Source organism: Rhizobium sp. GW821-FHT14E12 (assembly GCF_058803745.1).
In genome coordinates, this window is the sequence record NZ_JBXAPH010000009.1 from 114,821 (window position 1) to 230,163 (window position 115,343).

Consider the following 115,343-nt stretch of genomic DNA (forward strand, 5'->3'; position numbering starts at 1 on the left):
GACGATCTTGCCGGCATACATGACAATCACTCGGTCACAGAAGGAGGAGACCAGCCGCAGATCGTGCGACACGAAAATCAGCCCCATGCCGCGCTCCGACACCAGTTTGTCCATGATTCGGAGCACATCGAGCTGCACGGTAACGTCCAGCGCCGAGGTCGGCTCGTCGGCGATCAGCAGTTCCGGCCCGGCGATCAGCATCATCGCAATCATCACGCGCTGGCCCATGCCACCGGAAACTTCATGCGGATGTAGGTCGTAGACACGCCTGGGATCGCGGATTTGCACGGCCTCCAGCATGGCCAAGGCGCGGTCGCGCGCTTCTCCCCTGCCGACCTTTTCGTGCGTGCGCAACGTCTCGGTGATCTGCTTGCCGATGGGCATCACCGGGTCCAGCGAATATTTCGGATCCTGCAGCACCATGGCGATGCGCTTGCCGCGCAGCGACCGGCGCTCCTTGGCTGAGATCGACAACAAATCGATGCCGCTGAAATTCAGCCTGTCGGCGCTGACGAGCGCGTGCGGCGGTGTCAGCCCCATGATGGCGCGACCGGTCTGCGATTTGCCGGAGCCGCTCTCACCAACGATGCCGAGCCGCTCGCGACCGAGCGTGAAGGAGACGCCGCGCACCGCCTCGATGACGCCAGTGCGAGTGGGATAACGAACTCTGAGGTTCTCGACCGTCAGCATCGTCGTCATTGGCCGCTCTCCTTCGGATCAAGCGCATCGCGCAACCCGTCGCCGAGCAGGTTGAAGCCGAGGCTGACGATCAGGATGGCGATACCGGGCATAGCCGCCACCCACCATTGGTCGAGATAATATTTGAAGCCGCTGGCGATCATCACGCCCCATTCTGGTAGTGGCGGCTGCGCGCCAAGGCCGAGAAATCCGAGGCCGGCGGCCGTCAGGATGACGCCGGCCATGTCGAGCGTGACGCGCACGATCAACGAGGAAATGCAGAGCGGCATGACATGGCGGAAGATGATGCGCAGCGGCGAGGCGCCCATCAGCTGCACGGCGGCAATATAGTCCGAGCGCCGCACGGTCATCGTCTCGGCCCGCGCCAGACGCGCATAGGGCGGCCAGGAGGTGATGGCGATGGCGATGATGGCGTTTTCGATGCCCGCCCCGAGCGCTCCGGCGAAGGCGAGCGCCAACACCAGTTTCGGGAAGGCGAGGAAGATGTCGGTGATCCGCATCAGCACGGTATCGACCCAGCCGCCCAGATAACCGGCGACCATGCCGATGATCAGCCCGATCGGCGCAGAGATGATCGCGACCAGCACGACGATATAGAGCGTCCATCGCGACCCGTAGATCAACCGCGAGAGAATATCGCGGCCGAGATCGTCAGTGCCGAGCAGATAGCTCCCGGTTCCCGGCGGCTGCAGATAGGCGTTGGTGAGATCGCCGATAACGGGCGAATGCGGGGCGAGGACATCGGCAAGGGCGGCGATCAGCACCAGCGCGAAGATGATCAGCAGCCCGACGACAGCCAGGTGATTGGCGGAGAACTGCCGCCAGGTGACGTAGGCTCGCCCGAGCCTTGCCTGCCGGCGCGACTGCGGCCGGTCCGACAGCAGCCAGTCACGCCAGCTAATTTGCGTGGTCCCAGCCGTCATTTACGTCGCGTCCTTGGATCGAGGGTCCGATACAGCAGATCGGACAGCAGGTTGATGCCGATGAAAACCGTGCCGATAACGATGGTGCCGCCGAGCACGGCGTTCATGTCGGCATTGCGCAGCGAGCTGGTGATATAAAAGCCGATGCCCGGCCAGGAGAAGACAATCTCCGTCAGCACCGATCCCTCCAGCAAGGAGGCATAGGAGAGCGCGATCACCGTGATCAGCGGCACGGCGGCGCTGCGCAGCGCATGTCCCCAGATCACCCCCGTCTCGGATAGGCCTTTGGCGCGGGCAGCAACGATATATTCCTGGCCCAGTTCGTTCAGCATGAAGCTGCGCGTCATGCGGCTGATATAGGCAAGCGACAGATAGCCGAGCAGCGAAGCGGGCAGGATGATGTGGCGGAACACATCCCAGAACACGTCCCATTGCCCCTGCATGGCGCTGTCCAGCAGATAGAAGCCGGTAACTGGCGTGAAGGTATATTCGTAGGCAATGTCGATGCGGCCGGGATAGGCCACCCAGCGCAGCTGCGCATAAAAGATGACGAGCGTCACCATCGCCAGCCAGAAGACCGGCACCGAATAGCCGACGAGACCGATGACGCGGACGATCTGGTCGATGAAACTGTTGCGGCGCACGGCAGCGAGCACGCCGAAGGGAACCCCGATAACCGCGCCAATGATCGTGCCGACGGTCGCAAGCTCCATGGTCGCGGGAAAGACGCGGCGGATATCGTCCATCACCGGATTGGTCGTCAGCACCGAGGTGCCGAAATCGCCGGTGAGCGCGCTCACCAGATAAAAGTAGAACTGCTGATAGAGCGGTTGGTCGAGATGCATTTCGCGGCGCAGGCGTTCGATCACCTGCGCGGGCGCATGGTCGCCGGCAATCGCCAGCGCCGGATCGATCGGGATCACCCGTCCGATGAAGAAGGTGACGGCCAGAAGGCCGAGATAGGTCGTGACGGCGACGACCAGGAAGCGCAAGACGCCCATTAGAATGGGCGCGGTACGGCCCTTCTTGGGCCGCACCTCCATTTTCCGTTCGACGGTGCTCAAAGAACTAATCCTTCCGGATTACTACTTCGAGATCTGCCATACGAAATTCGTGTCGAAGCTTGGACCGAGCTTGAAATCCTTCACGTCCTTGCGATAGCCGGCCACTTCCGTCTGCTGATAGAGGAAGATGAAGGGGCTGGCTTCCAGGTACTTCTTCTGGATATCCTGATACATGGCGGCGCGCTTGGCGGTATCGATCTCGAACAGGGCGGCCTTTGTTTCCTTGTCGAGTTCCGGCGTCGTCCAGGTATTGCGCCAGGCAAGCGTCTTGTTGGTGCCGGCGTCGGAGTTGTCAGGATTGTTCGTGAAGGTATCGGCGTTGGAATGGGGATCCCAATAGTCGTTGCCCCACTGGCCGTAATAGATGTCGTGATTGCGGGCGCGATATTTGGTCAGCTTCTGCTTGCCGTCGCCGGGGATGATTTCCACCTTGATGCCAGCCTGACCGAGCGTCTGCTGGATCGTGGTGGCGATGCCGGTATCCGGCTCGATGCTGCGAGCGTCCATGGTCACGGAGAAGCCGTCCGGCAGGCCGGCCTTGGCCAGCAATTCCTTCGCCTTGGCGACATCCAGCTTGAACGGATTTTCGTCCAGCGCGCCGAGCAGGCCCTGCGGCTCGAAGGTCTGGTGGATTTCGCCGATACCCTTGATCAACGTCTTGCCGATGGCATCATAGTCGATCAGGTATTTGAACGCCTGCTGCACTTCCGGCTTGGCAAGGTTCGGGTTCTTCTGGTTGAGGCTGATGTAATAGATCGTGCCCTTCGGCGCGCTGGTCGAGGCAAGCTGCGCGTTCTTCTCGACGGCAGCGAGATCGTTCGGCGACAGGTTGCGGGCGATGTCGATATCGCCGTTCTCCAGCGCCAGGCGCTGGGCCGAGCTTTCCTTCATGAAGCGGTAGATGACGCGGGCAAGCTTCGGCTTGTCGCCGTAGTAATTTTCATTGCGCTCGAGAACCACGGCCTCATTGGCGCGCCATTCGCGCAGCTTGAACGGGCCGGAGCCGGCGAAGCCGGTCTTCAGCCAGCTATTGCCGAAGTCGTTGTCATACTTGAAGTCGGCCGTCGGCGTCGCCGGCTTGACGTGTTGCAGAACCAGCTTCTTGTCGACCACATTCGCGACGGTGGCCGTCAGGCAGTTCAGCACGAAGCTCGGTGCGTAAGGCTTATCGACGGTGAAGACGAAAGTGTTCGGATCGGTTGCCTTGGCCTTTTCCGTCACGTTGTCGCCGGTGAGGCCGAACTGGCTGAGAATGAAGGCCGGGCTCTTGTCGAGCTTGATGACACGCTCGAAGGACCATGCAACATCCTCGGCGGTGATCGGATTGCCGGAGGCGAATTTCAGGCCGGGCTTCAGCTTGAACGTATAGGTCAGATGATCGTCGGAAACCGACCAGCTCTCGGCAAGATCGCCCTGGATCTTGGAGGTATCCTTGATATCGAGGCGGACGAGCAGGCTGTAGGTGTTGCCGGTGATTTCGGCGGTGGAGAGCTCGTAGGCCTCAGCCGGGTCCATGCTGAGGATGTCGTCGAAGGCAAAGCCCTCGACCAGCGTGTCCTTCGGCGTTTCGGCAAAGGCGCTCGGCGCAGCCATCAGCAAAATCGAGAGAGCCGCGCCGGCCGAAAGGGCGCGGAAGCTGCGGTTCATCCTGGTGATCATCATGTTTTCGTTCCCTTATTTGGACTTTTATCAGTCTGATTGTGCACGCGGCGCGCTGCCCTCTCCCCAGGCGGACGCCAGAATACGAAGCCAATTCTCCCTGCACAGCTTCGCAAGATCGGCCTCACCATAGCCAACGTTCCGGAGAGCAGCAATCAGCTTTTGATTGCCGGCGGCATCGCCGATATCCGCTGGAATCGTCGCCCCGTCGAAGTCCGATCCGAGGCCGACGCAATCGATGCCGACGCGCTTGATGAGATGGTCGAGATGGCGGATCATCACCTCGATCGGCGTGTCGGCATCCGAGCGGCCGTCCTCGCGTAGCATGGCGGTCGCATAGTTGAGGCCGACGATCCCACGGCTCTCCTTGATGGCATCGAGCTGCTTGTCGGTGAGGTTGCGCGCGACCGGGGTCAGCGCATGGGCATTGGAGTGGCTGGCGACCAGCGGCTGGTCCGATGTCTTCGCCACATCCCAGAAGCCTTTTTCGGTGATATGGGCGAGGTCGATGACGATGCCGAGCCGGTTGCATTCGCGCACCAGCGCAAACCCCGCATCCGTCAGGCCGGGGCCGGTATCCGGCGAGCTTGGATAGGCGAAGGGCACGCCGTGGGCAAAGACGTTGTTGCGGCTCCAGACCGGGCCGAGCGAGCGCAAACCGGCGGCATAGAAGGTCTCGAGCGCAACGAGATCGGCATCGATCGCCTCGCAGCCTTCCATATGCATGACGGCGGCAAAAATGCCCTTTTCCATGCTGTCGCGGATGTCTGCGGTCGACCGGCAAAGCTTCCAGGCGCCGGCACGGTCGAGCTTGAGTGCAATCGCCGCCATTTCCAGCGCGATATCGAGCGATGGCGCCCGCTCCAGCGGTGCGGCGAGCGGCGTTGCATAGTGGCCGTTGCGGTCTGGTTCGGCAAAGACGAGATGGCCGGAAGGGATATAGATGGCGCAGAGACCGCCGGCGAGGCCGCCCGCCTTGGCGCGGGGCGCATCGATATGGCCGATCGATATCCCATTCTTAAATTCGGCGACCGGATCGGCGCCTTCGTTTGTATGATGCCAGAGCCTCAGCAGAACGTCGTTATGGCCATCGAATACGGATTGCATCGTCTATCCTGGATAAAACGCTCGAACGAGCGGAGGGAAAGCGGCCAGAATAGAAAAGATGACAGAATTCGCCATCCCTAAATGAAAAAAATCTTCATGGGCATAAAGGGTGCGGGCAGACGGTAAGCGGGAGCAAAGGTCGGAAGCGAGCGTGCCGGTTCAATCAGAAATTTTGCGACAACGCTTGCCAAGCACTTGGTCTTGTGGATTGCTCGCTTGAAAGAGTTGGGAGCATCACATGTCTATCGAACACTGGCTTGCCTTTGTCGCCGCATCCGCCGTGCTGCTGGCGATCCCCGGACCGACCATCCTTCTCGTCATATCCTATGCGCTCGGGCATGGCCGCAAGGCGACCACAGCCACCGTTGCAGGGGTCGCGCTCGGCGACTTCACGGCGATGACCGCCTCGATGCTGGGCTTTGGCGCATTGCTGGCCGCATCGGCTGCGATCTTCACCGGGCTCAAGTGGATTGGCGCGGCATATCTCATCTATCTCGGCATCAAGCTCTGGCGCGTGCCGGTCTCCGACAGATCCGCCGAGGCGGAGGATGCCGAGACAGCTAAAGAGCGGCCGTTTCGAATTTTCCTGCACACCTATGCGGTGACCGCGCTCAATCCGAAGAGCATCATTTTCTTCGTCGCCTTTCTTCCGCAATTCCTCGACACGTCGAAGCCCATCGCTTTTCAGATGATCGTCTTTGAGGTGACATTCCTGGCGCTGGCGACGTTGAATGCCACCACTTATGGCCTGATGGCCTCGATGGCCCGGAAGACGATCCGCAAGCCAAGTGTGCAACGCCTGGTCAATCGGACTGGCGGAACGCTGATGATCGGTGCCGGTCTGCTGGCGGCGGGATGGAAAAAGGCCGCGGCTTGATGGTCGCAACTATTCCGGTGTCCGCAACGTCGCACCGGACACTCGAAACCTTCAGCACAATAGCAAAAGGCGGGGACATGGCCCCCGCCTTGAGAAACCCAAAAAACCTTGGCCGTTCTAACGTTTCGCCCGCTTCTTCTGACGATAGACGTCGATGGCCACGGCGGCGATGATGATCACGCCCTTGGCGATTTCCTGATAATAGGCGTCGACGTTCAGGAAGGTGAAGCCCGAGATCATCACGCCGAGGATGACCGTGCCGATCACCGTGCCGGCGATGCGTCCGACGCCGCCGGTGAGCGAGGTGCCGCCGATAACGGCCGCTGCGATCGCATCCAATTCATAGGTCACGCCCATGCCGGCCTGCGCCGTCTGGACGCGAGCCGCCGTGATGATGCCCGCGAGACCCGCCAGCAGACCGGCGATCGCATAGACCTTGACCAGATGCCCCTCGACATTGATGCCGGAGACGCGCGCCGCCTGAATGTTGGCGCCGATCGCATAGGTGAACTTGCCGTAGCGCGTGTAGCGCAGCACGATATGGAAAGCGAAGGCGACCACCAGGAAGACGATGACAGGCCAGATGCCAGTGCCGATGAAATTGAACTGGTCTGTGAGACCCGAGATCGGCTGCCCCTTGGTATAGAGCTTCGACAGACCGCGCGCCGACACCATCATGCCGAGCGTGGCGATGAAGGGCGGGATCTTCGTTCTCGTGATCAGCAGGCCGTTGACGTAGCCGGCGGCAAGGCCGATCAGCAGGCCGATGCCGATCGGAACGAAGAACGGCAGGTCGGTGAGCGCCGGATAAAGCGCCCGCGCCCAGGTGGAGGACTGAGCGAAGCTTGCCGCGATCATCGCCGTCAAACCGACGACGGAACCGGATGAGAGATCGATGCCCCCGGTGATGATGACCTGCGTCACCCCGACCGAGATAATCCCGATAACCGAGACTTGCAGGATCATGATCTTCAGGCGCTGGATGTTGAGCAGGAAGCTCTGGCCGACAAAGATCCAGCCGAGAACCTCGCAGACGAGTGCAATTCCGATCAGCACCAGAAAGATGCCGAGTTCCGGCGGCACGCGGCGCCGCTTCGAGCGCGTCAGCGGCGGTGCGACCGTCTCTGCGACTTTGCTAACCATGGTTCAATCCTCCCTTGCGATGGCCGGCCCGGATCATTGCGCCGCCAGCTCCATCACCTTCACTTGAGTTGCATCCGCACGATCGAGGAAGCCGGTCACCCGGCCCTCATGCATCACCATGATACGGTCGCTCATGCCGAGCACTTCCGGCATCTCCGAAGAGATCATGATGACAGCGACGCCGTTGCGCGCCATTTCCGTGACCAGACGATGGATCTCCGCCTTGGCGCCGACATCGATGCCACGGGTCGGCTCGTCCAGGATCAGGATGCGCGGATTGGTGAGCATCCAGCGGCCGATCAACACCTTCTGCTGATTGCCGCCGGAGAGATTCTCGATACGCTCGTCGAGGTTCGGCGTCTTGACGCGCAGCTTGCGCGCCATCTCCTCGCAGACCTCCCCGACCGCACCTTCCTGCACGAAGCCGCCACGGACGAATTTGTCCTGCAGCACGGCGATCTGCATGTTTTCGAGCACGCTGAGGATCAGCAGGCAGCCGGTATCCTTCCGGTCTTCCGTTAGGAACGCCATGCGATGGCTGATCGCCACCGCCGGCGAAGAGACATCCACCTGCTTGCCGAACAGCTCGATCGTGCCGGAGGAGGCCGGCGTCACGCCGAACAGCGTCTCGGCGACATTCGAGCGGCCGGAGCCGACCAGCCCGGCGACACCGAGAATTTCGCCGGCCCTGACCTCGAAGGAAATGTTGGAAAAGACGCCATCCAGGCTGAGATCCTTGACGGAGAGAAGAGTCTCGCCGATCGGCACCTCTTCCTTCGGGAACATCTGGGTGATCTCGCGGCCGACCATCATGCGGATGATGTCGTCGCGCGTAACATCAGTGGAGGCGTGCGTGCCGATATATTTACCGTCACGGAACACCGAGAATTCATCGGCGATCTCGAATAGCTCGTTCATCTTGTGAGTAATGTAGACGATGCCGATGCCCTGCTCGCGCAGGCCGCGGATAATCTCGAAGAGATGTGCCACCTCGCGCTCGGTCAGCGCCGAGGTCGGCTCGTCCATGATCAGGACGTCGGAATCATAGGAGACCGCCTTGGCGATCTCGACCATCTGGCGACTGGCGACCGAGAGCTCACCCACCTGGATTTCCGGATCGATGCTGATATTCAAACGACGGAACAGCTCTTCCGTCTTCCGGCTCATCTCGGCATGATCGACGAAACCGAGACGGTTCTTCGGCTCGCGGCGGATCCAGATATTCTCCGCGACGGTCATGTATGGCATCAGGTTGAGTTCCTGATGGATCATGGCAATGCCGTTTTCCAACGCATCGAGCGGCGATTTCAGGCGGATCGAGACGCCTTTCAACAGCACTTCGCCCTGATCGGGCACGTAGATGCCAGCCAGGATCTTCATCAGCGTCGACTTGCCGGCGCCGTTTTCGCCCATCAGCGCATGCACCGTGCCGCGCTTCAGACGGAAGGAAACGTCATCGAGAGCCACTACGCCCGGAAACTCCTTGCGGATGCCTTCGGCACTCAGCAGATAGGGGGCGTTGGGAACAGCGCCGCTGGCGCGCACCGCAGCCATGGTGGATGGGCTGACAACCATCTTTTCTCTCCCGGAATGTGGCGGAATTTGTGAGGATGCGGGCTCACGCGCCCGCATCCGTCGATAGCGGCAGCGTCAGTTCTTCTTGACGAAGTCCTTGACGTTTGCCGGCGTCACGAGCTGGAAGGGAATGTAGACCTTCTTCTCGACCTTTTCGCCCTTGGCAAGCTTCAGCGCGGCGTCCACCGCACCCTTGCCCTGGCCGGCGGCGTCCTGGAACACCGTGACCTTCAGATCGCCAGCCTGCATCGAAGCCAATGCATCCTGGGTGGCATCGACACCGGCGACGACGATCTTGTCGAGCGACTTGCCGGAAGCCTTCAGCGCCTGGATGGCGCCGATCGCCATTTCGTCGTTGTTGGCGATGACGGCATCGAATTCGAGACCGCTGGACAGCCAGTTGGTCACAAGGTCGGCGCCCTGGGTGCGCTGCCAGTTGGCGGTCTGCTCCTGGACGATGGTGATGCCCTTGCATTCGTCGGTGGCGAGAACGTCATGAACGTCCTTGGTACGCATGCGGGCCGCCTGGTTGGAGAGCTCGCCCATCATGACGACGGCCTTGCCCTTGCCACCGAGAAGACGGCACACTTCCTTGGTTTCCAGCGTGCCGGATTCCTGCTCGTTGGAGGCGACGAATGCCTGACCTTCCGGCAGGCTGTCGACGTTCGCCGGCTCGCGGTTGACGTAGATCAGCGGGATCTTCGCTTCTGCCGCCAGCTTCGAAATCGCGGCGGTCGCATCCGTATCGACCGGATTGACGATGATGGCATCAACCTTACTGGCGATGAAGTTCTGGATCTGGCTCTGCTGCTTGGCGATATCGTTCTGCGCGTCTTCGACCTGCAGCTTCACGCCATCCACCGTCTTGGCATAGTCCTGCATGCCGTTGCGCAGAACGGTCAGGAAGTTGTCGTCGAACAGCGCCATCGACACGCCGATGGTTTCGGCGTGTGCCGCCGTCGAGAGCATAAGCGCCATAGCGGAGCCAAGAATTAGTTTTCTCATGATTTTCCTCCCAATTGCGGTGTCCGGCCACACCCCTCATTAATACCGGAACCCTCGGTTTCGACCGCAGGGCCAACAATCCAAGCTGCCATCACTCCCATAACGGCGGCTTAAAAACGGAACAAACAAACCGTAAAATTCACTATGCGGAATATTTATTCCATTTCCCAGGGGAAACGTCAACACTATTTTGTATCCGTCACGGCGGAGACGGAGTTCTCAGGGCGATAGCGGAATTTTCAATGGGGAAAGGCTGTAAAAGTCGGGGTTCGAACCCACATTTCAGCCACTCGATCCGATGGAACGGACATTCCATCGACATGCGAGTGGCGTAAAACGCCGTTAATATCGGGCCGAATATCCCCACCGGCCGACAATGGAGAACCATCATGCCCTCGATGTACCGCTTTTCAGTTCCCGTCTTTCAACGCGGCCTTACAATCCTTGCGACCTATCTCGATGCAATCGAGACCTATGCCGCGGAGAAAGGCATCGACCCCAAAGAGCTTATCGGCGCACGGCTCATCGATGACATGCTGCCGCTCTCCGGCCAGTTTCAGCGCGCTTCCGATGGCGCCAAGCTCACGATCGCCCGGCTGACCGGCATCGAGGCGCCGCGCTTCGAGGACAATGAGACGACCGTTGCCGAACTGCGCGAGCGCCTGAAGAAGACACAGGATTTCCTGGCGACGATTACGCCGGAGACGATGGCAGGCAGCGAAAGCCGTGAAGTGACGATTTCCCCCGGCGGCAAGACGATGGTCTTCACCGGCGAAGGTCTGCTGACAACCTTCGCCCTGCCGAATTTCTTTTTCCACGTCACGACAGTGCACGCCATTCTGCGCAGTCGCGGCCTGCCGGTTGGCAAGATGACCTATCTCGGCGCATTCATTTGATAGTCTGCTATTGAAACTCGATCAGGGCCGGTACGAAACCGGCCCTTTTTCCGTCAGCTCGGTATAGGCAAGCGTCTGGTCGAGGTGTTGTGCCCTGAGCGACAACAGCTTTTCGGCATAGTCCAGCCGAACCGCCGCATAGTCGGCGTCACCGGCGACATTGGTCAGCTCCATCGGATCCTTCGCCAGATCGTAGAGCAGCGGCGGCAGGCCGGCAAAATGTACGTATTTGAAGCGCTCGTCCCTGATGACAGCGAGATTGCAGGCATTCGACTTCAACCCGAAATGCCGCTCCGATTCGCCGCCGGCGATATCGCGGAAATCAAATTCCCAGAACGCCGCATCGCGCCAACCCTCCGGCTCTCCGCCTTCAAGGAAGGGCACAAGCGTCTCGCCGTCAAGGTGATTGTCGGGAGCAAGGCCGAGCCGGTCGCACAGCGTCGGAAAGATATCGGCGGCGCTGGTGAAGCGCTCCACCTGCCGGCCCGCGCCTGCCGGATGGCCGGGATCGCGGATGACCAGCGGCACATGGTAGCTGCCATCGAAAAAGCCGCCTTTGCCGAGCATCCAGTGATCGCCCATCATTTCCGCATGGTCGGAGGTGAAGATGATCAGCGTATCATCCCACGCACCCGCATCCTTGAGCGCCTGCCAGATCCGCCCGAGCTGCGCATCCACCTCGGCGATCATGCCGTAATAGATGGCGCGAATGGCCGATAGATCTTCCGCCGTCCAGTCGCTCGCGGACCCCTCGCCGCCATGGATGAAGCTGCCTTTGCCGATCAGCGGCAAGGCGAAGGCGAGAAGGGGATGCACCGCCTGCTCTGCTTCGCGATCGGCAGCACGCGCAAAGGCCGGTCCATCGCCTGGCGTAAACATGCGATTGTAGGGTTCCGGCACCGAAAACGGCGGATGCGGCCGCAGGAACGAGACATGCGCGAACCACGGCGCGTCCTGCTCGCCAAGCCAGCGGATGAATTCGCCGGCCAGAAAGGCGGTCTGCGTCTCATCCTTGGAATAGGACGGCGTGGCATTGGAAATCTCACCGGGCTTGGCACCGACGGGGATATGGATATCGCGGCTTGTCGCCTCCGCATGGCCGCGTGAGCGCAGCCAAGAAAGCCATTGCTTCTCATGCTCGGGCAGGAGTTGGCGGGCACTGAAGCCGGGGAGCACGCCTTCATAGGTGGTCAGATGCGAATCGTTCGGATCCATGCCGCGCGGATCGGGAGCCGTATCGGTATAGCCAAACAGCGTCGGATCGTAACCGCCGCGCCGGGCGGCAAGCGCCAGATTGTCGAACCGGGCATCCAGCGGCGACCCGTTGCGGCAGACGCGATGGTTCATCTGATAGAGGCCGGTATAAAGCGTCGCGCGCGCCGGCGAACAGGGCGCCGTCCCGGCGAAATGCCGGGCAAACAGCACGCCGTCCTGCGCCAGCGCATCGACATTCGGCGTCTTGACGCTGGCATGGCCGACAGCGGAGAGGCAATCGCCCCGCCACTGATCGGCCGATATCAGTAGTACGTTTGGGCGTTTGCCCGAGGCATGCCGCTCAGTGCTGGTTGGATTTGGCATGCCAGTTCCAGGCGGATTCGATGATGCGTGACAGATCGTATTGCGGCGACCAGCCGAGAACATCGCGGGCCTTGTCGTTGTTGGCGACCAGCGTCGTCGAATCGCCTTCGCGGCGGCCGACATATTCAACGGGGAACGGTCGTTCCGACACGGTTTCGATCGCTCCCAGCAGTTCCTTGACCGTCGTGCCGGTGCCGGTGCCAAGGTTCAGCGCGACGGACTCGCCGCCCCGCAGCAGATATTCCACCGCCCGCACATGCGCGTCCGCCAGATCGAGGACGTGGATATAGTCGCGCACGCAGGTGCCGTCGCGCGTGTCGTAGTCGCTGCCGAAGACCTTGAAGCCCTGGCGGCGGCCAAGCGCCGCGTCGATCGCCAGCGGGATGGCATGGGTTTCCGGCGTATGCCACTCGCCGATGCGACCTTCAAAATCGGCGCCGGCAGCGTTGAAATAACGCAGCACCACCGAGCGCAGGCCCTTGTACTGACCGTAATCGGCAAGCGCCTGCTCGACGATATATTTGGTACGGCCATAGGGATTGATCGGCACCTGACGATGGCTCTCGTCCAGCGGCACGCTCTGCGGCAATCCATAGGTGGCGCAGGTGGAGGAGAAGACAAAGGCTCCGATGCCCGCCGCCTGTGCCGCCGCCAGCAGTGTCAGCGTGCCGATGACATTGTTTTCGTAGAAGGAAACGGGGTCCTTGACGGATTCGCCCACCTCGATCAGCGCCGCAAAATGCAGGATGGCGGCCGGCTTGTATTTCGCCAGGACCTCATCGAGGCGCGCCCGGTCGCGGATATCGCCTTCTTCGACCGGACCCCATTTGACGAATTCGCGATGACCGTTGGAAAAATTGTCATAGACGACGGGCTGGAACCCCTTGTTCGCCAGATCCAGACATGTGTGCGAGCCGATATAGCCAGCGCCCCCGACCACAAGAACCGTTTCCCCTGCCATAGCCATCCCTTCTCAACGATGTACTGCCCAAGCACGTAAGATCGCGCTTGATCCGAGGCGTAGAGTTAGAGACCTCTGGGAGAGTTGCAAGACCAAAAAGGCGATGACTTCGCAAGCGCAGCAAAGACGAGGATTTCGGGCGCTATCTTTAAGCAGGTCGGGCCGCCGCCCTGCCCGCATGCAACAGAATTCCAGCGAGCGCCAGAACCGGCGGCACGAGGAAACATGCGACACCGATCAGCATGAAAAGCAGGGCCGCCGCGGCACAGCCGAAGACAAAACCCCCAAGCGTCGCCCCCATTCGACCAAGCCTCGCCTTGGCGGCGGCCTCCGCTTCGGGCTGTACCCCGCGCAGGAGATCGGCGATATCGATCATGATCTGCGTCGTCGTCCCAGTCATCATTGTCGTTGGCGGCGCCGTACCGAGATGGACGCGGTGCAAGGCGTTCTGCACGGCCATCGCCGACACCAGCGTCATCCCCGTCAGTATCGGCTGCCAGCCATCGCCACTGACGAACGGCCCGAAACCAAGGGCAAAGACGGCGGCAAGCGCCAATAGCACGAAATTCAGCATCAGGATCACCGGCAGCACCGGCGAATTGCGCCGCGACAATTCACCACCAAGGAGGCGGGCGAGGATCACGACGACGCAGAAGACCGGCAACGCCAGCAGCTTGCCCGCTGCACCCGACGTTCCCAGCACCATTGCGGCGGCGAAGGTGACGAAGTTGCCTGTGACGTGGGCGGTAAACAGGCCATGCAGGGCCAGGAAACCGGCGGTATCGACATAGCCGCCATTGATGCTCAGGAGAGTGGGCAGGCTCGGCTTCATCGACAACCTCGTCTCCGCTGCGATCCATCGAAGAGTATGAATCCTTATCACGCGAAAACGAAAGCGATGTCTAGCTATTATGCCCCCTGTTCCAGCGCCACGATCTCGTCCGATACCTCACGGATCCTCTCTTTCAGATCCGCTTCGGTGCCATCCTCGACCTCTCCGTCGCCAAAACAATAGCGCGCTATATGCAGCTCGAGCTTAGATTCAAGCTCCGTGCGTCGGGCATATAATTGCTTGAGATATTTGTTACGCATAGGGAACCACGCATTCCGAGAAAACCTGTCTCAGGATACTAAATGGGCATGCGAGCAAAAAGTTTCGATAGGTATCGCCTCAGCATCTATCCGCGCGCTGGCATCATCCGGGCAAGCAGGCGGTCACGCAACACATAATGATGCACGAGGGCGGCCACGGCATGAATGCCGGCAATGGCGATGATTGCCCAGGCGGTGGCACTGTGCAGCTCGCTGAACAGGCGGCGCATTGTCGGATCGACGATGACAAAGGGCGGGATGGAGAAGAGACCGAAGAATTCCGGATCTTTTGCGGAAGCCCAGCGCATCAGGAAGCCATAGGATGCCTGCGAGATCATCAGCGCGTATAACAAGAGATGCACGAGGGTCGACGCCACATGCTGAAGTCCGGAAACGGCGGGCGCCGTGCGCCGATGCGTCATCAGGCGCCAGACGATGCGCAGGACGAGGACGGCGGCAAACAGAATACCGAGCGAGACATGCAACGAAATCAACCCCAGCCGCAGCGGCGTGCCACGATCGGCAAAGTCCCAGACCTGCGCGATCGCGAACAGAACCAGGACCAGAACTGCGGTCAGCCAGTGAAGCATGATGGTGAAATGGTCGTAGCGGGCCGCCCGCTTATCTGCGGCGGCGGCATTGAAATTACTCATGATTTACGATCTCCTTGGGAGGAACGAGCAGTAAACACGTCGGACTTCCTTTTTATTCGGCCACCTCGAGACGATGGGCGGCATAGAACGTCACACCGTCGATGCGACTATTGCAAAGCCCCAGCCTGATATTCACATTGATCTGACATGCACCTGAATTGGCACGGTACTGCAAAGATTTGCGCTGACACGCGGCTCGGATATGCGCTAATTCAGGTCGATTGTTCGAGGTAGAGTGTATTGAGCGAAAAAATTGCCGTGATCGGCCTGGGTTATGTCGGGCTGCCCGTCGCGATCGCCCTGGCCGGAAAATTTCCCGATGTCGTCGGTTTCGATATCAAGGCGTCCCGCGTCGCGGCCCTGAAAGCGGGCGAGGACGACACGCGCGAGGTCTCGCCGGAGCGTCTGAGGGAAAGCGGGCTGCGCATCAGCAGCGACCTGGAGGATTTGCGCGACCGCGACATCTTCATCGTCGCCGTTCCCACACCGATCGACCGCAACCGCCAGCCGGATCTGCGCCCGATGATTTCCGCCTCGCGCACCGTCGGCAAGGCCCTGAAGAAGGGCGGCATCGTCGTCTATGAATCGACCGTCTATCCCGGCGTCACCGAGGATGTCTGCGGCCCCGTGCTCGCCGAAGTCTCCGGCCTGCGCCAGGGCGAGGATTTTCACCTCGGCTATTCGCCGGAGCGGATCAACCCCGGCGACAAGGAGCACACGTTCGAGCGCATTGTGAAGGTGGTCGCCGGCGACAGCGAGGAGACGCTGGAAAGGATCGCCGCCGTCTATGGCGCGGTGGTCGAGGCCGGCATCCACAAGGCGCCCAGCATCAAGGTGGCGGAAGCCGCCAAGGTGATCGAAAACACCCAGCGCGACCTCAACATCGCCCTGATGAACGAGCTGTCGATCATCTTCGAAAAGATGGATATCCGTACCGCCGATGTCTTGAAGGCGGCGCGGACGAAATGGAATTTCCTGCCGTTTACGCCCGGCCTGGTCGGCGGCCACTGCATCGGCGTCGACCCCTATTATCTCACCGCCAAGGCCGAGGAACTCGGCTACCATCCCGAAGTCATCCTCTCCGGCCGCCGTATCAATGACGGCATGGGCGCCTTCATCGCCCAGAAGCTGATCAAGATGCTGGTCACGGCGCAAAAGCCAATCAATGGCGCCCGGATCGGCATTTTCGGCCTGACCTTCAAGGAAAACGTGCCGGATCTGCGCAACAGCCGCGTGCCCGACATCATCCGCGAACTGCACCAGTTCGGCATCAAGCCGCTGGTGCACGACCCCATGGCCAGCCATGAGGAGGCAGAAGAGGAATATGGCGTACGACTGGCGGCACTCAACGATTTCGGCGAACTCGACGCCATCGTGCTCGCCGTGCCGCACAAATCCTACCTGACCGATAATGCGGCGGAAATTCTCAACCTTCTGGGCGAAAACGGCGTGGTGGTCGACGTGAAAGCGGCCCTGGAACGCGACAATCCCCGGCTCGACGGGCACGCTGTCTGGAGCCTATAAGCGCCGCTTAGCGGTCTCCTGACGAGGGAGCGACCGTCAGCCGCAAGCCCTCATCGGCCGAATAGGGTGGCGACCAGCCGGTGGTCGCCACCGTCTCTCCGATATCGACCTGCAACGACCCGAGAAGGCGCTGCGCCGCCGCACGACGGCCAAGCAGCGCCGCCAGCCCTTCCAGCAAACGCGGCGGGATCGGCAGCAGCAGGGCTTTCCGCCCCATTGCCGCAGAAAGCTTGCCGATCAATTCGCCGATGGAGAGATCCTCACCGTCACTGATGAGGAACACCCGGTTTCCGGCAGCGGGGTGATGCGTCGAGAGCAGGATGAAATCGATGAGATTGCCAACGAAGACCAGCGATCTGCGATTGGTGACGAGCCCGAAAGGCCAGGGAAACGGCCGTCCGGCCCATTTCATCAGGCTGGCGAAATTCGCCTTCACGCCCGGCCCGTAGACCAGCGGCGGGCGAATGACGACGATCTCCATGCCCGTCTCAGCACCTATGGCCAGGAGCGCCTCCTCCGCTTCACGCTTCGACTGGCCATAGGGATCCTCCGGATGCGGCGTATCGGATGCCCTGAACGGCTTGCCCGGGACAGTCGCCTCGCCATTGACCTTGATCGAGCTCAGGAAGATGAAACGCTTGACGCCAGCCCGGGCGGCCTGACGGGCCAGATTGACCGTGACATCGACATTGGCGGCGCGAAAGGCGGCGAGCGGATCGGCCGAGGTGTCATTCATGACGTGGACCCGCGCCGCCAGATGCACGACAGTTTCGACGCCGGCAAGCGCTCTCGCCCAATCGGTTACGCCATCGAACGTGCCCATGGCCACGAAACCCGACTTTGGTGCACGGCTGACCGGACGATAATCCATCTGTCGCTGGGAAAGCTCAGCACAAAGCGCCTGCCCGACAAAACCCGTTGCACCCGTAACCAGGATCATGCGCCCATCGCCCCTCAATAACGCCCATGCGTCCGCTCAGACCATGCTTCGCACATTATCTCCGGGAGAAACAAGGCGCCCCTGCGGGACAGGCCCGGCAAAATTTGTGCCTCGAACGATTGTGCAGAAATGCCTGATATGAGATGGACTGCGCAGAAGCCATCACCGGCGCCGCGAAACCGGCGCCGGTAAAACCATCAGAGACGATGCCCTATACGATCGCCAAGCGCCTTTTCGACTTCCTCGCCGCCTTTGCGGCTGTCGTCGTCTTTTCCATCCCGATCCTGATCGTCGCGGTCGCCGTGCGGCTGACCTCCCCCGGCCCCATTCTTTACTGGTCGGACCGGGTCGGCCGCCGAAACCAGATCTTCCGCATGCCGAAATTTCGCAGCATGCGGACCGACACGCCTGCGGTCGCGACGCATCTGCTGAAGGATGCCGGCGCCTATCTGACGCCGATCGGCTCCTTCCTGCGTAAATCCAGCCTGGACGAACTGCCGCAGCTCTGGTGCATCCTGAAGGGCGAAATGAGCGTCGTCGGCCCGCGCCCGGCGCTGTTCAACCAGCATGACCTGATTGCCCTGCGCACCGAGCGCGGCGTCGATGTCCTGCTGCCAGGCCTCACCGGCTGGGCACAGGTCAACGGCCGCGATGAGCTGCCGATCCCGCAGAAAGTGGCACTGGATGAGGATTATCTGCGCCAACGATCCTTCTTCTTCGATCTGAAGATCATCATCCTGACGGCACTGAAGGTCGTTCGCAGCGATGGTGTGACCCATTAACAGCAGCATCGGGCAGAAATAAGCTCGGTGGATGCACAACCGCCGAAATGCCGTATTCATGCCCCTTTACAGCCCTACTGGCTGTCGTGAATGCTCCGGCATACCAGACGAATCGAACGTGGACGAAGGCGGAGATACCATTGGACGACTTGCGCGCGAAGAAACCGCATGCTGATCCCGCGGCCGGGGCTATGACCGGCAGGATGACCACAGGCATCATGACACGGCCCGTGGCGATCTTCGGAAGCCTGCTCTGGATTCTCGTCGCATCCGCTACCCTTGTGGAAAGCGATGCCTACCGCTATGCGGTCGCCCTGCTCTCGTTGATCGCGCTCTATTACTATCTGAAGGCGCCGGTGCGGCCTCACACTGATTGGATCGGCTGGCTATGCATGGGCTGGGGTGCCTACGTCATGACCCGCTTCGGCATCACCTATTGGCTGACGCCGGAACACGATATCGGCGCCTCTGACTGGCTCTACGCCTTTCCCTTCTTCTTCCCGATCCTCGGCGTCGCGGTCCTGCTGTACGAACCGCTATTCGAAAAGATCATCGCCGCCTATTTCGCCGCGGCCCTGATCATGCTGGTCGCCACGCAGCATTTCCGTGAGGTTTTCGCCGGCGAGACCATCCGCCCGCTGATCATGAACAACCAGATCCACGGCGCCGTCGCCTGCGGCATGATCGTGATCTTCACGCTGTTCTGGCTGCTGCACTATCTGACGGACAAGTCGAGCGACCGCAGGATCGCGCGTTTTGCCTATATCGTCTCGCCCTTCATCGTCGGTCTCTGTTTCATCGCCATCTATGGCGCCAAGTCGAAAGGCGTCTGGCTAGCGCTCAGCATCACCTTGCCGGTGCTGGCGCTGGTGGCTCTGAGCTATCTGCGCCTGAAGCTCGGCGCCATCGTCATCGCCGTCGCCGCGGTCCTGCTCGTCGCCGGCGTCTATACCGTGCGTCATAATCTCGACAAGACGGCCGGTCCGACCGTGTCGGCGACCGTCGCCATGCTGGAAAGCGTCACCGGCGGCCATGACCTGGGTGGCGCGGTGACAAGCACCATCGGCTCCACCAACACGCCGGTGTCGATGGACGAGCGGCTGCAGCTCTGGTCGAACAGCTGGGAAGTCTTCTCCTCCGCTCCGGTCTTCGGCTGGGGCAACCGCTGGCTGGAACGCTGGTATCAGACGCGCTATTCGCATATCCAGTACACGCTGCTGCACAACGGCTATCTGGAAATCCTGGTGCGCTACGGCCTGTTCGGCGCTGCCATCATGGCCTTCATGCTCGCGGTCTTCATCCGGGCGGTACGGCGCGCCTACAAGGCCGCCATCATCCCCCGCGCCGCCTGGCACGCTTATGCCGTCTGCCTGTTCTTCTTCGCGCTGACGCTGCTCAGCAACTCCAACAACCGCCTGGCCATCGGAGAAAGCCTGGCCTTCGCCAGCTCCGCCTTCGCCTGCTGGTGTCACATGCGGCTGAAGGGGGAGTATTTGGCGGCGGCGAAGGTAGACGCGAAAGCTGCCACAGCGGGCTGATCTCGCTGAGGCCGCATCATGCGAGACGAAGCATATCTGTGCGGTACCAGTAACCGCAAAGCTCCTCCAGCGTACCTGGAAAGCGGTTCGATCAGCGACATGCAAGGCATGTAACTATAGCCTGGCTAGATGCCGCCGCGACGCTTGGCTATCGCCTTCTCGAAGATGCGCTCCAGCTGGCGCGCACTTTCCGTCCAATCGAATCGCGCAGCATTCGGCCTTGCATTGTCTGCAAGACGCGCGTGAAGCATGTCATCGGTAGCAAGGCTTTCCAGGCCGTTGCGAATGGATTGCACATCGTTGGGATCGACAAGAATACCGGCTTTGCCGGCAACCTCGGGCATGGAGGACGTATTGGACGTCAGCACCGGGATTCCCATCGCATTCGCCTCTATGATCGGAAAACCGAAGCCTTCATAAAGCGATGGCATCGCGAGAAAGCGAGCATGGCTGTACAGTTGCGCGAGATCGGCGTCAGACACGTAGCCAGTCAGCCGAACGGATGGCTCAATCTGCAATTCCGCGATATGCCCTTTCAGATCGCCCAACCGCCAGCCTTGACCGCCCGCGAGCACCAGAAGAAATCGCTGCCGCGTGGTTTCAGGCAAAGCTGCATAGGCTTGCAACAGTCTGAGCAGATTTTTGCGGGGCTCAAGCGTTCCGACGAAGAGAATGTAGGGGCGATCGATGCCAAACTGCGACAGTTTCTTTGAGATCGCTACTCCGCCGATGGTCGTTAACCCAGGATAGATAATGCTAAGCTTGTCGCCGCATCTCGGAAACTGAGCCTTTAGCGCATCAGCTGTTGCAGCGGAATCAGCAACAATCTCGTCGGCAACGGCGACCCCCGGTTTCATTAACCAGCGATCGGCCATCCAAGTCTGCCACCGCATAGTTGCAGCCATATCTCGCCAGACGAGATCATGAATCGTGATGACGCGCGCAATGCGACGATCGAGAAAAAACGGTAGACGGTGAGCAGGCCCCCAAAACACTTCGATCTTATCCCGCGCCGCACGGCCTGGTAGTTCCGTCTGCGCCCAGATCATCCGTCTTATTCCACCAGGAAAGCGCGCAACATGCAGTTTTGCCGGAGGCAGCTCCTTCAGATCACCATATGGAGCTTCGGGCAAATAGAAATGCAGTTCATGGCCGCGAAACGCGAGATGCCGGCTCATTTCCAGCACGTACCGTCCGATACCGGTCATGCTCGTTACCAAATTACGCGCATCGATACCGATTTTCATTCGCTGGCTACCCCATGTACCACTGCGTCTCGCGGTCGCTCCATCACAACGGGACCCGTAGCGGATTACTCCACCAACCGACCGATTCTTGGAGCAAGCCTATATCTGCGAAAGCACCGCCCTTCCTTTTGAATGCCGAGGGGATCTCGATTGACATATATAGGCTGTCGCCAGACGGCAACACGAATGGAATACGAGACCTACGGTTCTCCAGGGAGATCGCCTCTCCATTGTTCGACAGAATGCGATAGCTCGCCATCACCGCCAGCGAACCATCCGGAGCACCCACGCTTCCCCACAGCTTTTGGGACAAATTGACAACACGAACTATGTACTTCAGCGTGTCACTATCACTGGCAATCGGCCCTTCCACCAACTCGATCTTGTGCCGGGTTTCATCGGAAGCCAGCGCCTCTCCCATTTTCGTGATGCCGATATTGCTTATTGGTACGTAAGTCGTGTTCGACTGCGGCCTGTATAGCTGATACCAATCGTCAGTAAGCACGACCCTCTGTAATTTTTCGGCACTTTCCTTCCAACTTATCCCTCCATTGACTCTTCGCGCCAAAGGCGGGGTTTCGATAGTATTCGTTCCTGTACGAAGGAACGAACGGATCGTCTTTGCGAGCGACTCGGGGGAACCAACGGCAAAGAAATAGCAATTCTGGCCGTTTGCGGTGACTTCGCGGAAAACTGGAATATCGCTTGCAATCACAGCTTTCCCAAAGTGCGCGGCCTCAACAATGGGAAGGCCGAAACCTTCAGCATATGAGGCAGCAATCAAGGCATCGCTGTCGCTATAGGCATTCTGTAATTTTTCATCCGAAATGCCGTTCATCCAGATCAGACGCTTCCCATACTCACGATGTTGTTCTATTCGCCGAACGAAATGCTCGCCCCCCCAGCCGGGCTTTCCGACGATCGTCAGTCCAACGTCCATACCCTCGTCCCACAATCTGTCGAAAGCCTCCAGGGCAACACCGTGCCCTTTGCGCGGCTCGAGTGTGCCAACCATCAGGAACTCCGAGCGCTCATTGCGGCGAACAGGCATAACATCAGCGGCAATGGTCGCCTTGGCAAAATCGGCGCCGAGGTGCCAATAGCCTATCTTCAGCTCCCGTGGAAACTGGATCGCCTCAAGTATCGTGATCAGTTCATCGGCAACGGCTTTCGAAATGCAGATAAACGCATTCGAATAGGACAGGGCAGCTTGAAACCAGTTCGAGAATGTGGGGGGCATGCCAGGGTCGCAGAAACCCGGGAATCTTAGCGGAATCGTATCATAGAGACATGAAATGACGATAGCGCCCCTCAAGCGGGCAGAGCGCAACGTTGCGTAGTGATGCCTATAAAATTCCCAGGAGCTATCGAGCATCAAGATGCGGTCATTCGGGGAAAATTCCAGCCGAGTATCTTCCGTGAAGCCAATTGCGGTGTTGGTTTTCTCCAGCGTCTTCGGAATCGCAAACCAACCGTCGAGAGAATCGCTATATGCGACTATCCGTTCGACGCCATCATCCTGCAGCATCTCGAGATTGGAACAAATATTTTTGACAACACGCTGAATACCGGTCTTGTGGTCCACGCGATATGTTGATGTCGCATCAACGATCAGTCGTGGCCTGTCAGATTTGACTAACTCCGATCGTGCAAATGTCTGCGCGATGAAATTCGTCGGAAGATCCGTATTTCCAAGTCGCTGCAAAGCGGCATATCTAGCCGCTGAGATCGATTCAACCTTGCCGTTCTCCGCCGAGTGGGTCACGGCATCTTTCAGCGCAGCAACGGCAATAGCAGCGGATTTCGCCCAACTGAATTCCGCGGCACGATTGCGCTGTTTGTCAGTCACAGCCTTCATCGCTTGACGGTTGCCAAGTGCCTTCTTCATTACTCGCGCTATGTCCTTGGCATCCGCTGGATTGAAAAGGAATTCCCTGTCTCCAATGACTTCAGGCAGGGCGCCCGTGTTCGACGCAATGACAGGCGCGCCGCACGTCATGGCTTCCAGTGCGGTCAAGCCGAACCCCTCCAGTAGCGAAGGTTGAATGACGAGGTCAGTCTCCCTGTAAAGCGCCACGAGCTGGCTGTCCGTCACATGGCCAATAGCTACGAAATTCTGCTCGGGAAGCCCCAGCTTCTTCCACCTCTCTTGTTCGTCTCGTAACAGCGATTGTGGGTGATCGCCAGCCAACACAAAACTGTATTGCTCTCGCAAATCTGCCGGCAATTGTGCGAATGCCTCAATGGCAGACCTCACATTCTTGCGCCAATCCAGCCCTCCGACATAGAGGATGAAGGGTTTCTCGGTCAGCTTTGGCGCGTTCGTTTCGACATGCTCCATCGCATCCCTGAAATCTCTCGATACGCCCGCAAGCATGTTGAATACACGAGGATTTCTTGAGATCTCGAAACACTCGTGTTGGGAATATTCGGAAATACAAAGATTCAAATTGAATTCTGAGTAGGAGGCGAGGCGACGCTCATAATAGGCACGCAACGCCGAGGATGAGAGATATTGCTGGGGATAGCGATAAGGTATCGCATCGTAAAAGATCGATGCGAAAGGAATTTTCGAGATACTATTGGGAACGAGCGGAACAGTCTTGTCAAAGCTGCCTTCGAACGGGCTCGCAGATAGCGCGACGTCGGGATTCAGCGACGCGACATGATAAGCCAGAGCGATCTCGCTGAGCCGCCTCTTCTCCGTATAGCCCTCTATCGCTTCTCCCCCTTCGGCAACACCATGCCACATGAAAATATTGGCAGGTTTTATCCATTGCTGGAGATGGTCGCGAGCTGCAAGTGCTTCCAGCGGCATACTAGCATTGAGGGAAATAAGAAGTTCGACGTCGGGATGATTGTCGACAATACCAAGGATAAGTTCTTGCACGTAACGCCCGATTCCACGCCACTTGCTTGCGGTCTGGAAGCATTGCCCGTCAATCCATAAACGCATCAAAGATCGTCTTTCATTGCAATCTTGAAGTATCTCGAAGCAATATATCCCATTGAGCGACCGTGCCCTTGGGCGCATCGATATACCACTGTCCTTCCTGACCGTCATCCAACCAGTCAAACGGTTGAACTCCATACCCGCGGGCTCCTGCGAATGCCATAAGCCTTCCCCTTATCCTCGGAAAGCGATAAGCTAACCGCAAGCACTTATCCTTCACTTGTGGTCTCCTAGAAAGCCAACGAATGAGCTTTTCAAGCAGCTTCGTGACGACAAGCTGCGGGAACCTTTTCGCATTAAACAGCAATGAAGAGCCCATACGAAGCGGTCGGGTAAAGCGCCAGGAAAGACTATTATAGGTGCGATGCAACTCTTCGCGAATAGCGTTTTCCTGGAGGCCGGCATTCCAGACGGCATTCTCCAGGGTGTCTATTTGCTGTTCTTTTCTCTCGACAATCCGTTGGAGATGGTCCGCTCTCAACGTTTGTTCGACAATGCTTTTTTCTGCCTGATTACATTGTTCTGTAAGCTGATGCCGTAGACGAACAGCATAAGGCGTGTGCTCACTAAGGACAAAATCATCAAAGACATTCGGGCCATATCCGAAAGACCGGAGCAGCTCTGGATGTTGATCGCTGACATAAAAGCGGCTTAGCCCATCGCAATATACAAATCGGTACCCCAAGCTCAATAGCTTGGGGTCCCATATCCCATAGTTCGTTTCCTGCAAATTGGGCAGAGTGCTTTCCATCACAACAACCCAAGGTCGAATCGACGATAATGCCCAGCTATCGACGGCGGACGCTTCCATATCCTCAATGTCGACCTTAAGCCAATGAACTTCCCGGCCTCCCATCAATGTCAAGACGGCTGACAGGGGAATAAATTGGACTTCGGCTTCCATTACCCGCTGTCCCGCCGCTTGATGCTTCATAGCTATGTCGTAGCTGCTGGTACTTAATCCGGTTTCCGGCATCTCGAAAAGCCGCAGCGGGCCGTCCCCGGTACCAATTGTGGCATGTATAACCAATTCGTCCGGTCGATCTCGACGCAGCTTATCCGCATAATACATCGTGGCTTCTGTATGAATACCACGCCAACCATTCTCATAGAATGCACGGCTAATCGAATAAACAACAGGATCCCGAGCACTTATATCGATGTAGAAACCGTTCTCGATGTGCTTCAAGGCTCGCCAAAGAATGACATCCTGAAAGTTCCGTGCATAGGAGGTGAACACGATTAGCTTAGCCTACTCTTGCGCGATGCGAAACGTCGCATCCAGCCAACTGCTTCCAATACTGAGAAATACGCCAATCCCGAATGCAGCCATTGAAATCACGAGCGTACCGGGTATCCGATAGAATCGGGCAAGGCTTGGACAATGGTCGAACAAAAGAAAAATAACGGCGCTGGTGCACAGTAGGAGAAGGTGATTGATCATCGCACTGTCCCAAACAATGATGGGCAGGCGAAGCCACGGAAACGAGATCCTCTTCAATGCTTGCGCCTGCTCGATGCATACGGTCATGCTTCCGCATCAAGATCTCGCTGGACAGACCCCATCCGGCTACGCCCAACAAAAGATAGATCGGATAGGCGCTCGGACGGGTCACATTCGCCATCTTTGCCCGCACGGGCTCGACCCGGATGATCGCCAACATCAATGCCTGCACCAGCAGATGGAGGATAGACCACAACGCACCCAGACGCGAACGCGGAAACCGTGCATGCAACTCGCCCCTGACGAAGGCGAGAATAAAATGCCCATATTTCCAAACACTGGGTAGCAAATGCTTTCTCTCCGATATTATGAGCATATGATCGATCATGAGGCGCCGATATGATCAGCGTGCTACCCGCATCTTCCAATCGTCAAGCACATCGCCAAGCGTGCGGCTCAACTCGATCCCAGGCTTCCAGCCAAAGGCCGCCAAAGCCGCGCCGTTATCTCCCGCGGCCACCGCGATTTCTGGCCCACGCAGTCGCAGCGGGTCGATCTCGACATCCACCTTCAATCCGGAAAGCTGGATAAGCATGTCGAGGATCGACTGGATCTGCACCGACCGACCCGAGGACAGGTTGAAGACGCCGCCGAGACTTTCCGACGCGTCCTCGATCAGAGCGGCATCGGCATAGGCACGTACAACGTCTCGCACGTCAAGAAAATCACGGAAGGCAGAGAGGTTTCCGACACTGATGCGAGGCGGTTTGGCACCCACCGAAATCTCGGCAAGTTGCTTGGCGAAAGCGGAGACGACATAGGCATCCGTCTGGCCGGGTCCGGTATGGTTGAACGGACGGAAGCGGATGGATTTCAGCCCATCATGGGCAAGCTGCCCGACGAGCACGTCCGCCGCGGCTTTCGTTGCGCCATATACGTTCATCGGCTTGAGCGCCGCACTCTCCTTTACCGGAGCACTTGCCGCGTCGATAAACGATGCACCATAGGCTTCGGAACTGCCCACGAAGATGAAACGCGCTTCCGGCGCAAGCTCCATCGTGGCGTAGGCAAGGTTCATGGTGCCTTGAAAATTTACGTCCCAAGCCCGTTGCGGCATCTTTCGGGCATCCGCAGGCGCTGCAATTGCCGCGAGATGAATGATTGCCGTCGGGCGGCAATCGCGGATCAGGGTCGTTACCTGACCCCGATCCGCAATATCTGTCTTCCAGTCCGACGCATCTCCCTGACCGGCGGTCAAAACCACCAGGTCAGGATGCTGTTTCAGCCGCCGCTCACGCAATTCACGCTGCAGCCAAGCCCCGACAAAGCCGCTGGCGCCAGTAATGAGAATACGGTGTTCTCTCGGCATGGAAGTGTCTCGTCGTTCGGCCGGAAGATTTACTTGGTCAATCGCTTAAGATCGGCTTCGACCATTTCGACGATCATCTCCTCGAGGCCGATTTTGGGCTCCCATCCGAATTTCTTCCGAGCCTTCTCCGGGTTGCCGAGCAGCACATCCACTTCCGCCGGACGGAAGAGCTCAGGATCGATCACCAGATGATCCTCCATGTTCAAACCGGCATGCTTGAAAGCAATGGCGCACATGTCGCGGACGGTTGTCGTACGGCCGGTTGCGATCACGTAGTCGTCGGCAACGTCCTGCTGGAGCATCATCCACATGGCGCGGACATAGTCTTTCGAATGGCCCCAATCACGCTTGGCATCGATGTTTCCGAGCCGCAGTTCCTTTGCCATACCAAGCTTGATACGCGCAACCGCGTCCGTCACCTTGCGGGTGACGAATTCAATGCCGCGAAGCGGAGATTCATGGTTGAAGAGAATGCCGCTCGACGCGTGCAAGCCGAAGCTTTCACGATAGTTGATGGTGATCCAATGGCCGTAGAGCTTGGCAACCGCGTAGGGCGAACGTGGATAGAAAGGCGTTTCTTCCGACTGCATCGGCTCCTGAATGAGCCCGTACATTTCGGAGGAGGAAGCCTGATAAAAACGAGCCTCAGGCCTTTCTATGCGAACCGCCTCCAGGACATTCGTCACGCCGAGGGCCGTCACCTGACCGGTCAGCAGAGGTTGCTGCCACGAGGATTTGACGAAGGATTGAGCCCCGAGGTTATAGACTTCGTCCGGCTTCACGTCCTTTACCGTTCTGATAAGACCGGAAAGATCCAGGAGATCGCCGTCGACGATGCGGACGTCGCCCTCGATACCCAACCATTGCAGGCGGGTGAGATTGACATCTGCGGTGCTGGAGCGACGTGCGAGCCCATGCACTTCGTAGCCGTTCTTCAGCAGCAGTTCTGCAAGATAGGCGCCATCCTGACCCGTGATGCCCGTTACCAACGCTTTCTTCGCCAAGTTCAATCTCCAATTATTGCCGCATTCACTTCATGCGGGTAGGCCAAGTTCGCAGAACGCCGCCGAGCGCGCACCATACTTGGCTATCAATTTTCTAGCGCCATTTAGCCCGTATGGGGCCTAATGACAACGACCATGAGCAATTCGCCCTGGATGCGCCCCCTCAACGGCGCAAAACCAATTGCAGAAAATCGGCACGCTAATCTCTTGCTATGTGCACAAACACTTTACAAGAGATTGGAGAAATCGAAGCTCGTTGAGCTATAATGCCCAACCATTGCTTGCCTATTCTCCGAAAGATGAACCGATGAAGCTCGCGGTACTCATTCAAATACCGAGATGGCTATATCGTGGCGATGTCTAAGCATACGTCAACCGTCGAACAGGAAAGAGCCATGACACGGACAGCGTTTTCCAGGCTCAGCCCGCACGAGAGCCCGTCAATTCGCCATAGAGGCGATTATAGGCCGAACACATCTTCTCTGCCGTGAAACATTTGAGATAGCGATCACGCGCCGCGGCACCCAATGCGGCAGCCTTCTGCTCGTTGTCCCAAAGGGATTTCATTGCATTCGACAGAGCATCGACATCGTTCGGCGGCACCACGAACCCGGTCTGTTTATCCAGATTGACGAAACTTGTCCCCGTGCCGATTTCGCATGAAATCATCGGCTTGCCGAACATTGCCGCTTCGACGAGAGAAAGCCCGAAGGCCTCGGAGCGAAGATGCGAGGGAAACACGAACCCCGCACACAGTTCGAGCAGAGCAATCTTGTCGTGGTCCGACAAGGATCCGAGAAAATGGATATTGTGCGGATTTTGCCCGGCGGCCTGCTTCAGTTCCGCCTCCATCGGCCCACTGCCGACGATCACGATATCGAGGCCATTGCGTTTCGCGGCCTCCAGCAGGATATGGACCCCCTTGTAATATCGCAGAACGCCGACGAATAAGAGAAAGCGATTGGGAAGCCTGCCGCGCCAACGGGCTAGCGTCGCTTCATCCGGCTTTGGATAGTCCGCTTCATCCAGGCCCAACGGGATCACCGTCGTCTTGGATTGGAACCTTTCCAGCACATCGCTCGACATGAGGTAATTGGGAGACGTCGCGACAATGCGGTCGACGCTTTTCAGAAAGCGAAACATCAACGGCTTGTAGAACTGCAGCAGAACCTTCTGCTTCACGATGTCGGAATGATAGGTGACGACAGTCGGCTTGCCGGGAGGAACAGTGAGATGGACGATGTCCATCACCGGCCACGGAAAGTGATAATGGACGATGTCGGCCTTCCGGCTAAATTCCCGAAAACGGCCGAACACCTCGCGTGAAAAGCCGGTAGACGCGAATTCGAAATCGAGCTTGGCCTTGTGAGCCATGTGACCGTCAAATTCGACGCTGTTTTCGACCGGCATTTCGCTCAGCGAGAGGACATCGGATTCCACGCCATACTTGGCGGTACCCTTGGCGATCGCATGGATCGTCCGCTCAACGCCGCCGAATGTGTCAGGCCAATATGTTTTAAAGAAATGTAGAACGCGCATGTCACCCCTGTAGCGAAAAGCACTCGCCGCGTCACCTGGGACATTGTGGAGCCGAAACAGCTTGGACAGGAACGCGCAAAGCAGGCTCCTTGTCAGCATCGGCCAAAAAACCTTGCTTTGCCGGCGCCGCTGAACTAATCCCGCGCATAATTTTCGGCCGCACGACGGTCGATCGGCTTTTCGCAAGGGAGATTTCGTTGAAATCCGGAAGCTTTTATAAGATTGGTGACAACGATCAGCGCCCTTGGGGCACATGGCATGTGCTCGATATCGGTGATCGGCATGTCGTCAAACGCATCGTCGTAAACCCCGGCGAACGGTTGTCGTTGCAATATCACAACCATCGCTCAGAACGTTGGACCGCCGTTTCCGGGCACGGCATTGCCGAGATCGACGGAACGGAACATCCCCTGCAACTCGGGCATACGGTCGATATTCCGCTGAAGGCGACGCACAGGGCTTCATGCACCAGCGATACACCACTGGTTTTCATCGAGATTCAATATGGTGAACTCCTCGACGAGAACGATATCATCCGGATCAGCGACGACTACAACCGGGTGTGAACGCGAACCGATATCAATCGAATAGCTCGGCATCCGCGAGCAGCGGCTGCCGCTGATCCTTGGCGGAAAGCGTGAGCGCATCCAGGGTTTTCCAGTCGATGCCGATCTTCGGATCGTCCCAGCGGATGCCGCGGTCGCTCGTCGGGGCATAATAATTGGTGGTCTTGTAGAGGAATTCGACGCGGTCGCTCAGCGTCAGGAAGCCATGGGCAAAGCCTTCCGGGATCCAAAGCTGGCGCTTGTTTTCCTCGGACAGGAGAACGCCGACCCATTTGCCGAATGTCGGGGACGAACGCCTGATGTCAACGGCGACATCATAGACTTCGCCGACCACGACCCGAACGAGCTTGGCCTGCGCATGCGGCGGCAGCTGATAGTGCAGGCCGCGAAGGACACCCTTGCCCGACCGGCTATGATTGTCCTGTACGAAGGCAGCGCTTCGCCCTATCGCCGCTTCGAACTTGGCCTGGTTGAAGCTCTCGAGGAAAAATCCGCGATCATCGGCAAACACTGCAGGTTCAATGATCTTGACGTCCGGTATGGCGGTATCGATGGCTTTCATATGTCTTTCCTGCTTCACTCTGCCGGCATTCGGCAGGCCGGCCACACGTAATTCGACGGAGTGCGCCGTTAAAATATCTGTTCGTGCAGAATGCCCAGAAGATACTGCCCGTAGGCGTTCTTCTTCAGTGGTTCGGCCAGCGCCTCCACTTGCGAAGCGTCGATCCAATGGCTCCGGTAGGCAATTTCCTCGGGGCAGGCGACCTTCAGGCCTTGCCGGCTTTCGATGGTGGCGATGTAATGGCTCGCCTCCAGCATCGATTCATGCGTACCGGTATCGAGCCAGGCATAGCCGCGGCCCATCGTCTGCACGTCCAACCGTCCGGCTTCTAGATAGCGTGCGTTGACATCGGTAATTTCCAGCTCGCCGCGTGGCGAAGGACGGATCGATTTCGCGACGTCGACCACACCGGCGTCGTAGAAGTAGAGCCCGGTAACGGCGTAATTGCTCTTCGGGACCTTCGGCTTTTCCTCAAGGCTGACCGCGCGGCCCTCCGCGTCGAATTCGACCACGCCATAACGGTGCGGGTCATGGACGTGATAGGCAAAGACCGTAGCGCCGCTCTCCTTGTCGCTCGCCTGATGGAGGAGCTTGGCGAAATCGTGCCCGTAGAAGATATTGTCACCCAGCACCAAGGCCGACGGGGCGCCGTCCAGGAACTCCTCACCGATCAAAAATGCCTGGGCAAGCCCGTCCGGGCTCGGCTGTACCGCATAGTCGATCTTCATGCCCCACTGGCTTCCGTCCTGCAGTAGCTGCTCGAAGCGAGGCGTATCCTGTGGTGTCGAAATAACAAGGACTTCGCGGATGCCGGCCAACATCAAAGTCGTCAGCGGGTAATAGATCATTGGCTTGTCGTAGATTGGCAGAAGCTGCTTGCTGACGGCAAGGGTCGCGGGATAGAGGCGCGTACCAGATCCACCAGCGAGTATGATGCCTTTACGTGCTTTGTTCATTATCCACCGTCTCGTCTTGATTTCGCTTTACAGTCGTTCAGCCCGTCAATTGTAGCCCATGGGTTCGCAAGACCTCACGCATCTCAGCGCGCGGCAGGTGCAAGCCTCTCCATGACGTCATTCACCCCCTCCTGCCATGCAGGAAGATGCAAGTCAAAGCAATCCATCAGCTTTTTGCAATTCAACCTGGAATTTTGCGGCCGCTTCGCCGGGGTCGGATATTCAGCGGTCGTGATCGGCTTGAGAGCATCGAGCTGGAGAGCAAGCGGGAAGTTCCTCGCCGACGCCTCGCGGACGATATGCGCCGCATAACCGTGCCAGGACGTATTGCCTTGTGCGCTTAGATGATAGGTCCCGGAAACGTCCGGCGCCTCCGGACCGCTGACAAATTCGACGACCCTGCGCGTAACGTCCGCAATCAGCACCGCCGATGTCGGTGCACCGACCTGGTCGGCGACGATATTCAGCGAGCTGCGCTCCTTCGCAAGGCGCAGGATGGTCTTGAGGAAATTGTTGCCGTGGTGGCCATAGACCCAGCTTGTTCGCAGGATCGCGTGACGAGCGCCGGAAGAACGAACCGCCTCCTCGCCCAGCCACTTGCTTTCGCCATAGACCGACTGCGGGTTGACCGGATCGGTCTCGACATAGGCATCGGCCTTGGTACCGTCGAAGACATAGTCGGTCGAGTAATGTACGAGATAGGCACCATTATCGGCAGACCAGCGCGCCAGCACGCCTGATGCCGCCGCATTCACCGCCATTGCCTGCTCTCTTTCGCTCTCGGCGCGATCGACGGCAGTGTAGGCTGCGGGGTTCACAATGATGGTTGGCTTATGCCGCTCCAGGACGGAGAGAATGCTCGCCTCATTCGCCAGATCCATCTCGGCACGCGTGACTGCCGTCACTGTACCCAATGGCGCGAGAGAGCGCTGCAATTCGAAGCCGACTTGCCCATTGGCGCCGGTGACCAGGATCAAACTCACGGCTGAACCTCATATTGCTTGCCGACCCATTCGCGATAGGCACCGCTGGTGACATTCTTCACCCAATCCTCATTGGCGAGATACCACTCGATCGTCTTTCGAATGCCAGTCTCGAACGTTTCCTCCGGCTTCCAGCCCAATTCGCGCTCGAGCTTGCGCGCATCGATCGCATAGCGGCGATCGTGACCGGGCCTGTCCTTCACGAAGGTGATCTGGTCCTTGTAACGGCTGCCGCCGGCCTTCGGCCGCAGCTCGTCGAGGATGGTGCAGATCGTATGCACCACATCCAGATTGGGCTTCTCGTTCCAGCCGCCGACATTATAGGTCTCGCCGACCTTGCCGGCTTGAAGCACGCGGCGAATGGCGCTGCAGTGATCCTTGACGTAGAGCCAGTCGCGGATCTGCTGGCCGTCGCCATAGATCGGCAAGTTCTTGCCCGACAGCGCATTCAGGATCACCAGGGGGATCAGCTTTTCGGGGAAATGATAAGGGCCATAATTGTTGCTGCAATTCGTGGTCAGAACCGGCAGGCCGTAGGTGTGATGCCAGGCGCGCACCAGATGGTCGGACGCCGCCTTGCTGGCGGAATAGGGGCTGTTCGGCTCATATCGATGGAGCTCGTCGAACGGCGCGTCTTCCTTAGACAGCGTACCATAGACCTCATCGGTCGAGACATGCAGGAAGCGAAACGCCTGCTTCTCGTCGCCCGGCAAGCCGTCCCAGTAACTACGGACCGATTCCAGCAGGTTGAACGTGCCGACGACATTCGTCTGAATGAAGTCACCAGGCCCATGAATGGATCGGTCGACATGGCTTTCGGCGGCGAAATTGATGACGGAGCGAGGCTTGTGCGTAGCCAGCAGATTGCCGATCAGTTCACGATCGCCGATATCGCCATGAACGAAGACATGACGGTTATTGCCGTTCAGGCCCTTCAGCGTATCCAGATTGCCGGCATAGGTCAGTTTGTCGAGATTGATGACCGCCTCATCGAAGTGTTTCAACCAGTCGAGAACAAAATTCCCGCCGATGAAGCCGGCGCCCCCAGAAACCAATATCGTCATTCCGCTGCTATTCCTATCTAGACCCGTCTCAATACGATTGTAACCACCAAAGCTGTATTGCCCGGGAACACTCTGGAACGAACGTCAGACTTCTACAACGACCTCGAAAGCTTTGAAAAGCTCTATTCCAAACTTCTTCCCTGATACACTGATACACGCTGGAGCAGATGCCATATCAAAGCTGACGTTGTGGCGGCTCCTTCGGCACGCGCGCGCCCGAACGAGAAGCCTCGATTTCGGCTAAGCGGCCTACTATTCTGCGCCCCGCTTCAACGACCGATAGCCGTTGCTCAGCATCCGCCTTAGCCTTCTTGCCAAGTTCGCGCGCGAAATCTGGGTCGTCGTATAGTCGACGCAAGCACTGGGCGGCGTCCTCTTCCGATGGCTCTGCCCATTCATAATCCGCATCGTATGGTGGAATTGGCTCGCCAAGTTTCACAAGCTTATATCCGACAAGCAAGCTATTCTCTTCGTTCATGAATTCCGTGTTGCCAGAATATCCCGTCGCAACTACGGGCTTGCCCATTAGCATGGCTTCGGCCATCGTAAGACCCAGCCCCTCACTGCGATGGAGCGAGACATAAACGTCACAAACCTCCATCAGAGCCAGAACATCGTTGGGCGAATAGACTTCATCGATGATAGTAATCCGAAAGCCTTCGGCCGCCTTGCGCAGCTTTTCGATCTCCGTGGGGTGGTGGTCGCCGAACGACGTTTTGAGCACAAGACGTGCAGGCTCATCCGGGCGGAAGACCTGTTTGAAGGCACGAATGAGCCCAAGAGGATTTTTGCGCTCCATGATGCTCATCATGTGAAATGTAAATAAGTAGAGTGTCTCGTCTTCCGGCAAACCGAAATAAGCACGTCCACGCGTTTCAAAGGGTGTTAAGCGTACACCTGGGAACAGCTTGTGAACCGGGAGCGAAAGCTTTTCGCGCAGACCCTTGGCAACGAATTCGGTCGCAGCCCATACCTCATCCACGCTTGAGGCCTGAACGCGCCAAGAGTCCGGAATCGTGTCGAACTCCCAGTACCAGTAGGCGATCCGGTAGGAGCGAGGCTCTCGTTCGGAAAGATCGACACTTTCAAAGACCTTGTCAAAAAAGGGCTCCGGCTGAGCGTGGATGATGGTGACATCATGCGTTTCAAAGCCGACGAAACGCTCGTGGCCGGGATCGTCTTTCTTACCGGTGCGTACATCACGCAACGAGACCTCCGCACCGATTTCGCGCAAGCCCTCGACCATCGCCTCGGCAGAGATACGCAAACCTGAGGGATAGCAGAAATGGGCAAACATGTTAAGGCCAGGCCCTGCCAACTCAGCCGAAACCGCATCTAGATCTAGGCCGCTCAACCAAGCAGAGACCCAAGGCTCCATAACGACTACACCGGAGGTGAGCCAAGCAAGGAACCTGCGTGCAGCGGTAGGCTCCTTAAGCGCCAAAGGATGAGCGTATTGCCAATCTTCCCGCGACTGCCAGGCGAGACGGATTTGGTCTGCTGGAGAGCCCGGAAACGACCACTTCATGGGATCAAGCCAGAGGCCATCGATGCGATACATTGCACCAAACCAGCGCGCAAAACGGTTCGCACCAAAGGGCGACGCCCCATCGGGAAACATCGTCTGCCATGCAGGCGTCAGGCAAAGAGCCGTTACAATTTCCTGCGCGGGGCGCTCGCTCACCTCATGGAACAGCCACCAAATCTCCTCAAGTCTCACCCCCTCTTCACGGCGTCCGTGCTGGATAAACCAGCGAAAGAGTTCACGACAACTGACTGGCGTTAATCCATGGGGCCACCTTTGCCGGATATCGCCTCGCCCTAGAAAAACGCGGCGAGAGCGCGCACCCAAGTCAGCCGTGAACATAGCGCGCAGTGCCTCTGCTGCCTCCTGTGGTAAACCGAACTGCGTGCTTCCTTCGGTAATCAACCAACGCGCAAAACTACCATTCCATCCATCCGAAAGCGCTCGAGGAAAGCGAGCACGTATGTCCGGACGCCTGCGCAGCAGATCGAGCGTCCAGCGCGCCGCACTCCAAGTATCGGAGACTTTATAGGCGGGCTGCGGAAACCATAGCACATGTGCCCTTGGCTCCTCGACCAATGCCAGCACGCGTCCATCACACGAGAGATCGAGATCCATGGGCATAGGTTCGTAGGAACCGATCTGCGCTATCAGACGCCGCAACGTCTCCGCAGGCCCTTCCGCGCCAGGACTCCTCAGGCGCGGGATTGCCTCACCGCCATCCAGATCCGGATGGAGATAAGGATCCTCGTCAATACCCAAAGCTCGGATGTCGTCTGCTAGACGCTGCACATCCTCCGCAGGATTAGAGTGACCGCGGGTGGCTCCCTCGTGATGCACCAGAGCTCCAGCGGGCGCATATGCCGTGCGATAGCCCGCCCGCCAAAGCTGTAAGCATAGCGCTACATCGCTCATCGCAATCTGATAAGCTTCATCGAAGCCACCAACTGCGTCGAAAGCTTCGCGCGTCACCATCTGGCATGCCCCCATCACTGCCATCCAGTTACGGGGATGATGAGGGGATCCGAACAGATCAAAACCTAACGCTTCCCCGCTACGGAAGGCGAGAGCAGCTAGATGCGGACCAATCGCAACGCCGCCGTGCTGAAGCTCAAGCGAAGGAAAGATCAATTTGACGCCGACGCATCCTACACCTGGACGCTGAGCGAAGCGTACCATCTCGGAGAGCCAATCGGATGAGATCACTTCAACGTCGTTATTCAGGAACAGCAGAATTCGGCCCGTCGCAGCGGCCGCGCCGAAGTTGCAAGCGGCCGAGTAATTGAATCGGGGACGGAAATTCAAGATACGCACGCGCGGGTCGGTGCGCAACGCATCATACAGCTCCAGCGTCTCGGGCTCCACTGAGCCGGTATCGACTATTATCAGTTCCAAATTGCGATAGTTGGTCAGCTGTAAAAGCCCCGTCGTCGACATGCGTAGCAGATGCGCCTTATCCTTGGTTGGGATAATGACTGACACACGCGGCTCGGAAACCAGCGGCCAGATCGTCGACTGAGTTCCATCTAGCTCAGTTGTTGCGGTCGGCTGAAAGTCGCGACGAGACCAATAGGACTCAATTGTTCGGCGCGCGTCAGCGGCAGCGGGCGTCTCGGGCGCTGGTCTACCGCAGTCGCTTTCGGGGCGCCGATGACACAGCACCTTGGGGATACGCACGACCGTCTGCGCAACATCGGCAGCTCGCAGGTTCAAATCCCATTCGAACGCGGTGCCGGCTCTCTCGTCGAAACCGCCAGCCTTGATGGCAAGTTCACGCCGTAACAAAGTCAGGCGGCCGAAATAATTGAACGCGTAAAGCAGATCTGGCGAAAAGCCAGGCTTGAGATATGGCCGCTCGCGCACGTTCCCTTCGGAACGGCTATCCTCGTCACTATAGAGAATGTCGACCTGCGGGGTTTCTGCCAGCGCGGCGGCAATCTCATCGAGTGCAGCAGGAGCGAGGAGGTCACCAGCTTCAAGAACTGCGACGAATTCGCCTTGCGCCTCTCGCAGGGCATGGGCAGGTTCAGCCGCGCCCTCATTCACGCCTTTAGCGACAATGATCCGCGCGTCCCCGACGAGAAGGCTGGCAAACGACGATTGATTCTGCCGAGTGGCGGAGGCGCCATAGATCACCACCTCCCAAACAACGCGTTTCTGACCACGTAACGAAGCAAGCGTACGCCCTAACGCCACATCGTTGTTCTGCAAACCAGCATCAAGCAAAAAGGAGATCGGTGGCTTTTCGCTGCGCGGGAAAACAATCGCATTCGCGGCCGGCGCGCGTCCGCGAATCCAGGCAAGATATTTGGACTGTGGGGTCTCGGCGGAAGTGACGGCGCCAGCCGCGACAGTTGCTATCGCGTTGCGTTCGCGGATGAAACGCAGGCGAGCAGGAATACGCCAGGGGGTAACTGACCACCAAGCCGCCTTGAGGACGCGTCGAACCTGATTGCGCCGACCAGGTGTCGTCTGGCCGCTAAGCTGGCGTAGAGGTTCCGTGATCCGCCAACTCTTAGATGACAGAAAAACGTGGCGCTCACGATCGAGATTCGTTGCATGCGCAGCCAGATTGGCGTTCTCCTCGGCGCACCGACGCAGTTCGCTGGTTCGGTGCTCGAGCTCAGTGCGAAGCCTTGCTGCGTTTTCGGTTAATTGCATGACTTCGCTACGCAACCGTTCAACTACAAGCTTCTCGGACGTAGCGTGGCTCGACTGGGCATCGTGCTCTGCCAAGCGTATCTGTGCAGCGGCGAGCTGCGTACCTCTAATCTCGGCCTCTCCTCTGAGAGAACTAATTACGGCATCGCGCTCGATAACGGCTACGGGGATGTAGTCATCAAAAACATTGGGCGGTGCAAAAAAGGCTGCTTCTAGTTCGGCGTGCTCGCGCGCCACATAGAAGCGGTTCAAGCCATCGAAATAGACGAACTTATAATCCGAATCGACAAGGATACTCTCCCAAGTCGCGTGCCGCGGCTCAGTACTGAGCGGAGCTGTCGCCTCCACCACCACGACCCATGGGCGATTTACAGCCCAATCACAACCGAGGAGAACCTCTCGTTCGAAACCTTCGACATCGACCTTAAGAAAATGAACCGGCTGATCTCGTGGTACGTGCTCGCGCCATACATCTGCCAGCCGACGTAGCTCGACCACTTGTGTTGTTTCTTGCCAGTCCTCGCGATGAGCCTGCGCGACGGATTCGTCGAGAGTCGATAGACCGGTGTCACCAAAGAGATGAATCTCCGTCCGGCCTTCATATGAGCCGAGCGCAATCGGCAGATTAATGTCATGAAACCGCCGGGACTTTAACGCCGCATAGTGAATCGGATTGGGCTCGACATTGATACCATGCCAGCCTCGCTCGCTGAATAATTTAGTGACCGACATATCGTCAGGCGAACATGCCCCAACGTCAATATAAAAGCCGTGCTCGATATGGCCAAGAGCTCGCCACAATACGACATCTTCGAAGTTCTGCGCATAGGAAATAATGGTACTGGACGACACCCGGCTGGCCCACTCAATAGACAATTCAACGAGCTACTATACTATCTTCGTTTCCAACACCAGCAACTTGGCTCAAAATCGACCTTAGCCTCTGAGGCCTTAAAGGGCATCGACTCCATCGCTGATACTGAACAAGAAATAAGGCATCGTGAAGTCTGGATGGCGCCCGCCTGGCAATATGATTTTGGAAGATGTTTAAGCTGACCTGCCTGACGTCAAGGCGCCTACATTATCACTCCAAAAAGGTGTCTCGTCTCAGTGGAATCAACTGCCTATCGTCAAGGAGTGTCAACTCCAAAATAAGCGTTCAGCACGTCGGAGGGCTCCCCATCCATACGGATCTTGCCGTGCTCAAGCCAAATGATTCGATTGCAGTTTTTTTCCAAAAGCTCCTTGGCGTGGCTTGCGATCACCAGGATCTGCGTTTTTTCGACAAGCTCATTCAAGCGCTGATTAGCTTTAACCTTGAAACCCTCGTCGCCCGTCGCCAACCATTCGTCCATGATCAGGATTTCGGGCTGCAGGATGGTGGAAATTGAGAATGCCAATCGTAGCTGCATGCCGCTTGAGTAAGTGCGAACGGGCATCTCTAGGAAACCACCCAATTCGCTGAACTCCTCAATTTCCTCAAGCCGAGCTCTCATCTCGTCCTTTCGGAAACCCAACAATGCTCCCCGAAGGAAGATATTCTGGCGACCAGTCGCCTCAGGATCGATTCCCAGCGAGATATTGATTAGCGATGTGCATTTACCCTGGATCTCAATCTTGCCGGATGTCGGCTTGTAAACACCCGTTAGCACGCGCAGAAGAGTAGTCTTCCCTGAGCCGTTGTGGCCAATGAGGCCAATGCGGTCATGCTGCTTCAATTCGAGATTAATTGTATCCAATCCACGGACAACCACTGCGCCATGGCCTTCCGAATTGATCGAACCGCCGGTGGCTATGTTCATAACGCGATTTTTGAGCGAACGGCCACGCGCGTTATAGATGGGAAAGTCGACGGTGACATTCTGCAAGGAAATCGATGTCATACTTGCCTGTACTCTCTGAAATCTCTGTTGCTTTGACTCACAGCCAGTAGGCAATGCGAGCTCGGTATTTTTTCAAAAGCAGAAGCGCAATAGACCAACCGAGAATGGCAAAGCCTATTGCCACAAGCCAATTTGTGACGGTCACGGCCTGCCCAAGAAGCGGATTCCTGACAACTGAGATCAGGTGGAAAAAGGGATTAAAGTCGAGCATTCCGCGCGACGCGCTCTGTGGCAAATGATTTGGCATCCACATGATCGGAGTGACATAAAGCATAACCTGCATGATATTTTGTACAATCTGGATGAGGTCGCGATAGCGCGTGCACAGTATTGCCAATATCAACGCGATCCAAGTCATGTTTAACGTGACCAAGGCGAACCCTGGAATCACCAACAATGCCGAAATCCCAATTGATTTCCAGAATATCAGGAGAACGATTGGGAATATAACCAGATTGTGTGCAAGTATAACAGAATTTCGATACCATACTCTTAGTATATATGTAAAAAATGGTATATCAAGCTGTAGTATTATGTCACTATTAGATATAAACCCAGTGCATCCCTCGCTAACGATCTGGGTATAGTACCCCCAAAATATCAGACCTACACATATGAAAGGGAGAAATTCATTCATGGGGGAATTGAAGATCGTGCCAAAAACGAGGCCAAGAGCTCCAATTAATACGCCCATATTAATGGTGAGCCAAAACGCGCCGACCCGCGATCTCCTGTAGCGCTGCGCGACATCTTGCCATCCGAGCAATGCCGCCAGGCGAAAGTTCGACAATGCCTCTGCAATGTCCCACACAGCACCATGATAATGCGCTTCATTTTTGGCGATTTTGAAATTCTTCACCGGCAATCCATTTTCAGGTTCGTCTTTTGGCCCAACAATAGAGACATGCAGCCCTTTTTAAGGCGAACCCGTAGCAAAGCACGGAAACTGAGGATAGCCCCCCGCGAGCAAATATTCCCCCACACGGTCATCGCTCGTTCAAGCATCCATTAGAATGGCGCGGATCGTATCACACAGCCACCGAATGGCCGAGATTGTCTGCAGTTGGTCAACGTGTGACTAGCTGTGGAGCCTCAAGAGGTCGTGACTGGCAGCAAAATACGATGCTGATCCCTAGTGCGGAGTTCCACGTCATTTTCATTTCGCGGTGATCCATCAATACGGTCGAGTCGAGAATCCTCACGGCACTTTGCTTTATTCACATCGACCGTGGTTCGATGTGAACGGAAAAATCGATTAAAGAGACATGAAATCTAACATGCTTGATTCTTCGTCGATCACCAGTCAAAGATCAGTTAGGCATAAGAGCAATCTCGCCTTTACCGCGTCACATCGGAATTTCTCATATGAACTTTGCAAAAACGCGTCTCAGATAATTCAACCACGGCAGAGTCCTCAGAAGTCTGCATGAAGCACCAGATCCACGCCATGCTGCCCGGTTGGAATAAGAAGTAAAGCCAATGCCGCTCCTGCATGTAATGGACGATGTCTTTCGCGGAACGCGCGTTGGAATTTTACATAGTGACGATAATTTGCGATGGCTGGAAGGCTTCGGCCGGACATTGGCCGGGCCGGCCTGGGATGTCAAAATCCTCGGCGGGCGAGAGGATAACAGCTGCGATGCCGCTCGCCTGGTGGAATCGCTTGGTTATCCGCCGACCCAGGAAGGTTGGGCGGCCGCACGATGCGTTCCTTGCGCGGCAGGCTACGCAGTCGGATTGGATTCCTTTATCGCAGCGGACTTTGTGCTGGGTTTCGGCCTGCCGCCGCTGCTGATAAACATGATGCTGGACAAGGGCGTCCCCTTTCTCGACATCGAAGTCGATCCGCTTCGTTTCGGACCGGATCTGTTCCTCACCGTCTCCACGAATGACGAGGTTCTGGTCGCGGGCTTCAGTCAGTCATTGATTGCGGAGGAGGCGCTCGTTCCCGCGCTCGCCGCCCTGCTGGCGCGAGAGCGACGCACCGCCCCGACCAACGGCTTCTTTCCCGGCGCTCGCGTGGGTCTTTTCGCGGGGCAGGTTCCTCATGATTCCGCAGTCATCCTCGACGGAAAGATTGCGAAGCCGATAGACGTCCTCGACAGGATCAAGGAGATCACCGCCGAACTGGACCTGCTCCTGATACGGCCGCATCCACACTGGAATTCCATCGAGCACCTGTTGCCGATCCTCGAGGCAGTGCCACACGCTATCCTGACGCAGCGCCCAAGCTATGCGCTGCTGGCGGATACATCCGTGACGGATGTCATCGCCTTGTCGTCCGGCCTTCTGACGGAGGCTCGGCTTGCCGGCAAACGTACCCATCAGCTTATAGTGCCTGACCGCGATCGTGCCCTGATGGCGGAGTTACCGCTCCGTCAGGCCCGTATCTCCTGGCAAACCCTATTGCACGCGCTCCAGCAGCGTTTTCAGACACCGGATCGGGCCATCGGTTCGCATCCTGATCTCGCCGTCATGCCGTTGCATGATTCGCTTCGGGTGAATTGGGGTCTGGCCTCGGTACCGGTGCCCGATGCTCCCGAACTTCGACCGGCGCATGAGTTGCGTGCCGGCGGACCATCTTTCGCGGGCGCATTGACATATGGCTGGCACCCACAGGAAAATTGGGGCGTCTGGGCTGCAGCGCAGGAGGCGGTGCTGCTGTTTCGGTGGCCGGAAGGCAATGTCGGTGGAACGCTACGTCTCGCCTTTTCGGCGCTGGCACAAACGCTGGGCGGCGTTCAGGTGGTTGAGGTCTTCGCCGGTAATAGAACGGCACCGGTTACGACACGCATGACCGCTGCGACCGGCTGGCAAGGAAGCGTCGACTGTCGGATTTCCGATGATATGCCGGTGGCCGGATATGTTCAGCTGCGCATTCGATCGTCAAATTTTCTATCACCTTCTGATATAGAAGATCACGATGACAAACGGAAGTTGGGGGTGGGGATGAAGTCGGTCATGCTATTGCCGGATGCGCCGGAAGGGTCGGTGGCTCCACCTGAACGCGATGGGAAGGCTCTGGGGTCAGCTTACTATACCTCATTGCACGAGACGAATATCGGATACCAGCAGAACAACTGGCTGGTCGAAGAGGCCGATCTGCTCTCGCAGATTCCAGGCGAGACCCTGCAGGAAGTGGGCTGCGGGAACGGCCGCTATCTCGAGCTTGCCGCACAGACGCGGCGTCGGGTCATAGGATGCGACTGGGCGCTGTCGCCCGGTGTCCGCGACCTGCAGAAACGAGCGGCCAATGTCGAGTTTGTCGCCTGCGACATTACCAAAAATGTCCCGCAATGCGATGCGGATATTTTGACATCCGCCGATGTGCTCGAACATATCGCCACCCAGGATATCGGGCATACGCTCGCACGGCTAACAGAGGCCGGGCGCTGGCAATTCCACAAGATCGCCTGTTATGACGATGCACACAGCCATTTGACCATTCGCGACCCGGCCTGGTGGCTGGCGCAATTCTGTGCGGTTTCGCCGGCTTATCGACTCGTGCGCTCGGAATACCGCCTTGGTGATCGAGGTCGTCTGATCTGCATCATCAGCAACTTTCCCTTTGCGGAGCGCGGGATCATCGCCGACCCTCTCCTGCCCGTCTATATCAACACTTCGCCCGACCAGGCGAATGAGAGTATCAGACACCACGATGCGGAAGCCTTGCGTTTGGGAACGAATGAACGCGTCAGACAGTTGGAAGCCGAAGTCCTGCGTCTGCGAGCCATCGAACAGTCGACGACATGGCGCATGACCTCCACCCTTCGTCGGCTCGCCAGCCGTATATTGGGACGGTAGAAAGAGACCAGTCGCTCTCTCTGTCAACGGCATTATAATGTCTGGACCGTGCCCGGCTGGCAATGTGATTTTGGAAGATGTTTAAACCTTGCAGGTCGGGTGCAGTTATGTCTCCGGCCTATCATCGCGGTTTGATATGACCGCTAGCCCTGATGTTTTACGCGCGAACCGATCGTTATCACAGGGCATCAGGTCGCCAATGATGCCAAAACGATATCCGGCACGCCTGGGAAATCAAGGAATCAAGGGCTTTTAGATAAATTTGGCTGGGGAACCTGGACTCGAACCAAGATTAACGGAGTCAGAGTCCGTCGTTCTACCATTGAACTATTCCCCAACGACCGCTAGGCGATAAAACCCTTCGCGGTGAAGGCTGCGCCTCTATAATAGAATTCGTCGCGGATGCAAATAGTTTAACGCAGGCAAATGCTTTTTTTTGGCAAGGCTCGACGAAAGCCCTGGATCATGGCCTCCCGCAGCGCCTCAATAGCGATCATTTACCAGCGCAGCAGGCGCCTGCCCGCGACATAGCCGACCGCCGTCACGATAGCGATGGCCAACGGATACCAGAGCAGGACGAAGAGCGGGCTGTCATCCGTGCAATTGGATGCATAGAAGGTGGCGGCGATGCCGCTGGCTGCGAGCCCGGCGACTGCGCCGGCAACACCAGGCTTTTCCGGCGCGCCCTGGCGCAGCGCAAAGAGGAAGCAGGCAAGCGGGCCAATCGACAGCAGCGGAATGATCGTCAGGCAGAAGCGAGCATTGTGCCCCATCATGCGCGTGCCCCAGCTATCGGCCGGCATGACCATCATCTCGAGGAGCGCAGCGACGGCCATCAGTAGCGGTGTGGCAAGAAGCGTCCAGCCCCAAGGGCGCAGCGACACGCCGGGGCGGCCAATACGGAAGACAACGGTGCTGGCGGTGACGGCAAGCGCGATGGTCACCACGAATTTAAACAGGAAACGAACCGTTTCCATCGCGCTGCCGATGTCGGCGCGAAAGCCGATCGCCGCGAAGAACATCGCACCGCTGATCAGGATGCCTCCGATGGCCGCAAGCGTTAGCGTCGGCCCGATCCGCGTGCGGACCGGAGCATCCTGCGCCAGAAGATTGATGAGGTCATCGGTTTTCACTGTTTTCACTCCGATACAAGGCGGCAAGCGCCTTCAATGCGCGATGCAGCGCCACACGCACCGCACCTTCGGTCATCTTCAGCCGGTCGGCGGTTTCGCGCACGCTGGTTCCCTCGACGGAAATCGAACGCACGATGGTCCGCTGCGGATCTCGCAATTGCGCCAGCATACGGTCGACATCGAGCCTATCCAAGGTATCCGTCTGCTCCTCGGCTTCCAGGATATCGATGACATCGTCGATCGGCACATTCACATGCCGCCCGCGCCGTCTCAGGCTGTCGATCAGCTTGTTGCGCACGATCGTCGATATCCACGGGCCGATAGGGCGCGATGTATCCCATGTTCCGCGCTTCAGGTGAATGACCAGCAACACTTCTTGGACCACGTCCTCGGCCTCGCTTGCCGGCGCGCCGAACTGGTCGCAACGTCGCCGCGCCATGGCCCGCAGATACGGCGTAACAGCGGACAGAAAGCGATGGTAGGCCTGCGCATCGCCCGCGATGGCGGCGCGCATCCAGGCTGCCCATTCCTCTTCGCGCGCCGAGTGTTTCACCTGATATTCCCCTCTACGCACGGCCACACGATTTTGTTACCGGCAATGACCATGTTTTTTCTAGATCCTCCCCGGATCGGATTTCAATCGAAGCACCTGCACTGACGATTGGACATTATTCGAGAATTTGCCAGAGCCCGCGTGAAAAGAACGTGTTTGCCCGATCAAGCACACCTTATCCTCTTAAGCGTTCTTGCTGGTTCGAGTCGCTTTTCTCGTGCCCGATATACACAGATTGAATTGAATATTAGACTGTCCGCGTTGGGGCTTGGGCGGCATTCAAAAAAATTTCGCAGCAACTGTAATATTCGCCGTGGCGGCTCCGTAGACGTCAGTGCAAGCCAATCACGGCTGGCACCCATCACGGAGACAGACCTATGAAAAACAGCATCCTCACCCTGGCCATTGCCGGTTCGCTGGCCTCAGTGCTCGCATCCGTCGCCGCCGCCCCCGCTTCCGCCGCCGACAGCATGTCAAAGGAAAAATGCTACGGCGTTGCCTTGAAGGGCCAGAACGATTGCGCCGCCGGCAAGCATGACTGCGCCGGCAAGTCGACCATGAGCTACGACAAGATGTCCTTCAAGCTCGTCCCGACCGGCACCTGCGCCACCATGAAGACCCCTAAAGGTCACGGCTCGCTGACCCCGGCCTGATCCATTCGTCGGCTTATCATCCGAACAACACGATATCCGGAGTTTGTCATGACCAAAATTCCCGCAGTCGCCTTTGCAGCCTCGGTCGCCACAGCGCTGACACTGATCGCCAGCGTTCCCACCGCCTCCGCTGCCGATGCCAAGGAGAAATGCTACGGCATTGCCCTCAAGGGCCAGAACGATTGCGCCGCCGGTCCGGGCACCACCTGCGCCGGGACATCGAAGACCGACTACCAGAAAAATTCCTGGAAACTGGTTCCGGCCGGCACCTGCGAAACGATGAAGACACCCAACGGCCATGGCACACTGGCCCAGGGGCCGGCGCCGGTCTGATCGAAGCGCGCAACGACAGGCGGCGCAATCTCGGTCGCGCCGCCGTCTCCCAAAATCAACGAGGTCCGTCATGAAACCCTCAGAGCTTCCCCGCCGCGCCGGCGTCGGCTTCAAGCCGGAGCATTTTTCCGCCATCAACGCGGCCCCACAGCCGATCGGTTTTTTCGAGGTGCATGCCGAAAACTATATGGGTGCCGGCGGACCGCCGCATGCCCAGCTCGCCAAGTTGCGCCGGGATTATGCACTGTCGATCCACGGCGTCGGCCTGTCGATCGGCTCGATGCAGCCGCTGGACACGGATCATCTCGCTCGCCTGAAGATCGTCTGCGACCGCTACGAGCCGGAGAGCTTTTCCGAACATCTCGCCTGGTCGACCCACGACACGACGTTTCTGAACGACCTGCTGCCCCTGCCCTATACGGACACGACGCTCGCCCAGGTCTGTGCCCATATCGACCAGGTACAGACGCTGCTTGGCCGGCAGATGCTGCTCGAAAATCCCGCCACCTACCTGCTGTTTGAGGAAAGCACGATCGAGGAGACCGATTTTCTCGCCGCGATCGTCCGGCGCACCGGCTGCGGCCTGCTGCTCGACGTCAACAACGTCTTCGTCGCCTCGACCAATCACCGCATGGATCCGCGCGATTATCTTGCCCGTTTTCCCGTGCAATGGGTGCGCGAAATCCATCTGAGCGGCCATTCCGAGACCGTCGACGATACCGGTGCGACGCTATTGATCGACAGCCACGACACGCCGGTCAAGGATCCCGTCTGGGCGCTCTATGAAGAGCTGATCGCCCGCACCGGGCCGATTGCAAGCCTGGTCGAATGGGACAATGACGTCCCTGAATGGCCGGTTCTCAGAGCCGAGGCGGAGGCGGCCGATACCATCCTGCGCCGCGCCGCCGAACGCCGGGCGGCATAGGGAGCAATCATGTCCGTCACCACCCAGACCGAATTTGCCGCCGCGCTGATCGATCCCGATCGTGCCGTACCCGAAGGATTGACGGCCTGGAACGGTCCCCGGCCGGAACGACGCTTCGGCGTCTACCGCAACAATGTCGCCGCCGGGCTGATCGGTGCACTTGCCTCGCGTTTTCCGATGGCCGAGAAGATTGTCGGCAAGGACTTCTTCGCCGCCATGGCGCATGAATTCATCCGGCTGCGTCCGCCGCTATCACCGCTGCTGCTGGCCTATGGCGACGACTTCGCCGATTTCGTCGCAACCTTCGAGCCGGCGCGTGAAATCGACTATCTGCCTGATGTCATCCGTCTGGAGGCGGCACGCAGCAAAGCCTATCATGCCGCCGACGCCGTACCCCTCAACCCCGCGCTGCTGGCGACGATCGAACCGAAACGGCTCGCAAGCCTGACTTTCGCGCTGCATCCCTCCGCCTCGATCCTGCGCTCGTCCTTTCCCGCGGTCACCATCTGGGCGATGAACGCCGGCGAAATGGAGCTTCGTCCGATTGATGACTGGAGCTGCGAGGATGCGCTCATCGTTCGGCCGGAGATGACGGTCCAGATACATCGGCTACCGGCCGGCGGCGCCGTGTTTCTGGAGGTGCTTGCCACCGGCGCCGATCTTGCGGTGGCCATGGAGGCGGCTGTTGCCGCGGCACCGGACTTCGATCTCTCAGCCAATCTCGCCGGAGCGCTCGCCGCCGGCGCATTTACGACTATTCGCTAGACGCCGTTCAGGAGAACCAAAATGCCAGACCAGACAATAACGGCCGTCACGGCCGAACGCGAAACCGTGCCGCAAAGGCTTTATGGCGCTCTCAAATTGCTCGACCGCATTCCGCACGACCTGATCGCGCTGATCGCACGCCTATCGATCGCCGCCGTTTTCTGGCAATCGGGCCAGACCAAGGTCGACGGCTGGCATGTCACCGACAACGCCGTCTATCTCTTCCAGACGGAATACAGACTGCCGCTTGTCGACCCCTGGATCGCCGCCCATATCGCCGCCTTCAGCGAGCATTTCTTTCCGGTTCTGCTGGTGATCGGCTTTGCCAGCCGGCTGTCGGCGCTGGCGTTGCTCGGCATGACGCTGGTGATCGAGATCTTCGTCTATCCCGATGCCTGGCCGACGCATGGCACCTGGGCCACCTGCTTCCTGGTGATCATCGCCGCCGGGCCGGGCCGCATCGCCATCGACCATCTTATCGCCCGGCATGTGCGCCGTGGCGTGTAGCGACGAATATAGGACACCGTTGCCATTGCCTGGACAACGGTGTCCAGGCAATGGCAACGGTCGGTAATCGTCTACTTGAGAACCGGCTCTCCATGGAACCGGCGCTGCGACGGCTTCGAGACGCCGAAGCCCACTTCCATCATCAATCGCGGCTTTTCCGTTGGCACGGTGCCCATGTGGAAACCGAAGGGATCCTCGCCGAAGCCGAAGCCGGCCTTGCCGGTCAGCGTGACGGTGCTGTCTTTGCCGTAATAGCCGAGAACCTCATCCGCCGGGTGGCCGACCATAAGCGTCAACTGATGCTTGACGGCGCGCCGCCTGTGGCTGCCTTTGACGAAGACGTGCGGCCCGGTGCCTTCATCGACATCGACGAGATTGAAGAAGAATTTCAGCATCCGCCAGTCGTCGAGGTCGAAATGAAACTTGTCGAGCGAAGCCATGCTTCGATCCGCCTCGGAAGCCTGCGTCGGAAAGCTCCACCAGACGCGGGTGGTAATCACCTTGGCCTGCCCGCCGAGATAATGTTTGGCGACATCGGTGAGCAGCGGATCGCGCTGCACCGCCAGGACGGCATCGCAATCGAGCGAGCGCTCGAAGAAATGCCCGCTGAGAAGGGACCGCCCGAATTGCGCTTCGGCTTGCGCGTGCTCGGGCGCGACGAATTCGAGCTTCCTGTTGAAATTGCCGAAGCAGCCCGTGGTGCGCGCGAACTCGGCGATTTCCTGATGAATATTGTCCGGCAGGGTGAGGCCGGAGAAAATCCCGTCTGTGCGCAGCGCATTGACGACGGTATCGCATCCGATCCCGGTGAACATGGATGTGCCGGAAGCGGGGCGCGCCACCGGCCGCCTGGTCGCCGCCCAGTGCATGCGCCGGAACGGCAATGTCCGGGCCAGCAGGAACATGGGCAACCAGGCTGGATTTTCCCTCAAATCCGTCAGGTAGGTCGGTATCCGGACGGCCATCCGCTTGAAACGGCCACCTTGTCGGGCGATGGACTCCAGGTCATTTGCCGGAGGATTGTGCATAGGTATCCTTTCCGCACATGTGCGAACCCATGACAACAGGCCCAACACCCCTGTTGAATAGTCCGTTCAAACATACTCATTCATTCAGTGCAGCAAGACGCATGTTGCATTGCGGCAAATAGAAGCCGGCAGGCCATGGTCAAGGGGCTGAAAATGCACAATCGCGATTCATTCCGAAGAATCGATAGCGCTGACACGCTCCGATTTTACTAATATTTTCAATGGTTCACGGATCAGTTGTTAAACGAGGCTTAGCAACCTCCTCGCGGCGCAGACGGCAGCGGACATATGGTGCCATCAACGCAACTGCGGCATGATTTGTTTGCCATTGCTTAGAACAACATCGTTACGACCATTTACAGCGAGCGGATAAGCGGTGGAGATTGAGGCGAGAGGGAATGGTTTTGCCAAAGCTTGCCACAACAGCGCGCCTACAGTCACAATCCTGTTCCGATCATTGGCTAGATGAACGCAAAACTGCAAACGAGGGCCGCACATGACAGAGACAAAGACCGTTGATCCGACCGAAGGCATCGTCGACTTCGACGCCGGCGAGGGCGAAGCGGCAACCGTGGTGGAGATGGACGACTACACCAAGAGCCTCGCCCAGGCGAAGGCTAAGTCGGTCAAGCTCGTCGATGCCATCACCGGCCAAACGCTCAAGAAGAAGGATGCCGTGCACATCGATGACCTCCGCCCCTCGTTGGCGGATTTCATGCGGTTGAAACATCCAGACCTTCGCGCTGACGATTATATCAGCCGCAAGGCGATGGACGACTATCGCGCTCAGTACATTGCCGAACTTCTGACGGACGAGCGCGGCGAGCTTTCGAACCTTGAGGACGAGGTGGTCGAAAGCCTGAAGACGCACGACACGCTCGCCGAGAACATCGAAGAGGATTACGAGGATCACCGCTCCATCGGTGACCGCATGGCCGATATCGTCGCCTCCTTCGGCGGCAGCTGGACCTTCATCATTTCCTTCTGTCTGTTTCTGGCCGTTTGGATGGGCATCAATGCCCTCATGGGCGAGAACAAGGCCTTCGATGCCTATCCGTTCATTCTGCTGAACCTCATTCTCTCGACGATCGCCGCCCTGCAGGCACCGATCATCATGATGAGCCAGCGCCGGCAGGAAGCAAAGGACCGGCTGCGCGCACTCAACGACTACAAGGTCAACCTGAAAGCCGAACTGGAAATTCGTCACCTGCACGAAAAAGTCGACCATCTCCTTAATCGCCAATGGGAGCGTCTGACCGAAATCCAGCAGATCCAGATCGAAATGATGCTGGAACAGGCCAAGGCGGCTACCCGCGCGATGAAGGTCAGCAAGGCATCGAAAGCGAAGACCAGCGCGCTGAAGAGCCTGTTCGGAAGCAAGGCCAAGGCGGCGGAGACCGACGATTCGGAAGAGTAGAGGCTCGCGAAAAGCCTTGCTCATTGACATCCGCGATCGTTGTGACACCGTTCAAGGCGGCATCCTGAACAACAGGTCGAGGCAAAATGAGCGAGCATTCACAGGCCGTTATCACCACCGCCGAAGAGCGACCGCTTGAAGAATGGAACGATCCATCCCGCGGCAGAATATCCTGGCACACGCTTTTCAGCAGCGACAGAACACCGACCGACAGCATGACGGCGGGCGTCGCCGAGATCGCGCCGGGCAGCGGCACCCTTCAGCCCCATCGGCACGAACAGCCCGAGATCTACTTCATTCTCGAGGGAACCGGCATCCTGACCGTCGACGGACGTGAAACGGTCGTCACCCCCGGCACGGCCGTCTTCATTCCCGGCAACGCGGAACACGGCATCCGCAACGATTCCAACGCAACTGTGAGGCTGCTCTACGTATTTCCCACCGGCTCCTTCGAAGATGTGGTCTATCGCTTTGGGGAGGATTGATGAGCCGGATGATGTAGGTCTGGTCTGTTGCGGGAGATTTCAAAGGATTCTAACGAATGGTGTGATAGGGCCGCTTTGATTGATCGGCTTCGATCTATATCGGCATAAATGGCGGAGAGGGTGGGATTTGAACCCACGATGCCCTTGCAGGCATGCCGCATTTCGAGTGCGGTGCATTCGACCACTCTGCCACCTCTCCGGTTATGCTGGTCGGCGCTTGTTGGCGCGGCGTTCTCATAGCGAGAGAAGGATGGGATGGCAATTCCGACAACCCAGGCACTTTCAGTGTGGCCGGCGCGTGCCTTCTTATTCACGCACGATTTGCAGCAGCGGCTCAAAACTATAGAGCGCCGGACGACGACCGGAGGCCGCTTCCAAAGCCTGGGCAAGTTCCTCTCCAGGAGAATTCGAGTGAACCTGTGGCCCGTCGCCTCCGGGCTTCCCGACTTCCGCGTAAAGACATTCTTGCAGAACGCTGGTCGAGAGAACAGGAAGCCGAGGGCGGACGAGCTCCATTCTTGGAATCAACGAGAACAAAATATCTTTGCATCTCAGAAAATGCGATTTTTGAAACTCAACGGCTCTTGCCTATCATCCACGCAATACAAACAGCTTTGTCTTTCAAAAAGTGCACATTCTGAGAGCCAACGTCATGCAAAACGTCACATTGCTTCGGAACCGCCAATCAGTGCAATAGGTTGCACGCAGGCGCTCTCATAGCGAGAGACAGGGGATGGTAAGCAGCCGAGAATTTAGACCAATTGGCCCAATTCGGGTATCGTGTGTTCCGGCCCGCCTTGTCTCTACGGAGCGAGAGAACTAGAAGCCAGCCAAGACGGAACCGAGGCACATTGCGTGACAATAGCTCAGAAACTTCATGACGGTTTGAGAGTCGGGTTGATTGCGACACCAAAAAACGAATTCTGGACGTGTTCGCCAGATGATGAGCTTCGCCAGGTCGTAGACCGAAATGTGGACAAATTCGACTTCATGCCAGTTGTCGGATCGGAAGATACCATTACCGGCGTGGTCAAGCTGTCAGACTACTTTAACACGGCGGCACCGGCTGGGAAAATCAGTGCCTTCATGAAACAGCTAGGCGAGCACCACCTGATCGGCGCCGATGCCAGCATTCTCGATTTCATTATAGAGGCTGAAAGCAGACCATTCAGATTTATTGTATCACAAAAGGGGATCGTCGGGCTCGTTAGTCTTTCCGACATTCAGAAATTTCCAGTGCGACCTGTTCTCTTCAGCCTAGTAACTGCCTTGGAGATGCAGATGGCGGAAACAATAAGAGAAAGCCTCCCTGAGAGGGATCAGTGGTTAAAGCATCTCTCGGAGCCGAGACAGGCAAAGCTACAAGACGAAATGAATAGAGCTACTTCGGAGGATGGCATAGTAGACCCGCTTCTCTACACCCAATTTGCAGACAAGCGCGACATCATCGGAAAAAACTTTTTGAAAGCGGGCACGCAGCGCTCTGCCTTTACCCACACCCTCAAGAGGATTCAGGAGTTGCGCGACAAGCTCGCTCACGCAAATGAGTATGCAAACACGCCGGGAAGGGCTGAGGACGTTTGCCAGACTGTTCGGAATGTTTTTGAGGTGGGTAATCTCCTTAGCGAGCTTTGCAAGAACACGAACACCTGACCCAGCAAAAAACACTACCGAAAGCTGAGTTATATCAGTAAGTTTCGCTGATGGGGGAATCATGAGTCAGCAGCTGATTAATCAATATTTGAATGAAATCGATCGTTTGCGGAAGTTTTCCGGCTCAGTAACCGAAGGTGTCATATCGGAGGCCTTTAAGGACCTTTTGAAGACGTGGTCGCGGCAACTCAACTGGCAGTTCGCTGCACAGTATGAATTCGCTTCATCGCAGAAGTCACGCATCCGCCCGGATGGCACAATCTTCCACAGCTTGGGCTTGCCCTTCGGCTATTGGGAAGCGAAGGATACCGCTGACGACCTCGATGTCGAGATCCGCAAGAAACTCGCCAAGGGTTACCCGCAAGACAATATCATATTCGAGAACTCGCACACCGCCGTGCTCATCCAGGATCGGCAGGAGGTGTTCCGCTGCTCGATGACCGACAATAGCGCGCTACTGAAATTGCTCAATCTGTTCTTCGGTTACGAGCGCTCCGAAATCCGCGAGTTCCGCAAAGCGGTAGAGGAATTCAAGACCTACTTGCCCTTCGTGCTGGACGCGCTCAGGACACGCATCAGCGCGGCCTATGCAGAAAATTTAATTTTCCGAGCAGCAGCGCAGACCTTTCTCGAAACCTGTAAGGAAACCATCAACCCTACGCTCGGAGAGGCGGATGTCCGGGAGATGCTGATCCAGCACATCCTAACTGAGGAGATCTTCGCCAATGTTTTCAACGAAGGCGATTTCCACCGCGAAAACAACATCGCCAAAGAGCTCTACGCGTTGGAGGGCAAATTCTTCACAGGTGCAGTCAAGAAGGAGACTCTTAAAGGCCTTGAACTCTACTACGCGGCAATCCGGGCGAATGCCGCGCAGATCACCAGCCATTCAGAGAAACAGACCTTCCTCAAGGTGATCTACGAGAACTTCTACAAAGTCTACGACACGAAAAAGGCGGACCGCCTGGGTGTTGTCTATACACCCAATGAGATCGTGAAATTCATGATTGAGGGCGCTGATTGGCTTTGCGAGAAGCATTTTGGCAAAAACCTTATCGATGAGCATGTCGAGATTCTCGATCCAGCCACCGGCACCGGCACCTTCATTTGTGAACTGCTCGAATACTTCCGGGGTGACCCGAAAAGGCTCGTTCATAAGTATAAGAATGAGCTGCATGCAAATGAAGTAGCAATCTTACCCTACTACGTCGCCAACCTGAACATCGAAGCGACCTACGCTGCGATCTCAGGCCAGTTTGCCGAGTTTCCGAACCTTTGCTTTGTCGATACGCTCGATAATGTCGAAGGCCTCGGTATCCGCGCTGGACATCAGCATGACATGTTCGCGGCGCTCTCGGACGAGAACATCGAGCGCGTCAAGCGACAGAACAACCGCAAAATCTCGGTCGTAATCGGCAATCCACCCTACAATGCTAACCAAGCAAATGAGAACGATAACAACAAAAATCGTGCCTATCCACGTATCGATGAGTTGATCAAGTCGAGTTATATCAGGCTTTCCACCGCTCAAAAAACTAAGGCCTACGATATGTATGCCAGGTTTTTCCGCTGGGCGTCGGACCGCATGCATGACGATGGTGTCCTCGCCTTCATCACCAACCGAAGTTTTATCGACAGCCGCACCTTTGATGGCTTCCGCAAAGCGGTGATCGAGGAATTCAACGAGATATATGTGGTCGATCTCGGCGGCGACGTGCGTGCCAACCCGAAGCTGTCCGGCACGAAGCACAATGTTTTTGGCATTCAGACCGGCGTAGCCATCTCTTTCTTAGTCAAGCGACGCAAACAAAAGGGCTGCAAGATCTTCTATTGCCGCCGTCCCGAATTTGATACTGCAGCCGACAAACTCGCGTTTCTCGGCGCGGAGAAATTGTCGTTGCTATCTTTCGAGCGGATCGAGCCAGACAAAAAGAGTAACTGGATCAATCTAACAGAAAACGATTGGGAAGATCTAATTCCAATCGCAGACAAGAAAACCAAGACAGCTAAAACAAGTGGACAAGAACGAGCTATCTTTAAATTAATGTCCTTTGGGATCGCAACCAATCGCGACGATTGGCTCTACGATCATTCCGCAGAGCAACTTGCGCGAAAAGTGCATATATTCATAGACGACTACGAAAAAGCGAGAAATGCCTGGGGCTCAACCAGACAGAAATCCGATGATATCACCGCGGTATCTTCAGAGATAAAATGGACGACAGAGCTGCAAGCACACGCAAAGCGGAATGTTCGACTGAGCCCAAATACGACAGCAATTCGAGACATCCAATATCGTCCATTTACAAAGCTCAAGGGATACTATCAGCCCGTAGTTGTGCATCGCACCTACCAACAAGAATCGATCTTTCCGTTTTCTCACCCTGAAGTATCTGTCAAAAGCTTAATCATAACTGATCCGACGGCTCAGAAGCCTTGGATGGCGTTAAGCACAAACGCGTTGCCAGATCTGCATTTAGTCGGCGCTGCGGCCGGGGCAATTTGCCTTCCTCTCTATCGTTATACCTCCACCGGAGAGTGGATCGACAACATTACCGATTGGGGGCTGAAGCAATTCGAAAAACACTATGGAAAAGGAGCCCGGATCACGAAGGAAGACATTTTTCATTACACTTATGGAGTGCTTCACGATCCGATCTATCGTGAGACCTATGCGCTGAACCTAAAGCGCGAACTCCCACGAATTCCCTTCTATCTCGACTTCCGCCGATGGGCAGATTGGGGCAAGCGACTATTGGAACTACACGTTGGCTATGAAACGGTAGAGCCTTGGCCAATCAGCCGCATCAATACGCCCGACGAAACAGCTCGCACAGCAGGCCTCGCGCCAAAGACCATATTGAAGGCCGACGCAGAGAATAGCGTTGTCCACATTGACAGCGAGACGACACTGTCTGACATTCCATCTGCAGCGTTCGCCTATCGTCTCGGCAACCGCTCGAGCCTCGAATGGATTCTTGATCAATACAAGGAAAAGACGCCGAAAGACCCGACGATCCGCAAGAAATTCAACACCTATCGCTTTGCTGACTATAAGGAAAAGATGATCGACCTCATCGCCCGCGTCAGCCGAGTTTCTGTCGAAACCATGGATATTCTCCAGGCCATGAAGCTAATACAGAGACCACAGACAGATAGTCAGATAGCGGAGTAACTGGGATAATGTCCGAGTCTGGTCGGCGTATGCAAAATAAGCAGTCCTCCAAGCAATTTGCCCACCTGGAGTTCGGCTATATCGGAGCGATCGAAGTTGAGCGCGATTCCGACGGTGCTCTTCTCGAGCTATTCCCCAATTCCGTTTCTCGCGGGCGGCGACGACTCCGTTGCACGCTTACGGCAGTGGCCCATTCTGCCGATTTCGACTGGACTTCAAAGTCAAAACAGCGGGCCTGTATGTTGTAACCGTGGCTCGGAATTCCGTCTGTGTGGGAGAGTGCTCGAATCTTTACCAAAGATGGGGGCCAGGCTACGGCTCGATTTCACCACGCAACTGCTTCAAAGGCGGTCAGCAGACTAACTGTCGGATAAACAACCTGGTCCTTGAAACTAACCGCACCGGCAATTCCATCGAGCTTTGGTTCCGACCACATGCTGGTGCTAAAACAGAACGCATAGCCACCGAAACTGCCCTCGTGGAGGTGCTTCAGCCAAATTGGAAGAGGGTGATCGCCAAACAGCTGTCCGCCATATCCAACCCCGTCTAGGCCCAAGCCGGAACGAAGATGCGTTTCAGCGGCACAAGCTGCTGTGTCTCAAGATCCAACTTGTCATATTGCTCCAGCAAACTCTTCACTAGTTCGTCGAGGTCCATCAACGCCAGCGGTATATTGGCGCGTTCAGCCTCATAGCGCGCCTCGCGTGTAAAGCCTCCGGTGCTGACATAAAGACCCTTGTCCTGCGGATGCCGGCCACCTAGAAAGCTGCGGACATCGGGCGCGCCCATTGCCCCCTTTCGGTGCTTCACTTCGACCACGATGCGCGGCGACTCGAAACCGAATCCATCCGGCGAGGCGACGATATCCTTGCCACGATCGGGACCGACGTCTGACACGCGGGTCTTATAGCCGAGGGATCGCAGCAACCCCGCGACAAGCTCCTGCATGTCATCCCAGCTCAGCGCGTTCACCCGGTCTTTTATAAATTCATGCGCGCGGCTCGCCATTGATTCGAAGACATCCTCCTCGGCGGTTTCCGCACCGGCCACAAGTGCCTCAGTCTTAGCAGGCTCGCCGGACGTCAGTGCTTTCCTGAGCTCAACAGCCACCTCATTCGATATCCGAAACAGCGTAGAGATCGAACCGAGGCTGTTGCGGCTTTCGACTGAAAGTAAATCCCGACTTACTTCACCCTGCCAACGGACTGGACGGATATTCGGATATGCCGCTTCAATGCTGTCGTCGAAGCGGTAGCCGCCGGAAACCTCACCCAAGAGATAAACCCGCCGCGACGGATCATAGGTCACGACCATATCGCCGATTTCGATCTCATTGACGAAGCGATGCAACTGTCCTGCAGCCATCGCTACGCCTTGAGACTTCATTTCCGGCCATGTAGCAGCGACCTTTTCGGCAATAGTTTTCCGGTTCTTAATTTGCGTTAGGTCCCCGATGTCGCCCCAGCCAATTGCGACTGCAGATTTCTCCTTGAAGACATCAAAAAGCCGACCATTGCGATCGGCACGCACCATCCAAGATTTACTCATGCCTCTGCCCTCTATCTATGGCTGAACATTCCTCAGTCGATCACAACGCGCAAGAGGGAGAGCAGTGAAATCGGCATCTTGCGCCTGACACACGTGCTCGGTGGCTAGATACAATGGTTTCAATGTCTAATCCGTCTTTAACCTCAGCGAAGATGGTGAAGCTTGCCGACATACAGAGGACGCGTGTCGCCGTTTTCAAACAGCAAGCCAAACAATTCAGTGAATCCGCAGCTCTTCGTGACTTTGTGGAGCAGGTTAAGCAAAGGCTCGATCAGACCGGCCAGGAAGACGGTCGACCAAACGTGCAGAACTGGATCGATTGGGCTGAAAGAGCGATTGAGGAGCTCGATCCGCTCAGCAAGGGATTGCCCACTTTGATGTCTGCAGAAGAGGCCTATAGCAACTCATGGCGCTATCGAGATCAGTAAGCTCTGCTTGACTCACAGAAGCTCGCTGGCTGGCTCGGTGCGTTCGGACGCTGCCTCACAACTCTCGATGTGTCAAACGCACCAATGAGTCAGTCTGGTGGTTCCGAGGCCCGCAAGATCAGCCGGAATGCGTGCTCCAATTCACGTGCTCGAGAGGAGCTCACACGCTTTGACTGCAGTGGCCAGTTCGGACTTGAAACTTGATGACGTCTCCGCCGCGAATAGAACAAGGTTCAAATCAGGCAGATCACCTTCTGGCACAACGTTCAGCGTGATTGCCATGCTATCATACCAAACTCGCCCGATAGCTGAAGCATTCGTTCCAACGTCCATGACGATGGAAAGACCTGCATTGAACGGCGAAGCGCGTAGGTTGCCTGTAAATTCAGAGAACGAGCCGACATCGGATTTCAGATTTCCCTTGAGAGCCCCACCATCCTTGAGATTTGACCAGGGGTTCAAATCTGCCGGCAGATAGAGCGACAGGAATTGGGATTTGTTGTCCTTGCACGACAAGGAGAACCGCGGACGCTCAACCACGTCACGCTTGGTTAGATCCTGATCGACAAACTCTCCCCGAAGATCGGCGCTAATTGCATCGACTTTTGTTTTCACGGATGGCGGATCGAGAAAGAGGTAAACATCGCCTTGCTCTGCCTGCGCACCGCTGACAGCGGAGACGAGGAAAAGAATGCCAGCAAGAGATGTAGAGAGTTTCATCGGCTGCTCGTTTGTTCGAAATTGCCGACAAAAGGGAACCTTTATCCCATAGCTTAGCCGAGAAATGCCTTGCCGTCTTAAACCGTTGTTTTCCTTCGCATGGTTGCCACGGTTCACAGATAACCCCACGCCAGACAAAAAGGTTCCTTTAAGTCAATGGGTTACCGGGTATGATAGCCGGAAACCTAAGTAGGATTTCGGCTCAAAAATGCGCAAAATTGGCTATGCCCGGGTGTCCACGAATGAGCAACATCTCGATCTCCAACTTGCGGCGCTAGATGCGATCGCCTGTGACCATATTTACTCCGACCAGGGGATTTCCGGCTCGACGTTCGATCGGCGTGGCTTGATCGATGCCCTGTCGAGTGTCGGCGCGGGAGACATGCTTGTGGTGTGGCGGCTCGATCGTCTGGGTCGATCGCTGATCGACCTAATTCGCATCATCAACGACCTCGGGAATCGAGGCGTTGAGTTCCGCTCACTCAACGAGGCGATCGACACATCGACTTCAGGCGGCCGGCTGACATTCCATATCATGGCAGCGATGGCCGAGTTCGAGCGCTCCATCATTAGCGAGAGAACCAAGGCGGGGATGTCGGCGGCGCGGTCCAGGGGAAGCTTAATCGGTCGGAGACCAGCGCTCACGGCACAGCAGATCCTTGAGGCCCATGAAGCCTTCACAACCGATAAGCTTTCGCTCGACGCTCTAGCTGAGCAATACAAGGTGCACCCCCGCACTCTCATGCGGGGAATGAAGCAGGGCCTATTACTCTCCCGCGATCCTGGTTTGTGAATGATCCACGAGCGACCAACGATGTGAGATCGCCCTCACGCGGATCCTTGGCTTAGCCCACCTGGGCCTGTGGTGATCGATCCTCCCGAGCGTCTCGAGAAAATCGAGCTCCCGCTGACGATACTTTTCGACCAACGCAGCCACGCCCTGCATAAGTTCAGTGCTGAGCATTGATCCGCTTTCAGTTCGAGGAGGTATCAGGGCGACGCATGGCGTCAATGAGACTATCGCAGCGAAGAACCTCACTAACCCAGAAGCCACGGGGCCGCGTATTTCCAGCGCCGCGAGCTTCGAGCACGCGACTTACAAGGCGAGCAACATCGCCGTAGCCGCGTTCCTCGCGAAACCAGATGCCAACTTCGTGGGTGCAAAGCTGCCGAAGGTCCCGATCGTAATGCCGAGGGAACGGCTCGTCATCCGTAGCGAGGATTCCGCATAGCTCGCTCAACGCGACGGCGGATCCGTCACCGGCGCCGGAGCCGTCCGCATCGTTGAGGTCGAGGAGGCGCTCGAACCGGTTCCGGAAGAATCGGCGCAGGTTCAACATTTCGTTCTTCATCGTAGTTTCCTTATGGTTGCAAGTCATCGTTCACGCCGCCGGAGGGCGGCGTGGTGTGGTCTGTCTGATTTTGTGGGGTTGAGGGTTATCCGTTTCCCGGAGAGGGAAGAGATGTAACGGTTACCCTAAGTTTTATATATCCTTCTAAAGAAGACGTATTTGGTTGACCGTTACATTGCGACCTCCTCCGGCTGCGGAGAGCCTTCAAGCTCACCAGCCTTCTTCCGGGCGCGAAACCTCTGCACCCGGAGCCTCGTCGCCTCCGTAGTGCTCTCCTTACGGCTACGCTCGAGCGGCGACAGAGTCCCGAAACGATCATGCATGTGATCGGACGCAGTGCGCACGGCAGCATGGCACTGATGCGACAATGGGCATGACTTACATTCCGGCGACGTTCCTTCAAAAGCAAAGGGGATCCCGAAGCATGCCGGCGCAATCGCGATATCCGGCAACCTGACTGCACATTCGTTCTGTCCGATAGCGAACTCAAGCTCATCGCGAAGGTGGCGAATGGCAGATCCGCGAACGCCCTTGGGCACGAGCCTGATTGCCTTGCCGATGGGAAGATGGCGACGGCTAACACAATGGTGCGCCAGCTTAGGTCCCCACGCTCCTACCCTTTCTTGGATGCTTGCGAGGATGTAGTCGTGAAACTCCGTCTGAACAGGAAAGGACCGATAGTTCTCATGCCGATACTGCGACACGCTCAGGCGCTGAACCTCATGATGCAACGGATCCACGATCCACTTCTCAAGTTCTAGCGGCCATGCGATGCCGGCCTCGCCACTATCAAAGAGCTGGCCCGGCCGAGGTGCGCGCTTCCTCGTGCGCCTACCGGCGAAATCGAAGCTAAACTCGAAGAGCAGGTTGTAAGGCAAGCTGAGTTCGTCGGCGCGCTGCCTCGCGTTCCAAACCTCGGTGAGAGACCCGTTCGGCCCACTGAAAAGCCCGCTTCCCAGCCCCTGAGCAGCATCGGCATCATGAACATCCCGGTGAGTGCGGACATACCGCTTGAATGCCTCACGATACAAATCCGCAAAGTGCACCGTCGCCTGCAGCGGCGACATGAAGCGATACGCATACCACTTCGTGTGAGCGCGTTCACGTTCCCGCATCAGAACTTCGGGCATAACAAGCCTGAGCGCGGTGATATTGTCGCGAACACGATGTTCGAACGAGAGGTGGTGTTCGGTCACGGGTTCTCCTTTGGATAGATGAGTATCCATTCGTAAATTAGGGGCCGCAGCGCTGTTAATTTGCATTATAGCGCTTGCGATCTCGGATGACTGAAGTCGTGCGCGCATTCGATGCGAGACGTTCGTGGCAGTGCTGATTTTTTATATTTTAGCTAAAAGTTGGTGAGATGCAGGCGATTGCGCGCGGGGTCGCTTGGCTAACTCGAGGTTCGCTGCTGGCACGCTCCTCGCCGATCTGTGCTCAAGATTACCCAGGACATCCTGGACGCTCGCCTACGAGCTTTTATATCCCTCATGACATGGGAGGTTTGGTCACGGGATGTCGGCGGACGCAAAACCCATCCCCATCGAGCTCGTTGACTGTTTCTAGGACTTCGTGTTCCGGCAGCGGGGAGGTCAGTGACAAATGAGAGCAAGCCAGCGGCAGAGGAGGTTTGTGGCGACCAGAAGCAGAAAGACAATGCGGAGCCGCCGAAATCCACGACATCCGCCAGGTGCAAATAATGCGAGAGCTGAGCTGACGGCACCGGCCGTATTGTCAGATCCAACTCTCGGCTACATAGTTTGTCTGCAGCCCGAGCTCGATCGAGCACCAAGTCTAGCTATACCGCTGGAAATGTTTTCGACGCTGCCTCACAAGGTTTCCGTCGCCCGGTAAATGCTGCTGCCACACTTCGATCGCTCATCCTTACTGCGAAGCTTACCGCCACTGACAATGAACACCGTAGAACATTGCCGTCCACACGAACATTAGAGTCGCCTGAAGTTGACGCTTCGAGAAAAACGATCGAAATCAGCAAAAAGTGTCAACTAAACGTAAAGCTCCGTCAACTTAGCGTGCGAAAATTGATGAATTCTAGCTCGGAATTGACCAGGAAGTTGACGGTTCGGCAAGTTTCTAGGCCCGTAAGTTGACACTTATAAACATCCTTAGATTGAATTGTCAACTTTTCGAAACGTCTTTAAACGTGTGCTACAGGTGGTATCACCTTCCCCAGGCGGCTTACGAGATCGTCGGCAGAGAGATGCGTGTATCTCCTCAGCATTCGCAGTTCCTTATGTCCCGAGATGCTGCTGACCTCGATGACGTTCAAGCCGCGCTCGAATAAGCGGCTGACAGCCTCATGCCGCAGATCGTGAAAGCGCAGACCTTCGACATTCGAACGCAATAGCAGACGATACCATGCTTGTTCAAGTGAACCGGGAGCCATGGGAAAGGCACGCGGCTGTTCGACGTCCGCTCGGGTCTTCCATTCCGTCAGCGCATCAAACGCACGCTGAGACAGCGGCACCTCGCGTCCGGATCCGTTCTTTGTCATCGTCAAAGTGATCACGCGCCGATTATGTGAAATATCGCTCCATCGCAGTCCCAAGATCTCGCCACGGCGCATCCCAGTCTCTATGGCGAGAATGATCAACGTCTTGAAGAACGGGATCTTACCCCCGTCGCAACCATCGAGAAGGCGCTGCTCCTCGCTACCTTCCAGGCGACGTTTACGCTCATTCCTGATCACCGGACGTCGAACGAGCTTAACGACGTTCTTGGCAAGCGGAAGCCCCCAGTCGCGGATCGCGACCTCGATGACGTGGCTGAGGATCGCCAGCTCGCGGACGGTCGTAGAAGGAGCTACCGTCTTCAGGCGCTCATCGCGAAATGATGAAATGTCTTGAGGAGAAAGCCCTACCATCGTCCGATATGCAATGTCATGACGCTTCAGGACGTCAATGCGCTGGATCTCCTGGACGGAGCCTCGTTTGGTAGGCGACACTTCCGTCTTGTAACGCTCTAGAAGCTCGCTGAGCGTCGTGCTCTCCAGGATACGTGTATCCGGAGCGGCACCAAAGCGGTCAACCTGCACTTCAAGATCGCGCGCCCACTTCTCGGCTTCCTGCTTGGTATCGAAAGACTTGCAGCGGGGCTTCATGCCGCGCCGACGGACTTGTGCTTGCCAGCGCCCTCTGAGTTTTCGGATCGTCGCCATATAATCTCCAATCGATATTGAAGATCACGCGTAGGATGCCCCCATAGGGGTGCCAAGATAAAATCCATCTTACGATAGGCACCCTCACAGTTCATGATTGCTTTACAACCATTGCGCTAATCAATGAAAAACCGAAACGAGGGGCTTATGAGCAAAGAACCGCAAAAAACATATCCACAACTAGTCGAAGAGGATGAACTGTTTGGAGCGTTCCGTGCCTGGCAAGAGGCTCTGCTAGAGGGGGCAGTTGGTAGAGGAAAAAATATCTACTTCCACGGCGACATGAATCTATTTTTTCAGCTTTCCCGCGCTGAACCAACTGGCGTTTTTAAAGTCGTCACATTCGCTAGTAATGTCGAATTTAAACCTGCCATTGTGAAGATCAATTTGCCAAGCGACGCAGAAAAAACTGACGGGTTATCGCATGTTCTCGACGAGGGATTTGATAAAATACTCGTGCGACAAGGACGGCTTAGTCACAACCCAACAAATCCACAGAATATCCTTCCTGAGGAATTTGAGGCGACCTCTGATGTCGAACCGATATTTCATACTGAACAGTCGGGTCGATCGGCTCGTAGCTGGTTCGGCGTATGCAAATTGGGGCAGTCAACAGTCGCCATTCGAACCGAGACAGCGCAATTCGTTGAAATGTGCCGAGATATTCGACAAGCCTGCGCAAACGCTGGTCATCGCAACGTGCCTCCGAGGCGATTTCCCTGGATCACGGATGAACTCATTTTAGCTCTTGAATACTATCTGCGCTTCAAAGGCTCCCCCCCGAATCAACATTCACTTCTGACGATCGAGCTCTCTGATATCCTTAAGACGCTTGGCATTTTGATGGGCAGGCGCGTGGCCAATACGTATCGCAGCCCGAGTAGTGTCTATATGAAGGCAATGAACTTCCGGCGTCTTGATCCAGAATTCAAGTCATTGGGGACGACCGGCCTCACAAAAGGCGCTGAAAGCGAAGTTGAAATTTGGAAGAAATATCATGCGAAATTTGATGAATTGTCTGAGCTGGCGGCCAGAATAAGAGATGCTATTGGATCAGGCGAAACATTTGATCTTACAATCTCTGACGACGATGAAGATCCTGCCGAAGCGGCCGAAGGTCGCGTGCTCGTGGGCTTGCATCGTCGGAAAGAGCGAAACCGAAAAATTATCGAAAAGAAGCTCGCTCAAGTAATGAGTAAGCAAGATTGCTTACGTTGTGAGGCCTGTGAAATGACTTTCGACGAGAAATATGGCGATCACGGCAAGCACTTCATAGAAGTTCACCACCTGTTTCCGGTGAGAGATATGCGACCGGGCCACAAGACGACGCTGGATCAACTCGCGTTGCTGTGCGCAAACTGCCATAGAATGGTGCACCGTAAACATCCTTGGCTAACAATAGAGCAACTGAGGAAAAAGATCATTTGATTGATAACTTATCTCTGAGCGTCCCAGGAAGTAACGGGGACCCGGCGCGATTTTGGACTCCATTGCGCCTTGACGTTCGGTAGTCTCATTCAGATTAAAAGCATCGTCGAGAAAGGTATGGTGAGCTACATTCTGTGTATCGGTAGATTTTATTGCGGCGCCTATATCACTCCTCATTTACCTTTGAGGCCCGTTCAATCATTACCTGGCTCGCAGCCGTCACAGTTTCGTTTAAGTCATCGGCTTCACCGGCGAGGTTATCCTGATCTGCGGCTTGCTGTTCGCTGTTTGTGCGTTTCGTAAGCTCAATTTCGATCGCCTCCCAAGTCTCTCTAAATGCGCGATATTCCTCTGGCAGATTTGGAACCGATGCATCAGCTGAATGCTTACGAAGCCACGGCTTAACGATCTGCTCGTCATCAATGAACGAATCGAGAAAGTTATGCACTGAATCTGCTTTCAATGCCTTACCGCCAGCAATCAAATCGCGCTCTCGATCTCGAACTTTTCGGCGAGCAGCACTACGTTCCACGTCAATCGCTACGATAGGATACGGGCGATCGTTTAGAACACCCTTCATCTCTTTGCGCCCAGCATAAGTGAACTCGAAGCCTTTCATTGGCGCCTCGTCCCCGTATTTTGCTATTAACCAAGCGAGTTCAACGGACATGGAAAGCTTGTCTGCTGAACAATATTTACCGGTTCGAAATCCCGAATCAATTTCACGCCCTAGGAAGTCAAACTGTGACGGCCTCTCATCCGCGCCTGCCTCAATCGCTTCATCCGGAAGTTCCCAACCCGCAGGCGCTCCAGAATCCTTCGAGCCGACTGGATCAAATACTTGGACGGTCACATTAGGAAACGGAAACGCCGCTATCCATCCATATCCTTTCACGTCCAAGGATATATTTTCTTGAGCGTCTAGGTATCGTCCGTATTGTTCGAGTGCGTCCGCAAAGGACTTCACACAAACGACGAGGTGAGATAGGCACGACAGACGGCAGCAGAATGCTATCTCGTCGCCAATTGTTTTCCAAACCTGCGGCGCAGCATGTGCACTTGCCCAATTTGCAGGCTTATCAACCTTCTCAAACGCGCGGTTTAGCTTGTCTGGGAAATCACGGAGAAATGTCTAATCTGGCTAACCCAGGCCGGATTGGGCGATGCCGATTTACTGTTCGGGCCATTGTGGCGGGCCTTAAACGCAGTAGATCCAACCAAGTCGACGGACAAGAATAATCTTAGGCGATATTCCGGACAAATCTTCGTCATCAATTAAGGTTCAGATTTTTTGCTCTAATCTCGGCGGCCGGCTTACTCACGCCAAACTTAGCAGCTACCAGTGTCAAGTTCTTTCCCAGTGCAGCGAATGCTTCACGAAAAACCGCACTGCCCATAAGGAATGCAGCGGCAAACCAGTTGGCTTCCCATTCAGCACGTTGCTGGTCTGAATCAGACTCATCTACCCACCGAGTCGCAATCATCGGGACGTTCGGATACTTTTGTGAGAACAAAGGAAAATGAAGTGCTAGGTGCCCCAATTCGTGCGCAATAGTAAAACGATCGCGCTCGGGTGAGGTCATACTAGGCACAAATATAGTGAAATCCGTTGAAGAACGGATTACGATAGATTCAGGGTATTCTCCCGAATAATTAATAGGATCTTTTACCTGAATCCGGCCCCCAAGCCTCTTAACAAGTATTTCGATTTCGTCGCCGGGACCAAAAGCAAGTTGCTTCGCAATTTCCTCCGCGAAAGCATGTATTTGGTCCTTCGAAGCGCGTGTCGGGATCGGCCGCTGTTCCGTCATCTTCCACCCAAGGAAACTATCCTATTATTGACAGCTAGAGTTGGCTGCGTTTTCCGCCATTATATCTGATTCGGCATCAGAATCGAGAAAATACTTGACATACAGATCAACGAGAGTCCTGGGGGCGAATCGGAGATAACTACTGGCGGATTGCGCCGCTACTGTGGCCCCTGATAGCTTTGCGCGATAGCGAGTTGACGTCTCATGTTGCTGGCGCTTCGAAAACTATCTAACTATTCAGCAAATCATGGCGGAGAGGGTGGGATTTGAACCCACGATGCCCTTGCAGGCATGCCGCATTTCGAGTGCGGTGCATTCGACCACTCTGCCACCTCTCCGGTTATGCTGGTCGGCGCTGTTCGGCGCGGGCTGTCTCATAGCGAGAGACGGAAGGGATGGCAAGGGTGAATATTCAAGCTTTTCATCCTTTTGCCTTGACAGATCCGGGGCCCTTATGTATCCCCGCAACGCAATAGGTGTGGATAAGTCCGTGCCTTGGCCGCCTCGTTCTGTGCGAGGCTTCACCGGCAGATCTTTCTTGAGGCCGCAAGCCTTTGAAATCCCTGCTAAGTTTCGACTGATAAAAAGACGGCCGCTTGTCCCTCGGGGCAAGAGAGCTGGAACGAACATGAAAGGATAAAAAATGTTCGCAGTCATCAAGACCGGCGGTAAACAGTACCGTGTGGCAGCCAACGACGTGCTGACCATCGAAAAGCTGGAAGTTGTCGCCGGCGACACCGTAGAATTCACCGAAGTCCTCGTTATCGGCGAAGGCGCCGACGCTGCGATCGGTGCTCCCTTCGTTCTGGGCGCTTCCGTCAAGGCCGAAGTGGTCGAGCACAACCGCGCCAAGAAGGTCATCGCCTTCAAGAAGCGCCGTCGTCAGAACTCGAAGCGTTCGCGCGGCCATCGCCAGCATCACACGGTTGTCCGCATCACGGACATCGTGGCTGCCAAGTAAGATCACGGGACAAGGTTTAAAGGAGAACTCCAATGGCACACAAAAAAGCTGGCGGTTCGTCGCGTAACGGTCGCGATTCGCAATCCAAGCGCCTTGGCGTGAAGAAGTTCGGTGGCGAGAACGTCATCGCGGGCAACATTATCGTGCGTCAGCGCGGTACCGAGTGGCATCCGGGCACCAATGTCGGTCTCGGCAAGGATCACACCATTTTTGCGCTTACGGCTGGTAATGTGAACTACCGTACGAAGGCCAATGGCCGCGTGTACGTGTCTGTCATGCCGAAAGCGGAAGCAGCGGAATAACCGGTAGCGCTCGAAAACAGCCGGTGTCTCATTGACCCGGCTGACGCATCAGGTTCAGTCAAGAAAAGGGGAGATGGGACACCATCTCCCCTTTTTCTTTACCCTCAAGGAGGACTGAACCATGCAAGGCGAATTGTTAAGGGAAGACCAATCAAGGTCTCCCGAAGAACGGCTGAGGCCGGAACGGTTAAGGACCGATTGCCCTGTCTTGTTATCGGAAAGGCTCGTTCTGCGCGCGCCCCACGAAGAAGACATTGACGCCCTTGCCCATCTTGCCAACAACGCCAACGTCGCCACTATGGTATCGCGTATGCCGCATCCGTATACGACCAATGATGCCGCCGATTTCGTGCGACGCACGAAGCTTGGCGAGATTGGCAAGTGCGTCTATGCGATTACCAAAGCCGACAACGGCGCCTTTCTCGGTTGCTGCGGCGTCGAGCCGACGGCCGACCCGGAGACCGTCGAGATCGGTTACTGGCTGGGCGAACCCCACTGGAACCAGGGTTATACGACGGAAGCCGCCCATGCCCTGATCGACATGGTCTTCCGCACGCGCGAAAATGTCGCCCAGATCGATGCCCGTTGCCGGGTCATGAACGTCGCTTCGAGACGGGTCGTGCAGAAGTGCGGCTTCCAGTTCCAGGGATCCGGCCTTGCCGCGTCGCTGGCGCTTGGCAGCACGGTATCGGTCGAATGGTACCGGCTCGATCGCAAGACCTGGATGTCGCTGCGAAGCTGGGGAGGTCTGAGATGAACGCCCTCGCCCTTCCCCGCCGGGACGTCAGGATCCTGACGCCCGGCCCGACACCGATCATCCAGACCGAACGGCTGACACTGCGCCCGCACCGGCTGAGCGATGCCGACGCCATGACGGAAACACTCTCCGATTTCGCCGTGACGCGCATGCTCGCCCGCGTGCCGACGCCGTATGACCGGCAGGATGCGCTGGACTGGCTGGTCCAGCACACCGCCGGCCTCGACACCGGCTGGGACCTGGCGGTCACCGAGAAAGACGATGTCCATATCGGCATGGTCGGCATCGATCTCCGGCATGGCCGCTGGCACGTCGGTTACTGGCTGAACCGCTACTACTGGCGGCATGGCATCATGAGCGAAGCGGTCGGGGCAACGCTCGAGCGCTTTGCCCGCCGCATGCCCGACGTTGCGGTGTTTTCCGGCATCTTTGCCGACAACCCGGCCTCGTTGAAGCTGCAACAGACGCTCGGCTTCGAGATCATCGGCTGCTCGGAGGTTTACAGCTTTGCCCGCAACACCATGGTTCCGCATATCGAAACCGTGCTGAAGCCGGGCGCGCTGCGGCTCTCGCGGGCGGCGTGAAATGAGGCGAGGCTGGTCAGGCATGCTTGTGCTTGTTGCACCTGAGTGCTTGGCCCCTCACACTAGCCCTCTCCGCGCAATGCGGGGCGAGGGGATAGATCAGTATTTGCCGCCCTTTCGCGGCTAGCTGTGAGGCTGCTGATTTAAAAGGATAATTCCCTCTCCCCGTGAAAACGGGGAGAGGGCTAGGGTGAGGGGCTAGGCAGACAAGCACGGCAACAGTGGACATGCCTGACCATCACCAATTCCATTCATCGATCTCAACCCTCACCGGGAGTGATCGGAACCTCAGGCCTTACGTCCACCTGGACCGACAGGAAGAGGTTGAAACCGTGCAGGATGTTATAGATCATCAATTTCACGATAGTCTTTGACCTCCGGCTGAACCGCCTATATCGAAGGCGACATGACGGGCAAATGACCGCGCTGCATATCCCAACGAATATGCAAAAAGCGCGGTAACAATTGAAAAGAGCGCGTAGGCTTTCCCCAATCCCGTTCGATCCGGGAAAGTCATGCGCCGATACCGAGTGACGGACGCAACATGAAATTTCTCGACCAAGCAAAAGTCTATATCAAGTCTGGTGACGGTGGCGCGGGCAGCGTCTCGTTCCGGCGCGAGAAATTCATCGAATTCGGCGGTCCCGACGGCGGCGATGGCGGCCGAGGCGGCGACGTCTGGGTCGAGGCCGTCAACGGGCTGAACACGCTGATCGATTTCCGCTTTCAGCAGCACTTCAAGGCCACCATCGGCACGCATGGCATGGGCCGCAACCGCGCCGGCGCCAAGGGTGCCGACGTCACACTGAAGGTTCCGGTCGGCACGCAGATTTTCGAGGAAGACGAGGAAACCCTGATCTGCGATCTGACGCTGGAGGGCCAGCGTTATCGCCTCGCCCCCGGCGGCAATGGCGGCTTCGGCAACGCCTATTTCAAATCCTCGGTCAACCAGGCCCCGGACTGGGCCAATCCCGGCCTGCCGGGTGAAGAGAAGACCATCTGGCTGCGGCTGAAGCTGATCGCCGATGCCGGCCTCGTCGGCCTGCCGAATGCCGGCAAGTCCACATTCCTCGCCGCCGTCACCCGCGCCCGGCCGAAGATCGCCAACTATCCCTTCACCACGCTGCACCCCAATCTCGGCGTCGCCACCATCGACGGCCAGGAATTCGTGCTGGCCGACATTCCCGGCCTGATCGAAGGCGCCCATGAGGGCGTCGGCATCGGCGACCGCTTCCTCGGCCATGTCGAGCGCACCCGCGTGCTGCTGCATCTGGTCTCCGCCCAGGAAGAGAAGGTCGGCAAGGCCTATAAGACCGTGAAGCACGAACTCGAAGCCTACGGCAACGAGCTTACCGACAAGCCGGAGATCGTGGCGCTGTCGCAGATCGACGTGGTGGATAAGGAGACGTTGAAGAAGAAGACGCGCGAGCTGGCGCGAGCCTGCGGCAAGACGCCCTTCTGCATTTCCGCCATTACCGGCAGCGGCATGACCGAGGTGCTGCGCGCGCTGCGCGACATCATCGTCGAAGCCAATGGTGGCGCAGCGCAGGAAGCGCCGATGAAGGCACTGAAGGTGCGTCATCGCGACATGCAATCCTCCGGCGGTGAAGACGAAAGCGAGGACAATGACGATGATCGTGACGGCGGGGAGCAGCAGGGATGACTGCCCGCAAGTCGCTCGACCGCTACCGCCGCATCGTCATCAAGATCGGCTCGGCGCTTCTCGTCGACCGCAAGACCGGCCTGAAGAAAGCCTGGCTTGATGGCATGTGCGCCGATATCGCCGCGCTGAAGGCTAGAGGTGTCGATGTCCTGGTCGTCTCTTCGGGCGCCATCGCGCTCGGGCGCTCCGTGCTCGATCTTCCCTCCGGTGCGCTGAAGCTAGAGGAAAGCCAGGCGGCAGCGGCTGTGGGCCAGATTTCGCTGGCCCGCGCCTGGTCGGAAAGCCTGTCGCATGACGATATCGTCGCCGGCCAGATCCTGCTGACACTCGGTGACACCGAAGAGCGCCGCCGCTACCTGAACGCCCGCGCGACGATCAACCAGCTTCTGAAGATCGGCGCCGTGCCGATCATCAACGAGAACGACACCGTTGCCACTAGCGAAATCCGCTATGGCGACAATGACCGCCTCGCCGCCCGCGTCGCCACCATGACCGGCGCCGACCTTCTGGTGCTGCTCTCGGACATCGACGGGCTCTATACCGCTCCGCCGCATCTCGATCCTCAGGCACAATTTCTGGAAACCATCGCCGAGATCACGCCTGACATCGAAGCCATGGCCGGGGGCGCCGCCTCCGAACTGTCGCGCGGCGGCATGCGCACCAAGATCGATGCCGGCAAGATCGCCACCGGCGCCGGCTGCGCCATGATCATCGCCTCCGGCAAGACCGACCGTCCGCTGAAATCAATCGAAAACGGCGCTCGCTCGTCCTGGTTCGCGCCGTCGGGCACGCCCGTCACCGCTCGCAAGACCTGGATTGCCGGACAACTGCAGCCGGCCGGCGAACTGCATGTCGATGAGGGTGCGGTGACCGCGCTCGGCGCCGGCAAAAGCCTGCTGCCTGCCGGCGTGCGCAAGGTCGTCGGCCATTTCGGCCGTGGCGATACCGTTGCCGTGATAGGCCCTTCCGGCCGCGAAATCGCCCGGGGCCTTGCCGGCTACGATGCCGAGGAGGCACGCCAGATCACCGGCCGCAAGTCGGCGGAGATCGAGGCGATCCTCGGCTATGCCGGCCGCGCCGCCATGGTGCACCGCGACGACCTCGTCATGACGGCATCCGTCAAAACGAAGGCCGAAAAACTGAAGAAGGATGAAGCTCATGCTTGATACCGTCGCACAAAGCCCCGACATCGATGCGCTGATGAACGATATCGGCCGCAAGGCCCGGGCTGCGTCGCGACCGCTGGCCTTCGCTTCGACCGAGAGCAAGAACAGAGCACTCACCGCCATGGCCGATGCCATCCTTGCCCGCAAGGATCATATCCTCGCCGAGAATGCCAAGGATCTGAAGGACATCGAGGGCACTGACATCCTCGCCTCCTTCGTCGACCGCCTGACGCTCAACGATAAGCGCGTCACGGAGATGGCCGAGGGCATCCGCGCCATTGCCGCGCTGGCGGACCCGGTCGGCGAAGTCATTGCCGCCTGGGATCGGCCGAATGGGCTGAAGATCGAGCGCGTTCGCACGCCGCTCGGGGTCATCGGCGTCATCTTCGAAAGCCGCCCGAATGTTACCGCCGATGCCGGCGCGCTGTGCCTCAAGGCCGGCAATGCCGTGATTCTCCGCTGCGGCAGCGATTCGCGCCGCTCGTCGCAGGCGATCTATGAATGCCTGGTCGAGGGCCTGAAGGCCGCCGGCCTGCCGGAACACGCGATCCAGCTCGTTCCTGTCACCGACCGCGCCGCCGTCGGCGCCATGCTGCGCGGACTGGAAGGCACGATCGACGTCATCGTGCCGCGCGGCGGCAAGAGCCTCGTGGCGCGCGTGCAGAGCGAAGCCCGTGTACCGGTCTTCGCCCATCTCGAAGGCCTCTGCCACGTCTATATCGACGCCTCTGCCGATCTCGACATGGCGAAGGCGATCGTTGTCAACGCCAAGATGCGCCGCACCGGCATTTGCGGCGCGGCCGAAACGCTGCTGGTGGATTCCAAGGTCGTGACAACGCATCTGAAGCCGCTGCTCGATGGGCTGACTGAAGCCGGTTGCGAAATCCGCGGTTCTGCCGAGGTGCTCCGGCTGGTTCCGGGCCTGAAGGCAGCCACCGAAGAAGACTGGTCGACGGAATATCTCGACGCCATCATCTCCGTCACCATCGTCGACGGCATTGACGGCGCGATTGCCCATATCGGCAAATACTCTTCCAATCACACCGAAGCTGTGATTGCCGAGGACCCTGATGTCGTCGAGCGCTTCTTCACCGAGATCGATTCGGCGATCCTGCTGCACAATGCCTCGACGCAGTTTGCCGATGGTGGCGAGTTTGGCATGGGCGCGGAAATCGGCATCGCCACGGGCAAGATGCATGCGCGCGGGCCTGTCGGCGTCGAGCAGCTCACCTCCTTCAAATATCGTGTGCGCGGCACCGGACAGATACGGCCCTGACGTGCTGAAAGAAGAGATCGATTACCGCCATCTGCGCATGCCGCATGCCGAACGCGGCATGGTGGTCGGTCTTTTCGGCGGCTCTTTCAACCCGCCGCATCAGGGTCATGCGCTGGTGGCCGAAATTGCCATCCGCCGGCTCGGTCTCGACCAGCTCTGGTGGATGGTAACGCCGGGCAATCCGCTGAAGAGCCGCAACCATCTGGCGCCGCTTGCCGAGCGCATCGCGCTCAGCGAAGCGATCACCCACGATCCGCGCATCAAGGTAACGGCTTTCGAGCAGACGCTCGGCATGAGCTACACGGCCAATACGCTCGCCTACATCAAGGCGCGCAACACCCATATCCATTTCATCTGGATCATGGGCGCCGATAGCCTCAACACGTTTCATCGCTGGCAGAAATGGCAGGAGATCGCCCGCACCTTTCCGATCGCCGTCATCGACCGGCCGGGATCGACGCTTTCCTATCTCTCCGCGAAGATGGCCAAGACGTTTCAATATGCCCGCGTCGACGAAGACGATGCCCGCGTTCTCTGGAAGAAGCAGGCGCCCGCCTGGACCTTCATCCATGGCCGACGTTCGACGCTAAGCTCGACGGCCTTGCGCGCCGCGCAATAACGGCATCCTTGTAATATCAGGCTTGATTTTGGGAGAAACCTCCAGAAATGAAAAGCCCGACGGGGGAGGAGATCCGTCGGGCTTTCAAACCTGATCAGCAACAGGGAGGAGGAGAGTTGCCGATCGTTATCGGAAGGCATTGGGAGGAGGAGATCGCCGTTCCGATGTTTAGGTTTTAACAGATTTGACCGAAAGATAAATCGCCGATAGCGCAATGCAGCAATGCATATAGATCATAGCTCTGAAAAATCCCTGCCCAAAAAACGCTTCTTTTACATCATCCGAAGCTGCGAGCAGGCAATCCCAAGAATCATACTTTTGCGAATTATCGGCGAAAACGCACGATTCGTAACGTTGCGTCTCAGGTCGTGAGCGTTCGCCATTGTCCTGGGCGATTCTAGTCATGCATTTTCGCGACATCAAAGCCCCTCAATATGCACGGAGAATGGAAAACCCCATTAAATTCGTGTGGTTACGGCTGCAGTGTCGCTATGCTTTTTCAGATATATCCCCTAGCCAAGCTTCCTCGACCGTTATATCTCTCGAAATATCTCGACAATCTCTGGGAGAAATATGATGGCCACCGGTCGCCGCCAATGGTTTAAACTTGCAACTGCCGCCCTCTCCGCCGCCTGGCTCGGCCTGTCGGCCATTCCGGCGCCGGCGCTTGCCGCCGACAAGATCACGGTCTTTGCCGCCGCCAGCATGAAAAACGCGCTCGACAACCTCGACGCCGCCTTCACCAAGGAAACCGGCAAGCAGGTCACCGTCTCCTATGCGGCAAGCGGACCGCTGGCCAAGCAGCTTGAGAATGGCGCACCCGCCGACGTGTTCATCTCCGCCGACAAGAACTGGATGGACTACGTCGCCGAGAAGAAGCTGATCAAGGATGACAGCCGCGTCGACCTGCTCGGCAACAAGCTCGTCCTCGTCGCCGCCAAGGACAAGGCCAAGCCGGTCGAGATCAAGCAGGGCACGGACCTTGCCGGCCTTCTCGGTGACGGACGCCTGGCGATCGGCCAGCCGGAATCGGTGCCCGCGGGCAAGTATGGCAAGGCCGCGCTCGAAAAGCTCGGCATCTGGCCGTCCGTCGAGAAGAAGGTCGCCGGCGCTGAAAGCGTGCGCGCCGCGCTCGCCCTGGTGTCACGCGGCGAAGCACCCTATGGCATCGTCTACCAGACCGACGTTGCCGCCGATCCGGGCGTCGCCGTCGTCGGCACCTTCCCGGCAGACAGCCATCCGCCGATCGTCTATCCGATCGCAATCACGGCCGGTAGCACCAACCCGGACACGCAGGCCTATGTCGACTATCTGAAATCGGCTAAAGCTGTTCCCTTCTTCGAGCATGAAGGCTTTACTGTCCTGAAGCGTTGAGCCTCACAGTTCGACACTAGGCAAGAGCTCATCCCTCCAGGCTCGCCAGCTATATTGGCGAGCCTGACATATTTTTACGAGGCGGGACTTGGACGCATTGAGTTTGAGCAGCGACGAATGGACGGCGATCGAGCTGAGCCTGCGCGTCTCGACCGTCGCCATGCTGGTGAGCCTGCCCTTCGGCATTGTCGCCGCGCTGCTGCTCGCCCGCGGCAAGTTCTGGGGCAAGTCGATCCTCAACGGCCTCATCCATCTGCCGCTGATCCTGCCGCCCGTCGTCACTGGCTTCATCCTGCTCATCCTTTTCGGCCGCAAAGGCGCGATCGGCGCATTGCTCGACCAATATCTCGGCATCGTGCTGTCCTTCCGCTGGACGGGTGCGGCGCTCGCCTGCGGCGTCATGGGTTTTCCGCTGATGGTCCGCAGCATCCGCCTGTCGATCGAGGCGGTCGACCGCAAGCTTGAGGAGGCGGCCGGAACGCTCGGCGCCAGCCCGCTCTGGATCTTCCTCACCGTCACCCTGCCGCTGATCCTGCCTGGCGTCATCGCCGGCATGATCCTGTCGTTCGCCAAGGCGATGGGCGAGTTCGGCGCCACCATCACCTTCGTCTCCAACATTCCCGGCGAAACGCAGACCCTGTCTTCGGCGATCTACACCTTCACCCAGGTGCCGGGCGGCGATGCAGGCGCGATGCGGCTGACGATCATCGCCATCATCATCTCCATGGCAGCCCTGCTCGCCTCGGAATTCCTCGCCTATCTCGCCGGCAAGAGGGTGGATTTCGAATGACGCTCTCCGTCGATATCCGCCACCGGTTGGGCGCCTTCTCGCTCGACGCAGCCTTCACCGCCGACGGCGGCGTCACCGCGCTCTTCGGCCGCTCCGGCTCCGGCAAGACTTCGATGATCCGCATCATCGCCGGCCTCATCCGCCCCGACCATGGCCGTGTCAGCCTCGACGGCGACCTGCTTGCCGATAGCGACAAGCATCTCTTCGTGCCGCGCCATCGCCGCCGCTTCGGCTATGTTTTCCAGGAAGCCCGGCTGTTTCCGCATCTTTCCGTGCGTCAGAACCTGAATTACGGCCGCTGGTTCGCGCCGAAGAACGAGCGCGGCGAAAGCTTCGACGGTGTCGTCGATCTCCTCGGCATCGAAGCTCTTCTCGACCGGCGGCCGGGAAAGCTCTCCGGCGGCGAGAAGCAGCGCGTCGCCATCGGGCGCGCACTCCTGTCCTCGCCCCGACTGCTGTTGATGGACGAGCCGCTGGCCGCACTCGACGAGGCCCGCAAGGCCGAGATCCTGCCCTATCTCGAACGTCTGCGCGACGAAACGAAAGTGCCGGTCATCTATGTCAGCCACTCGATCGCCGAGGTGGCGCGGCTGGCGAACCGCGTCGTCGTCATGCGCGACGGCAAGGTGGAGGCGATGGGACCGGCGGTCGAAATCTTCAGCGAGCTTTCCGGCCCGCAGGCGAGCGATCGCCGCGAAGCCGGTGTTCTGCTTGAGGGCCGCGTCGAGCATGTCGACCACCAGCATCGCCTGACCGTCGTGGCGCTGAAGGCGGCAAAGGTCTTCGTGCCCGGCGAAGCCGCCGGCATCGACAAGACCGTTCGCGTCCATATTCCCGCCCGCGACGTCATGCTGGCAACAGGCAGGCCGGAGGGCCTCAGCGCCCTCAACATTCTCGACGGCTATGTGCTGGGGATGGGTGCTACCGCCGACGGAACGGTCGAGGTGAAGGTCGATTGCGGTGGCGACATCGTGCTTGCCCGCATCACGCAATTTTCCGCCGAACGCATGGATCTGCGTGTTGGCCTGCCCATCCATGTGGTCATAAAGACCGTGGCGCTCGAATCCTAGGATCGATCAGGACTCCGAAGCCTCATCGCCATCACTGCGATTGGCCTCCAGCCATGCGAGGTCACCGGCGATCGCCGCGCGCACTGCGCCTTCCATGGAGCGGAAGCGCTGCAACAACTCCTCGCCGAACGGCGTCAGCACCGCACCGCCGCCCTTCTGGCCGCCGCGCTGCGATTCGACCACCGGCTCCCGGAACATGTGGTTCAATTCGCTGATGAGCAGCCAGGCGCGGCGGTAAGACATGTCCATGGCGCGGCCGGCCGCCGAAATCGAACCGGTTTCGCGAATATGCTCGAGAAGCTCCATCTTGCCGCGCCCAAGCCGATCCTGCCCGGAAAAATGGACACGGAGGACAGGCTTCAGGGATTGTTGCGGAACTTTGGTCATGGCATCGGGGCGTTTCGGTCTGCTCTCGTGTATACGCGGCCTTCGCCCGCCTGTACATGGCACGCAAATTCGGCGGATATTGCCACCTCGGAAGCCTTGATCGACAGCCGGCATGAACAATTGCCCGTATATAGTGCGAAAGAACCAACCTTTGACACAAAAGCGTGTCTTCACGACCAATAGATACCCGCCGGCGTCTTGAAACCTTTATGCTTTGATGCCTATCTTTGTAGTGTGATCGACTCAGATCACCTATGTGCATGTTCTGTTACTCAAGGAAGGAAAAGCACTGACAACAGTACACGCCAAGGGAAGAACGCTTGTCGTTATCCCGAAGAGCCCGGAACGTGGCGTTGATGCCGCCGCCCGAGCCCTGCAAGCCGTCCTCGTTAGCCTCGAGGACTCCAAGGCCGAAAATATCGTCACCATCGACATTGCTGGCAAATCCGCGCTTGGAGACCACATGGTCGTCGTCTCCGGACGTTCGAGCCGCCATGTTCTGGCGATTGCCGACCACCTGACCACCGACCTCAAGGACGAAGGCCTGGGCTCTCCCCGCGTCGAAGGCCTCGAAGGCGGCGACTGGGTGCTGATCGACACCGGTGACATCATCATCCATGTGTTCCGTCCTGAGATCCGCGAGTTCTACAACATCGAGAAGATGTGGGCCGCGCCTGACCTCGACGAGGGCACGTTGCACTAACCGGTTCCCGGAAGCATTTCCCGGTCCCGGCAGGCTATTTTGAAGCGCCGGACATTTTGTCCGGCAACGGTCTATATGTGCGCCGCCACGACGGCGGATATGCTTGGGAGCAGGAATGCGAATAGGTCTTTTTGCCGTGGGACGGTTGAAAACCGGCCCTGAAAAGGATCTTGCGGCCCGTTATCTCGACCGTTTCGCCAAGGCCGGTCCGGCAATCGGCCTGGAACTGGCGCGGATGACCGAAGTGGCTGAAAGCCGCGCCTCCAACGGCGAAACGCGCAAGCGTGAAGAAGCGGTTCTGCTACAGAAAGCGCATCCGGACGGCGGTATCCTTATTCTGCTCGACGAGCGGGGCAAGGCGCTCGACAGCGAAGCCTTCGCCGCTTTGCTCGGCACCTTCCGCGATCAGGGCAAGCGCGACCTGACCATCGCCATCGGCGGCGCTGACGGCCTCGACCCTTCCCTTTACGACAGAGCCGACGCCACCATCTGCCTTGGCAAGATGACCTGGCCGCACCAGCTCGTGCGTATTCTCATCGCCGAACAGCTCTACCGCGCCGTCACCATTCTGTCGGGGCATCCCTACCACCGGGTTTGACGGTCCGCCGGCGAGAATCCAGCCCTTCGAAAACAGTTTGGCTTTGCGCCATTTTGCGTTAACGGAACGCTCACACAGGCGTGTTTTGATTCCCGCCGGAAAAACAATGATGCTTCCTAGGTAATCGCGGCAAATCAGCTTAATTTCGCGCGATCTAAAGGGACCAAGCCCGAACCGACTGGATGAGAAAAACCCCGCCCACATTTTCCCGCCTGCTGCTGCCGTCCCTGGCGGTGTGCTTTGGCGTCGGTGCCTATGTGGCAGGCCCATTTCAGTTTCGGGACATGGCGCTCGCGCAGGAAGATAACGGCACGGTGGCACAGGCGACGGGCGACCAGCCTGCCGCCGCACCACCATCGACGGGACCGGCAGAGCAGGCACCGGATCCGGCAGCCGAGCTCGCCCGCAAGCGCGACGAAACCCGCGCAGCACTGGAGGATCTGTCGAAGACGATCAGCCTTTCCTCCGACAAGACCAAAGCCCTGACCGACAGCATCGCCGCGCTCGACAAGAGCACTGCCAGCCTGCGCCAGGCCCTGATCGACAGCGCCACCCGCCGCAGGGATCTGGACCGCAAGATCCAGCAGAGCGAAAAGACGCTGACCGATCTCGCGGTCAAGGAAGACAAGATCCGCAAATCGCTGCACGATCGCCGCGCGCTGCTGGCTGAGGTTCTCGGCGCGCTGGAGCGCATGGGCCGCAATCCGCCGCCGGCGCTGCTGGTGACGCCGGACGATGCGCTTGCCTCGGTGCGCAGCGCCATCCTGCTTGGTGCCGTCGTTCCCGGCATGCGCAAGGAGACGGACAAGCTCATCGCCGACCTGACGGATCTCACCAAGCTGCATGCCGAAACCGCCGCCGAGAAGGCCGATCTCACCACCACCATGACCAACAGTCTGGAGGAGGAGCGGCGCATGGACCTGCTGCTTAGCGAGAACGACAAGCTCAGCCACGAGAATGCCGCGAAACTCGATGCCGAGCGCAAGCGCTCCGAGGAACTGGCGGGCCAGGCGACCAGCCTCGAGGGCCTTGTCGCCTCGCTGGAAAGCCAGATCGGCTCGGTGCGCGACGCCGCCGCCGCTGCGCGGGCGGAGCAGTTCCGGCGGGAGCAATTGACCGATCAGCAGCGCGAGCAGGCCAAGGCCCTGGCCGAAAGCGGTGTGCCCGATAAAAACCGCATTGCGCCCGCATATCCGTTTTCCGATCTTAAACGGAAATTGGAGCTGCCTGTGGCGGGCGATATTCTCCGCCAGTTCGGCGACGACGACGGTACGGGACATACGGCGATGGGCATCACGCTCGCAACCGGCCCCGACGCACTCGTCACCGCTCCTGCCGATGGGACAGTCGTCTACGCCGGCGCGTTTCGCAGCTACGGCCAGATGGTCATTCTAGACACGGGCGACGGCTACCATATGGTGCTGTCCGGTATGGACGCGATCAAGACGCGTCTGGGCAAATTTGTTTTCGCCGGCGAGCCGCTCGCGGTGATGGGCCAAAAAAGAGTCGCGAGTGCGACTGCATTGGCGCTGGAAACGGATCGGCCAACGCTTTACATTGAATTTCGAAAAGATGGGAAGCCGGTCGATTCTCGACCCTGGTGGACCTCAAAGGATACTGGAAAGGCACGCAATGATACGTAGGGCTTCTCTTGTTCTCGTTGGCGCATTGATGGGTGCGACCGCGATGAGCGTTATCTACACGGCGGTAGTGCCGGCGGAAGCCGCTGGTTCTTCCACGTACAAGGAATTGTCGATTTTCGGCGATGTCTTTGAACGTGTGCGCGCGCAGTATGTGACGCCGCCCCAGGAAGACAAGCTGATCGAAGCCGCCATCAACGGCATGCTGACCTCGCTGGACCCGCATTCGAGCTACATGAATGCCAAGGATGCCGACGACATGCGTACCCAGACCAAGGGTGAATTCGGCGGTCTCGGCATCGAAGTGACGATGGACAACGACCTGGTCAAGGTCATCACCCCCATCGACGACACGCCCGCCGCCAAGGCCGGCGTTCTCGCCGGCGACTACATCACCGCCATCGATGGCCAGTCCGTGCGCGGCCTGAAGCTGGAAGACGCCGTCGAGAAGATGCGCGGCGCGGTCAAGACGCCGATCAAGCTGACGCTGCTGCGCAAGGGCGCCGACAAGCCGATCGAGCTCACCATCATCCGTGACGTGATCGCCGTTGCCGCCGTCAAGTCGCGCGAAGAGGGCGATGTCGGCTATCTCCGCATCATTTCCTTCACCGAAAAAACCACGCCGGATCTCGAAGCCGCGATCGCCAAGATCAAGAAGGACATCCCGGCCGACAAGCTGAAGGGTTATGTCCTCGACCTGCGCCTCAACCCGGGCGGTCTGCTCGACCAGGCAATCAACGTTGCCGACGATGTGCTGGAGCGCGGCGAGATCGTCTCGACCCGTGGCCGCAATCCGGATGAAACACGCCGCTTCAATGCCGGCCCGGGCGACATCACCGACGGCAAGCCGATCGTCGTGCTGATCAACGGCGGCTCGGCCTCGGCTTCGGAAATCGTCGCCGGCGCCCTGCAGGATCTGCGCCGCGCCACCGTCGTCGGCACCCAGTCCTTCGGCAAGGGCTCGGTCCAGACGATCATCCCACTTGGCGACGGCAACGGCGCGCTGCGCCTGACGACGGCGCTCTATTACACGCCGTCGGGCCGCTCCATCCAGGGCACCGGCATCACGCCTGACATCAAGGTTGACCAGCCACTGCCGGACGAGCTGAAGGGCAAGCTGGTGACCGAAGGTGAATCCAGCCTGCCGGGCCACATCAAGGGCCAGAGCGAAACCGATCAGGGCTCCGGCTCGGCCGCCTATGTGCCGCCGGATCCGAAGGACGATCTCCAGCTCAACTACGCGCTTGACCTGCTGCGCGGCGTCAAGACCGACCCGGCCTTCCCGCCGAATCCGGAAAAGGCGGTTTCCTCCAAATAAGGAAACAGCGCCGGGCTGGAAACAGACCCGGCGCTTTTCATATCCGGAGCGGGATGACTGATCTCATCCCGCTCCAAATCTATTCGGATCATGCTTCCGTGTTTTGCGTCTGGGGCAGACAGTTTCCCGCTTGGGGTGGATACGGACTTTGGGAACGGATTTGCATGCACCGCTCGGCCAGAACCGCGGCCCGGACCGCAAGCGACGGCGGCCGCCCTTCGGGCGTATCCTCGCCGGCTTCTGTCTGATCGCAATCGCCAGCTTTTCCCTCTATTCGGCGCTCTTGCGCGACACTCTTCAGAAAACCCCACCACCGGTCGAGACGGCCGAGAAGACGGCGCCCGCGCCACCGGCCAACGACAAGCCCGCCGCAACTGATCAGCCAAGCCTGACTGAGGTCGATCCGCAATCCGGCGCCAATACCTCGCGCATCGTCACCAGCGATGGCTCTGTCGTGACCATGTTCAGCCCGACCGCGCGTGACGGCAGCGGCCCGGTGCTGATCAATGCCAACCAGATCGGCCAGGATCCGCGTATGGCGGCAACGCCGAACGAAAGCCTGCTGGAGGATTCACCCTTCGGCAGGCTGCCGGCCATCGCGCCGAGCGGGCTTAGGCCCATGGATCAATATGCGCGGCCCTGGTCCGGCGCCCGCGGCACGCGTGTCGCCATCGTCGTCAGCGGCCTCGGCCTCAGCCAGACCGGCACGCAGCGCGCCATCGAGAAGCTGCCGGAAGAAATCACGCTCGCCTTTGCCGCCAGCGGCAACAGCCTGCAGCGCTGGATGCAGGAGGCGCGGCGCGGCGGCCATGAGATCCTGATCCAGGTACCCTTCGAGCCTTTCGACTATCCCAGCAACAACCCCGGGCCTGAGACACTTCTGACCTCGCAATCAGCGGCGAAGAACATCGACAACCTGTACAGGGCCATGGGCAAGATCACCAACTATACCGGCGTAATGAACTATCTCGGCGGGCGCTTCCTGTCGAACACCGACGCCCTGCAGCCCGTCATGCGCGATATCGGCAAGCGCGGCCTGTTGTTCCTCGACGACGGCTCGTCCGCGCAGTCCAAGTCCGGCACCGTCGCCAAGGCGCTGGAGACACCGCACGCTTTCGCCGACATGCAGCTCGATGGTGAATTGCAGCAGGATGCCATCCTGAAGAAACTCGACGAGCTGGAGCGTGTCGCACGCCGCAATGGCACGGCGATCGGCGTGGCCTCCGCCTTTGACGAGAGCATCGATGCCATCAGCAAATGGAGCCAGGAGGCATCCATGCGCGGCATCGAGATCGTCGCCGTCTCGGCGCTTGCCGACGATCCCAAAGCAATTCCAGGAAAAACGCGTTAGCGGCTTTCCGTCCGAAATTGAGTAGAAACAATAAGTTAGAGCGTTTAAACGCTCTAGACACCCCTGACCGCTAGAGGACAAGATGAGCAAGACCCACTCACCCGTCAAAGCCGAAGACCTGCCCTATCGCCCCTGCGTCGGCATTATGGTGCTCAACCGCGAGGGGCTGGTCTGGGCCGGCAAGCGCATTCCGATCGGCAATTCCGAGTATGACGGCTCACCGCAGCTCTGGCAGATGCCGCAGGGCGGCATCGACAAGGGCGAGGACCCGCTGGAAGCCGCCTATCGCGAGCTTTACGAAGAGACCGGGATGAAGACGGTGACGCTACTGGCGCAAGCAAAAGACTGGATCAACTACGATCTGCCGCCGCAACTGATCGGTATCGGCCTCAGGGGGAAATTTCGTGGCCAGACCCAGCGCTGGTTCGCCTTCCGCTTCGATGGCGACGAGAGCGAAATCGCCATCAACCCGCCGCCCGGCGGCCACGAGCCGGAATTCGACGCCTGGGAATGGAAGCCGATGACGGAGCTGCCCGGCCTGATCGTCGCCTTCAAGCGCCCGGTCTATGAGCGGGTGGTCGCTGAATTCCAGCACCTGGCCGGCCTGAAGGCCGAAGACTGACGCAAAGTGAGATCCGGCCGCCTCGAAAGCGGCCGGATCTGAATGCGATTATTCGGCGGTGTCAGCCGAATCGGCGTTGAGCTGGCCGTATTTGGCCTCGCCGATCTTGCCGAGCAGTTCGAGCTGGGTTTCCAGGAAGTCGATATGGCCTTCCTCGTCGATCAGCAGCTGTTCGAACAGCTTCATCGATACATAGTCGCCGGCGTCATGACAGATGTCGCGCGACTTCTTGTAGGCGGTGCGGGCGTCGTATTCGCCGGCAAGATCCGCTTCCAGCACTTCCTTGACATTCTGGCCGATACGCAGCGGGGCCAGCGTCTGCAGGTTCGGATGTCCTTCTAGGAAGATGATACGGGCGACGAGACGGTCGGCGTGCTGCATCTCCTCGATGGATTCCGCACGCTCCTTCTTGGCAAGCTTGGTGTAGCCCCAATCTTCGAGAAGCCGGTAATGAACCCAATATTGGTTGACTGCGCCGAGCTCGAGGAACAGAGCCTCGTTAAGCCGCTCGATGACTTTTTTGTCGCCTTTCAATGTCCGCTCTCCTGTTTTCTTCATGGAATTTTTTCAGGCGGGACATGAAATCAAATATTTCGGCTTCCGTCGAGTGGCGACGGGCATGATAGTCCTGAGTTGTCTGTATAATGATATCAACGACATTCGGGAAACAGCCGCAGCAGCGGCCGCGCTTCGACATGGCGTGATACACCTTGGCGGGGACGATGAGCTGCCAACAGTCCTCATCCAGGAACTCGTTGATGACGTCCCGGATTTCTCTGTCGGTGATATAATTACAGCTACAAACCAGCATTCTTCGCTCAGTCCGTCAAACATGACATTTGCTATCCTGTTATCTGCGAAAGAAGAGGGTTCTTGTCAAGTAAAGAATCGATTCATTTTTCGTTAGGCAAAGCTCGGGATATCGCCCCGCACAGGAGCGGCATCCTGTTTTTCCCCAGTTTTCAATGAAAATTGCGGCCGCGCGGCATGACTCTCGCCGTCCCGGCAACATCGCCGCGGCCATCCGTCGCGATATCGGCCTGTCCCTGATCCGGCCGGCCTGAGCTTACACGCCGCTTGCTCTGGCGATGATCCATGGTTGGGCGCAGGGCCTCGTCCGCCCGGTCGCTGACGCCAAACCGTCGCGCTTCGCGCTGCAGGATGCCGAGCGCCGACGTCATATCCTCGATGTAATCGACCACCACATGGATGACACCGCTCTCGCTCTGCAGGCGGCCGCGGATCTTGACCAGCCGGGCGCCCATCACGATAGCGCGGTATTTCTCGAACATTTTCGGCCAGACGATCGCATTGGCAACGCCGGTCTCGTCCTCCAGCGTCATGAAGATTACCCCATTCGCCGAGCCCGGCCGCTGGCGCACCAGCACCAGTCCCGCCACCGTCACCATCCGCCCATTGGCGATCGTGGGCAGATCCCGGCTCTGCACGATGCCCTGCCGCGCGAAATCCGTGCGCAGGAAGGAAACCGGATGCGCCTTCAGGGAGAGCGAGAGATAACGATAATCCTCGATAACCTGCTCGCCCGGCAACATCTCCGGCAGGGCAACCTTTGGCTCGACCTGCAGGTCGGCACGGTCGGCCAGATCGAAGAGGGGTAGCTTTTCGGCGGCACTTTGCGCATCCAGCGCCCTGACGGCCCATAACGCCTCACGGCGCTCAAGCCCGATCGACCGGAAGGCATCGGCATCGGCGAGCCGCTCTATGGCGGACTTGGCAAGGCCGGAACGCAGCCAGAGATCGCGCACGGAGACATAACCGGAGCCGCGACAGGCAACGAGTTCACCCATATCGGTTTCCGACAACCCCTTGACCTGCCGAAAGCCGAGACGGACGGCCCGGTTCGTCCGGATCACCTCCCGCATCGACGCATGGCGCGGCTCGATCGCACCCTTATCGAAGCGCGCTTCCTCCAAAAGGCAATCCCAGTTGGAATGATTGACGTCCACCGGCCGCATCTCGACGCCATGCTCGCGCGCATCGCGCACCAGCTGTGCAGGCGCATAGAAGCCCATGGGCTGAGCATTGAGGATCGCCGCGCAGAAGACATCGGGATAATAGGTCTTGAGCCAGGAGGAGGCGTAGACGAGCAGCGCGAAGGAAGCCGCATGGCTTTCGGGGAAGCCATATTCGCCAAAACCCTTGATCTGCTCGAAGCAGTTCTTGGCGAATTCACGCTCATAATTGCGAGCAACCATGCCCTCGACCATCTTCTTCTCGAAGGTATGGATGGTCCCGGTTCGCTTGAACGTCGCCATCGCCCGGCGCAACTTGTCAGCCTCCGCAGGGGTAAAACCTGCCGCGGTAATGGCGATCTGCATGGCCTGTTCCTGAAACAGAGGGACACCCAGCGTTCGCTTCAGAACTTCCTTCAGCTCGGGGCTTGGATAATCGAGGTCCTTTCCTGCCCGATCGGCCTCACGCCGCTTGAGATAGGGATGCACCATATTGCCCTGGATCGGGCCGGGGCGGACGATCGCCACCTCGATGACCAGATCGTAGAATTCACGCGGCTTGAGGCGCGGCAGCATGCTCATCTGCGCCCGGCTTTCGATCTGGAAGACGCCGATCGTATCGGCGCGGCAGATCATGTCATAGACCGGCCCGCCATCGGCATAATTGGCGTAACCAAGATCGGCGAGCTCCTTCTTCACGTCGTAATGCAGCAGCAGCAGGTAGAAAGCCTTGGCGAGGCAGGTCAGCATGCCGAGCGCCAGAACGTCGATCTTCAATATGTTGAGATTGTCGAGGTCGTCCTTGTTCCACTCGATCATGTAACGATCTTTCATCGCCGTATGCATGATCGGCACGACTTCATCCAGCCGGTCCTTGGTGATGACGAACCCGCCGACATGCTGGGTCAGATGGCGCGGAAACCCCATCAACGTCGAAGCATAAGACAGCACGCGCTGCGTCGTCTTGTCCTTGAGATCGAGGCCCGCAAGCTTGGCCTCGCGTTCGGACAGTTCCTCCGTCGACCAGCCCCAGACGCCACTTGCCAAGGCGGACTGCACATCCTCCGACAGGCCGAAGGCCTTCGCCACCTCGCGGCCGGCCGAACGCGCCCGATAGCTGGTGACCGCCGCCGTCAGCCCGGCATGCTCCTTGGAATAATGGTCATAGATGAACTGGATGACCTGATCGCGCTTCTCGTGCTCGAAATCGACATCGATATCCGGCGGCTCCTCCCGCTCCGTGGAAATGAAGCGCTCGAACAAGAGCGTCGTGATTTCCGGATTGACCTCGGTAATCCCAAGGCAATAGCAGACCGTGGAATTGGCGGCGGATCCGCGACCCTGGCAGAGAATATTCTGGCTGCGGGCATAGTCCATGATGCGATGCACCGTCAGGAAATAGGGCTCGTATTGCCGCTCGCGGATGAGCTCGAGTTCATAATCGATCTGCCTGGCGACCTTATCGGGAATCTTATCGGGATAACGCCGTTTCGCACCTGCCCGCGTCAGCCGCTCCAGCGTTTCCGATACGGTCTCGCCCGGAACGCTTTCATCAGGGTAATTGTGCTTCAGCTCATCCAGTGAAAAAGACAGCCGACTGAAGAATTTCTGCGTATTGACGATGGCCTTCGGATAATCCTTGAAAAGGCGCGCCATTTCGGCTGCTCCCTTCAGATAGCGTTCGGCATTGGCCGCGAGTTTGAAGCCGGCTTCCGCGATCGGCACATGCTCGCGGATCGAAACGACGATATCGGCCAGCGGCTTGCGCTCTGTTGCGTGATAGAGCGGCTGGTTGCTGGCGATCAGCCGCACGCCATTTCGAAGCGCCAGGATGGAAAGGGTCGCAAAGACCAGCCGATCCCGCCCGTCATAGGCAGGCGACAAGACCATATGAAGCTTCCTGCCGAAGCGCATCCACAGCCGCGCAAGACATTCCTCCAGCCTTGCCTGTCCTTCCGGTGTCTCCACGCTCGCCGCATCCGGAACGAGCGCCAGCATCATCTCGTCGCCCCATTTCAGCAGATCGCTTTCGTTCAGGATGCAAACGCCTTTCTCACCAGCCAAATTGCCGGCGCTCAGCAGCCGGCAGAGATGCGCCCAGCCCTGGCGGTTCTGCGGATAGGCAAGAATGTCGGGCGTGCCGTCCGAAAAGACCAGGCGAGCACCGGGCTGAAAACGATAGCCATGCTGCTTGGCAATGACATGCGCCTTGACCACGCCGGCGACGCTGTTGCGATCGGCAAGGCCGAGGCCGGCAAGGCCAGCGATCTTCGCGCCCAGCACCATTTCTTCCGGATGCGAGGCACCTTCGAGAAAGGAGAAATTCGTTCTCACCCCGATCTCGAAGAAGGGCACAGGTTCGTGAAAACTCGGACGCGCGGTCATGCGAAGACCCCATGCATATACCAGTCCGGCGCCGTGTCGCCTCGACCATAAAGCCCCTTGCGGAACAGCCAGTAGCGATGACCGCCCTCATCCTCGATGCGGAAATAATCGCGCTCCGGGACGTCGTCTTCCTCCTCGATCCACCATTCGGCCGCCAGCCGCTCCGGCCCTTCAGCCCGCAGGACCCGGTGCATCATCCGCCGCCAGCGGAACTGCCGGGGTGGGCCGTCGGGCACTTCAGCGGCAAAGGCTTCGATCGGCTCCGGCATGCGAAACAGCCGAAGCGGCCGTTCGCCCCGGAAAAAGCCATGACCGGCATCTTCACTGCCCGTCCGCCTGCGAGCGGCGAGGATGTTCATGGCGGGTACCGGTCGAACGGCCCGTTCTGGAATATGGCTTTGCCGCAACTCGAAACCCTGCAGGCAGTCCGGTCCCAGCCGCGCCGCAACCCGGTCGGCGAAGGCGGCAAGTGACGTGCCCTGCCGGTCCTCCTCGACGAAATCGCCCTGCATTGCGTCGAAGGGCGCATGCTGCAAAACATTGAGACGGACGATCTCGAAACCGTATCCGACATCGAGATCGTCATGAATGGCGGTAAAGCGCTCGGTGAACAGGCCGGCGATCCGCCTTGGCTCCCGCAGCGGCTGCGACGCGCCGGCGGCGATACGGAACACCGCGCCGTCGACCCGAAACAGCAGGAGTTCGAACAGGCGGCCGCCGACGCCACGCGCTTCCAACCCCGGCTTCAGGGTTTCGGCAAGCTGATGGGCCAATTGCAGGATATCGGCCTCGGCCTGCACTGGCTCGGCAAGCCGCCGCTCGGCTGACAACTGCGCGACCGGCCGTCGCGGCGAGATCGGTTCCTCAGTCAGGCCAATGGCCTGATCGAGCCGCAGAAGCAGTTGCGCGCCGAAACGGCGGGTGAGCGGCGCGCGCGGCGCGACAAGAAGATCGCCCACCTGCTTCAATCCCAGCTTCTGCAAGGCGGCGACGGTTTCCTCGCCGAGCCTCAGCGAAGCGACCGGCAACGGCGCCAGCGCCTCTTCCATGGCGTCCGGCGGGACGACACGGCTGTCGTCGAAGCGGGCAACCGCCCAGGACAGGCCCGGCGCCGAGGAAATGGCGCCGCGAACATCAAACCCCAGCCCGGAAATGCGGATCAATATATCCTCGAGCAGCGCCTCTTCGCCGCCGAAGAGATGGGCGCAACCGGTAATGTCGAGAAAAAGCCCGTCCTTGCCGTCGATCGCCACCAGCGGCGTATAACGATCGCACCAGTCGGCGATTGCCTCCAGCAGCTTGCGGTCTGCCGCCAGATCCTCTTCGACGACGTCGAGAGCGGGACAGATTGCCTTCGCCTCGGCAACACCCAGGCCGAGCTTCAGCCCGACGATCTCCGCCTTTTCGTTAAGCGCGGTGAGCCGCATGGCATTGCTGAGCTTGCCGGCGCAGGCGAGCGGTGGGGCTTCAAGCCAGCCGGCTGTACGCCAGGAGAGACCCCAGCGCTTGCGGGCGATCCGGTCGGTCGGCAGATGCGGAAAGGTCAGCGCCAGAATGCGCTGTGTATTCGTCGGGAAAGGCAGGACGCTGAGCGTCGGGGACAGGGGAAAATTGGCGGTCATGGGCATTCCATTCCAGGGTTATGGAAAAAGGCGCCGGGTTACGGCTCTTTTCCAGGGTGAGACGAAAGGCCGGATGACCGATGCTACCGCCAAGCATCGATCCGTCCGGTAGAGGCCGCGCCAAAGCCGGCGCGGGTTCGACGCAGAGGCGGAAGAGGGCGCTGCTTGCCTCCTCTTCGCCTCCCTGCCGCAAGAGAAACAAAGGCCGTCCCGCCGCCTTGGCCCGAAGCGCGAGCCGCCGGCTTTCGGTCAGGCCGAAGCGGGCCGGATTGCCGCGCACTTCCAGGATGACGACCGCAAAGGCAGCACTCGCGAGCGCCGTCTCCGCCAGCCACAACGCCTCTTCCAGCTTGCGTGGCGAGGCCTGCAGGAAAGCGGACAGTTCCAATCCGAAATCCCTGATGCCGATGGGGTAGGGCAGGCCCGCCTCCATCGCCGCCACCGTGTCACCGATCCATAGAACCGGCGCCACAGCCGCGGTTTTGCCGGCGGCTTGCGCCCCAAGCCGCGCGGCAAGAGCAAACGTGAAAGCGCTGGCCGCACCCGCATGACGCAAGGCCAGCGAACGGATCTCCGTCAGCGCGTCGAGCGGCACGCCGCCCTGCATCGCCTCGTCGAGATCGGCAACCCCGATCGCAAGCAACGACTGGGCAGCATCCGCCGGACCGGCATCAGGCTCCGTCGCCCGCGTCTCATGCGCAGCCGCTGACAGCGCCGGTATCGGCCTGCCTTCCAGTCGGGCGATGGTTTCACGCAGGGCAAAAAACGTTTCCCGCGCCACGGCGGTCTCGGCCATGACGTTAGCTCCAGATCAATTATGTTCCTGTTATGTTCTTATGGATTCCAGAGGTCGAGGAAAGAGTCAACATGATTCTATGAGAAAATATTCCTCTGCCACAATCGGCTCTCGAAAAAGCCGAGCAAAGGCTCTATATGACCAGCTACGGAAGGAAGCATTCATGGCCCGCATTGACCAGAGCGAGGATTGGCGGGACCGCCACGCACCCTCAATCAGCACGTTTGAATCACTGGCCACGGAGGCTTACAGCCACCTGCCGGACGAATTCCGTTCGCTCACCGGCAATCTCATCATCGTGATCGAGGATTTTCCAGACGATGATGTGTTCGAGGACATGGCGCTGGAAACGCCCTTCGACCTGCTCGGCCTGTTCGAAGGCCGTGGGATATCCGAGCGTTTCACCGCCCAGACCGGGGAAATGCCGAACAAGATCCGCCTCTATCGCCGGCCGATCATCGATTACTGGGCGGAAAACGAGGAAACCCTCGGCGATATCATCACCCATGTCCTGATCCACGAGATCGGCCACCATTTTGGCCTCAGCGACGAGGACATGGAGCGCATCGAGGAAAGCGCGGAAGAAGCGACGGATCGGTAGAAAAGCGGTCCTATTGCCGCACGCTTACTGCTCCGAAAGCTTGATCTCCGGATCGTAATCCTTGCCGACAACTTCCTTGACGACGGCCTGGCCACACTGCATCACGCCGGTCGCAGCGTTGAAGCTATAGGTCGGCGAACCTGAGAGATCCCAGCCCTTGTTCAGCGCGGCGGTGACCTTGTGGCAGAAGGAAGCATCATCCGGTCCGGTGAGGAAGCGATAGAGTTTCATCGAAGCGTCTTTCGTAACATATCGGCCTCCCCCTCAGCTTGCCGAAGGGCGATGGCGCTCTGCAATCAGGCGAGCTTTATGAACCAGTCTTTCCGCCTGGACAAGATGCAGTCGCTCGACCATGCGGCCGCCGAGATTGACGACATTGAGGCTGGCAGCGGCCGGATCGGCAAAGGCCGCTATGATCGCCTCCGCCTCGGCAATTTCCGTCTCGTCCGGCCCGAAATGCCGGTTGGCGGCATCGATCTGGTTCGGATGGATCAGCATCTTGCCGGCAAAGCCCATGGCGCGGCCCTCGCCGCATTCGGCGTCCAGCGCCTGCATATCCTTGAAATCGTTGAAGACGCTATCGATGGCGTCGAGCCCATAGGCGCTAACGGCCAAAATCACCTGCATCAGCCAGGGCACGAGGTAGGCGCGGCCCGGCTGCGGCAGCACCCCGGTCTCCTTGCGCAGATCGTTGAGGCCGACGACGAAGCAATCGAGCCGGCTTCCCGGCGTGCGTCCGGCCTCGGCAATCGAAGCGGCATTCAGGATGCCGCGCGGCGTCTCGATCATCGCCCAGATGCGCAGGCTCTCCGGCGCATCCGCCTCGGCAAGCCTGTCGCTGACAACAGTCACGTCTTGTGGTCCATCGACCTTAGGCAGAAGCACCGCATCGGGTTCGAGCGCCAGCACCAGATCCAGGTCGTCGGCACCAAAACCGGATGACAGCGTATTGATGCGGATGATCCGCTCCTTGCCGACGAGCTTCGGCCCGGCGAAAAAGGCCCGCAAATTCTCCCGCGCCTCCGCCTTCTTCTCCGGTGCCACGGAATCCTCGAGATCGAAGATCACCGCATCGCAATCGAGACTGGCGATCTTTTCAAGCGCGCGAAGGTTGATCGCGGGAACGCTCAGCACCGAACGGCGCAGGCAGACGGAACGGGGAGGGGCAGCTCTACTCATCCTCCAGTTTTGCCGCGCTTTCAATCTCTAGGCAAGATGACAATGGCGCGACAACAAAAAGCCACGCTCCTCTTGCAGATGGGAGAAGAGAGGACCACATTTCCATGAGTAGAGAGGTCTCGACCATGAAAAACATCCGTTCCTTGTTTATCGCGCTTGCCGGCATCACCGTGTTTGCGGCGATGGCGCTGTTTACCGTTTCGCTGACGCTCGCCGTCGGCGGCATCCTCACCGCGCTTATGGTGGGCCGCGCGATTTCGCTGCGGATGAAACCGGTTCCGGTGCGCGCCAGGGCGAACAACGGTCAGCGCGAGATGCGCGTCTGGAACGACGGCCGCGGCACGATCATCGACCTCTGATATCGAGCAGGGCGGTGTCTTGCCGCTCCCGATGCGCCTGTGCGCGCAATCCTTAAATTGCAGCACCGCGACGGATGCGCCCACCTGCGGAGCATTTCCAAGATTCCCCTTCATTTTGGGCCGGATTTACGCTATTGGCAGGATAATTCGTGCATAGACGAAAATTGAAGGCAGGACCTATGGACAAGTTCGTGAAGTTGACCGGTGTCGCGGCACCCCTCCCGGTCGTCAATGTCGACACCGACATGATCATCCCGAAGGATTATCTGAAGACCATCAAGCGCACCGGTCTCGGAACGGGATTGTTCGCCGAAGCCCGTTACAATGAAGACGGCTCGCCAAACCAGGATTTCGTGCTGAACAAGCCGGCCTATCAGAACGCCAAGATCCTCGTCGCCGGCGATAATTTCGGCTGCGGTTCCTCGCGCGAACATGCCCCTTGGGCACTGCTCGACTTCGGCATCCGTTGCGTCATCTCGACCAGCTTCGCCGATATCTTCTACAACAACTGCTTCAAGAACGGCATTCTGCCGATCAAGGTCAGCCAGGAAGATCTCGACAAGCTGATGGACGACGCCTCGCGCGGCTCCAACGCCATCCTGACGATCGATCTGGAAAACCTCGAGATCACCGGCCCGGACGGCGGCTCGCTGAAGTTCGAGCTCGACGAATTCAAGCGCCACTGCCTGCTGAACGGCCTCGACGATATCGGCCTGACGCTGGAAAAGGCATCCGCGATCGACAAGTTCGAAAAGTCGAACGCAGCCGCTCATCCCTGGGCCGCCTGATCGATTTCATCATCACATCTGCGTGTCGAAGCCGGGCTGAAAAGCCCGGCTTTTTTCTTATGCCCCGGCCCATAAAGGTCATGAGATCCAGCCAGCTGTAATATGCCCGACAAGAACGGGGATCATACAGTCTCCGCGGAGCCCTTTCAGGCCTCTCCCGCCCCCCGATTTTCCTCCTCCCCACTGGAGCATTCCCCATGACCTCCCTTCCCATTGTCGGCGCCGCCATGACGCTCTCCGACGTCGAAACCCATCGCGGCTGGCTGCTCGAAAAGCCCCGCGACCTGGAACTGCAGAGCTTCGTCGAGGCCGAAATCCTGAATGGCGACTGGGCGCCGCTTGCCGAGCGTGCCAGAAAACTGCTCGACGGACATCAGGGCCGTCTCGGCATCCATGGTCCGTTCTGGGGCTTCATCATCGCCTCGCAGGATCCGGATATCCGCGCCGTTGTTTCCAGGCGCCTCCTGCAGGCGCTTGATGTCTGCGCCAATATCGGCGCGACGCAGATGGTCATCCACAGCCCCTATACATCCTGGTCCTACAACAACCTCGACAACAACAAGGGCGAACGCGAAAAGATCATCGAATACACGCATCTGACACTGAAGGACGCCGTCAAGCGCGCCGAGGACATCGGGCTGACCATGGTCATCGAAAACATCGAGGACAAGGATCCGCATATCCGCGTCGGCCTCGCCGACAGCTTCAATTCACCGGCCGTCGCCGTGTCGATCGATACCGGCCATGCCCATTATGCTCATGGCTATACGGGCGCACCGCCGGTCGACTACTACGTCCACGCCGCCGGCAACCGTCTGCAGCACGTCCACCTGCAGGACGCCGACGGCTATGCCGACCGCCACTGGAGCCTCGGCGAGGGCAATATCCACTGGCGCGCCGTCTTCGCCGCCCTTGCCAAGCTTAACAGCAATCCGCGCCTGATCATCGAGATCAAAGACAAGTCGAAGATCCCGGCATCGGCTGCCTACCTGGCCTCGCTGGGTCTGGCTGAGTAAGCGGAACATTCACACGCCCTCGTGGTGAGGAGGCCTGCAGGGCCGTCTCGAACCACGAGGGCGGATGGTTACTCTCAAAAGCCGCAAAACCGTACCGTTTCCTACCCTTCCTCGCTTGAAAAGCCGCATTTGCAGGTCTAAGAACCCCGCAACTTGTTTCTTTTGCGGAGGCTCTTCCCATGACAGTGCGCAATCTCTTCCTTCTGCCGGGTGACGGCATCGGCCCTGAAGCCATGGGCGAAGTCCGCAAGATCATCGCCTATATGAACGAGGCGAAGGGTGCCGGTTTCGTTACCGACGAGGGTCTGGTCGGCGGCAGCGCCTATGACGCGCACGGCGCGGCGATCTCCGATGCCGATATGGAAAAGGCGATGGCCGCCGATGCCGTTCTCTTCGGCGCCGTCGGCGGTCCGAAGTGGGATGACGTGCCTTATGAAGTGCGCCCGGAAGCCGGTCTGCTGCGCCTGCGCAAGGATCTCCAGCTTTTCGCAAACCTGCGCCCGGCCATCTGCTACCCGGCGCTGGCATCGGCCTCCTCACTGAAGCCGGAGCTGGTCGAAGGCCTCGATATCCTGATCGTGCGCGAGCTTACCGGGGGCGTCTATTTCGGCGAGCCGAAAGAGATTATCGACCTTGGCAACGGCCAGAAGCGCGGCATCGACACGCAGGTTTACGATACCTACGAAATCGAGCGCATCTCCGGCGTCGCTTTTGAGCTGGCGCGCACCCGCAACAATCGCGTCTGCTCGATGGAAAAGCGCAACGTCATGAAGTCCGGCGTGCTCTGGAACCAGGTCGTCACCGCGACGCATAAGGAAAAATACGCCGACGTCCAGCTCGAGCATATGCTCGCCGATGCTGGCGGCATGCAGCTCGTTCGCCAGCCGAAGCAGTTCGATGTCATCGTCACCGATAACCTCTTCGGCGACATGCTGTCCGACGTTGCCGCCATGCTGACCGGTTCGCTCGGCATGCTGCCGTCCGCTTCGCTCGGCGCCCCCGACGCCAAGACCGGCAAGCGCAAGGCGCTTTACGAGCCGGTACACGGCTCTGCGCCTGATATCGCCGGCAAGGGCATCGCCAACCCGATCGCCATGATCGCCTCCTTCGCCATGTGCCTGCGCTACTCCTTCGGTCTGGTCACCGAAGCCGATGCACTGGAAAAGGCGATCGCCAATGTCCTCGACAGCGGCATCCGCACCGGCGACATCATGTCCGCCGGCAGCCGCCAGGTCGGCACCACCGAAATGGGCGACGCCATCCTCGCCGAGTTCAAGGCCCTTTCGGCATAAATCGCCGGCTATATTTCACGTGAAACATCAAGCCCTTGCTCCCGACCCGCAGAGCATGGGCTTTTTTGTTGAACCCGACGCCACCACACCCAAACCATGGGTTTCGCGGACCTGTCGGTTGTCTCAAATCCGTAAAAAAACTGTAGCAAGAGCCTGATAGGCGTAGTCGTCGACTGGGGTGGAAATGTCGGCGACAGGCGGTGGACATGCAGGCGATCTTGACGTCTCTCGACAGGCGGTGGCGGCGAAGCAGGCATGGCTTTGCGCCGTCGCATTGGAAGATCTGCCTGTTCCTGACCGCCAATATCGTCCTGCTTTCAGCCCTGCTGTTCGACTGGCCGGTGGGCGCCAACATCAGGAACATGGCGCCGCCCATTCATTTCTTTGGCAAGATGCTCACGAGCTTTGGCGAATCCGGCTGGCTCATCCTGGTCAGCGCCTTCCTGTTCTTCGAAGGCTGGGCCGGTAGCCGGCTGCTGCAATCGGCGCGCTGCCGCTGCCAGGCACTGCGCATCTGTCAGATCGGCGGCTACCTGCTGACGACGATCGCGCTCTCAGGCATTCTCGCCAACCTGCTGAAACGCGCCATCGGCCGCGCCCGCCCCACGCATTTCCAGGATTGGGGTCCTTTCGGCTTCTCGCCCTTCAATGGCCATGCCGGCTTCGAAAGCTTCCCGTCCGGCCATGCGACCACCATCGGCGCCTTCTTCGTGGCGCTGGCCTTCCTCTTCCCGCGCTATCGCTACATCTTCATCGCCTGCGCCCTCTGGCTTGCCGCGACGCGCGTAATGATCGGCGCGCATTATCCGAGCGACGTCATCGCCGGCCTGGCGCTCGGCGGCTGGTTCTCCTTCATGATGGCGATCGTCTATTCCCGCTACGGCCTGCTCTTCCGCATTGGAGAAGCCGGCTGGCCGATACCGCGATTGCCGCTGCTGAAGGGGAAGTAGGGATCTATCTCAGGTCCGGGGCCGCTTCGACAAGCTCAGGGTGCTCCGCACCTCAGGATGAGGCGGAGTAAGCTATGCGCCCGGGCACAAAAGATCAGTCCTCATGGTGAGGAGGCCCGCAGGGCCGTCTCGAACCACGAGGGCGGGTGAGGGAAAAGAAATCCCTTCACCGATATGTCATACCGCCCGTCCCCCGCCGCGAATGCTTGCCAAGCATCCCTCGCATTCATATATCTGGAGCGGTGAAGCTGCGGGAAATCCATCCCGCTTGCGATGTGGTAATGACGATGACGGATGCCGGGCAGACACGATTGAGCGAGAGGCAGATGGGGCTGATTGCCCGGGCGCTTGCCGAGCCGCGTCGCGTGCAGATACTGAAGGAGATCGGCGGTACCGCCGATCCCATGCCTTGCAGCGTGCTGAACCAATGCCACACCGTCAGCGCCGCCACGATGTCCCATCACCTCAAGGAACTCGAGAACGCCGGTCTCATCGAAATCCTGCGGGACGGCAAGTTCGCAAACCTTTTGCTCCGGCGCGATGTGCTCAACGCCTACATGGCCGAGCTCGCCAATATCTGACAATTCTTTGCATGCTACGCGCGCCTGCCCTTGTATCAATTAGATGATTATCTAAATATCAAATTGACGGGATAAAGGCCGCCGTCTCGGGGCCTCGTTCGCGCCAATAGTTCGATAATTGTAAAATCATCTAACAATATCTCGACAGGAGATGACATGAGCAAGCTAGAAGGCAAGGTCGCGATCGTGACCGGAGCATCGAAGGGTATCGGCGCCGGTATCGCCAAGGCATTTGGCGAGGCGGGCGCAGCCGTCGTAGTCAATTATGCATCGAGCCGGGAAGGCGCCGATAGGGTCGTGGCCGAGATCAAATCCAAGGGCGGCAAGGCGATCGCAGCCCATGGCGACGTTTCAAAATCCGCCGATGTGAAGCGGCTTTTCGCCGAGGCCAAGGAGGCGTTCGGCGGCGTCGACATCCTCGTCAACAATGCCGGCGTCTACAAATTCGCGTCGCTGGAAGAGATCACTGAAGAGGAATTCCATCGTGAATTCAACATCAACGTCCTCGGCACATTGCTGACGACGCAGGAAGCGGTGAAGTATTTCGGCCCGGAAGGTGGCAATGTCATCAACATCGCCTCGAATGCCGTCACCATGAACCTGCCGACCGCCGCAGTCTATACGGCGACCAAGGCAGCCGTCACCTCGATCACCCAGATCCTCGCCAAGGAACTCGGCCCCCGCAACATCCGCGTCAACACCATCTCGCCCGGCGGCGTCGAGACCGAAGGCGTGCATGCGGCCGGCGTCATCGGCAGTGATTTCGAAAAGCATCTGGTTTCGCAAACGCCGCTCGGCCGCCTCGGCCAGCCGACGGACATCGCCCCGATCGCCGTCTTCCTCGCCTCGAAGGACGCCGCCTGGCTGACGGGCGAAACCCTCTATGCCGGCGGCGGCCTGAAGTAATCGCCCATTCACCAGGCCGCTCTCCTCCATACGAGGGGAGCGGCATTGTTTCGCATATCGCAGCGCCGATCCGCTACATTAGAGAGCGATTGCCAAACCCTCTCCGTCTTCATACTATCATTCCGTTCGGGTTTTCCGCAGATCATCGCGGCCGGTTTTGCCACGAAACACTCGCGACAGGTCCTGCCTGCCATGCAATTCCACGCAACAGCGAATGTCATCGAACTCCGCTAACATCTCTCGGCGACCGCCATTGCGAACAACGAAACGGAGCACGTCACCATGAGCAGCGCCAATACCAAATCGAAACTGGGTACCCGCACCAATCTCAGCGAAGAAGCGACACGCGATATTTCCGCGGCGTTGAGGGCATTGCTGGCCGATGTTTTTGCGCTTTATCTCAAGACCAAGAATTTCCATTGGCATATGAGCGGCCCGCATTTTCGCGACTACCACCTGATGCTGGACGAACAGGGCGAACAGCTCTTCGCCATGACCGATCCGCTTGCCGAGCGCGCCCGCAAGATCGGCGGCACGACGCTGCGCTCCATCGGCCAGATCGCCAAGCTGCAGCGCATCCCCGACAATGATGCCGAATATGTCGACGCTCAGGACATGCTCGCCGAACTGGCGGACAACAATCTCAAACTTTCAGCCGAAATCCGCGCCACCCACGACGTTTGCGACGAATATGGCGATATCGCCACCGCCAGCCTGCTGGAAAACTGGCTGGACGAGACGGAGCGCCGCACCTGGTTCCTGTTCGAATCCACGCGCAACACCAATCGTTGAAACACCGCGCTGATTTCCGCGTTCCCACGGAGGTGGGAACGCAAAATCCTTGACTCCTGTGGAAAACCTCTTAGAACCGGCAGCGGAAAAGGAAGACCTCCATGGTTCGCTTCGATCAGATCGATAGCTTCGCTCACCTGGCGCAATGTGCCGGGCAGGATGTCTATTTTCCGGTTTCTTCCAAAACCAAGGCCAAAACGACGACGAAAACCGTCTGACGTCTCTGGCCTGCCGCTCTCTCCCCGGCTCGGCTGGGGACAGGAACCGGTCGTTATGACCGTGGTTCCCCCCTCGCCACAGAGGAGAGAAGAGAAAGAGAGCTTGAGAAATGGGTTTCAAAGTTGCAGTAGCGGGCGCGACCGGAAATGTAGGTCGCGAAATTCTCAACATCCTGGCCGAGCGCGGTTTTCCCGCTGACGAAGTCGTGGCGCTGGCATCGGCCCGCTCGCAGGGCACCGAAGTTTCCTTCGGCGACCGGACGTTGAAGGTTTCGAACATGGAGAACTACGATTTCTCCGACACCGACATTTGCCTTATGTCCGCCGGTGGGGAGGTTTCGAAGAAGTACTCGCCGAAGATCGGCGCCCAGGGCTGCGTCGTCATCGACAACTCGTCCGCCTGGCGCTACGACGCCGACGTGCCGCTGATCGTGCCGGAAGTGAACCCGGACGCCATCACGCAGTTCACCAAGCGTAACATCATCGCCAACCCGAATTGCTCGACCGCGCAGCTCGTCGTGGCCCTGAAGCCGCTGCATGACTTTGCCAAGATCAAGCGCGTTGTCGTCTCCACCTACCAGTCCGTCTCCGGCGCCGGCAAGGATGGCATGGACGAGCTGTTCAATCAGACCCGCGCCGTCTTCGTCGCCGATCCGATGGAGAACAAGAAGTTTCCGAAGCGCATCGCCTTCAACGTCATCCCGCACATCGATACCTTCATGGAAGACGGCTACACCAAGGAAGAATGGAAGGTACTGGCCGAGACCAAGAAGATTCTCGACCCGAAGATCAAGGTCACCTGCACCGCCGTGCGCGTGCCGGTCTTCATCGGCCATTCGGAATCGGTCAATATCGAGTTCGAAAATGAGATCTCCGCCGATCAGGCTCGCGACATCCTGCGTGAGGCGCCGGGTTGCCTTGTCATCGACAAGCATGAACCGGGCGGCTACATCACGCCCTATGAGTGCGCTGGTGAAGACGCGACCTATATTTCGCGTATCCGTGAGGATGCCACGGTCGAAAACGGCCTCAACATCTGGGTCGTCTCGGACAATCTGCGCAAGGGTGCGGCCCTGAACGCCATTCAGATCGCCGAACTCCTGATCAACCGCGGCCTGATTAAGCCGCGCAAGCAGGCTGCATAAGCGTCTGTAAACCAATTTACGGTTTATAAACCTTGTCCATCTAAGCAGGATCTGAGGAAAAGCCTCGCCATTTCACACTGAAAGGCGGGGCTTTTGCAAAATATTCTTGAGTGATCTTGTTACACGCGAAGCGAAAAACATTGATCGCTAAAATGTACTAATGACAGAACCATCCGATACTGGCATGGTCCTGTGGCGACAAGACAGCGCATGAGCCCGGAGAACGGAGAGGTTCGCGCGCCATTCAAAAACGTTCCCGCGTCTTTCGCGCGGTAAGAATTTGGGGATTCTGAATGTGCATCACTAAGTCTGGAATGGCAGCTCTCGTTGCGGTCGGGTTGCTGTTGGGCACACCGTTTGCTGCAAACGCGGCATCCTGTAGCAACACGTCCGCCGGTTTTGACAACTGGGTGCGCGAGTTCAAGCAGGAAGCGCAGGGCCGGGGCATCAGCCAGTCCACACTCGATCGCGCTTTCGCCAATGTCCACTACAATCAGCCGACAATCCGCGCCGACCGCGGCCAGAAGAGCTTCAAGCTTTCCTTCGATGAATTTATGAAGAAGCGTGGCGGCCAGACGATCATCAGCCGCGGCAAGAGCATGAAGCAGGCGAATGCCGCTCTGTTCTCGCGCATCGAGAAGCGCTACGGCGTTCCCCCAGGCCCGATCATCGCCATCTGGGGCATGGAAACCGGTTTCGGCAGCTTCATGGGCGACCAGAATACGCTCTCGGCCGTATCGACGCTTGCCTTTGACTGCCGCCGCTCCGCCTACTTCACCGATCAGCTCTATGCTGCCCTCAAGCTCGTCGGCGAAGGCTATCTGAGCCCGTCCGCTCGTGGCGCTGCCCATGGCGAAATCGGCCAGACGCAGTTCATGCCGAAGAACGTTGTGCTGTATGGCGTCGACGGCGACGGCGACGGCAAGGTCGATCTCGTCGGCTCGCGCGCCGATGCGCTGTCATCAACGGCAAACTTCCTGAAGGGCCACGGCTGGCAGCCGGGCGCTCCCTATCAGCCCGGCGAACCGAATTTCTCGGCGATCGGCGGCTGGAACGATGCGAGGGTCTATCAGGAAGCGATTGCCTATATCGGCAAGCAGATCGACGGCAAGTAATCAGAGCCAAACAAACAAAAAAGCGCTCCGACCTGATGGTCCGGAGCGCTTTTTTTGTTTGACCTGGAGCAATTCCAGGAAAAGCGGGCAGCGGTTTTCCGCCCGGAATTGCGTAAAAACAAAGAGATAGAGCGTTTTCAGGCTTCGGGGCGAATAAAGTCGCGGGTCTTTGCGTCCATAACCCAAAGCTCGCCGGTCGAAATATCGAACCAGGCGCCGTGCAGATTCAACTTTCCTTCTTCTTCCAGCGCCTTGATATCCGGAAAGCTGCGCAAATTGTCGAGCGAGTTGCGAATCGAGATGCGCTCCAGCGCCGTCTGCCGCTCGGCCTGTGTCATGATGTCGTTGCTCTGGATCTGCTCCGCGGCGGGTTTCAGGAGCCCCATCCAGCGACCGATGAAATCACCCGGCGACAGCGGCTCGGCATTGGGATCGAGCGCTGCGCGGATACCGCCGCAACGGCCATGGCCCATGACGACGATGTCGGAGACCTTCAGCGACTGCACCGCGAATTCCAGCGCTGCCGACGTAGCATGGAAATGGCCGTCCGGCTCATAGGGCGGCACCATATTGGCGACGTTGCGGATGACGAAAAGCTCTCCCGGGCCAGCATCGAAGATAATCTCCGGCGCCGCGCGGGAGTCGCTGCAGGCAATCACCAGGGTCGATGGGCTCTGGCCGCTCTCGGCCAGACTGCGATAGCGTTCGCGCTCGTCCGCATAACGCCCGCTCATGAAGTTGCGATAACCGCTCAGAAGGGAGGTGGGAAAGCTGTCCATGGAGATTGAATTACAGCGCGCCGCCGCCGATGGCAACTATTGCACTGCAAAAAGCTCCCGATGCCTTCGACTCGCTACCTCTTTCGCTGCGCCGGATGCATCAGCCGACGCATCTGCACCATCGCCATCGGCGTCGACAGGCTGGAGGCATCCGCCGCCAGCGTCAACTCGTCGCTGCCGCGCTTCACCGCTCTTGCCAGGACTTCATAGACGCTCGCCGTGGTCATTTGCAGCGCCCGCTCCTCATCCATGCCGGATAGAAGCCGCGACAGGAATACGGCCGAGAGCAGGTCACCAAGCCCGTTCGGGGCATTGTCGATACTGCGATGTTCGGCCAACAGCGCATTACGGCCGCTAAGATAGAGATTGCCGATGCCACCGGCCATCATCGGCACGGCCGAGGTCACCAGCATGCGCGACGGCCCCAGCGCCAGGGCAGCCTCCATGACGGCATTGTTGTCCTCCAGCGGCGCTCCGGCGAGCCAGGCAAGCTCGTAGCGGTTCGGTGTCGCCAATGACGCCAGCGGGATCAGCTGATCGCGGATCGCTTCCGCCGTCGCTTCGGGCACGTAGAGACCGCCGGCATCACCGATGACCGGGTCGCAGGCGTAAAAGAGATCGGGGTTCTTTTCCCTCAGCGCCCGTACCAGCCGGGCGACGGAATGCGCCTGCGCGGCATTGCCGAAATAGCCGGACAGCACCGCCTTCACCTCAGACAACCAGGGTGCAGCGATGAGATCGTCGATCGCATGATCAAAATCGGATTCATTGAAGGTCAGCCGCGTCGAGCGGCCATGGCCTGGATGCCAGGGAAGAACGATGGTCGGCAACGCCCAGACGGGGTGACCGAGGGTTTCCAGCGCGAAGACAGCGGCACGATTGCCGACGGAGCCTCTGACGACATGGCTGGAGATGACGATAACGGCGCCCGCCGAATTGTCCGACATGATGCTTGCTTCCGGTTATGATCTTCCGACTTCGATGGGGTTGTGATGATCCCTTTATCGTCACTCTGTCAACCGCGCTTCACAGAGTCATGAAAACGTCTGTTGCGGAGCTTATAGTGACAATTCCGCGCCCCTATCATGCGCTTTGCAACGGGATCACGACGTTCGGCAAGATTCTTCACGATTTGAGACAGAATCCGTCGAAAAGCGATCAAATTCGCATTCATTTTGCCAGTTTTTTCGATAAATCTTCTGATACTGTGGTCAAAATCTTGAAATTTGGAGGAAATTCATGGCGTCCAGGACCAATCCGAAACGGGAAAAACAGATCGAAGCGGCGCGAAAGATCGCTGCCGCGACCGGCGAGGTGCATCTCGATCCGGAGATCCTGTTCGGCAGGGCGAGCAATGACGACATGGAGCGCTACAGCCCGGAAATGCTTGCCCTTGCTGCGGTGCACGCGGCCAAGGAACTCGCGGCCTGGAGCGGCACGTCCCCCCGCGTTTCGATCGAGCAGGTGGCCGATATCGATCCCGATGGCGTGCCCGTCTCGATCCTGTCGATCACCGACCACAACATGCCCTTCCTCTATGAATCGGTCATGGGCGAGGTGACGAGCAGCTACCGTGATCTCCATATGGCCGTGCATCCGATCCTGATCATTGAAAAAGGCAAGCAGCCGAGTCTCTATTCCGCCGATCAGCCGAGCGATCCCACCCATCGCGTCAGCCATATCCAGCTGCATCTGACGCCGCTGACCGCAGCGCAGGCGACCGACCTCATCAAGCGCGTCCAGACCGTGCTCGACCAGACGCACCTGACCGTTTCCGATTGGACGCCGATGCTGGCACGGCTCGATACGGTGATATCGGAACTTTCCATCTATGAGGCGGCTGGCCGCCGTAGGGCGGACCGCGACGAAGCGCTGGCCTTCCTCTCCTGGCTGCGCGACGGCAATTTCACCTTCCTCGGCATGCGCGAATATGTCTATTCCGGCAAGGGCGCCAACGCCAAGGTGGAGCGCGACCGCGGCACCGGCCTCGGCATCCTCTCCAATCCGGATGTCCTCGTGCTCCGCCAGGGCAAGGACGCCGTCACCACCACACCTGAAATTCTCGCCTTCCTCGACGGTCCCGATTTCCTGATCGTCACCAAGGCTAACGTCAAGTCGGTCGTCCACCGCCGCGCCTATATGGACTATGTCGGCGTCAAGCGCTTCGATGCCGACGGCAAGGTGACTGGCGAGCTGCGCATCGTCGGCCTCTTCACCTCGACCGCCTATACCAGCGCCGCCACCGACGTGCCGCTGCTGCGCTCGAAGGTGCAGAAGGTCAAGGATCACTTCGGCTTCGATCCAGCCAGCCATTCCGGCCGCATGCTGGAAAACACGCTGGAATCCTATCCGCGCGACGATCTCTTCCAGATCGACACCACTCTGCTCGCAAGCTTCGCCGAACAGATCAACGATCTGACCGACCGGCCGCATGTCCGCGCGTTGCCGCGCATCGACCATTTCGACCGTTTCGTTTCGGTCATCGTCTATGTGCCGCGCGAGGAATATGATTCCGTCGTCCGCGAGAAGATCGGCAATTACCTGAAGACCGTCTATGACGGCCGCGTCTCCGCCTATTACCCGGCCTTCCCGGAAGGTGGCGTAGCCCGCGTGCATTTCATCATCGGCCGCAGTGGCGGCAAGACGCCGCATATTCCGCAAGGCAAGCTCGAAGAGGCGATCCGCGCCATCACCGCCCGCTGGGACGAGCGTTTCGTCATGCTGGCCGGGCCGAAAGCGCCACGCATCTCCGTCAGCCAGGCCTTCCAGGAAGCCTTCACGCCGGAGGATGCCGTCGCCGACCTGCCCGATATTACCGCCACCGCCGGTGCCGAGCCGATCCGCATCGCCTTCTACACGCGCAAGGATGAAAACGGCGATATCCTCTCGCTGAAGATCTTCCATGGGCAAGGCAATCTGGCGCTGTCGCGCCGCGTGCCGCTGCTCGAAAACCTCGGCTTCAACGTCATCAGCGAACGGACTTTCGACATCTATGTCACGGGCAAGGACGGCGAAACCGGCCATGTGGTGCTCCATGACATGGAACTGGAAGCCCACAGCGGCACAGTGATCGATCTCGTCCGCCATGGCGCGGCGCTTGAGGAAGCCTTCCTCGCCGCCTTCGGTGGCACGATCGACAATGACAGCTTCAATCGGCTGATCGTCTCGGCCGATCTTTCCGCCCGCGAAACGAATGTGCTGCGCGCCTATTCCCGCTATCTCCGCCAGGCCGGCATCGCCTATTCGCAGGACTATATCGCCGCGACGCTGGACAAATATCCGCGCATCGCCGCCGCGATCTTCCGGCTGTTCTACGACACGCTCGATCCCAAGCTCAGCGACAAGAACCGCACGAAGAAGCTTTCCGAGCTGCATACGACCATTGAAACCGAGCTTGCCGACGTTCCAAGCCTCGATGACGACCGCATTCTCCGCCGCTACGTCAACGCCATCGACGCAACGCTGCGCACCAACTATTTCCAGAAAAACGCCGACGGCACGCCGAAGGCCATGCTTGCCTTCAAGCTCGATCCGAAGCTTCTCGACGGCCTGCCGGAGCCGCGGCCTTTCCGCGAAATCTTCGTCTATGGCGTTGAGGTGGAAGGCGTGCACCTGCGCTTCGGCAAGGTGGCGCGCGGCGGTCTGCGCTGGTCGGACCGCGCCGAGGATTACCGCACCGAAGTGCTCGGCCTCGTTAAGGCGCAGCAGGTGAAGAACGCCGTCATCGTGCCTGTCGGAGCCAAGGGTGGCTTCTATCCGAAGAAACTGCCGGTTGGCGGCAGCCGCGACGAGATCTTCAATGCCGGCCGCGAGGCCTACAAGACCTATATCCGCACGCTGCTGTCGATCACCGACAACATCTCCGGCGCCGATATCATCGCTCCGACGGACACGGTACGGCTGGACGGCGACGATCCCTATTTCGTCGTTGCCGCCGACAAGGGCACGGCGACCTTCTCCGACACCGCCAATGCGCTGGCGCAGGAAGCCGGCTTCTGGCTGGATGATGCCTTCGCCTCCGGCGGCTCGGCCGGCTACGACCACAAGAAGATGGGCATCACCGCTCGCGGCGCCTGGGAGACCGTCAAGCGGCACTTCCGCGAGATGGATATCGACATCCAGACAACGCCCTTCACGGTCGTCGGTGTCGGCGACATGTCCGGCGACGTCTTTGGCAACGGCATGCTGCTGTCGCCGAAAATCCGCCTCATCGCCGCCTTCGACCATCGCGACATCGTCATCGACCCGGATCCGGACATGGCAAAGACGCTGGCCGAACGGCAGCGCCTCTTCGACCTGCCGCGCTCGAGCTGGCAGGATTTCAACAAATCCGTGCTGTCGAAGGGCGCGATGATCATCTCGCGCTCGGCGAAATCGGTAACACTGACGCCGGAAGCGGCAGCCGCGATCGGCATCGACAAGACGGTGGCGACACCGTTTGAAATCATCACGGCGATCCTCAAGGCTCCCGTCGATCTGCTCTGGTTCGGTGGCATCGGCACCTATGTGAAGGCTCCGTCCGAAACAGATTCGGACGTCGGCGACCGCGCCAACGACCCGATCCGCATCACGGCCGAAGAGGTTCGCGCCAAGGTGATCGGCGAGGGCGCCAATCTCGGCGTCACCCAGAAGGGCCGCATCGCCTATGGTCTGAAAGGTGGACGCTGCAACTCGGATGCCATCGACAACTCGGCCGGCGTCAACACCTCCGACGTCGAGGTCAATATCAAGATCGCGCTCGCATCCGCCATGCATGATGGCCGCCTGACGCGGGCGAAACGCGATATACTGCTGGCATCGATGACCGACGAAGTCGCCATCCTCGTGCTGCGCAACAACTATCTGCAGTCGCTGGCGATCTCGCTGACCGAACGCAAGGGTACCGGCAACGCCCTTGAGCTCAGCCGCTTCATGAGCGTTCTGGAGGCCGCCAAGCAGCTCAACCGCAAGGTCGAGACGCTGCCGGACGACCAAACATTCGCCGAGCGCTATGCCAATGGCCGGCCACTCACCCGCGCCGAAATCGGCGTCCTGCTCTCCTACGCCAAGATCGTCCTCTTCGATGCACTTGCCGCCAGCGACCTGCCGGACGATCCCTATTTCGCCGCGACGCTCAGCCATTATTTCCCTGCCAAGATGCAGCGCTCCCATGCCACCGACATCACCGGCCACCGGTTGAAGCGCGAAATCATAGCAACCGTGCTGGCGAACGAGGCGATCAATCGCGGCGGCCCGGGCTTTGCCGTCAGCATGATGGATGCGACGGCAGCATCGGCCGCCGAAGTGGTCAAGGCTTCTGTCCTCGCCCGCGACGGCTTCGATCTCGACCGGCTCTGGAACGAAACCGATGCACTGGATGGCAAGGTCGGCGGACAGATGCAGAACCGCGTCTATGGCGAGATCACTGAGGTCTATACGGCGCTCACCCGCCTGCTGCTGAAAACCGGCGCGGCCAAGGGCAATATCGAGGAAACCATCGCCCGGCTTCAGGCCGCCTTGAAAAAGTTGCGGCCGCTCTTCCTCAGCCATATACCGGCGGATTTCGCCGCCGAGATCGCTGCTCGCCAGACGGAATACCAGACCGCCGGTCTGCCGGAAAAACTCGCCGGCGAGATCGCCATGATCTACGCGCTCGTTCTCGTCCCGGAGATCATGCAGATCGCCGAGCGCACCGGCGATACGCTCAACCGCGCCGCCGAAAGCTACTTCACCGTGTCGCAGACCTTCCGTGTCGGTCGTCTGCTGCTGGCCGGCAGCCGTATCCTCACCGGCGATCACTATGAGAGCCTGGCCTTGGCGCGCAGCCTCGACCAGATCGCCGGGGCACGCCGCGATATCGTCATCTCGGCGCTATCGAACCATCCGAAGGACAAGCAGCCGATCCAGGCATGGCATGCGGAAGACCGTATCCGCATCAACCGCATTGCTGAGGAGCTTGCGAGCCTCAGCGAAAGCGGTGATCCGAACCTTGCCCGGATCACCGTTGCCGCCGGCCTCCTGACCGACCTTGCGCATGACCGGGCGAGGTGAGACAGTCCGCCCGACTCAATAGCCGATCGGCGGAATCAAGGACGGGAATTTGGTGGCCACCGAGATAAGCGACAATGCGCCGGCAAAGGTGCCGGCGCGGGGCATCTGGGGATGGATGTTCTTCGACTGGGCGGCGCAACCATTCTTCACTGTCGTCACCACCTTCATCTTCGGTCCCTATTTCGTCGCGCGGCTGACGGCCGATCCGGTGGCAGCGCAGACGACATGGAGCAACATGGCGACGATCTCCTCGGTGATCATCGCCGTGCTGTCGCCGGTCCTCGGCTCGATCGCCGACCAGTCGGGCAGGCGCAAACCCTGGATCGCCTTCTTCGCCGTCATCAAGATCGCCAGTCTCTTCTGCCTCTGGGGTGCGGCCCCCGGCTCGCCAATCATCTATCCCGTCATCTTCATGATTCTCGCCTCGATCTCGGCGGAATTCTCGATCGTCTTCAACGATTCGATGATGCCGCGGCTTGTCGGCAAGGACGATGTCGGCCGGCTGTCGAATACCGCCTGGGGCCTCGGCTATCTCGGCGGCATGATCGTGCTGATCGCCGTCGTGGCGCTTTTGGCCGGCAGCCCGCAGACCGGTAAGACCATCCTCGGCCTGACGCCGCTCTTCGGCCTCGACGCCGCGCTCGGCGAGGATGCGCGCATCACCGGGCCGATCGCCGCCGTCTGGTATTTTCTCTTCATCCTGCCGATGTTCTTCTTCACGCCGGATGCCCAGCGCGGCCTGCCGCTGGCCGCTGCGGTTCGCTCGGGCCTGCGTGAACTGAAAACGACGCTCGGCGAACTGAAACGCCGGCGGGGCATCAGCCTCTTTCTGATCGCCCGCATGATCTATCAGGACGGCGTCAACGGCCTGCTGATCCTCGGCGGCACCTTCGCGGCGGGCATGTTCGGCTGGGCGACCATCGAGATCGGCATCTACGGCATCATCCTCAACGTCATCGCCATTTTCGGCTGTTTCATCGCCGGCTATGTCGACCGTTGGCTCGGCTCGAAGATAACGGTCGTTATCAGCCTTACGCTCCTGCTCGTCGCCACGTTCGGCATCGTCTCGACCGGGCCCGGCTTCACGCTCTTCGGCCTCGTGCCGCTTTCCACCGTCGATTCCGGCGGCCTGTTCGGGACGGCGGCGGAGAAGGCCTATATCGGCTACGGTCTGCTGATCGGCATCGCGTTTGGCCCGGTGCAGGCCTCCTCGCGCTCCTATCTCGCCCGCAGCGTCAGCATTGCCGAAGCCGGCCGCTATTTCGGTATCTACGCACTCTCTGGCCGCGCCACCAGCTTCATGGCGACACTGTTCTTCTCGCTGATGACCTATTGGAGCGGCTCGGCCCGCCTCGGCATGGCGACACTGGTCGTCTTCCTCGCCGGCGGTCTCCTGCTTCTGCTGCGAACACCCTATCCCGCCGACAAGGCGAGATAGGGATATTCCTATTTCGATTGGGGATATGCTCGTCTCCTTCTCCCCAGCGGGGAGAAGGTGCCCGAAGGGCGGATGAGGGGGTCTCACGGCATATTCGAAATCAGCCTATATCGTTGCAAACAATATATGACTTCCCGGTAACGCCCCCTCACCCCGCGCGCGCCGCGCGGCCCTCTCCCCGATGGGGCGAGGGTAAAGCGATCAATGGCGGAAATGGCGAATGCCGGTGAAGACCATCGCGACATTGTGTTCGTTGGCGGCGTCGATGACTTCCTGGTCCCGCATCGAGCCACCCGGCTGGATGACGGCCGTGGCACCAGCGGCAATGGCCGACAGCAGACCGTCCGCGAAGGGCAGGAAGGCTTCGGAGGCAACAGCGGAACCGCGCGTCAGCGGCTCGGCAAGCCCCATGGCCTTGGCGGCTTCCTCCGCCTTGATCGCGGCGATACGCGCCGAATCGACGCGGCTCATCTGGCCGGCGCCGATGCCGGCCGTCTGGCCGTCCTTGGCATAAACGACGGCATTCGATTTCACATGCTTGGCGACGCGGAAGGCGAACTTCATGTCTTCCAACTCCTGAGCCGTCGGCGCACGCTTGGTGACGACCTTCAGCTCCATGTCCTCGACCAGCGCATTGTCGCGGTTCTGCACGAGCAGGCCGCCGGAGACGGTCTTGGCGGTAAGGCCGGCCACGCGTGGATCGGGCAGGGCGCCGACCGAGAGAAGGCGAAGGTTCGGCTTGCGGGCGATGATCGCCTTGGCTTCCTCGGTCACCTCCGGCGCGATGATCACTTCGGTGAAGAGCTTGACGATCTCTTCGGCCGTTGCCGCATCGAGCAGGCTGTTCAGCGCGATGATGCCGCCGAAGGCCGAGACGGAGTCACAGGCAAGCGCCCGCTTGTAGGCTTCGACCAGGCTCGGCCCGGTGGCGACGCCGCAGGGATTGGCATGCTTGATGATCGCGCAGGCCGGACCGCTTTCCGGCAGGAATTCGGCAACCAGCTCATAGGCTGCATCGGTATCGTTGATGTTGTTGTAGGAGAGCTGCTTGCCCTGGATCAGGGTTGCCGTGGAAACGCCGGGGCGGTTCTCGCCGGTGACGTAGAAGGCCGCCTTCTGATGCGGGTTTTCGCCATAGCGCATCTCTTCGCGCAGCACGCCGCCGATGACGCGGTGGCGTGGCGTAGCGATGTCGAGGGCTTCGGCAAACCAGTTGGAGATCATCGCGTCATAGGCAGCAGTCCGGGCAAAAGCCTTGGCGGCCATGCGCTTGCGGAAGTCGTAGGTCGTCTGTCCGGCATCGGCGGAAAGCTGCTCGAGCAGCTCGGAGTAATCGGCCGGATCCGTCAGGGTGGTCACATAGGCATGGTTCTTCGCCGAAGCGCGGATCATTGCTGGGCCACCGATGTCGATATTCTCCACCGTCGTCGGGTAATCGCCGCCGGCCTTGCGCACGTCTTCGAAGGGATAGAGGTTGATGACGGCGAGGTCGATGCCCTCGATGCCATGCTCCTTCATCGCCGCCTGATGCTCGGCATCGTCACGGATGGCGAGCAGGCCGCCATGCACCTTCGGATGCAGCGTCTTGACGCGGCCATCCATGATCTCCGGAAACTCCGTGACTTCGGAAACGTCGGTCACCGCAAGGCCGGCCGCCGCGATTGCCTTGTGCGTACCGCCGGTCGATAGCAGCCGCACGCCCTTTTCGCTGAGCGCACGGGCGAGCTCGACAATGCCGGTCTTGTCGAAGACGGACAGAAGCGCGGTTTTCACCTGGACTTTGTCGGGAGCGGGAATTTTCTTGGATACGACGGCCATGGGCTTTCTCCGATATAGCGCGAGGAGAGGAGATGTCCGGCGAAAACGGCGCGGGACGATATGCCCGCCCCGTTAGCATAGCTGACGCTGTTAGCCTATGGCCGATAGGACAAAAACCAGCGGATTTCCGGCTTTTCGCCAATCGGGAAAACAATCTCGAGCTGGTCGGAGGAGCGCATGCCGGAGGCATCGGCAAAAAAGATATCCTCGGCCACCAGCACCTCGTTGCCCGGCGAGGAGAAGACCCAGGTCTCGCCATCCGGCGCGATCAGCAGGGCGCTGTCGGTCTCGGTCTGCAACAGGCTGATGGAGGGATGAATATGGAAGCGGGCAGACGCCAGGCTTTCGCCCTTCGGCGGATGCTTTTTACCTTCAGGCACAAAGAAACGGTCACGGCCAGTAAGGATGGTGCCGGCGGCATTGAGGCTGATCTCGCGCTCATGCACATAGCCGAAAGCGGAGAGATAGCCATCATGCGCGGCTCGCACATAATCGCGGCCGTCCTCGGTCTCGGCGCGCTCGACAATGACCTTCTTCACCCCACCGACCATGACGGGACCAAGGGTTTTCGACTTGGAAAACTGGCAGGACGAGGTGTCGTTGAGCGTTACGGTCGAATGCGCCGCCGTCGCGCGAGCCGCCTGCACATAGCGGTCGCCCGCAAATTCCGGTGCACCGGAATTGACGATGAAACGGGACTTGCCCGACGACATCTCGAAGGACAGGCAGCCTGCATGGGCGGTGCGGCTAAGGTCGGCGGAGGCGGGACAGCCGGTATCGACGATGACGACGGCTTGGCCGGCAGCCAGCCGGTGGTATTTCGCATGCGGCAGCGCCTTGAAGGTCTGGCCGGCGGTTTCATCATAACGCAACACCGACATCAGCTCATTGGCAAGCGTCGAGGTTGCGCCGTTGAACAGTGCCAGATCGCCATCCTGATGCCGGAAGAAGCGCAGAGCCGGATACATGCGGTCGATGCCGGGGATCAGCCGCGACGGAACATCGTGGCCGAGATTGACATAGGTCTGGCGCAGCGGCAGCAGATCGAGCAAAAGCTCCAGCGCAATGCGCGGATTGCGCGAGATATGGCCGCCGTCCGGCAATATCTGCCGGTCGATTTCCCGGTTGAGCGCCTGGCCGGCGCGCTTCAGCGCCGAAGCGCCGTTCGGCATGGCGACCGAGGACATGGCAAGCGCGATCCGCACCCGGAACCGCGCTGTTCCATCCCGTGTCGTTGCGGCCACCCGGCGGAGATAGCGCACATGCAGGACGAGCATACGCATGAAACGGCGGTAGAAGCCGCTATCCGTGCCCTGCAGGAGAACCGGCGAATGCGACAGCCAGGCAATCAGCCGCTCGGCGGCGGTATCGGGCGACCAGGCGATGCCCTGCAGGCGGCGGCCATGAACCGCCATCCAGTCATTGAGAATGGAGCGCGCGAGCGCCGATGCCTGATCGCTTTTTTCCGCCCGCAAATGCCGCAGCCAACGGAAATTGTGCAGCCGCACGGCGAAGACCTGCGACGGAAGCTCCAGGGCAAAGGGTGATCTGCCCTCGGTTTCCAGCACGCGGCCCGCCAGCAGGATGCGGCCATTCAAAAGCTCTTCGACAAAAAAAGGATCGATGCTGCGCAGATCCGTCGGAGCCACGATCAGCCGTTCCGGCACACGCATCGTGTGGCGGGTGAGACGCAATCGCGTCAACGCCGCGCGGCGAGACATCCGCCGCCATGCTTCCCGCATGTGTAATTTCACTAAATCCTGCCGCAAAACTGCATATTTGCTTGTGCTTACTCTCAACACCCGGTGGTTAAGAAGAGGTTAGGAATATGCCAAATCGGGACGTTGTGCCCGATTTTTCACCAATGTGAGAGCAATCGATCAAGCTCCGCCACTAATGCGTGCGACGGAGCATCACGGCGAAGAAGCCATCGAGGCCGGAGGCAAAACCACCGGAGAGCGGCAGCATGTCGGGCGTGGTGCGGAAGGCGCCGAGCGGAGAGATCGCCGCTTCGAGACCCGGCCAGTCCTCAGGGCTGATCGGCACACGGTCCGCCATGTCCGTATCGGACAAAACGCGCGCGACCAGATCCTCGCCCTCTTCGGGATCGAGCGAGCAATTGGAAAAGACCACCACCCCGCCGGGCTTGACCAGGGTCAAGGCGTGACGAAGCAGGCGCTCCTGCAGGGCGGCAAGCTTGGCGATATCCTCCGGACCCTTGGTCCAGAGCACATCGGGATGACGCCGCGTCGTACCGGTGGACGAGCAGGGGGCATCGAGAAGGGCGGCGTCGAAGAGTTCGTCAGGCTGGAACTTCGCCATGTCGGCAACGACGGTTTCCGCCTCGAGCCCGAGCCGGGCCAGATTGCCGGACAGCCGTTTCAGGCGATTGGCGGATTGGTCGAGCGCGGTCACCTTGCCGCCGGCAAGGATGAGCTGCGCCGTCTTGCCGCCGGGCGCCGCACAGAGATCGACGACCCGCTGGCCGGCAAGTGAGCCGAACAGTTTTGCCGGAATGCTGGCAGCAGCATCCTGCACCCACCATTCGCCGTCGGCAAATCCGTCCAGCGACGGGATGGAGCCTTCAAACGCGGCAAGCCGCACGCCGCCGGTCGGCAGAACGACGCCGTTCAGGCGCTTCGCCCAGCCCTCGGCATCGGACTTCACCGTGACGTCGATGGCGGCCGGTTCCAGCTGCGTATCCGAAATCTTCAGCGCCGCTTGCCTGCCATAGGCGGCCTCAAGACGCGTCAGGAACCATTTGGGCATGGCCGGCACATCGGCGCCCTCACTGAGAATGTCCTGCTTCTCCCGGCCGATACGCCGGAGGATGGCGTTGACCAGCTTGGCAAAGCGGCGATTGCGCGGATCCTGGTTGGCCTGCTCGACGGCGATATCGACGGCGGAGTGATCCGGCACGTCGAGATAGAGCATCTGCGCCGCACCGACCACCAGCACATGATGCAGGGCGCGAGCCCCTTCCGGCAGCGGCGAATCCAGCAGCGACGCAATCGCCGCCTCGATGCGCGGCAGATGCCGCAGAGCCGAGTTCAGGATGGCGCGCACCAGCGCCCGGTCGCTATCGCCTAGTGCCTTGTAGGCGGGGTTTCCGCCTTCGGCATCCAGCATGCCGTCGAGCGGCGTCTTGCGGTCGATCACGGCCGAAAGGATCTTCGTCGCGGCGGCGCGCGCCGCAAATCCGGGCTTGGAGGAAACCGAATCACGCGGTCGAGCCTGCCCCGACCGGTTGCCTGCTTGCTTTCCGTCTTTATTGAAATGCTTGTTTTTATTATCAGAACTCAAGACCAAGGTCCCTTCGGCGGTTGCGCACCACCGCGACCCGTATTCGGCACGGAGCGCGATTTGCGCTCCGGATTAGCAGTCATGGCCGGTCCCGTCGAGCCGGAGCGGGTCGGCGTGCCAACGGAAGGGCCTGTACCGCCGCCATACTGCGCCATCTCATGCAGCGCGGCGATGCGGTTTTCCGTGTCCGGATGCGTGGAAAACAGATTGTCCATGCGCGCACCGGAGAGCGGATTGATGATGAACATATGCGCCGTCGCCGGATGTCCCTCGGCTTCCTCGTTCGGGATATGCGCGGCACCACGCGCGATTTTACCAAGCGCCGAAGCGAGCCACAGCGGATTGCCGCAGATCTCCGCGCCACGGCGGTCGGCCGAATATTCGCGCGTCCGGCTAATCGCCATCTGC

The 115,343-nt window shown here is 58.8% G+C and carries 101 protein-coding genes, 3 tRNA genes and 1 pseudogene (2 of these 105 running past the window's edge); 49 read left to right on the top strand and 56 right to left on the bottom strand.

Features of this window, described 5'->3' with window-relative positions; translation table 11 throughout:
• The 5 genes in view from AC1RO0_RS25955 to AC1RO0_RS25975 are tightly spaced (at most 27 nt apart) and all read right to left on the bottom strand, a layout consistent with a single transcriptional unit that may run on beyond the window.
• On the bottom strand, nt 1-699 hold the 5' portion of the coding sequence (locus AC1RO0_RS25955) for an ABC transporter ATP-binding protein (protein ID WP_368512370.1). It extends 135 nt beyond the left edge of the window; the window shows 699 of its 834 coding nt (coding positions 1-699); it begins with the start codon at nt 697-699; its stop codon lies off the left edge, out of view.
• Nucleotides 696-1,622 (bottom strand): ABC transporter permease, encoded by a 927-nt coding sequence (locus AC1RO0_RS25960; protein WP_498595452.1) that lies wholly within the window; start codon nt 1,620-1,622, stop codon nt 696-698. The genes AC1RO0_RS25955 and AC1RO0_RS25960 overlap by 4 nt, the downstream gene beginning before the upstream one ends.
• On the bottom strand, nt 1,619-2,686 hold the full coding sequence (locus AC1RO0_RS25965; RefSeq protein ID WP_498595453.1) for an ABC transporter permease: 1,068 nt from the start codon (nt 2,684-2,686) through the stop codon (nt 1,619-1,621). Before AC1RO0_RS25965 ends, AC1RO0_RS25960 begins: the two co-directional genes overlap by 4 nt.
• 21 nt (nt 2,687-2,707) lie before the next feature.
• Complete coding sequence (locus AC1RO0_RS25970) at nt 2,708-4,348, bottom strand: ABC transporter substrate-binding protein (protein ID WP_498595454.1); 1,641 nt, start codon at nt 4,346-4,348, stop codon at nt 2,708-2,710.
• A gap of 27 nt (nt 4,349-4,375) precedes the next feature.
• The gene (locus tag AC1RO0_RS25975) at nt 4,376-5,452 is read right to left on the bottom strand and encodes a dipeptidase (RefSeq protein ID WP_498595455.1); all 1,077 of its coding nucleotides are present in this window, start codon (nt 5,450-5,452) and stop codon (nt 4,376-4,378) included.
• Nucleotides 5,453-5,690: 238 nt separating this feature from the next.
• Here AC1RO0_RS25975 and AC1RO0_RS25980 point away from each other — a divergent pair, with 238 nt between their 5' ends.
• The gene (locus tag AC1RO0_RS25980; RefSeq protein ID WP_498595456.1) at nt 5,691-6,329 is read left to right on the top strand and encodes a LysE family translocator; all 639 of its coding nucleotides are present in this window, start codon (nt 5,691-5,693) and stop codon (nt 6,327-6,329) included.
• A 117-nt stretch (nt 6,330-6,446) separates the two neighbouring features.
• On the opposite strand, the gene AC1RO0_RS25985 is transcribed toward AC1RO0_RS25980, so the two are convergent.
• From AC1RO0_RS25985 to AC1RO0_RS25995, 3 genes are all read right to left on the bottom strand, one after another.
• Nucleotides 6,447-7,472 carry an ABC transporter permease gene (locus AC1RO0_RS25985; protein ID WP_498595457.1) on the bottom strand — a complete coding sequence of 342 codons (1,026 nt, stop codon included), beginning with the start codon at nt 7,470-7,472 and terminating at the stop codon, nt 6,447-6,449.
• A gap of 33 nt (nt 7,473-7,505) precedes the next feature.
• Nucleotides 7,506-9,047, bottom strand: a complete 1,542-nt coding sequence (locus AC1RO0_RS25990) for a sugar ABC transporter ATP-binding protein (protein ID WP_498595458.1) — start codon at nt 9,045-9,047, stop codon at nt 7,506-7,508.
• Between the two features lie 75 nt (nt 9,048-9,122).
• The gene (locus AC1RO0_RS25995; protein WP_498595459.1) at nt 9,123-10,052 is read right to left on the bottom strand and encodes a sugar ABC transporter substrate-binding protein; all 930 of its coding nucleotides are present in this window, start codon (nt 10,050-10,052) and stop codon (nt 9,123-9,125) included.
• Nucleotides 10,053-10,438: 386 nt separating this feature from the next.
• Between AC1RO0_RS25995 and AC1RO0_RS26000 the strand changes: the two genes are divergently transcribed.
• On the top strand, nt 10,439-10,948 hold the full coding sequence (locus AC1RO0_RS26000; protein WP_498595581.1) for a DUF1993 domain-containing protein: 510 nt from the start codon (nt 10,439-10,441) through the stop codon (nt 10,946-10,948).
• 21 nt (nt 10,949-10,969) lie between these two features.
• On the opposite strand, the gene AC1RO0_RS26005 is transcribed toward AC1RO0_RS26000, so the two are convergent.
• The 5 genes from AC1RO0_RS26005 to AC1RO0_RS26025 form a co-directional block, all read right to left on the bottom strand.
• Nucleotides 10,970-12,526, bottom strand: coding sequence for an alkaline phosphatase family protein (locus tag AC1RO0_RS26005; protein ID WP_498595460.1), 1,557 nt, complete (start codon nt 12,524-12,526; stop codon nt 10,970-10,972).
• Nucleotides 12,504-13,487, bottom strand: coding sequence for a UDP-glucose 4-epimerase GalE (galE, locus tag AC1RO0_RS26010; protein ID WP_498595461.1), 984 nt, complete (start codon nt 13,485-13,487; stop codon nt 12,504-12,506). The genes AC1RO0_RS26005 and galE overlap by 23 nt, the downstream gene beginning before the upstream one ends.
• Nucleotides 13,488-13,635: 148 nt before the next feature.
• The gene (locus AC1RO0_RS26015) at nt 13,636-14,319 is read right to left on the bottom strand and encodes a YoaK family protein (protein ID WP_498595462.1); all 684 of its coding nucleotides are present in this window, start codon (nt 14,317-14,319) and stop codon (nt 13,636-13,638) included.
• Between the two features lie 77 nt (nt 14,320-14,396).
• Nucleotides 14,397-14,579, bottom strand: a complete 183-nt coding sequence (locus AC1RO0_RS26020; RefSeq protein ID WP_498595463.1) for a hypothetical protein — start codon at nt 14,577-14,579, stop codon at nt 14,397-14,399.
• An 86-nt stretch (nt 14,580-14,665) separates the two neighbouring features.
• Nucleotides 14,666-15,232, bottom strand: a complete 567-nt coding sequence (locus tag AC1RO0_RS26025; RefSeq protein WP_498595464.1) for a cytochrome b — start codon at nt 15,230-15,232, stop codon at nt 14,666-14,668.
• 240 nt (nt 15,233-15,472) lie between these two features.
• Here AC1RO0_RS26025 and AC1RO0_RS26030 point away from each other — a divergent pair, with 240 nt between their 5' ends.
• Complete coding sequence (locus AC1RO0_RS26030; RefSeq protein WP_498595465.1) at nt 15,473-16,756, top strand: nucleotide sugar dehydrogenase; 1,284 nt, start codon at nt 15,473-15,475, stop codon at nt 16,754-16,756.
• 7 nt (nt 16,757-16,763) lie between these two features.
• On the opposite strand, the gene AC1RO0_RS26035 is transcribed toward AC1RO0_RS26030, so the two are convergent.
• The gene (locus AC1RO0_RS26035; protein ID WP_498595466.1) at nt 16,764-17,696 is read right to left on the bottom strand and encodes an NAD-dependent epimerase/dehydratase family protein; all 933 of its coding nucleotides are present in this window, start codon (nt 17,694-17,696) and stop codon (nt 16,764-16,766) included.
• A gap of 206 nt (nt 17,697-17,902) precedes the next feature.
• Here AC1RO0_RS26035 and AC1RO0_RS26040 point away from each other — a divergent pair, with 206 nt between their 5' ends.
• Nucleotides 17,903-18,478, top strand: a complete 576-nt coding sequence (locus AC1RO0_RS26040) for a sugar transferase (RefSeq protein ID WP_498595582.1) — start codon at nt 17,903-17,905, stop codon at nt 18,476-18,478.
• Nucleotides 18,479-18,618: 140 nt separating this feature from the next.
• Nucleotides 18,619-20,016, top strand: coding sequence for an O-antigen ligase family protein (locus AC1RO0_RS26045; RefSeq protein ID WP_498595467.1), 1,398 nt, complete (start codon nt 18,619-18,621; stop codon nt 20,014-20,016).
• Between the two features lie 125 nt (nt 20,017-20,141).
• Here AC1RO0_RS26045 and AC1RO0_RS26050 read toward each other — a convergent pair whose 3' ends face one another.
• The 7 genes from AC1RO0_RS26050 to AC1RO0_RS26080 form a co-directional block, all read right to left on the bottom strand.
• Nucleotides 20,142-21,263, bottom strand: coding sequence for a glycosyltransferase family 4 protein (locus tag AC1RO0_RS26050; protein ID WP_498595468.1), 1,122 nt, complete (start codon nt 21,261-21,263; stop codon nt 20,142-20,144).
• A 43-nt stretch (nt 21,264-21,306) separates the two neighbouring features.
• Nucleotides 21,307-24,153 carry a glycosyltransferase family 4 protein gene (locus tag AC1RO0_RS26055; RefSeq protein WP_498595469.1) on the bottom strand — a complete coding sequence of 949 codons (2,847 nt, stop codon included), beginning with the start codon at nt 24,151-24,153 and terminating at the stop codon, nt 21,307-21,309.
• Between the two features lie 79 nt (nt 24,154-24,232).
• A complete protein-coding gene (locus AC1RO0_RS26060) occupies nt 24,233-25,456 on the bottom strand; it encodes an FkbM family methyltransferase (RefSeq protein ID WP_498595470.1) in 1,224 nt (407 codons plus the stop codon).
• A gap of 7 nt (nt 25,457-25,463) precedes the next feature.
• Nucleotides 25,464-26,048 carry a hypothetical protein gene (locus AC1RO0_RS26065; RefSeq protein ID WP_498595471.1) on the bottom strand — a complete coding sequence of 195 codons (585 nt, stop codon included), beginning with the start codon at nt 26,046-26,048 and terminating at the stop codon, nt 25,464-25,466.
• A gap of 15 nt (nt 26,049-26,063) precedes the next feature.
• Nucleotides 26,064-27,029: a GDP-mannose 4,6-dehydratase gene (locus AC1RO0_RS26070; RefSeq protein WP_498595472.1), complete on the bottom strand. Its 966-nt coding sequence runs from the start codon at nt 27,027-27,029 to the stop codon at nt 26,064-26,066.
• Nucleotides 27,030-27,058: 29 nt separating this feature from the next.
• Nucleotides 27,059-28,033: a GDP-mannose 4,6-dehydratase gene (gene gmd, locus AC1RO0_RS26075; RefSeq protein ID WP_498595473.1), complete on the bottom strand. Its 975-nt coding sequence runs from the start codon at nt 28,031-28,033 to the stop codon at nt 27,059-27,061.
• Between the two features lie 420 nt (nt 28,034-28,453).
• Nucleotides 28,454-29,572 carry a glycosyltransferase family 4 protein gene (locus AC1RO0_RS26080; RefSeq protein ID WP_498595474.1) on the bottom strand — a complete coding sequence of 373 codons (1,119 nt, stop codon included), beginning with the start codon at nt 29,570-29,572 and terminating at the stop codon, nt 28,454-28,456.
• Nucleotides 29,573-29,769: 197 nt separating this feature from the next.
• On the opposite strand from AC1RO0_RS26080, the gene AC1RO0_RS26085 reads away from it, so the two are divergent.
• Entirely contained in the window at nt 29,770-30,138 is a 369-nt protein-coding gene (locus AC1RO0_RS26085; protein ID WP_498595475.1) for a phosphomannose isomerase type II C-terminal cupin domain, read from the top strand.
• Nucleotides 30,139-30,151: 13 nt separating this feature from the next.
• Here the strand turns inward: AC1RO0_RS26085 and rfbC are convergent, their stop codons facing one another.
• The 7 genes from rfbC to AC1RO0_RS26120 form a co-directional block, all read right to left on the bottom strand.
• Complete coding sequence (gene rfbC, locus AC1RO0_RS26090; protein ID WP_498595476.1) at nt 30,152-30,700, bottom strand: dTDP-4-dehydrorhamnose 3,5-epimerase; 549 nt, start codon at nt 30,698-30,700, stop codon at nt 30,152-30,154.
• A gap of 68 nt (nt 30,701-30,768) precedes the next feature.
• Complete coding sequence (rfbA, locus tag AC1RO0_RS26095; protein WP_498595477.1) at nt 30,769-31,656, bottom strand: glucose-1-phosphate thymidylyltransferase RfbA; 888 nt, start codon at nt 31,654-31,656, stop codon at nt 30,769-30,771.
• 83 nt (nt 31,657-31,739) lie between these two features.
• Entirely contained in the window at nt 31,740-32,639 is a 900-nt protein-coding gene (gene rfbD / locus AC1RO0_RS26100; RefSeq protein WP_498595478.1) for a dTDP-4-dehydrorhamnose reductase, read from the bottom strand.
• Entirely contained in the window at nt 32,636-33,703 is a 1,068-nt protein-coding gene (gene rfbB, locus AC1RO0_RS26105) for a dTDP-glucose 4,6-dehydratase (RefSeq protein ID WP_498595479.1), read from the bottom strand. The genes rfbD and rfbB overlap by 4 nt, the downstream gene beginning before the upstream one ends.
• Before the next feature lie 175 nt (nt 33,704-33,878).
• The gene (locus AC1RO0_RS26110; RefSeq protein WP_498595480.1) at nt 33,879-38,741 is read right to left on the bottom strand and encodes an FkbM family methyltransferase; all 4,863 of its coding nucleotides are present in this window, start codon (nt 38,739-38,741) and stop codon (nt 33,879-33,881) included.
• A 278-nt stretch (nt 38,742-39,019) separates the two neighbouring features.
• The gene (locus tag AC1RO0_RS26115) at nt 39,020-39,772 is read right to left on the bottom strand and encodes an ABC transporter ATP-binding protein (RefSeq protein WP_498595481.1); all 753 of its coding nucleotides are present in this window, start codon (nt 39,770-39,772) and stop codon (nt 39,020-39,022) included.
• Nucleotides 39,773-39,809: 37 nt separating this feature from the next.
• The gene (locus AC1RO0_RS26120; protein WP_498595482.1) at nt 39,810-40,631 is read right to left on the bottom strand and encodes an ABC transporter permease; all 822 of its coding nucleotides are present in this window, start codon (nt 40,629-40,631) and stop codon (nt 39,810-39,812) included.
• An 878-nt stretch (nt 40,632-41,509) separates the two neighbouring features.
• On the opposite strand from AC1RO0_RS26120, the gene AC1RO0_RS26125 reads away from it, so the two are divergent.
• Nucleotides 41,510-43,576 (top strand): class I SAM-dependent methyltransferase, encoded by a 2,067-nt coding sequence (locus AC1RO0_RS26125; protein WP_498595483.1) that lies wholly within the window; start codon nt 41,510-41,512, stop codon nt 43,574-43,576.
• 263 nt (nt 43,577-43,839) lie between these two features.
• Here AC1RO0_RS26125 and AC1RO0_RS26130 read toward each other — a convergent pair.
• The 3 genes from AC1RO0_RS26130 to AC1RO0_RS26140 form a co-directional block, all read right to left on the bottom strand.
• Nucleotides 43,840-43,913, bottom strand: a tRNA-Gln gene (locus AC1RO0_RS26130).
• Nucleotides 43,914-44,073: 160 nt separating this feature from the next.
• Nucleotides 44,074-44,709, bottom strand: coding sequence for an NrsF family protein (locus tag AC1RO0_RS26135; RefSeq protein ID WP_498595484.1), 636 nt, complete (start codon nt 44,707-44,709; stop codon nt 44,074-44,076).
• The gene (locus AC1RO0_RS26140) at nt 44,696-45,262 is read right to left on the bottom strand and encodes a sigma-70 family RNA polymerase sigma factor (protein WP_498595485.1); all 567 of its coding nucleotides are present in this window, start codon (nt 45,260-45,262) and stop codon (nt 44,696-44,698) included. Before AC1RO0_RS26140 ends, AC1RO0_RS26135 begins: the two co-directional genes overlap by 14 nt.
• Nucleotides 45,263-45,639: 377 nt before the next feature.
• Between AC1RO0_RS26140 and AC1RO0_RS26145 the strand changes: the two genes are divergently transcribed.
• The 5 genes from AC1RO0_RS26145 to AC1RO0_RS26165 all read left to right on the top strand — a co-directional run bounded on the left by AC1RO0_RS26145 (nt 45,640) and on the right by AC1RO0_RS26165 (nt 48,445).
• On the top strand, nt 45,640-45,915 hold the full coding sequence (locus AC1RO0_RS26145) for a BufA1 family periplasmic bufferin-type metallophore (RefSeq protein WP_498595486.1): 276 nt from the start codon (nt 45,640-45,642) through the stop codon (nt 45,913-45,915).
• A 48-nt stretch (nt 45,916-45,963) separates the two neighbouring features.
• Nucleotides 45,964-46,248: a BufA1 family periplasmic bufferin-type metallophore gene (locus tag AC1RO0_RS26150; RefSeq protein WP_498595487.1), complete on the top strand. Its 285-nt coding sequence runs from the start codon at nt 45,964-45,966 to the stop codon at nt 46,246-46,248.
• Between the two features lie 70 nt (nt 46,249-46,318).
• Nucleotides 46,319-47,173 carry an MNIO family bufferin maturase gene (gene bufB, locus AC1RO0_RS26155; RefSeq protein WP_498595488.1) on the top strand — a complete coding sequence of 285 codons (855 nt, stop codon included), beginning with the start codon at nt 46,319-46,321 and terminating at the stop codon, nt 47,171-47,173.
• Between the two features lie 9 nt (nt 47,174-47,182).
• Nucleotides 47,183-47,938, top strand: coding sequence for an HvfC/BufC family peptide modification chaperone (locus tag AC1RO0_RS26160; RefSeq protein WP_498595489.1), 756 nt, complete (start codon nt 47,183-47,185; stop codon nt 47,936-47,938).
• A gap of 21 nt (nt 47,939-47,959) precedes the next feature.
• Nucleotides 47,960-48,445 (top strand): DoxX family protein, encoded by a 486-nt coding sequence (locus AC1RO0_RS26165; RefSeq protein WP_498595490.1) that lies wholly within the window; start codon nt 47,960-47,962, stop codon nt 48,443-48,445.
• Between the two features lie 71 nt (nt 48,446-48,516).
• On the opposite strand, the gene AC1RO0_RS26170 is transcribed toward AC1RO0_RS26165, so the two are convergent.
• The gene (locus AC1RO0_RS26170; protein WP_498595491.1) at nt 48,517-49,473 is read right to left on the bottom strand and encodes a phytanoyl-CoA dioxygenase family protein; all 957 of its coding nucleotides are present in this window, start codon (nt 49,471-49,473) and stop codon (nt 48,517-48,519) included.
• A 496-nt stretch (nt 49,474-49,969) separates the two neighbouring features.
• Between AC1RO0_RS26170 and AC1RO0_RS26175 the strand changes: the two genes are divergently transcribed.
• Together AC1RO0_RS26175 and AC1RO0_RS26180 are read left to right on the top strand one after the other, a co-directional pair.
• Entirely contained in the window at nt 49,970-50,890 is a 921-nt protein-coding gene (locus AC1RO0_RS26175) for a DUF1003 domain-containing protein (RefSeq protein ID WP_498595492.1), read from the top strand.
• 86 nt (nt 50,891-50,976) lie between these two features.
• A complete protein-coding gene (locus AC1RO0_RS26180) occupies nt 50,977-51,375 on the top strand; it encodes a cupin domain-containing protein (protein WP_498595493.1) in 399 nt (132 codons plus the stop codon).
• A 109-nt stretch (nt 51,376-51,484) separates the two neighbouring features.
• Here the strand turns inward: AC1RO0_RS26180 and AC1RO0_RS26185 are convergent.
• A tRNA-Ser gene (locus tag AC1RO0_RS26185) sits at nt 51,485-51,574 on the bottom strand.
• A 656-nt stretch (nt 51,575-52,230) separates the two neighbouring features.
• Here AC1RO0_RS26185 and AC1RO0_RS26190 point away from each other — a divergent pair.
• Together AC1RO0_RS26190 and AC1RO0_RS26195 are read left to right on the top strand one after the other, a co-directional pair.
• Nucleotides 52,231-53,028 carry a CBS domain-containing protein gene (locus tag AC1RO0_RS26190; RefSeq protein WP_498595494.1) on the top strand — a complete coding sequence of 266 codons (798 nt, stop codon included), beginning with the start codon at nt 52,231-52,233 and terminating at the stop codon, nt 53,026-53,028.
• Nucleotides 53,029-53,089: 61 nt separating this feature from the next.
• On the top strand, nt 53,090-56,203 hold the full coding sequence (locus AC1RO0_RS26195; protein WP_498595495.1) for a type ISP restriction/modification enzyme: 3,114 nt from the start codon (nt 53,090-53,092) through the stop codon (nt 56,201-56,203).
• A gap of 546 nt (nt 56,204-56,749) precedes the next feature.
• Here AC1RO0_RS26195 and AC1RO0_RS26200 read toward each other — a convergent pair.
• Nucleotides 56,750-57,751 carry a restriction endonuclease gene (locus AC1RO0_RS26200; protein ID WP_498595496.1) on the bottom strand — a complete coding sequence of 334 codons (1,002 nt, stop codon included), beginning with the start codon at nt 57,749-57,751 and terminating at the stop codon, nt 56,750-56,752.
• A gap of 113 nt (nt 57,752-57,864) precedes the next feature.
• On the opposite strand from AC1RO0_RS26200, the gene AC1RO0_RS26205 reads away from it, so the two are divergent.
• Nucleotides 57,865-58,179, top strand: a complete 315-nt coding sequence (locus AC1RO0_RS26205) for a hypothetical protein (RefSeq protein ID WP_498595497.1) — start codon at nt 57,865-57,867, stop codon at nt 58,177-58,179.
• Nucleotides 58,180-58,320: 141 nt separating this feature from the next.
• Here AC1RO0_RS26205 and AC1RO0_RS26210 read toward each other — a convergent pair whose 3' ends face one another.
• Nucleotides 58,321-58,899 carry a hypothetical protein gene (locus AC1RO0_RS26210; protein ID WP_498595498.1) on the bottom strand — a complete coding sequence of 193 codons (579 nt, stop codon included), beginning with the start codon at nt 58,897-58,899 and terminating at the stop codon, nt 58,321-58,323.
• 208 nt (nt 58,900-59,107) lie between these two features.
• Between AC1RO0_RS26210 and AC1RO0_RS26215 the strand changes: the two genes are divergently transcribed.
• The gene (locus tag AC1RO0_RS26215; protein ID WP_498595499.1) at nt 59,108-59,692 is read left to right on the top strand and encodes a recombinase family protein; all 585 of its coding nucleotides are present in this window, start codon (nt 59,108-59,110) and stop codon (nt 59,690-59,692) included.
• 181 nt (nt 59,693-59,873) lie between these two features.
• Here the strand turns inward: AC1RO0_RS26215 and AC1RO0_RS26220 are convergent, their stop codons facing one another.
• The 3 genes from AC1RO0_RS26220 to AC1RO0_RS26230 form a co-directional block, all read right to left on the bottom strand.
• Nucleotides 59,874-60,251 (bottom strand): hypothetical protein, encoded by a 378-nt coding sequence (locus AC1RO0_RS26220; protein ID WP_498595500.1) that lies wholly within the window; start codon nt 60,249-60,251, stop codon nt 59,874-59,876.
• Nucleotides 60,252-60,421: 170 nt separating this feature from the next.
• Complete coding sequence (locus tag AC1RO0_RS26225) at nt 60,422-61,447, bottom strand: hypothetical protein (RefSeq protein WP_498595501.1); 1,026 nt, start codon at nt 61,445-61,447, stop codon at nt 60,422-60,424.
• Nucleotides 61,448-62,409: 962 nt separating this feature from the next.
• On the bottom strand, nt 62,410-63,429 hold the full coding sequence (locus tag AC1RO0_RS26230) for a site-specific integrase (RefSeq protein ID WP_498595502.1): 1,020 nt from the start codon (nt 63,427-63,429) through the stop codon (nt 62,410-62,412).
• A gap of 147 nt (nt 63,430-63,576) precedes the next feature.
• Here AC1RO0_RS26230 and AC1RO0_RS26235 point away from each other — a divergent pair, with 147 nt between their 5' ends.
• Complete coding sequence (locus AC1RO0_RS26235; protein WP_498595503.1) at nt 63,577-64,857, top strand: HNH endonuclease; 1,281 nt, start codon at nt 63,577-63,579, stop codon at nt 64,855-64,857.
• Nucleotides 64,858-65,023: 166 nt separating this feature from the next.
• Here AC1RO0_RS26235 and AC1RO0_RS26240 read toward each other — a convergent pair whose 3' ends face one another.
• The 3 genes from AC1RO0_RS26240 to AC1RO0_RS26250 all read right to left on the bottom strand — a co-directional run bounded on the left by AC1RO0_RS26240 (nt 65,024) and on the right by AC1RO0_RS26250 (nt 67,006).
• A complete protein-coding gene (locus AC1RO0_RS26240; protein WP_498595504.1) occupies nt 65,024-65,758 on the bottom strand; it encodes a hypothetical protein in 735 nt (244 codons plus the stop codon).
• A 370-nt stretch (nt 65,759-66,128) separates the two neighbouring features.
• A complete protein-coding gene (locus AC1RO0_RS26245; protein ID WP_498595505.1) occupies nt 66,129-66,668 on the bottom strand; it encodes an ImmA/IrrE family metallo-endopeptidase in 540 nt (179 codons plus the stop codon).
• A 248-nt stretch (nt 66,669-66,916) separates the two neighbouring features.
• A tRNA-Ser gene (locus AC1RO0_RS26250) sits at nt 66,917-67,006 on the bottom strand.
• A gap of 305 nt (nt 67,007-67,311) precedes the next feature.
• Here AC1RO0_RS26250 and rplU point away from each other — a divergent pair.
• The 8 genes from rplU (at nt 67,312) to AC1RO0_RS26290 (ending at nt 73,996) form a co-directional block, all read left to right on the top strand.
• Nucleotides 67,312-67,629: a 50S ribosomal protein L21 gene (gene rplU / locus AC1RO0_RS26255; protein ID WP_498595506.1), complete on the top strand. Its 318-nt coding sequence runs from the start codon at nt 67,312-67,314 to the stop codon at nt 67,627-67,629.
• 32 nt (nt 67,630-67,661) lie between these two features.
• A complete protein-coding gene (gene rpmA, locus AC1RO0_RS26260) occupies nt 67,662-67,931 on the top strand; it encodes a 50S ribosomal protein L27 (RefSeq protein ID WP_047453730.1) in 270 nt (89 codons plus the stop codon).
• A gap of 121 nt (nt 67,932-68,052) precedes the next feature.
• Complete coding sequence (locus AC1RO0_RS26265; protein WP_007698850.1) at nt 68,053-68,688, top strand: GNAT family N-acetyltransferase; 636 nt, start codon at nt 68,053-68,055, stop codon at nt 68,686-68,688.
• Nucleotides 68,685-69,272 (top strand): GNAT family N-acetyltransferase, encoded by a 588-nt coding sequence (locus AC1RO0_RS26270; RefSeq protein ID WP_498595507.1) that lies wholly within the window; start codon nt 68,685-68,687, stop codon nt 69,270-69,272. The genes AC1RO0_RS26265 and AC1RO0_RS26270 overlap by 4 nt, the downstream gene beginning before the upstream one ends.
• A 544-nt stretch (nt 69,273-69,816) precedes the next feature.
• Nucleotides 69,817-70,935, top strand: coding sequence for a GTPase ObgE (gene obgE / locus AC1RO0_RS26275; protein ID WP_498595508.1), 1,119 nt, complete (start codon nt 69,817-69,819; stop codon nt 70,933-70,935).
• A complete protein-coding gene (gene proB / locus AC1RO0_RS26280; protein ID WP_498595509.1) occupies nt 70,932-72,101 on the top strand; it encodes a glutamate 5-kinase in 1,170 nt (389 codons plus the stop codon). The genes obgE and proB overlap by 4 nt, the downstream gene beginning before the upstream one ends.
• Nucleotides 72,094-73,377, top strand: coding sequence for a glutamate-5-semialdehyde dehydrogenase (locus tag AC1RO0_RS26285; protein ID WP_498595510.1), 1,284 nt, complete (start codon nt 72,094-72,096; stop codon nt 73,375-73,377). Before proB ends, AC1RO0_RS26285 begins: the two co-directional genes overlap by 8 nt.
• A 37-nt stretch (nt 73,378-73,414) precedes the next feature.
• Nucleotides 73,415-73,996, top strand: coding sequence for a nicotinate-nucleotide adenylyltransferase (locus tag AC1RO0_RS26290; protein ID WP_498595583.1), 582 nt, complete (start codon nt 73,415-73,417; stop codon nt 73,994-73,996).
• 168 nt (nt 73,997-74,164) lie between these two features.
• Here the strand turns inward: AC1RO0_RS26290 and AC1RO0_RS26295 are convergent, their stop codons facing one another.
• Complete coding sequence (locus tag AC1RO0_RS26295) at nt 74,165-74,401, bottom strand: hypothetical protein (protein WP_498595511.1); 237 nt, start codon at nt 74,399-74,401, stop codon at nt 74,165-74,167.
• A 171-nt stretch (nt 74,402-74,572) separates the two neighbouring features.
• Here AC1RO0_RS26295 and modA point away from each other — a divergent pair, with 171 nt between their 5' ends.
• From modA to modC, 3 genes are all read left to right on the top strand, one after another.
• The gene (gene modA, locus AC1RO0_RS26300) at nt 74,573-75,370 is read left to right on the top strand and encodes a molybdate ABC transporter substrate-binding protein (RefSeq protein ID WP_498595512.1); all 798 of its coding nucleotides are present in this window, start codon (nt 74,573-74,575) and stop codon (nt 75,368-75,370) included.
• Nucleotides 75,371-75,458: 88 nt separating this feature from the next.
• Nucleotides 75,459-76,160 (top strand): molybdate ABC transporter permease subunit, encoded by a 702-nt coding sequence (gene modB / locus AC1RO0_RS26305; protein ID WP_498595513.1) that lies wholly within the window; start codon nt 75,459-75,461, stop codon nt 76,158-76,160.
• Nucleotides 76,157-77,230 carry a molybdenum ABC transporter ATP-binding protein gene (gene modC, locus AC1RO0_RS26310; protein WP_498595514.1) on the top strand — a complete coding sequence of 358 codons (1,074 nt, stop codon included), beginning with the start codon at nt 76,157-76,159 and terminating at the stop codon, nt 77,228-77,230. Before modB ends, modC begins: the two co-directional genes overlap by 4 nt.
• Before the next feature lie 6 nt (nt 77,231-77,236).
• Here modC and AC1RO0_RS26315 read toward each other — a convergent pair whose 3' ends face one another.
• Entirely contained in the window at nt 77,237-77,617 is a 381-nt protein-coding gene (locus AC1RO0_RS26315) for a winged helix-turn-helix domain-containing protein (protein ID WP_498595515.1), read from the bottom strand.
• A 260-nt stretch (nt 77,618-77,877) separates the two neighbouring features.
• Here AC1RO0_RS26315 and rsfS point away from each other — a divergent pair.
• The 6 genes and pseudogenes from rsfS to AC1RO0_RS26345 all read left to right on the top strand — a co-directional run bounded on the left by rsfS (nt 77,878) and on the right by AC1RO0_RS26345 (nt 83,849).
• Nucleotides 77,878-78,320, top strand: a pseudogene (gene rsfS, locus AC1RO0_RS26320) (ribosome silencing factor).
• Nucleotides 78,321-78,435: 115 nt separating this feature from the next.
• Nucleotides 78,436-78,918, top strand: coding sequence for a 23S rRNA (pseudouridine(1915)-N(3))-methyltransferase RlmH (rlmH, locus tag AC1RO0_RS26325; protein ID WP_007698806.1), 483 nt, complete (start codon nt 78,436-78,438; stop codon nt 78,916-78,918).
• Nucleotides 78,919-79,130: 212 nt separating this feature from the next.
• Nucleotides 79,131-80,561 carry a murein hydrolase activator EnvC family protein gene (locus AC1RO0_RS26330; RefSeq protein WP_498595584.1) on the top strand — a complete coding sequence of 477 codons (1,431 nt, stop codon included), beginning with the start codon at nt 79,131-79,133 and terminating at the stop codon, nt 80,559-80,561.
• On the top strand, nt 80,551-81,876 hold the full coding sequence (locus AC1RO0_RS26335) for a S41 family peptidase (RefSeq protein ID WP_153369280.1): 1,326 nt from the start codon (nt 80,551-80,553) through the stop codon (nt 81,874-81,876). The genes AC1RO0_RS26330 and AC1RO0_RS26335 overlap by 11 nt, the downstream gene beginning before the upstream one ends.
• 148 nt (nt 81,877-82,024) lie before the next feature.
• Complete coding sequence (locus AC1RO0_RS26340; RefSeq protein ID WP_498595516.1) at nt 82,025-83,227, top strand: divergent polysaccharide deacetylase family protein; 1,203 nt, start codon at nt 82,025-82,027, stop codon at nt 83,225-83,227.
• 82 nt (nt 83,228-83,309) lie between these two features.
• Nucleotides 83,310-83,849 carry an RNA pyrophosphohydrolase gene (locus AC1RO0_RS26345; RefSeq protein WP_498595517.1) on the top strand — a complete coding sequence of 180 codons (540 nt, stop codon included), beginning with the start codon at nt 83,310-83,312 and terminating at the stop codon, nt 83,847-83,849.
• Between the two features lie 48 nt (nt 83,850-83,897).
• Here AC1RO0_RS26345 and bfr read toward each other — a convergent pair whose 3' ends face one another.
• The 5 genes from bfr to AC1RO0_RS26370 form a co-directional block, all read right to left on the bottom strand.
• Nucleotides 83,898-84,383 carry a bacterioferritin gene (bfr, locus tag AC1RO0_RS26350; RefSeq protein WP_007698784.1) on the bottom strand — a complete coding sequence of 162 codons (486 nt, stop codon included), beginning with the start codon at nt 84,381-84,383 and terminating at the stop codon, nt 83,898-83,900.
• Nucleotides 84,349-84,660: a (2Fe-2S)-binding protein gene (locus AC1RO0_RS26355; protein ID WP_498595518.1), complete on the bottom strand. Its 312-nt coding sequence runs from the start codon at nt 84,658-84,660 to the stop codon at nt 84,349-84,351. Before AC1RO0_RS26355 ends, bfr begins: the two co-directional genes overlap by 35 nt.
• Before the next feature lie 151 nt (nt 84,661-84,811).
• Nucleotides 84,812-88,207, bottom strand: coding sequence for an error-prone DNA polymerase (locus AC1RO0_RS26360; protein WP_498595519.1), 3,396 nt, complete (start codon nt 88,205-88,207; stop codon nt 84,812-84,814).
• A complete protein-coding gene (locus tag AC1RO0_RS26365) occupies nt 88,204-89,634 on the bottom strand; it encodes a Y-family DNA polymerase (RefSeq protein ID WP_498595585.1) in 1,431 nt (476 codons plus the stop codon). Before AC1RO0_RS26365 ends, AC1RO0_RS26360 begins: the two co-directional genes overlap by 4 nt.
• 40 nt (nt 89,635-89,674) lie before the next feature.
• Nucleotides 89,675-90,625 carry an ImuA family protein gene (locus tag AC1RO0_RS26370; protein ID WP_498595520.1) on the bottom strand — a complete coding sequence of 317 codons (951 nt, stop codon included), beginning with the start codon at nt 90,623-90,625 and terminating at the stop codon, nt 89,675-89,677.
• A 163-nt stretch (nt 90,626-90,788) separates the two neighbouring features.
• On the opposite strand from AC1RO0_RS26370, the gene AC1RO0_RS26375 reads away from it, so the two are divergent.
• Nucleotides 90,789-91,226, top strand: coding sequence for a metallopeptidase family protein (locus tag AC1RO0_RS26375; protein WP_007698770.1), 438 nt, complete (start codon nt 90,789-90,791; stop codon nt 91,224-91,226).
• Nucleotides 91,227-91,250: 24 nt separating this feature from the next.
• Here the strand turns inward: AC1RO0_RS26375 and AC1RO0_RS26380 are convergent, their stop codons facing one another.
• Nucleotides 91,251-91,457 (bottom strand): DUF1737 domain-containing protein, encoded by a 207-nt coding sequence (locus AC1RO0_RS26380; protein WP_012652987.1) that lies wholly within the window; start codon nt 91,455-91,457, stop codon nt 91,251-91,253.
• A 33-nt stretch (nt 91,458-91,490) separates the two neighbouring features.
• On the bottom strand, nt 91,491-92,405 hold the full coding sequence (locus tag AC1RO0_RS26385; protein WP_498595521.1) for an HpcH/HpaI aldolase/citrate lyase family protein: 915 nt from the start codon (nt 92,403-92,405) through the stop codon (nt 91,491-91,493).
• A gap of 125 nt (nt 92,406-92,530) precedes the next feature.
• Here AC1RO0_RS26385 and AC1RO0_RS26390 point away from each other — a divergent pair, with 125 nt between their 5' ends.
• The 10 genes from AC1RO0_RS26390 to AC1RO0_RS26435 all read left to right on the top strand — a co-directional run bounded on the left by AC1RO0_RS26390 (nt 92,531) and on the right by AC1RO0_RS26435 (nt 101,567).
• Nucleotides 92,531-92,764 carry a hypothetical protein gene (locus AC1RO0_RS26390; protein ID WP_037219472.1) on the top strand — a complete coding sequence of 78 codons (234 nt, stop codon included), beginning with the start codon at nt 92,531-92,533 and terminating at the stop codon, nt 92,762-92,764.
• Nucleotides 92,765-92,943: 179 nt separating this feature from the next.
• The gene (gene leuD / locus AC1RO0_RS26395; RefSeq protein WP_007698764.1) at nt 92,944-93,552 is read left to right on the top strand and encodes a 3-isopropylmalate dehydratase small subunit; all 609 of its coding nucleotides are present in this window, start codon (nt 92,944-92,946) and stop codon (nt 93,550-93,552) included.
• Nucleotides 93,553-93,749: 197 nt separating this feature from the next.
• Nucleotides 93,750-94,568, top strand: a complete 819-nt coding sequence (locus AC1RO0_RS26400) for a sugar phosphate isomerase/epimerase family protein (protein WP_153369300.1) — start codon at nt 93,750-93,752, stop codon at nt 94,566-94,568.
• 179 nt (nt 94,569-94,747) lie between these two features.
• The gene (leuB, locus tag AC1RO0_RS26405) at nt 94,748-95,860 is read left to right on the top strand and encodes a 3-isopropylmalate dehydrogenase (RefSeq protein WP_498595522.1); all 1,113 of its coding nucleotides are present in this window, start codon (nt 94,748-94,750) and stop codon (nt 95,858-95,860) included.
• 206 nt (nt 95,861-96,066) lie between these two features.
• Nucleotides 96,067-96,810 carry a lipid A 1-phosphatase LpxE gene (gene lpxE / locus AC1RO0_RS26410; protein WP_498595523.1) on the top strand — a complete coding sequence of 248 codons (744 nt, stop codon included), beginning with the start codon at nt 96,067-96,069 and terminating at the stop codon, nt 96,808-96,810.
• 281 nt (nt 96,811-97,091) lie between these two features.
• Nucleotides 97,092-97,391, top strand: coding sequence for a winged helix-turn-helix domain-containing protein (locus AC1RO0_RS26415; RefSeq protein WP_498595524.1), 300 nt, complete (start codon nt 97,092-97,094; stop codon nt 97,389-97,391).
• 156 nt (nt 97,392-97,547) lie between these two features.
• On the top strand, nt 97,548-98,297 hold the full coding sequence (locus tag AC1RO0_RS26420) for an SDR family NAD(P)-dependent oxidoreductase (RefSeq protein WP_498595525.1): 750 nt from the start codon (nt 97,548-97,550) through the stop codon (nt 98,295-98,297).
• A 282-nt stretch (nt 98,298-98,579) separates the two neighbouring features.
• Nucleotides 98,580-99,089 carry a Dps family protein gene (locus AC1RO0_RS26425; protein WP_498595526.1) on the top strand — a complete coding sequence of 170 codons (510 nt, stop codon included), beginning with the start codon at nt 98,580-98,582 and terminating at the stop codon, nt 99,087-99,089.
• Nucleotides 99,090-99,417: 328 nt separating this feature from the next.
• Nucleotides 99,418-100,452 carry an aspartate-semialdehyde dehydrogenase gene (locus tag AC1RO0_RS26430; RefSeq protein WP_174052851.1) on the top strand — a complete coding sequence of 345 codons (1,035 nt, stop codon included), beginning with the start codon at nt 99,418-99,420 and terminating at the stop codon, nt 100,450-100,452.
• 293 nt (nt 100,453-100,745) lie between these two features.
• Nucleotides 100,746-101,567 (top strand): lytic murein transglycosylase, encoded by an 822-nt coding sequence (locus AC1RO0_RS26435; protein WP_498595527.1) that lies wholly within the window; start codon nt 100,746-100,748, stop codon nt 101,565-101,567.
• A 137-nt stretch (nt 101,568-101,704) separates the two neighbouring features.
• On the opposite strand, the gene AC1RO0_RS26440 is transcribed toward AC1RO0_RS26435, so the two are convergent.
• A complete protein-coding gene (locus tag AC1RO0_RS26440) occupies nt 101,705-102,346 on the bottom strand; it encodes a carbonic anhydrase (protein WP_498595528.1) in 642 nt (213 codons plus the stop codon).
• Nucleotides 102,347-102,420: 74 nt separating this feature from the next.
• Nucleotides 102,421-103,293: a pyridoxal kinase PdxY gene (gene pdxY / locus AC1RO0_RS26445; protein WP_498595529.1), complete on the bottom strand. Its 873-nt coding sequence runs from the start codon at nt 103,291-103,293 to the stop codon at nt 102,421-102,423.
• Nucleotides 103,294-103,585: 292 nt separating this feature from the next.
• Between pdxY and AC1RO0_RS26450 the strand changes: the two genes are divergently transcribed.
• Nucleotides 103,586-108,376: an NAD-glutamate dehydrogenase gene (locus AC1RO0_RS26450; protein WP_498595530.1), complete on the top strand. Its 4,791-nt coding sequence runs from the start codon at nt 103,586-103,588 to the stop codon at nt 108,374-108,376.
• 49 nt (nt 108,377-108,425) lie between these two features.
• Entirely contained in the window at nt 108,426-109,814 is a 1,389-nt protein-coding gene (locus tag AC1RO0_RS26455; protein WP_498595531.1) for an MFS transporter, read from the top strand.
• Between the two features lie 201 nt (nt 109,815-110,015).
• Here the strand turns inward: AC1RO0_RS26455 and purH are convergent, their stop codons facing one another.
• The 4 genes from purH to htpX form a co-directional block, all read right to left on the bottom strand.
• On the bottom strand, nt 110,016-111,632 hold the full coding sequence (gene purH / locus AC1RO0_RS26460; protein ID WP_498595532.1) for a bifunctional phosphoribosylaminoimidazolecarboxamide formyltransferase/IMP cyclohydrolase: 1,617 nt from the start codon (nt 111,630-111,632) through the stop codon (nt 110,016-110,018).
• Between the two features lie 95 nt (nt 111,633-111,727).
• Entirely contained in the window at nt 111,728-113,374 is a 1,647-nt protein-coding gene (locus AC1RO0_RS26465) for a heparinase II/III family protein (protein WP_498595533.1), read from the bottom strand.
• Nucleotides 113,375-113,525: 151 nt separating this feature from the next.
• The gene (locus tag AC1RO0_RS26470; protein ID WP_498595534.1) at nt 113,526-114,941 is read right to left on the bottom strand and encodes an RsmB/NOP family class I SAM-dependent RNA methyltransferase; all 1,416 of its coding nucleotides are present in this window, start codon (nt 114,939-114,941) and stop codon (nt 113,526-113,528) included.
• Nucleotides 114,932-115,343: the 3' end of a zinc metalloprotease HtpX gene (gene htpX / locus AC1RO0_RS26475; RefSeq protein WP_498595535.1), read on the bottom strand. It continues 575 nt past the right edge of the window; 412 of the gene's 987 nt are visible here — the last part of the coding sequence; its start codon lies off the right edge, out of view — the gene reads right to left on this strand; its stop codon occupies nt 114,932-114,934. Before htpX ends, AC1RO0_RS26470 begins: the two co-directional genes overlap by 10 nt.

Bases quoted from the DNA above. Each gene is read 5' to 3' on its own strand.
- AC1RO0_RS25960 (WP_498595452.1), bottom strand. From the start codon at position 1,622: ATGACGGCTGGGACCACGCAAATTAGCTGGCGTGACTGGCTGCTGTCG.
- AC1RO0_RS25970 (WP_498595454.1), bottom strand. From the start codon at position 4,348: ATGATGATCACCAGGATGAACCGCAGCTTCCGCGCCCTTTCGGCCGGC.
- AC1RO0_RS25975 (WP_498595455.1), bottom strand. From the start codon at position 5,452: ATGCAATCCGTATTCGATGGCCATAACGACGTTCTGCTGAGGCTCTGG.
- AC1RO0_RS25980 (WP_498595456.1), top strand. From the start codon at position 5,691: ATGTCTATCGAACACTGGCTTGCCTTTGTCGCCGCATCCGCCGTGCTG.
- AC1RO0_RS25985 (WP_498595457.1), bottom strand. From the start codon at position 7,472: ATGGTTAGCAAAGTCGCAGAGACGGTCGCACCGCCGCTGACGCGCTCG.
- AC1RO0_RS25990 (WP_498595458.1), bottom strand. From the start codon at position 9,047: ATGGTTGTCAGCCCATCCACCATGGCTGCGGTGCGCGCCAGCGGCGCT.
- AC1RO0_RS25995 (WP_498595459.1), bottom strand. From the start codon at position 10,052: ATGAGAAAACTAATTCTTGGCTCCGCTATGGCGCTTATGCTCTCGACG.
- AC1RO0_RS26005 (WP_498595460.1), bottom strand. From the start codon at position 12,526: ATGCCAAATCCAACCAGCACTGAGCGGCATGCCTCGGGCAAACGCCCA.
- galE (WP_498595461.1), bottom strand. From the start codon at position 13,487: ATGGCAGGGGAAACGGTTCTTGTGGTCGGGGGCGCTGGCTATATCGGC.
- AC1RO0_RS26015 (WP_498595462.1), bottom strand. From the start codon at position 14,319: ATGAAGCCGAGCCTGCCCACTCTCCTGAGCATCAATGGCGGCTATGTC.
- AC1RO0_RS26020 (WP_498595463.1), bottom strand. From the start codon at position 14,579: ATGCGTAACAAATATCTCAAGCAATTATATGCCCGACGCACGGAGCTT.
- AC1RO0_RS26025 (WP_498595464.1), bottom strand. From the start codon at position 15,232: ATGAGTAATTTCAATGCCGCCGCCGCAGATAAGCGGGCGGCCCGCTAC.
- AC1RO0_RS26035 (WP_498595466.1), bottom strand. From the start codon at position 17,696: ATGATCCTGGTTACGGGTGCAACGGGTTTTGTCGGGCAGGCGCTTTGT.
- AC1RO0_RS26040 (WP_498595582.1), top strand. From the start codon at position 17,903: ATGCCCTATACGATCGCCAAGCGCCTTTTCGACTTCCTCGCCGCCTTT.
- AC1RO0_RS26050 (WP_498595468.1), bottom strand. From the start codon at position 21,263: ATGAAAATCGGTATCGATGCGCGTAATTTGGTAACGAGCATGACCGGT.
- AC1RO0_RS26065 (WP_498595471.1), bottom strand. From the start codon at position 26,048: ATGATCGATCATATGCTCATAATATCGGAGAGAAAGCATTTGCTACCC.
- AC1RO0_RS26070 (WP_498595472.1), bottom strand. From the start codon at position 27,029: ATGCCGAGAGAACACCGTATTCTCATTACTGGCGCCAGCGGCTTTGTC.
- AC1RO0_RS26080 (WP_498595474.1), bottom strand. From the start codon at position 29,572: ATGCGCGTTCTACATTTCTTTAAAACATATTGGCCTGACACATTCGGC.
- rfbC (WP_498595476.1), bottom strand. From the start codon at position 30,700: ATGAAAGCCATCGATACCGCCATACCGGACGTCAAGATCATTGAACCT.
- rfbA (WP_498595477.1), bottom strand. From the start codon at position 31,656: ATGAACAAAGCACGTAAAGGCATCATACTCGCTGGTGGATCTGGTACG.
- rfbB (WP_498595479.1), bottom strand. From the start codon at position 33,703: ATGACGATATTGGTTTCTGGGGGCGCCGGCTTCATCGGCGGGAATTTT.
- AC1RO0_RS26115 (WP_498595481.1), bottom strand. From the start codon at position 39,772: ATGACATCGATTTCCTTGCAGAATGTCACCGTCGACTTTCCCATCTAT.
- AC1RO0_RS26145 (WP_498595486.1), top strand. From the start codon at position 45,640: ATGAAAAACAGCATCCTCACCCTGGCCATTGCCGGTTCGCTGGCCTCA.
- AC1RO0_RS26150 (WP_498595487.1), top strand. From the start codon at position 45,964: ATGACCAAAATTCCCGCAGTCGCCTTTGCAGCCTCGGTCGCCACAGCG.
- bufB (WP_498595488.1), top strand. From the start codon at position 46,319: ATGAAACCCTCAGAGCTTCCCCGCCGCGCCGGCGTCGGCTTCAAGCCG.
- AC1RO0_RS26160 (WP_498595489.1), top strand. From the start codon at position 47,183: ATGTCCGTCACCACCCAGACCGAATTTGCCGCCGCGCTGATCGATCCC.
- AC1RO0_RS26165 (WP_498595490.1), top strand. From the start codon at position 47,960: ATGCCAGACCAGACAATAACGGCCGTCACGGCCGAACGCGAAACCGTG.
- AC1RO0_RS26170 (WP_498595491.1), bottom strand. From the start codon at position 49,473: ATGCACAATCCTCCGGCAAATGACCTGGAGTCCATCGCCCGACAAGGT.
- AC1RO0_RS26175 (WP_498595492.1), top strand. From the start codon at position 49,970: ATGACAGAGACAAAGACCGTTGATCCGACCGAAGGCATCGTCGACTTC.
- AC1RO0_RS26180 (WP_498595493.1), top strand. From the start codon at position 50,977: ATGAGCGAGCATTCACAGGCCGTTATCACCACCGCCGAAGAGCGACCG.
- AC1RO0_RS26195 (WP_498595495.1), top strand. From the start codon at position 53,090: ATGAGTCAGCAGCTGATTAATCAATATTTGAATGAAATCGATCGTTTG.
- AC1RO0_RS26200 (WP_498595496.1), bottom strand. From the start codon at position 57,751: ATGAGTAAATCTTGGATGGTGCGTGCCGATCGCAATGGTCGGCTTTTT.
- AC1RO0_RS26205 (WP_498595497.1), top strand. From the start codon at position 57,865: ATGGTTTCAATGTCTAATCCGTCTTTAACCTCAGCGAAGATGGTGAAG.
- AC1RO0_RS26210 (WP_498595498.1), bottom strand. From the start codon at position 58,899: ATGAAACTCTCTACATCTCTTGCTGGCATTCTTTTCCTCGTCTCCGCT.
- AC1RO0_RS26215 (WP_498595499.1), top strand. From the start codon at position 59,108: ATGCGCAAAATTGGCTATGCCCGGGTGTCCACGAATGAGCAACATCTC.
- AC1RO0_RS26220 (WP_498595500.1), bottom strand. From the start codon at position 60,251: ATGAAGAACGAAATGTTGAACCTGCGCCGATTCTTCCGGAACCGGTTC.
- AC1RO0_RS26230 (WP_498595502.1), bottom strand. From the start codon at position 63,429: ATGGCGACGATCCGAAAACTCAGAGGGCGCTGGCAAGCACAAGTCCGT.
- AC1RO0_RS26235 (WP_498595503.1), top strand. From the start codon at position 63,577: ATGAGCAAAGAACCGCAAAAAACATATCCACAACTAGTCGAAGAGGAT.
- AC1RO0_RS26245 (WP_498595505.1), bottom strand. From the start codon at position 66,668: ATGACGGAACAGCGGCCGATCCCGACACGCGCTTCGAAGGACCAAATA.
- rplU (WP_498595506.1), top strand. From the start codon at position 67,312: ATGTTCGCAGTCATCAAGACCGGCGGTAAACAGTACCGTGTGGCAGCC.
- rpmA (WP_047453730.1), top strand. From the start codon at position 67,662: ATGGCACACAAAAAAGCTGGCGGTTCGTCGCGTAACGGTCGCGATTCG.
- AC1RO0_RS26265 (WP_007698850.1), top strand. From the start codon at position 68,053: ATGCAAGGCGAATTGTTAAGGGAAGACCAATCAAGGTCTCCCGAAGAA.
- AC1RO0_RS26270 (WP_498595507.1), top strand. From the start codon at position 68,685: ATGAACGCCCTCGCCCTTCCCCGCCGGGACGTCAGGATCCTGACGCCC.
- obgE (WP_498595508.1), top strand. From the start codon at position 69,817: ATGAAATTTCTCGACCAAGCAAAAGTCTATATCAAGTCTGGTGACGGT.
- proB (WP_498595509.1), top strand. From the start codon at position 70,932: ATGACTGCCCGCAAGTCGCTCGACCGCTACCGCCGCATCGTCATCAAG.
- AC1RO0_RS26285 (WP_498595510.1), top strand. From the start codon at position 72,094: ATGCTTGATACCGTCGCACAAAGCCCCGACATCGATGCGCTGATGAAC.
- AC1RO0_RS26290 (WP_498595583.1), top strand. From the start codon at position 73,415: ATGCCGCATGCCGAACGCGGCATGGTGGTCGGTCTTTTCGGCGGCTCT.
- AC1RO0_RS26295 (WP_498595511.1), bottom strand. From the start codon at position 74,401: ATGACTAGAATCGCCCAGGACAATGGCGAACGCTCACGACCTGAGACG.
- modA (WP_498595512.1), top strand. From the start codon at position 74,573: ATGGCCACCGGTCGCCGCCAATGGTTTAAACTTGCAACTGCCGCCCTC.
- modC (WP_498595514.1), top strand. From the start codon at position 76,157: ATGACGCTCTCCGTCGATATCCGCCACCGGTTGGGCGCCTTCTCGCTC.
- AC1RO0_RS26315 (WP_498595515.1), bottom strand. From the start codon at position 77,617: ATGACCAAAGTTCCGCAACAATCCCTGAAGCCTGTCCTCCGTGTCCAT.
- rlmH (WP_007698806.1), top strand. From the start codon at position 78,436: ATGCGAATAGGTCTTTTTGCCGTGGGACGGTTGAAAACCGGCCCTGAA.
- AC1RO0_RS26335 (WP_153369280.1), top strand. From the start codon at position 80,551: ATGATACGTAGGGCTTCTCTTGTTCTCGTTGGCGCATTGATGGGTGCG.
- AC1RO0_RS26345 (WP_498595517.1), top strand. From the start codon at position 83,310: ATGAGCAAGACCCACTCACCCGTCAAAGCCGAAGACCTGCCCTATCGC.
- AC1RO0_RS26355 (WP_498595518.1), bottom strand. From the start codon at position 84,660: ATGCTGGTTTGTAGCTGTAATTATATCACCGACAGAGAAATCCGGGAC.
- AC1RO0_RS26360 (WP_498595519.1), bottom strand. From the start codon at position 88,207: ATGACCGCGCGTCCGAGTTTTCACGAACCTGTGCCCTTCTTCGAGATC.
- AC1RO0_RS26365 (WP_498595585.1), bottom strand. From the start codon at position 89,634: ATGCGGCTCACCGCGCTTAACGAAAAGGCGGAGATCGTCGGGCTGAAG.
- AC1RO0_RS26370 (WP_498595520.1), bottom strand. From the start codon at position 90,625: ATGGCCGAGACCGCCGTGGCGCGGGAAACGTTTTTTGCCCTGCGTGAA.
- AC1RO0_RS26375 (WP_007698770.1), top strand. From the start codon at position 90,789: ATGGCCCGCATTGACCAGAGCGAGGATTGGCGGGACCGCCACGCACCC.
- AC1RO0_RS26380 (WP_012652987.1), bottom strand. From the start codon at position 91,457: ATGAAACTCTATCGCTTCCTCACCGGACCGGATGATGCTTCCTTCTGC.
- AC1RO0_RS26385 (WP_498595521.1), bottom strand. From the start codon at position 92,405: ATGAGTAGAGCTGCCCCTCCCCGTTCCGTCTGCCTGCGCCGTTCGGTG.
- AC1RO0_RS26390 (WP_037219472.1), top strand. From the start codon at position 92,531: ATGAAAAACATCCGTTCCTTGTTTATCGCGCTTGCCGGCATCACCGTG.
- leuD (WP_007698764.1), top strand. From the start codon at position 92,944: ATGGACAAGTTCGTGAAGTTGACCGGTGTCGCGGCACCCCTCCCGGTC.
- AC1RO0_RS26400 (WP_153369300.1), top strand. From the start codon at position 93,750: ATGACCTCCCTTCCCATTGTCGGCGCCGCCATGACGCTCTCCGACGTC.
- leuB (WP_498595522.1), top strand. From the start codon at position 94,748: ATGACAGTGCGCAATCTCTTCCTTCTGCCGGGTGACGGCATCGGCCCT.
- lpxE (WP_498595523.1), top strand. From the start codon at position 96,067: ATGCAGGCGATCTTGACGTCTCTCGACAGGCGGTGGCGGCGAAGCAGG.
- AC1RO0_RS26415 (WP_498595524.1), top strand. From the start codon at position 97,092: ATGACGATGACGGATGCCGGGCAGACACGATTGAGCGAGAGGCAGATG.
- AC1RO0_RS26420 (WP_498595525.1), top strand. From the start codon at position 97,548: ATGAGCAAGCTAGAAGGCAAGGTCGCGATCGTGACCGGAGCATCGAAG.
- AC1RO0_RS26425 (WP_498595526.1), top strand. From the start codon at position 98,580: ATGAGCAGCGCCAATACCAAATCGAAACTGGGTACCCGCACCAATCTC.
- AC1RO0_RS26430 (WP_174052851.1), top strand. From the start codon at position 99,418: ATGGGTTTCAAAGTTGCAGTAGCGGGCGCGACCGGAAATGTAGGTCGC.
- AC1RO0_RS26435 (WP_498595527.1), top strand. From the start codon at position 100,746: ATGTGCATCACTAAGTCTGGAATGGCAGCTCTCGTTGCGGTCGGGTTG.
- AC1RO0_RS26440 (WP_498595528.1), bottom strand. From the start codon at position 102,346: ATGGACAGCTTTCCCACCTCCCTTCTGAGCGGTTATCGCAACTTCATG.
- pdxY (WP_498595529.1), bottom strand. From the start codon at position 103,293: ATGTCGGACAATTCGGCGGGCGCCGTTATCGTCATCTCCAGCCATGTC.
- AC1RO0_RS26450 (WP_498595530.1), top strand. From the start codon at position 103,586: ATGGCGTCCAGGACCAATCCGAAACGGGAAAAACAGATCGAAGCGGCG.
- purH (WP_498595532.1), bottom strand. From the start codon at position 111,632: ATGGCCGTCGTATCCAAGAAAATTCCCGCTCCCGACAAAGTCCAGGTG.
- AC1RO0_RS26465 (WP_498595533.1), bottom strand. From the start codon at position 113,374: ATGCGGGAAGCATGGCGGCGGATGTCTCGCCGCGCGGCGTTGACGCGA.